89 protein-coding genes, 7 pseudogenes and 1 CRISPR repeat array (1 of these 97 cut by a window edge) are annotated in these 115,343 nt (G+C 45.2%); of the genes and pseudogenes, 35 read left to right on the forward strand and 61 right to left on the reverse strand.

Going from position 1 to position 115,343, the window contains the following annotated elements:
- The 3 genes in view from IC007_RS11090 to IC007_RS11100 are tightly spaced (at most 8 nt apart) and all read right to left on the reverse strand, a layout consistent with a single transcriptional unit that may run on beyond the window.
- A protein-coding gene (locus tag IC007_RS11090) for an urease accessory protein UreE (protein ID WP_149528774.1) crosses the window boundary here: on the reverse strand, positions 1-307 show its 5' portion. Its footprint begins 113 nt before the window's first position; 307 of the gene's 420 nt are visible here — the first part of the coding sequence; its start codon is at positions 305-307; the stop codon falls past the left edge of the window.
- 8 nt (positions 308-315) lie between these two features.
- Positions 316-1,989, reverse strand: coding sequence for an urease subunit alpha (gene ureC / locus IC007_RS11095; RefSeq protein WP_054846178.1), 1,674 nt, complete (start codon positions 1,987-1,989; stop codon positions 316-318).
- Positions 1,986-2,642 carry an urease subunit gamma gene (locus IC007_RS11100; RefSeq protein ID WP_054846177.1) on the reverse strand — a complete coding sequence of 219 codons (657 nt, stop codon included), beginning with the start codon at positions 2,640-2,642 and terminating at the stop codon, positions 1,986-1,988. The genes ureC and IC007_RS11100 overlap by 4 nt, the downstream gene beginning before the upstream one ends.
- Positions 2,643-3,199: 557 nt before the next feature.
- On the opposite strand from IC007_RS11100, the gene IC007_RS11105 reads away from it, so the two are divergent.
- The gene (locus IC007_RS11105; protein WP_054846176.1) at positions 3,200-3,451 is read left to right on the forward strand and encodes a hypothetical protein; all 252 of its coding nucleotides are present in this window, start codon (positions 3,200-3,202) and stop codon (positions 3,449-3,451) included.
- Between the two features lie 442 nt (positions 3,452-3,893).
- Here the strand turns inward: IC007_RS11105 and IC007_RS11110 are convergent, their stop codons facing one another.
- Positions 3,894-5,474, reverse strand: a complete 1,581-nt coding sequence (locus tag IC007_RS11110; RefSeq protein ID WP_149528775.1) for an APC family permease — start codon at positions 5,472-5,474, stop codon at positions 3,894-3,896.
- A gap of 323 nt (positions 5,475-5,797) precedes the next feature.
- On the opposite strand from IC007_RS11110, the gene IC007_RS11115 reads away from it, so the two are divergent.
- On the forward strand, positions 5,798-6,934 hold the full coding sequence (locus IC007_RS11115) for an arginine deiminase family protein (protein WP_054846175.1): 1,137 nt from the start codon (positions 5,798-5,800) through the stop codon (positions 6,932-6,934).
- Between the two features lie 611 nt (positions 6,935-7,545).
- Positions 7,546-12,527: direct repeats of the CRISPR family, unit length 30 nt; unit sequence GTTTGTAGTGATCCTTAGAGGGTTTGAAAC.
- A gap of 27 nt (positions 12,528-12,554) precedes the next feature.
- Here the strand turns inward: IC007_RS11115 and IC007_RS11120 are convergent.
- Positions 12,555-13,373: a DMT family transporter gene (locus tag IC007_RS11120; protein ID WP_149528776.1), complete on the reverse strand. Its 819-nt coding sequence runs from the start codon at positions 13,371-13,373 to the stop codon at positions 12,555-12,557.
- A gap of 551 nt (positions 13,374-13,924) precedes the next feature.
- Positions 13,925-15,136: a M20 family metallo-hydrolase gene (locus IC007_RS11125; protein ID WP_054846760.1), complete on the reverse strand. Its 1,212-nt coding sequence runs from the start codon at positions 15,134-15,136 to the stop codon at positions 13,925-13,927.
- A 170-nt stretch (positions 15,137-15,306) separates the two neighbouring features.
- On the opposite strand from IC007_RS11125, the gene IC007_RS11130 reads away from it, so the two are divergent.
- The gene (locus tag IC007_RS11130) at positions 15,307-16,197 is read left to right on the forward strand and encodes a polysaccharide deacetylase family protein (protein WP_197736429.1); all 891 of its coding nucleotides are present in this window, start codon (positions 15,307-15,309) and stop codon (positions 16,195-16,197) included.
- Positions 16,198-16,711: 514 nt separating this feature from the next.
- Here the strand turns inward: IC007_RS11130 and IC007_RS11135 are convergent.
- Both IC007_RS11135 and hydA read right to left on the reverse strand, forming a co-directional pair.
- Positions 16,712-18,196 (reverse strand): cytosine permease, encoded by a 1,485-nt coding sequence (locus IC007_RS11135; RefSeq protein WP_054846762.1) that lies wholly within the window; start codon positions 18,194-18,196, stop codon positions 16,712-16,714.
- A 497-nt stretch (positions 18,197-18,693) separates the two neighbouring features.
- Positions 18,694-20,073 carry a dihydropyrimidinase gene (gene hydA, locus IC007_RS11140; protein ID WP_149528777.1) on the reverse strand — a complete coding sequence of 460 codons (1,380 nt, stop codon included), beginning with the start codon at positions 20,071-20,073 and terminating at the stop codon, positions 18,694-18,696.
- A 207-nt stretch (positions 20,074-20,280) separates the two neighbouring features.
- Here hydA and preA point away from each other — a divergent pair, with 207 nt between their 5' ends.
- Complete coding sequence (preA, locus tag IC007_RS11145) at positions 20,281-21,327, forward strand: NAD-dependent dihydropyrimidine dehydrogenase subunit PreA (RefSeq protein ID WP_054846757.1); 1,047 nt, start codon at positions 20,281-20,283, stop codon at positions 21,325-21,327.
- Positions 21,320-22,156 (forward strand): nitrilase-related carbon-nitrogen hydrolase, encoded by an 837-nt coding sequence (locus tag IC007_RS11150; protein WP_054846756.1) that lies wholly within the window; start codon positions 21,320-21,322, stop codon positions 22,154-22,156. The genes preA and IC007_RS11150 overlap by 8 nt, the downstream gene beginning before the upstream one ends.
- A gap of 323 nt (positions 22,157-22,479) precedes the next feature.
- Here the strand turns inward: IC007_RS11150 and IC007_RS11155 are convergent, their stop codons facing one another.
- From IC007_RS11155 to IC007_RS11165, 3 genes are all read right to left on the reverse strand, one after another.
- Complete coding sequence (locus IC007_RS11155; protein WP_149528778.1) at positions 22,480-23,541, reverse strand: VIT1/CCC1 transporter family protein; 1,062 nt, start codon at positions 23,539-23,541, stop codon at positions 22,480-22,482.
- A gap of 135 nt (positions 23,542-23,676) precedes the next feature.
- Positions 23,677-23,892 (reverse strand): hypothetical protein, encoded by a 216-nt coding sequence (locus tag IC007_RS11160; protein ID WP_149528779.1) that lies wholly within the window; start codon positions 23,890-23,892, stop codon positions 23,677-23,679.
- A gap of 14 nt (positions 23,893-23,906) precedes the next feature.
- Positions 23,907-24,170, reverse strand: a complete 264-nt coding sequence (locus IC007_RS11165) for a hypothetical protein (protein ID WP_149528780.1) — start codon at positions 24,168-24,170, stop codon at positions 23,907-23,909.
- A 115-nt stretch (positions 24,171-24,285) separates the two neighbouring features.
- Here IC007_RS11165 and IC007_RS11170 point away from each other — a divergent pair.
- From IC007_RS11170 to IC007_RS13930, 3 genes and pseudogenes are all read left to right on the forward strand, one after another.
- A pseudogene (locus IC007_RS11170) lies at positions 24,286-25,188 on the forward strand (IS5/IS1182 family transposase).
- 316 nt (positions 25,189-25,504) lie between these two features.
- A complete protein-coding gene (vapB, locus tag IC007_RS11175) occupies positions 25,505-25,729 on the forward strand; it encodes a type II toxin-antitoxin system VapB family antitoxin (protein WP_054846924.1) in 225 nt (74 codons plus the stop codon).
- A gap of 143 nt (positions 25,730-25,872) precedes the next feature.
- Positions 25,873-26,115: a type II toxin-antitoxin system VapC family toxin gene (locus IC007_RS13930; protein WP_232048919.1), complete on the forward strand. Its 243-nt coding sequence runs from the start codon at positions 25,873-25,875 to the stop codon at positions 26,113-26,115.
- A gap of 882 nt (positions 26,116-26,997) precedes the next feature.
- Here the strand turns inward: IC007_RS13930 and IC007_RS11190 are convergent.
- From IC007_RS11190 to IC007_RS11220, 7 genes are all read right to left on the reverse strand, one after another.
- The gene (locus IC007_RS11190; RefSeq protein ID WP_149528781.1) at positions 26,998-28,806 is read right to left on the reverse strand and encodes a glycoside hydrolase family 15 protein; all 1,809 of its coding nucleotides are present in this window, start codon (positions 28,804-28,806) and stop codon (positions 26,998-27,000) included.
- Positions 28,807-28,892: 86 nt separating this feature from the next.
- On the reverse strand, positions 28,893-30,113 hold the full coding sequence (locus IC007_RS11195) for an amidohydrolase family protein (RefSeq protein ID WP_054846123.1): 1,221 nt from the start codon (positions 30,111-30,113) through the stop codon (positions 28,893-28,895).
- Between the two features lie 386 nt (positions 30,114-30,499).
- Entirely contained in the window at positions 30,500-32,095 is a 1,596-nt protein-coding gene (locus IC007_RS11200) for an APC family permease (protein ID WP_054846122.1), read from the reverse strand.
- A 783-nt stretch (positions 32,096-32,878) separates the two neighbouring features.
- Positions 32,879-33,940, reverse strand: a complete 1,062-nt coding sequence (locus IC007_RS11205; RefSeq protein ID WP_149528782.1) for an aminotransferase-like domain-containing protein — start codon at positions 33,938-33,940, stop codon at positions 32,879-32,881.
- Positions 33,897-35,363: an APC family permease gene (locus tag IC007_RS11210; RefSeq protein WP_054846119.1), complete on the reverse strand. Its 1,467-nt coding sequence runs from the start codon at positions 35,361-35,363 to the stop codon at positions 33,897-33,899. The genes IC007_RS11205 and IC007_RS11210 overlap by 44 nt, the downstream gene beginning before the upstream one ends.
- Positions 35,364-35,764: 401 nt before the next feature.
- Positions 35,765-37,297 (reverse strand): hydantoinase B/oxoprolinase family protein, encoded by a 1,533-nt coding sequence (locus IC007_RS11215; RefSeq protein ID WP_149528783.1) that lies wholly within the window; start codon positions 37,295-37,297, stop codon positions 35,765-35,767.
- Positions 37,294-39,234 (reverse strand): hydantoinase/oxoprolinase family protein, encoded by a 1,941-nt coding sequence (locus IC007_RS11220; protein ID WP_149528784.1) that lies wholly within the window; start codon positions 39,232-39,234, stop codon positions 37,294-37,296. The genes IC007_RS11215 and IC007_RS11220 overlap by 4 nt, the downstream gene beginning before the upstream one ends.
- A gap of 128 nt (positions 39,235-39,362) precedes the next feature.
- Between IC007_RS11220 and IC007_RS11225 the strand changes: the two genes are divergently transcribed.
- Positions 39,363-40,604 carry an MFS transporter gene (locus IC007_RS11225; RefSeq protein WP_149528785.1) on the forward strand — a complete coding sequence of 414 codons (1,242 nt, stop codon included), beginning with the start codon at positions 39,363-39,365 and terminating at the stop codon, positions 40,602-40,604.
- 99 nt (positions 40,605-40,703) lie between these two features.
- Here the strand turns inward: IC007_RS11225 and IC007_RS11230 are convergent, their stop codons facing one another.
- From IC007_RS11230 to IC007_RS13940, 5 genes are all read right to left on the reverse strand, one after another.
- A complete protein-coding gene (locus tag IC007_RS11230) occupies positions 40,704-41,789 on the reverse strand; it encodes an NAD(P)/FAD-dependent oxidoreductase (RefSeq protein WP_149528943.1) in 1,086 nt (361 codons plus the stop codon).
- 8 nt (positions 41,790-41,797) lie between these two features.
- A complete protein-coding gene (locus IC007_RS11235; RefSeq protein WP_232048920.1) occupies positions 41,798-43,180 on the reverse strand; it encodes a ferredoxin in 1,383 nt (460 codons plus the stop codon).
- Positions 43,135-45,246 (reverse strand): xanthine dehydrogenase family protein molybdopterin-binding subunit, encoded by a 2,112-nt coding sequence (locus tag IC007_RS11240; RefSeq protein WP_149528786.1) that lies wholly within the window; start codon positions 45,244-45,246, stop codon positions 43,135-43,137. Before IC007_RS11240 ends, IC007_RS11235 begins: the two co-directional genes overlap by 46 nt.
- Before the next feature lie 205 nt (positions 45,247-45,451).
- A complete protein-coding gene (locus IC007_RS13935) occupies positions 45,452-45,757 on the reverse strand; it encodes a hypothetical protein (RefSeq protein ID WP_232048921.1) in 306 nt (101 codons plus the stop codon).
- Complete coding sequence (locus tag IC007_RS13940) at positions 45,742-45,999, reverse strand: PaREP1 family protein (RefSeq protein ID WP_232048922.1); 258 nt, start codon at positions 45,997-45,999, stop codon at positions 45,742-45,744. Before IC007_RS13940 ends, IC007_RS13935 begins: the two co-directional genes overlap by 16 nt.
- A 67-nt stretch (positions 46,000-46,066) precedes the next feature.
- Here IC007_RS13940 and IC007_RS13945 point away from each other — a divergent pair.
- Positions 46,067-46,638 (forward strand): annotated as a pseudogene (locus IC007_RS13945) (IS5/IS1182 family transposase); the annotation flags it as partial.
- Between the two features lie 175 nt (positions 46,639-46,813).
- On the opposite strand, the gene IC007_RS11255 reads toward IC007_RS13945, so the two are convergent.
- From IC007_RS11255 to IC007_RS11265, 3 genes and pseudogenes are all read right to left on the reverse strand, one after another.
- A complete protein-coding gene (locus IC007_RS11255; RefSeq protein WP_054846117.1) occupies positions 46,814-46,999 on the reverse strand; it encodes a hypothetical protein in 186 nt (61 codons plus the stop codon).
- Between the two features lie 438 nt (positions 47,000-47,437).
- Positions 47,438-47,998: pseudogene (locus IC007_RS14135) on the reverse strand (hypothetical protein).
- Positions 47,971-48,174, reverse strand: coding sequence for a hypothetical protein (locus tag IC007_RS11265; protein WP_054846116.1), 204 nt, complete (start codon positions 48,172-48,174; stop codon positions 47,971-47,973). Before IC007_RS11265 ends, IC007_RS14135 begins: the two are co-directional and overlap by 28 nt.
- A 212-nt stretch (positions 48,175-48,386) precedes the next feature.
- Between IC007_RS11265 and IC007_RS11270 the strand changes: the two are divergent.
- Both IC007_RS11270 and IC007_RS11275 read left to right on the forward strand, forming a co-directional pair.
- Positions 48,387-49,375, forward strand: a pseudogene (locus tag IC007_RS11270) (transposase).
- A 222-nt stretch (positions 49,376-49,597) separates the two neighbouring features.
- Positions 49,598-50,335 carry an exodeoxyribonuclease III gene (locus IC007_RS11275; protein ID WP_149528787.1) on the forward strand — a complete coding sequence of 246 codons (738 nt, stop codon included), beginning with the start codon at positions 49,598-49,600 and terminating at the stop codon, positions 50,333-50,335.
- A 646-nt stretch (positions 50,336-50,981) separates the two neighbouring features.
- On the opposite strand, the gene IC007_RS11280 is transcribed toward IC007_RS11275, so the two are convergent.
- The gene (locus IC007_RS11280; protein ID WP_149528788.1) at positions 50,982-51,209 is read right to left on the reverse strand and encodes a hypothetical protein; all 228 of its coding nucleotides are present in this window, start codon (positions 51,207-51,209) and stop codon (positions 50,982-50,984) included.
- Between the two features lie 218 nt (positions 51,210-51,427).
- Between IC007_RS11280 and IC007_RS11285 the strand changes: the two genes are divergently transcribed.
- Positions 51,428-52,351 carry a metallophosphoesterase family protein gene (locus IC007_RS11285; protein ID WP_149528789.1) on the forward strand — a complete coding sequence of 308 codons (924 nt, stop codon included), beginning with the start codon at positions 51,428-51,430 and terminating at the stop codon, positions 52,349-52,351.
- Between the two features lie 162 nt (positions 52,352-52,513).
- On the opposite strand, the gene IC007_RS11290 is transcribed toward IC007_RS11285, so the two are convergent.
- A complete protein-coding gene (locus IC007_RS11290) occupies positions 52,514-53,128 on the reverse strand; it encodes a type 1 glutamine amidotransferase (RefSeq protein ID WP_054846113.1) in 615 nt (204 codons plus the stop codon).
- 464 nt (positions 53,129-53,592) lie between these two features.
- On the opposite strand from IC007_RS11290, the gene IC007_RS11295 reads away from it, so the two are divergent.
- From IC007_RS11295 to IC007_RS11315, 5 genes are all read left to right on the forward strand, one after another.
- A complete protein-coding gene (locus tag IC007_RS11295; protein WP_149528790.1) occupies positions 53,593-54,390 on the forward strand; it encodes a hypothetical protein in 798 nt (265 codons plus the stop codon).
- A 298-nt stretch (positions 54,391-54,688) separates the two neighbouring features.
- Positions 54,689-55,096, forward strand: a complete 408-nt coding sequence (locus IC007_RS11300; protein ID WP_054846110.1) for a HEPN domain-containing protein — start codon at positions 54,689-54,691, stop codon at positions 55,094-55,096.
- A gap of 16 nt (positions 55,097-55,112) precedes the next feature.
- A complete protein-coding gene (locus IC007_RS11305) occupies positions 55,113-55,415 on the forward strand; it encodes a nucleotidyltransferase domain-containing protein (protein ID WP_054846109.1) in 303 nt (100 codons plus the stop codon).
- 618 nt (positions 55,416-56,033) lie between these two features.
- Positions 56,034-56,264 (forward strand): AF_0619 family ribbon-helix-helix protein, encoded by a 231-nt coding sequence (locus IC007_RS11310; RefSeq protein ID WP_054846108.1) that lies wholly within the window; start codon positions 56,034-56,036, stop codon positions 56,262-56,264.
- 19 nt (positions 56,265-56,283) lie between these two features.
- Positions 56,284-56,682 (forward strand): type II toxin-antitoxin system VapC family toxin, encoded by a 399-nt coding sequence (locus IC007_RS11315; protein ID WP_054846124.1) that lies wholly within the window; start codon positions 56,284-56,286, stop codon positions 56,680-56,682.
- Positions 56,683-56,956: 274 nt separating this feature from the next.
- Here the strand turns inward: IC007_RS11315 and IC007_RS11320 are convergent, their stop codons facing one another.
- Positions 56,957-58,420, reverse strand: coding sequence for a cytosine permease (locus IC007_RS11320; RefSeq protein ID WP_054846107.1), 1,464 nt, complete (start codon positions 58,418-58,420; stop codon positions 56,957-56,959).
- A gap of 202 nt (positions 58,421-58,622) precedes the next feature.
- Between IC007_RS11320 and IC007_RS11325 the strand changes: the two genes are divergently transcribed.
- Positions 58,623-59,807 carry an FAD-binding oxidoreductase gene (locus IC007_RS11325; protein WP_054846106.1) on the forward strand — a complete coding sequence of 395 codons (1,185 nt, stop codon included), beginning with the start codon at positions 58,623-58,625 and terminating at the stop codon, positions 59,805-59,807.
- 85 nt (positions 59,808-59,892) lie between these two features.
- On the opposite strand, the gene IC007_RS11330 is transcribed toward IC007_RS11325, so the two are convergent.
- The 12 genes from IC007_RS11330 to IC007_RS11385 form a co-directional block, all read right to left on the reverse strand.
- Entirely contained in the window at positions 59,893-60,102 is a 210-nt protein-coding gene (locus IC007_RS11330) for a hypothetical protein (RefSeq protein WP_162302182.1), read from the reverse strand.
- Complete coding sequence (locus IC007_RS11335) at positions 60,056-60,997, reverse strand: hypothetical protein (RefSeq protein ID WP_054846105.1); 942 nt, start codon at positions 60,995-60,997, stop codon at positions 60,056-60,058. Before IC007_RS11335 ends, IC007_RS11330 begins: the two co-directional genes overlap by 47 nt.
- A 322-nt stretch (positions 60,998-61,319) precedes the next feature.
- Positions 61,320-62,564 carry a winged helix-turn-helix domain-containing protein gene (locus tag IC007_RS11340; RefSeq protein WP_054846103.1) on the reverse strand — a complete coding sequence of 415 codons (1,245 nt, stop codon included), beginning with the start codon at positions 62,562-62,564 and terminating at the stop codon, positions 61,320-61,322.
- A 591-nt stretch (positions 62,565-63,155) separates the two neighbouring features.
- Entirely contained in the window at positions 63,156-64,244 is a 1,089-nt protein-coding gene (locus tag IC007_RS11345; protein WP_054846102.1) for an FAD-binding oxidoreductase, read from the reverse strand.
- Between the two features lie 43 nt (positions 64,245-64,287).
- On the reverse strand, positions 64,288-65,505 hold the full coding sequence (locus IC007_RS11350; protein WP_054846101.1) for an FAD-binding oxidoreductase: 1,218 nt from the start codon (positions 65,503-65,505) through the stop codon (positions 64,288-64,290).
- Between the two features lie 470 nt (positions 65,506-65,975).
- A complete protein-coding gene (locus tag IC007_RS11355) occupies positions 65,976-67,205 on the reverse strand; it encodes a dihydroorotase (protein ID WP_054846100.1) in 1,230 nt (409 codons plus the stop codon).
- Positions 67,206-67,944: 739 nt separating this feature from the next.
- Positions 67,945-69,612: an oxidoreductase gene (locus tag IC007_RS11360; RefSeq protein ID WP_149528792.1), complete on the reverse strand. Its 1,668-nt coding sequence runs from the start codon at positions 69,610-69,612 to the stop codon at positions 67,945-67,947.
- Between the two features lie 310 nt (positions 69,613-69,922).
- Positions 69,923-70,627: a creatininase family protein gene (locus IC007_RS11365; RefSeq protein WP_054846098.1), complete on the reverse strand. Its 705-nt coding sequence runs from the start codon at positions 70,625-70,627 to the stop codon at positions 69,923-69,925.
- Between the two features lie 378 nt (positions 70,628-71,005).
- Positions 71,006-71,524, reverse strand: a complete 519-nt coding sequence (locus tag IC007_RS11370; RefSeq protein WP_054846097.1) for a hypothetical protein — start codon at positions 71,522-71,524, stop codon at positions 71,006-71,008.
- Positions 71,525-71,941: a hypothetical protein gene (locus IC007_RS11375; RefSeq protein ID WP_149528793.1), complete on the reverse strand. Its 417-nt coding sequence runs from the start codon at positions 71,939-71,941 to the stop codon at positions 71,525-71,527.
- Positions 71,905-72,411: a M48 family metalloprotease gene (locus IC007_RS11380; RefSeq protein WP_162302140.1), complete on the reverse strand. Its 507-nt coding sequence runs from the start codon at positions 72,409-72,411 to the stop codon at positions 71,905-71,907. Before IC007_RS11380 ends, IC007_RS11375 begins: the two co-directional genes overlap by 37 nt.
- Positions 72,412-72,430: 19 nt before the next feature.
- The gene (locus tag IC007_RS11385) at positions 72,431-72,805 is read right to left on the reverse strand and encodes a hypothetical protein (protein WP_149528795.1); all 375 of its coding nucleotides are present in this window, start codon (positions 72,803-72,805) and stop codon (positions 72,431-72,433) included.
- A gap of 1,277 nt (positions 72,806-74,082) precedes the next feature.
- Here IC007_RS11385 and IC007_RS11390 point away from each other — a divergent pair.
- A complete protein-coding gene (locus IC007_RS11390; RefSeq protein WP_054846093.1) occupies positions 74,083-74,649 on the forward strand; it encodes a GNAT family N-acetyltransferase in 567 nt (188 codons plus the stop codon).
- Between the two features lie 157 nt (positions 74,650-74,806).
- On the opposite strand, the gene IC007_RS14095 is transcribed toward IC007_RS11390, so the two are convergent.
- The 6 genes from IC007_RS14095 to IC007_RS11415 form a co-directional block, all read right to left on the reverse strand.
- Positions 74,807-74,932, reverse strand: a complete 126-nt coding sequence (locus IC007_RS14095) for a hypothetical protein (protein WP_256202607.1) — start codon at positions 74,930-74,932, stop codon at positions 74,807-74,809.
- Between the two features lie 158 nt (positions 74,933-75,090).
- Positions 75,091-76,563: a cytosine permease gene (locus IC007_RS11395; RefSeq protein WP_149528796.1), complete on the reverse strand. Its 1,473-nt coding sequence runs from the start codon at positions 76,561-76,563 to the stop codon at positions 75,091-75,093.
- 251 nt (positions 76,564-76,814) lie between these two features.
- On the reverse strand, positions 76,815-77,279 hold the full coding sequence (locus tag IC007_RS11400; protein ID WP_054846089.1) for a peroxiredoxin: 465 nt from the start codon (positions 77,277-77,279) through the stop codon (positions 76,815-76,817).
- 283 nt (positions 77,280-77,562) lie between these two features.
- Positions 77,563-78,741 (reverse strand): MFS transporter, encoded by a 1,179-nt coding sequence (locus IC007_RS11405; protein ID WP_054846088.1) that lies wholly within the window; start codon positions 78,739-78,741, stop codon positions 77,563-77,565.
- 312 nt (positions 78,742-79,053) lie between these two features.
- Positions 79,054-80,034, reverse strand: a complete 981-nt coding sequence (locus IC007_RS11410) for a metallophosphoesterase family protein (protein WP_149528797.1) — start codon at positions 80,032-80,034, stop codon at positions 79,054-79,056.
- 276 nt (positions 80,035-80,310) lie between these two features.
- Positions 80,311-81,630: an aminotransferase family protein gene (locus IC007_RS11415; RefSeq protein WP_054846087.1), complete on the reverse strand. Its 1,320-nt coding sequence runs from the start codon at positions 81,628-81,630 to the stop codon at positions 80,311-80,313.
- A gap of 529 nt (positions 81,631-82,159) precedes the next feature.
- Between IC007_RS11415 and IC007_RS11420 the strand changes: the two genes are divergently transcribed.
- Entirely contained in the window at positions 82,160-82,642 is a 483-nt protein-coding gene (locus IC007_RS11420) for a hypothetical protein (protein ID WP_149528798.1), read from the forward strand.
- Between the two features lie 378 nt (positions 82,643-83,020).
- Positions 83,021-83,990 (forward strand): annotated as a pseudogene (locus IC007_RS11425) (transposase).
- A gap of 417 nt (positions 83,991-84,407) precedes the next feature.
- Here IC007_RS11425 and IC007_RS11430 read toward each other — a convergent pair.
- The 5 genes from IC007_RS11430 to IC007_RS11450 all read right to left on the reverse strand — a co-directional run bounded on the left by IC007_RS11430 (position 84,408) and on the right by IC007_RS11450 (position 90,293).
- Positions 84,408-86,003, reverse strand: coding sequence for an APC family permease (locus tag IC007_RS11430; RefSeq protein ID WP_054846085.1), 1,596 nt, complete (start codon positions 86,001-86,003; stop codon positions 84,408-84,410).
- Positions 86,004-86,157: 154 nt separating this feature from the next.
- The gene (locus IC007_RS11435; RefSeq protein WP_149528799.1) at positions 86,158-87,228 is read right to left on the reverse strand and encodes an amidohydrolase family protein; all 1,071 of its coding nucleotides are present in this window, start codon (positions 87,226-87,228) and stop codon (positions 86,158-86,160) included.
- A 13-nt stretch (positions 87,229-87,241) separates the two neighbouring features.
- Positions 87,242-88,516, reverse strand: coding sequence for a glutamine synthetase family protein (locus IC007_RS11440; RefSeq protein ID WP_054846083.1), 1,275 nt, complete (start codon positions 88,514-88,516; stop codon positions 87,242-87,244).
- Positions 88,513-89,484, reverse strand: a complete 972-nt coding sequence (locus IC007_RS11445; RefSeq protein ID WP_054846082.1) for an acetamidase/formamidase family protein — start codon at positions 89,482-89,484, stop codon at positions 88,513-88,515. Before IC007_RS11445 ends, IC007_RS11440 begins: the two co-directional genes overlap by 4 nt.
- A gap of 14 nt (positions 89,485-89,498) precedes the next feature.
- A complete protein-coding gene (locus IC007_RS11450) occupies positions 89,499-90,293 on the reverse strand; it encodes a carbon-nitrogen hydrolase family protein (RefSeq protein WP_054846081.1) in 795 nt (264 codons plus the stop codon).
- Between the two features lie 90 nt (positions 90,294-90,383).
- Here IC007_RS11450 and IC007_RS11455 point away from each other — a divergent pair, with 90 nt between their 5' ends.
- The 6 genes from IC007_RS11455 to IC007_RS11480 all read left to right on the forward strand — a co-directional run bounded on the left by IC007_RS11455 (position 90,384) and on the right by IC007_RS11480 (position 98,262).
- Positions 90,384-92,312: a xanthine dehydrogenase family protein molybdopterin-binding subunit gene (locus IC007_RS11455; protein WP_149528800.1), complete on the forward strand. Its 1,929-nt coding sequence runs from the start codon at positions 90,384-90,386 to the stop codon at positions 92,310-92,312.
- 2 nt (positions 92,313-92,314) lie between these two features.
- Positions 92,315-93,613 carry an amidohydrolase family protein gene (locus IC007_RS11460; RefSeq protein WP_232049059.1) on the forward strand — a complete coding sequence of 433 codons (1,299 nt, stop codon included), beginning with the start codon at positions 92,315-92,317 and terminating at the stop codon, positions 93,611-93,613.
- A gap of 416 nt (positions 93,614-94,029) precedes the next feature.
- On the forward strand, positions 94,030-95,226 hold the full coding sequence (locus IC007_RS11465) for an amidohydrolase family protein (RefSeq protein WP_054846077.1): 1,197 nt from the start codon (positions 94,030-94,032) through the stop codon (positions 95,224-95,226).
- Between the two features lie 161 nt (positions 95,227-95,387).
- Complete coding sequence (locus tag IC007_RS11470; RefSeq protein WP_156303776.1) at positions 95,388-95,753, forward strand: hypothetical protein; 366 nt, start codon at positions 95,388-95,390, stop codon at positions 95,751-95,753.
- A 181-nt stretch (positions 95,754-95,934) separates the two neighbouring features.
- Positions 95,935-97,047, forward strand: a complete 1,113-nt coding sequence (locus IC007_RS11475; protein WP_162302143.1) for an FAD-binding oxidoreductase — start codon at positions 95,935-95,937, stop codon at positions 97,045-97,047.
- Between the two features lie 12 nt (positions 97,048-97,059).
- Positions 97,060-98,262 carry an amidohydrolase family protein gene (locus IC007_RS11480; RefSeq protein ID WP_054846073.1) on the forward strand — a complete coding sequence of 401 codons (1,203 nt, stop codon included), beginning with the start codon at positions 97,060-97,062 and terminating at the stop codon, positions 98,260-98,262.
- A 365-nt stretch (positions 98,263-98,627) separates the two neighbouring features.
- On the opposite strand, the gene IC007_RS11485 is transcribed toward IC007_RS11480, so the two are convergent.
- Together IC007_RS11485 and IC007_RS11490 are read right to left on the reverse strand one after the other, a co-directional pair.
- Positions 98,628-99,032: an STK_08120 family protein gene (locus IC007_RS11485; RefSeq protein ID WP_054846072.1), complete on the reverse strand. Its 405-nt coding sequence runs from the start codon at positions 99,030-99,032 to the stop codon at positions 98,628-98,630.
- Between the two features lie 169 nt (positions 99,033-99,201).
- Positions 99,202-100,158 (reverse strand): hypothetical protein, encoded by a 957-nt coding sequence (locus tag IC007_RS11490; protein ID WP_054846071.1) that lies wholly within the window; start codon positions 100,156-100,158, stop codon positions 99,202-99,204.
- Between the two features lie 794 nt (positions 100,159-100,952).
- Here IC007_RS11490 and IC007_RS11495 point away from each other — a divergent pair.
- Complete coding sequence (locus IC007_RS11495) at positions 100,953-101,774, forward strand: ABC transporter ATP-binding protein (protein ID WP_149528944.1); 822 nt, start codon at positions 100,953-100,955, stop codon at positions 101,772-101,774.
- 19 nt (positions 101,775-101,793) lie between these two features.
- Positions 101,794-102,474, forward strand: coding sequence for an ABC transporter permease (locus tag IC007_RS11500; protein WP_149528802.1), 681 nt, complete (start codon positions 101,794-101,796; stop codon positions 102,472-102,474).
- 591 nt (positions 102,475-103,065) lie between these two features.
- Here IC007_RS11500 and IC007_RS11505 read toward each other — a convergent pair.
- Positions 103,066-103,737: a TIGR00266 family protein gene (locus tag IC007_RS11505; RefSeq protein ID WP_054846906.1), complete on the reverse strand. Its 672-nt coding sequence runs from the start codon at positions 103,735-103,737 to the stop codon at positions 103,066-103,068.
- Positions 103,738-104,296: 559 nt separating this feature from the next.
- Between IC007_RS11505 and IC007_RS11510 the strand changes: the two genes are divergently transcribed.
- A complete protein-coding gene (locus IC007_RS11510) occupies positions 104,297-104,926 on the forward strand; it encodes a hypothetical protein (protein WP_149528803.1) in 630 nt (209 codons plus the stop codon).
- A 160-nt stretch (positions 104,927-105,086) separates the two neighbouring features.
- On the opposite strand, the pseudogene IC007_RS14140 reads toward IC007_RS11510, so the two are convergent.
- Positions 105,087-105,440 (reverse strand): annotated as a pseudogene (locus IC007_RS14140) (IS200/IS605 family accessory protein TnpB-related protein); the annotation flags it as partial.
- 27 nt (positions 105,441-105,467) lie between these two features.
- Positions 105,468-106,599, reverse strand: a pseudogene (locus IC007_RS13955) (IS200/IS605 family accessory protein TnpB-related protein).
- Between the two features lie 321 nt (positions 106,600-106,920).
- Between IC007_RS13955 and IC007_RS11530 the strand changes: the two are divergent.
- Positions 106,921-108,141, forward strand: coding sequence for an MFS transporter (locus IC007_RS11530; protein ID WP_149528804.1), 1,221 nt, complete (start codon positions 106,921-106,923; stop codon positions 108,139-108,141).
- Between the two features lie 173 nt (positions 108,142-108,314).
- Entirely contained in the window at positions 108,315-109,892 is a 1,578-nt protein-coding gene (locus IC007_RS11535) for a thermopsin family protease (RefSeq protein ID WP_162302144.1), read from the forward strand.
- Between the two features lie 12 nt (positions 109,893-109,904).
- Here the strand turns inward: IC007_RS11535 and IC007_RS11540 are convergent, their stop codons facing one another.
- From IC007_RS11540 to IC007_RS11555, 4 genes are all read right to left on the reverse strand, one after another.
- Positions 109,905-110,147: a hypothetical protein gene (locus IC007_RS11540; protein ID WP_054845762.1), complete on the reverse strand. Its 243-nt coding sequence runs from the start codon at positions 110,145-110,147 to the stop codon at positions 109,905-109,907.
- 458 nt (positions 110,148-110,605) lie between these two features.
- Positions 110,606-111,325 (reverse strand): zinc ribbon domain-containing protein, encoded by a 720-nt coding sequence (locus IC007_RS11545; RefSeq protein ID WP_084739698.1) that lies wholly within the window; start codon positions 111,323-111,325, stop codon positions 110,606-110,608.
- Positions 111,326-111,481: 156 nt separating this feature from the next.
- On the reverse strand, positions 111,482-113,074 hold the full coding sequence (locus IC007_RS11550) for an MFS transporter (protein WP_084739700.1): 1,593 nt from the start codon (positions 113,072-113,074) through the stop codon (positions 111,482-111,484).
- A gap of 73 nt (positions 113,075-113,147) precedes the next feature.
- On the reverse strand, positions 113,148-113,465 hold the full coding sequence (locus tag IC007_RS11555; protein ID WP_054845764.1) for a DsrE family protein: 318 nt from the start codon (positions 113,463-113,465) through the stop codon (positions 113,148-113,150).
- 253 nt (positions 113,466-113,718) lie between these two features.
- Here IC007_RS11555 and IC007_RS11560 point away from each other — a divergent pair, with 253 nt between their 5' ends.
- Both IC007_RS11560 and nadC read left to right on the forward strand, forming a co-directional pair.
- Complete coding sequence (locus tag IC007_RS11560; RefSeq protein ID WP_054845852.1) at positions 113,719-114,285, forward strand: GMP synthase subunit A; 567 nt, start codon at positions 113,719-113,721, stop codon at positions 114,283-114,285.
- Complete coding sequence (nadC, locus tag IC007_RS11565) at positions 114,285-115,115, forward strand: carboxylating nicotinate-nucleotide diphosphorylase (protein ID WP_054845765.1); 831 nt, start codon at positions 114,285-114,287, stop codon at positions 115,113-115,115. Before IC007_RS11560 ends, nadC begins: the two co-directional genes overlap by 1 nt.
- The last annotated feature ends 228 nt before the right edge of the window (positions 115,116-115,343 follow it).

Raw genomic sequence — 115,343 nt, forward strand, 5'->3', positions numbered from 1 at the left:
CCTTGTCGTCCACTAACATCACGTTCTGGTGCAGGTTGCCGAGCTTGTACCCGAGGACGAAGGACGACTTGGGGTCTGAGAGGGAGAAGACCAGGACTGGCTCTTCCTTCTGTACCAGGACTACCTTGTCCCCGGTGTCGGTCTCGAAGACCTCACCGTCTCGTGGGGCCCTCCCCAAGTCAAGTATCACCTCTCCCTTCTCGCTGTTGAGCCTCCACCTCCTGGCCCTCTCGAAGACTTCCCTGTCAGCCTCCACGGTGATGGCACCGTCATGAGGTATGACCCCCAGACTCTTCACTACCCTCATGTAGACCACTAGAACAGGTGGTATAGTTGCGAGAGTGGGAGCCTCTCCGCCGGGGGTACCTTTGGGGAGACCCCGTCCACTTTCACAGTGTACGAGTCTGGGTCGACCTCTATCCTCGGCAGCGAGGAGTTCCTCACCATGTCCCTCTTCCCTATCCTCCTGGTCCCTTTCACGGGGAGCACACCCTTCCTTAGCCCTAACTTCTTCACGTTCTCGACACCTTCAGACGAGGAGAACACGAAGGAAGTGTTCCCCGCCATTGACCCGAACATGGGCTTGTACCACACCGGTTGGGCGTAGGCCACAGACGCGTTAGTCTCCCCCATCAAGGCCCAAGCTACCGCACCCCCCTTTATTACCATGTAAGGCCTGACCGCGAAGAACCTCGGGTCCCATAGCACGATGTCGGCCACCTTCCCCGGCTGGAGGGAACCGACGTACGACGAGATACCGTGGGTTATTGCGGGGTTTATGGTGACCTTAGCTAAGTACCTCAGGACCCTGGAGTTGTCGTCCATGGCGTTGAGCCCGAGCCCCTTCATCTTGTGGGCCAGCTGGAACGTCCTTATCCCCGTCTCACCTACCCTCCCCATTGCCTGCGAGTCCGAGCTCATCATGCTTATCCCTCCCACGTCGTGCAGGAAGTCCTCCGCCGCCATCGTCTCCTCCCTTATCCTTGACTCTGCGTAAGCTACGTCCTCCGGTATCTTAGGGTTGAGGTGGTGTACAGCCATTAGCATCTCCAAGTGCTCCTCGTAAGTGTGGACCGTGAAGGGCTTCGTCGGGTTAGTAGACGAGGGCAGGACGTTCGGCTCTCCCACGATCCTTATTATATCAGGCGCGTGTCCTCCCCCTGCACCCTCGACGTGGTAGGCGTGTATCGTCCTCCCCCCTATCGCCGCTATGGTGTCCTCGTAGTAACCACTCTCGTTGGACGTGTCGGTGTGAATCGTGACTTGGACGTCGTAGTCGTCCGCGGCGGAAAGCGTCTCGTCTATCACCCTGGGCATGGCACCCCAGTCCTCGTGTACCTTGAACCCCAGGGCGCCCGACGAGATCTGTCTCTCGAGCTCTGGCCTTGCCGACACCCCCTTACCTGTGAGGCCGACGTTGACCGGGAGCTGGTCCATGGCCCTGAACATCATCTCCAAGTTCCACTTACCGGGTGTTGCCGTCGTAGCCTTTGTCCCCTCAGCCGGCCCAGTCCCGCCCCCGATAATGGTCGTGAAACCCGCTGATATAGCGTCGAACGCCTGCTGTGGGGCTATCCAGTGGACGTGGGAGTCTATGAACCCGGGCGTCGCGATCAGGCCTTCCCCTGAGAGGACCTCCGTCCCTCCACCGACAACGAAGTCGACCCCGTCCATGGTGAACGGGTTCCCGGCGTGCCCTATGCCGCACACGACCCCGTCCTTCACCCCTATGTCTGCCTTGACCACGCCCAGAGTGGGGTCCAGTACCACTGCGTTCGTGATCACGAGGTCCATCTCTTCCTCTTCAGACGAGAAAGGGTATACCCCTATCCCGTCCCTGCTCGTCTTTCCTGCACCGAAGACCAGTTCGTCACCGTGGGATATGAGGTCCTTCTCGACGGTCACCCACAAGTCGGTGTCGGCTAACCTCAGTGAGTCACCCACGGTAGGACCGTAGAGGTCGAAGTACTTCTTCCTCTCTATCCTCACGCGAACCCCCTCTCCTTAGCCCTCCTCATTGCGTCCCTGCCGTTGTGGTCCGGTGACCCCTCAGTGAGTCCGTTAAGTCCGACTACCCTCCTCTTACCCCTCAACTTAGTCAGTTTCACCTCCTTCTCCTCTCCCGGCTCGAACCTCACCGACGTACCTGAGGGTATGTCGAGCCTCATCCCGAGGGCTTTCTCCCTGTCGAACGACAAGGCTTTGTTGACCTCAAAGAAGTGGTAATGAGAGCCGACTTGGATGGGCTTGTCCCCAGTGTTCCTCACTGTCAACTCCACCTCTCCCGTCTCGGGAACCTCCACGTCTTCCTCCACCAACCTCACCCTTTCCTTGCCCTTTCCCTTGATGGGGTTCCTAACCGTCACCAGCTTAGTCCCGTCCGGGAAAGTGGCCTCCACTTGGAGGACATCTATCATGTCTGGGACCTCCTCCATCACGTCCTCCTCCTTGAGGAGGCTCTGTGACTCTGATATTATCTCGTCCATCTTCTTGCCTTCCCGAGCGGACTCCATGATGAAGTCGCTTATCAACGCGACCGCCTCGGGGTAGTTCAACTTGATTCCCTTGGCTTTCCTCCTCCTGGCCAACTCAGCGGCCCAGGAGAGCAGGAGTTTTTCCATCTCACGTTGTGAAAGGAACATCAAAGAGAATTATCATGAAAACAATATAAAGATTCCCGGTAATACGATGAAAAATCATCAAAATTCCCCTCCCTGTCCAGACGAAGGACAAGTAATATGTTGACTTAGTAAGGGAGTATAGTTTCTATTTTTAAAACAGTGTCCTTGAATTACTTTCTGTCCTTGAAATATTTAAAAAATAGATCGAAGTAATTCCTGATAAACCGAAGCGACGCTCAAAGTAGCGTTAATAGACAATGAGGCGATTTACGTCTCCTTTGCGATTCGGTTTATCGAAATAGAGTGAACTTAATTGAGTGCTCTCATATGGACCAGTAAGGCTCACGCTTGACATTCCCTCTAATTGGTCTACTTTTGCCATAATTACAATTCGAAACGGAAAAAACCTAATTACCCGATAAAGAATAGGAGACTTTAACATGTGAACCTACAAGCTTAGACTAATATAGAAAGGTTAATGATCAGGCGTACCTCCCCATGCACAATTGAGGAGAAAGTGAAATCAAAGGGGACAACACGTATATGCCTTCTCTAACTTGGTATCTACCTTTAAAAACGTGAGTGCGACCACTTTAAACTCTGAAAAAATTTACTATTTTTATGCAAATGACAAGACTTACGCAGAGTTCGTAGACGTCATCGGCGACCATATCGTAGTCGTGATAAACTACTCCAACGAAAACGGAAGAAACGATATCCTAAGTTACTACAAGTCCCAAGTCCCTATCCTGCTACAACTCACCTATAACGTAAATAATTACATGAGTCACGCGGACTCACTTTCTACACAATTTCTTCACTTAATTTAAAGTTTTTTAATAGATTTACTGAAATAAGTTGGTTCCCTCACAACGTCCACGTATCCTCTTTCATTAGAAACTGCGTCGTCACGGGCGAAATTGGTGAAATATACCGAAGCGTATATTTGGAGTATTTCAAAACACGTCAGAATTTTGTAGGCCTAGTCCCACTTAGTCAGATCTTAAAAACAAGATTTTTATATTTCAGATCTACACAGGCTTCGAGACATTGACGTGAGACACAAAGAGATCTCACGCTCCGTGTCTGGGAGCCACTGGCAAGACGGAGCTATGAAACAGGGAGCACTTGCAAGGGCAGGATAGCTCACTTACACGTGTCGCTGTTTTAACAAGAAAACTAATTACAGAGATAAAAACAATAAATAAATATATATATAAAAATTAGAATTATACTTGCTCAGCTACACTCCAAGTCGTGAGTGTTTCGCCCTCATTCAGGGGGTATCTCCCTGAACGAGTTCCTTATATCAATGCCCTCCTTTCTGAGCCTGTACCACCTCATGACGAAGTATATCACTATTCCAGCTATGAAAGGAGAAGCCACTATCCCCCACGTCTCCGCGTTCATCGTTATCCCGAGGTAAGTAGAGGAGTTCCCGAACCAGTAATAGGCGTAGATAGACATCACTATCAAGTCCGCTATCGACACTCCCAGGATGACTGGACGTGGTCCCTTGAGCTCCATTCCTTTGGCCAACACCGAAGCCACTATGGAAGCTATTATCGTCACTATGAAACCGAAAAGTAGGGCCATTGCGTCAGCTGTGTCCATACCGTAGAAGAAGGCTGAGCTCAGAGGGGTCACTGTTATCACTGTGAGGCTACCTATGGTTATTGCTTCATCTATCAAGTGAGCTACCACGGGAGAGTGGTACTTCTCGCTGACGTAAGAGATGACGGTGGGCAGTGCCTTGTCGAAAGCCACAGCCATGAAGTACCTCGACACGAAGAGGGCAACGGCGAACATTATCGCTAGGTACCAGAAGTAGGACCCGATCACGAGGAAGAGGTCGAGGGGCAGGTTGTTCACTGACACCACAGTATCGAAGACCGGGTTCAGGAGCGGAGAGGAGCTAGACATGACCCCAGCACCTATGAAGAACTTTGCAGGTAGGGAGCTCACTGAGGACGCTATGAAGAAGGTTATCAGCACACCAGCTACCACGAGTGCAGCGAGTACTCCCAGCCTGAACGCCTTGCTACCTCCCCTGACTTCTCCGGCGACGGAGGTCGCACCGTTGACGAAGGGGAGGAAGCTCGCGGTGAATACCATTAAGCCTATAGTCGCTAACACAGTGTTCCCGAACAGAGGTGTCGCTTTGGAGCTCTCAGCTATCACCGAAGAGTAGTCGTATCCAGCTTTCGTGATATCCGCAGGGGTCACGAAGTGCATGAGTAGCCCTGCTGTGATGAAGGTGATGAGCGCTATCACTGTGATCCCTCCCATGATGTGGTTGGTGTACTTGGGGAGGAATATGTTAATGAGTATGACCCCGGTGAACGTGATCGCACCCACAGCTAAGACAGCGAACGGGTCGGAGAGGAAAGAGGCTATTCCCCCGTAAGGACCGCCGAAGTTGACTGCGAGCGCACTGAACCCGGTCTGCAGCTGACCTACACCGTCGTAGACTATAGCAGCGTCAAATATCATTTGGGATATTCCGAACACCAGACCCACACCTACACCTACGGCGGGGTGGAGGACCCTGCTGGCGAACACGTAGTCTGCTGCCGTCCTCTGGTACTTCTCGCTTATCTTAGTCCAGAGATAAGCGTGTGGAAGGAGGACTATCCAGCTAAGCAGAGCACCTATTACTATCAGACCGTTGGGAGAGACAGATAGGCCCGACAGGAACGATATTGGAAGTACGTAGAAGGCTATGAAGCCCATGCTTATGAACATCGCAGTTATCCAACTTATCTCCCTGACCAGTCCTGATGATTCCCTCGCGAAGAGGGATTGTCTGGGGACTTCCTTTTCAGCCCCCTTTCCTTCTTTCTTGCTTGCCATAGAGAATGAGAAACGGCTATGCAATATAAGTCTTGATAAGATTTTTCTAAAATATTTTCTAAAAGTATAAGCAGAAAATTTTATATTTTTCAATAACATGGGGACGTGGTCTAAGAAGTCACGAAACTTTTTTCACTTCCGTAAGTATCATCAAGAATACTCAAAAGAGCTGGAGAGACACCCTGTTTGTTAAAGACTCTTTTTCTTGATGACGTAGTCAAAAAATATTTTTTAAAATCCAGGAGAGAGACCGAGGAGAAACTGAAACGATTTAAAATTTTTCATGAAGATACGTATTTAAATTAAAACTAATTTCATAGGTCATGCTAGACGTAAAAGCCGAATACGCACCCCTAAGAAGGGTGGTAGTCGCAACTCCAGGAAAGGAAAAGCAGAGGCTCACGCCTAAGACCCTTTACGAGCTACAGTACGCGGAGATCCCCGACTTGGTGGAGCTGAGGAACGAACACGACGTCTTCGTGGACAAGCTCTCCTCCCTGGGGATAGAGGTAGTGAACCTTAGAAAGGAGGTGAACAAGCTCTCCAAGGAGGAGCTCATCGACTTCGTGGAGGCTAATAGCGAGTGTGAGATTCCTAGACAGAAGCTGGAGGACATGGACGAGGGGGAACTGGGGGACATGGTTATATCGGGCCTCACCGCGACGGAAGCAAAGAGGATCGGAGGTAAGCTCGTGGTCGCGGAGGACGAGGAGTTCTGCTTGAAACCTTTGGTGAATGTAATGTTCACGAGAGACCCAGGAATGGTGATAGGGAAGACATACGTTAAGGGTAAGATGAGGTGGGAGTCGAGGAGGAAGGAGCCGGACCTCTTCGTGAAGATACTCAAGCCCGAGAAGGTCTTAGAGGTTAAGAGAGGGTTCTTCGAAGGAGGAGATTTCTTCCCCATAGAGGGGAGACTCCTGATGGGGTTCGGGACCAGGAGCAGCGGACTAGGGGTGAGCTACGCTATACCTAAGCTGATAGATGAAGGTGAGATAGACGAGGCAATACTGGTGAAGCTCGACACCCCAGAGTTGCACCCTAACAAGGGAATAGGACACCTAGATACCGTGATGGGTGTCCCGGCAAAAGACGTAGTGATATATTACAAGAGCTTGTTGGACAAGGCTAAGGTGTTCCTATACAAGGGAAAGGACACCGTGAGGGACCAGAGGAAGCTGTCAGAGGTGTTGAAGGACTATTTGAACAGGGACCTGAGGATAGTCAACATAGGGAACGCTGATTATTACGACGAGGAGAGGGAACACTGGCTATTGGCAAGCAACGTGATAGTGGTGGACAAGAACAAGATGGTAGCGTATGAACACAATAGGATCACGAACAAGTTAGCTGAGGAGGCGGGAATTGAGGTGATCACGTTCAAGGGAAATGAAATCATAAAGGAAGGTGGGGAGAGGAGTGGGCCCCGCTGCATGACGTTACCTTTAGTGAAGTCGTGAGATAGAGAGAAAAGAACGGGGTGTTAAGGTAAAGGAGTACTTCCTCTTCCTTCCCTTACTTTCATTTTTTTCTACCTTCTCCGTACTCTTTTCTGATCAAATAAGAAAGTCTGAAGACAGTTTCAGACTTTTCACGAGCTCGGGGTTAAGAACTGAGGAGAGAGAACGACGAGATTACTAGTTGAGGACAGAGACGGAAATGCAGGTAGGCCGGACTGAGGTATTTTCGCTGCTTATATATCTAATCCCTTTAAGTATGTATGTGTTCTCACGACATAGAGAACCTCGATCTGAACAACGAACTTGATTTTGGATTTACGTATAGAAGTGGAGTTGAACTCTTTACATATCAGCCTTGCTTCTCCATTATTTTATATATTGGATTTATAAAAGGATAATGTATCACCAATTTTTTTCTGTGTTTAAAAATTTTCAGATAGTAGAAGGAAGTCAAAAATTCGGCAGTGAAAGGGAGAACGAAATATGTTTTTCAAAACATATTATTTTTCACGTAAAACTCCCTCGGCAGTGAAAGGGAAGTTGATGGTGCGACTTCACTGCCGAATTCAGAGTAACGTTTTTTAGGGAGTTTTTACATAATGTTAAGCAGGGTTTGTAGTGATCCTTAGAGGGTTTGAAACGTAGGGATGGATCCAGAGAATGGATATGTGGAAGGCGGTTTGTAGTGATCCTTAGAGGGTTTGAAACCTTCATTTATGCTGTGGGACTTCTTTGACAGAAAGTAAGTTTGTAGTGATCCTTAGAGGGTTTGAAACTGTCAATGATTTGGGGCTTCATGCCCCTTGTCAAGGTTTGTAGTGATCCTTAGAGGGTTTGAAACTAGTTCCCGAAAAAGGGGTACACTGTTTTCGCTTTCCGTTTGTAGTGATCCTTAGAGGGTTTGAAACAAAGAGCTAAGAATAAAAGAGATTAAGCTTTTCTTGAGTTTGTAGTGATCCTTAGAGGGTTTGAAACTTCCGTCTTCTTCTCTAAGGATCATCAATATTTTCCCAGTTTGTAGTGATCCTTAGAGGGTTTGAAACCTTTTTCTCTTGTTTCGCTTTTTCTATCTTCTCTTGGTTTGTAGTGATCCTTAGAGGGTTTGAAACCTAACATCGTTTTCGCGGTTCCGGGCGGGCCGATAGTTTGTAGTGATCCTTAGAGGGTTTGAAACGGAAAAACGTCCACAAATTCATTCAATCCTGCAGATTGTTTGTAGTGATCCTTAGAGGGTTTGAAACAGAACTAGGTGCAAAGTAATACCCAGCAAAGCCTGGGTTTGTAGTGATCCTTAGAGGGTTTGAAACTGAAAGTCAGGTAGTAGACCTGGTAAATTCTGTATTGTTTGTAGTGATCCTTAGAGGGTTTGAAACGATAGAAGTTGTAAGGTTTGTTCCTCAATGACGACGGTTTGTAGTGATCCTTAGAGGGTTTGAAACAGCCATTTCGTTATCTTATCCAGCCCGCTTATTGTAGGTTTGTAGTGATCCTTAGAGGGTTTGAAACAAGATCTTAGACGGCGAGCCCGAAAAGGCTGGAGCTCTGTTTGTAGTGATCCTTAGAGGGTTTGAAACCATGGTGAATTAGATGGTTGGTAGAGAGATCATCATGTTTGTAGTGATCCTTAGAGGGTTTGAAACTGTCTTCTACAATTATGTCGTTGTACTCACTTATCTCCTGTTTGTAGTGATCCTTAGAGGGTTTGAAACCTAACACAAACGCCTAAGTTCCAAAACGTGTCCATTACGGGTTTGTAGTGATCCTTAGAGGGTTTGAAACTTCAAAATTTGAGGGAGAAAAAAGAGAGAGATGTGACGTTTGTAGTGATCCTTAGAGGGTTTGAAACTGAAATAACTACTAGTGACATGTACCAATTACAACTTAGTTTGTAGTGATCCTTAGAGGGTTTGAAACTATATACCGAGGTCGGAAAGGGATAACGTAATTAAAGGTTTGTAGTGATCCTTAGAGGGTTTGAAACGCCGAAGGCACCATCATTACAAGTGAAAAAGAGTTAGGTTTGTAGTGATCCTTAGAGGGTTTGAAACTCTTTTGTTCATGATAAACCCGACGTGCCCATTTTCGGTTTGTAGTGATCCTTAGAGGGTTTGAAACCAAAGTCCTCGTTAATTTTTTTGTCTAACTCTTCCCGTTTGTAGTGATCCTTAGAGGGTTTGAAACGAATCCCTTGTCCCCTGCCTGGGCTGTTCGTCAGAAAGTTTGTAGTGATCCTTAGAGGGTTTGAAACCCGGGGTAGACACATCAAAAATCGGTATCAATGAGGTTTGTAGTGATCCTTAGAGGGTTTGAAACTGTTCAAGTGCCAAAGCGGGCTCATCGTTTTCCCACCCGTGTTTGTAGTGATCCTTAGAGGGTTTGAAACCTTCTCTCATTACCTCATTTATATCGCATACCATACTAGTTTGTAGTGATCCTTAGAGGGTTTGAAACCGGGACTGGAATAATTCTAGCTAGTCAGCGAATTTAGTTTGTAGTGATCCTTAGAGGGTTTGAAACTGAACGCTGAAATACAAAAAAAGTTAGATAAGATGCAGTTTGTAGTGATCCTTAGAGGGTTTGAAACAACACTTCCCAAGCTCTCTTGTTGAATGAGGATTTCAGTTTGTAGTGATCCTTAGAGGGTTTGAAACGACGGGGGGAAAAGTATAGATCGTGATATAGAAATTGGAGTTTGTAGTGATCCTTAGAGGGTTTGAAACTCTGTCAATCAATGGGAGACAAAACCCGCACTGGGCGAGTTTGTAGTGATCCTTAGAGGGTTTGAAACAGGGGGTGTCTAGAATGAGGGTCATCACGTTTAAAGGTTTGTAGTGATCCTTAGAGGGTTTGAAACTTCCTTGATTCCGAACACGACATCCCCGCTGATATCTAGTTTGTAGTGATCCTTAGAGGGTTTGAAACCGCAATATACCGGATCCTTTTAAGAAATCTAGCGAAGTTTGTAGTGATCCTTAGAGGGTTTGAAACTAGGTCATCCCAGTATACTTCTTCCCTCTCTTGTCCAGTTTGTAGTGATCCTTAGAGGGTTTGAAACTACGACAATGATATCTCCACACATATTGTCATTATCTGTTTGTAGTGATCCTTAGAGGGTTTGAAACAACACCGTAAGCGGGAAAGCATATTACTCAACTATTGTTTGTAGTGATCCTTAGAGGGTTTGAAACTCGATGACGCAATAGAGGAAATGGAAGAAGATCAAGTTTGTAGTGATCCTTAGAGGGTTTGAAACTATTGAATGAAGCACCTGTAAAAGCGTCATACGTTCCATGTTTGTAGTGATCCTTAGAGGGTTTGAAACTCTTCTACGCGTTCCTGTGCTAATTTGCTATCTACAGTTTGTAGTGATCCTTAGAGGGTTTGAAACCTTCATGTCCCACGGCGGATATAAACCCGCCTGATAGGTTTGTAGTGATCCTTAGAGGGTTTGAAACGAGGGGATAAAATGGGAAAAACGTATCTCGTCAACGGTTTGTAGTGATCCTTAGAGGGTTTGAAACAAAAACTAGGGAAAAAGTTGAATGTCTTTTTAGTTGAGTTTGTAGTGATCCTTAGAGGGTTTGAAACGGTAAAACGCTATAGACCCTCCGCTGACGCCACCGTGTTTGTAGTGATCCTTAGAGGGTTTGAAACCTACTACCATAAGAAGAAGCATCATCACGGGTGACAGTGTTTGTAGTGATCCTTAGAGGGTTTGAAACTCAATAAAAAATGACCCCTGTCGGGGTCATGGGGTATAGTTTGTAGTGATCCTTAGAGGGTTTGAAACTATGTCTTCTCGTTTGACAAAGGTTGGCAAACTATGTGTTTGTAGTGATCCTTAGAGGGTTTGAAACCTCCTTTCCATAGTGCTAGACCGTTACCCGTATAAAGTTTGTAGTGATCCTTAGAGGGTTTGAAACCTACTACCATAAGAAGAAGCATCATCACGGGTGACAGTGTTTGTAGTGATCCTTAGAGGGTTTGAAACTCAATAAAAAATGACCCCTGTCGGGGTCATGGGGTATAGTTTGTAGTGATCCTTAGAGGGTTTGAAACTATGTCTTCTCGTTTGACAAAGGTTGGCAAACTATGTGTTTGTAGTGATCCTTAGAGGGTTTGAAACCTCCTTTCCATAGTGCTAGACCGTTACCCGTATAAAGTTTGTAGTGATCCTTAGAGGGTTTGAAACCAAAGCTCTTTGTATTTGCTATTTCGGTATTTGCAGTTTGTAGTGATCCTTAGAGGGTTTGAAACCGGATAATGAGATAAATCAGGTGAATCTCATACAGCAAGTTTGTAGTGATCCTTAGAGGGTTTGAAACGATTTCGGTGAAAACACTAAAATATATTCAACATGGGGTTTGTAGTGATCCTTAGAGGGTTTGAAACTCCTGCTCTTCATTAGACCTATTGTCTTCAACGTAAAGTTTGTAGTGATCCTTAGAGGGTTTGAAACAGTAGTTGAGAATTGACTAGATTCGATTAGTTCGTGTTTGTAGTGATCCTTAGAGGGTTTGAAACTGTAAGTGTGGAAGATAGACCGAATCTTCTTCTAGCGTTTGTAGTGATCCTTAGAGGGTTTGAAACTATCCCCGCACCTTGAATTCTGACTTCCTCGCCGCCGTTTGTAGTGATCCTTAGAGGGTTTGAAACTTTTTAGGGGGGCTTACACACGTTCCTTCCTCCACGTGGTTTGTAGTGATCCTTAGAGGGTTTGAAACGAGGAGTAATAGACGTAGCTTCCTTAACGGGGATCCTGTTTGTAGTGATCCTTAGAGGGTTTGAAACTCATCACAATCATGTTGGAAATTAAACCACTGTTAAGTTTGTAGTGATCCTTAGAGGGTTTGAAACTATGCTATTTCTTTCTTCTCCTTCTTCTCCATCTTCTTGTTTGTAGTGATCCTTAGAGGGTTTGAAACATAATGATACCGACAACCTAACTCGTTTAATAATAAGGGTTTGTAGTGATCCTTAGAGGGTTTGAAACCAATTTAACACGGCACAACCCATAACCATAAACCTGGTTTGTAGTGATCCTTAGAGGGTTTGAAACTCTTAAGCCCTTTCTGAAATCCTCTAAGTTTGAGAAGAGTTTGTAGTGATCCTTAGAGGGTTTGAAACTCACTATACGGTCAATATGGAGGATTCATAGAAAATGGTTTGTAGTGATCCTTAGAGGGTTTGAAACATGATACAACTAGCGTGACCCAATCGAGCAATGGAAGTTTGTAGTGATCCTTAGAGGGTTTGAAACACAGTTTCAAAACTAAAAAACTCCTCATCCTCTTCAGTTTGTAGTGATCCTTAGAGGGTTTGAAACGGAGCTGAGCTAGCGGGTACATTGAAAGTGGGGATTTGTTTGTAGTGATCCTTAGAGGGTTTGAAACTCTCGTTCCTCAACAATTCAGCCAAATCCTTAAGTTCGTTTGTAGTGATCCTTAGAGGGTTTGAAACCAGTTAGCCCCTATATTCATAGCACCTTTCGTGTTATAGTTTGTAGTGATCCTTAGAGGGTTTGAAACTATATGCTTGAGAGGTACTTATACCCCTCTGAATGGTTTGTAGTGATCCTTAGAGGGTTTGAAACTGGAGTGATTTTGCTATCGTTATGTTCTCAATTTCTCCTGGTTGCTACGAAGGAGCTCAGTATAATGACGGCAAACCCCGCTAACTGAAGCAGTGTCAAGGTCTCCTTTAATATCAACCAAGATAGCACAACCGTAAACACGGGCTCCATCGAAGTCACTATCGAGGCTATTATCGAGTCTGTCCTCCTCATCCCCCTGTAAAAGAAGATGTAAGCTATGACTGTTGCGACAACTCCAAGGTAGATCCCAGTAAGGGTAGAGGAGACCGACACGTCTGGAGACAACAGGAAGGAGATCACCATGGTCATGGGGAGTCCCCATACAGACTGCGAGGAGATGATCTCCATGTCTGACATCCCCTTCATCTGCATGAACCTGGAGAACACTATGAGGAGGGCGTAGGTTAAGCCTGACGCTACCCCTAAGGCAAGGTCGAGCGTAGTTACGTCCGAGAGGTATATCAGGTATACTCCGAGGAAAACCATCACGGACGCCACCACCTTACTGAAGGTTATAGCGTCCTGAGTGACGACCTTTGAGAGGACTACCACGAACAAGGGAGCAGTGTAAAGGAAAACTGCAGACAACGGGGCGCCAATGACCTCTATGGTGAAGACGTAGACCTCATAGAAGGCCGTTGAGATAGCCCCCATTATCAAGTTTTCCCTCGAAGGTACTAGGGATTTCCTTCCCACCGCCGACAAGGAGAAGACCGACGCTACTACCGATCGTATTAGGACGCTCGCGAAGGAGTTGGCACCATAGTCGTAACCTATCTCAGTCACTATCCCTATAGTCCCCCAAATGAATGAAGCAGTCAAGAGGTCTGGTACTCCCTTTTTCAAGAAATTCCCTCACACACAGGTCTTATCACCTTGGTCATAAAAAATTTACATCTCTCTTTTTTACATCTCCGACGAGCTACGCACTGAAGGTCCCACGGGACTTCATAGTCTTCTCAAGGCTCTGATTTGCTTAGTGCTTTGTGAGTTTGTGCAGATATATCTCAACGAACTCCCTCTCGTAGAGGCGAGTTCTCGCCCTTCAACCCTGGTAAAGACTAGAGTTCAGCTCGCTGCTCCGACTTCTCTTATCGGCTCTCTTAATGACCGAGGGACAAAAAATGATAAGGGAAAAGGGAGGAGGGGGGAAAGGGTCCCCTGAATTGTCAGAGCTCGTTCCTTTCAAAACGAAAGTAGTTTTTCCCATAGCGTAAACTAAAAGGACCTCTATAATGTACCTCCTCCGTGTGTGACTATCGCGTCAGCAGACCTTATTAGGTGAATTGATTTAGATCTGTACTCACTTCCGCTGTTTACCCTGACTTTCAGGAAAAAGATTGTCTTCGCGGTTTGATACGTTCAGGAAGCTATAAATTACCTGAAAGAGAAGGGTTTCATGATTGGAGTGAGAGCAAGGTACGCTTGAGCGTCTCCTGTCCCCTATCGCAGTCCTCCCATTCAGTCCACTCTTCAGGAGCATGACTAACTCCGTCCCTGCTTGGGACGAAGATCATGCCCACGTCCGTCACTTTAGCCATCACTTGGGAGTCGTGAACTGCCCTGCTCGGTAGCTCCATGTACGAGAAACCAGCTTCCTCCGAGCTACGCTTAACCTCTTCCACGACCCGCGGTGAACACAGAACAGGCTCCTCAAAGAACTCGGTCACGTCCACTTTTACTCCCTCAGGGGAGGAGGATTCCAATGCGTAGCTCACCACGGAAGAGATCGCCTTCTTCATGTCTTCCTTGGAGAGTGACCTCAAGTCGACGCCTATCCTCACCTTCCCTGGGATAACGTTGATGACATTGGGAGACACCTCCACGAAACCCACCGTACCCACCATGTCCATCTGTATCGCTATCTCCCTGACTTTCTCTATAGTCTTCGCTGCAGAGATCATGGGGTCTGATCTCATGTCCATCGGTGTAGAGCCTGCATGTGCTTGCCTTCCGGTGAACTCTACCCACGCCCTTTGTACTCCTACTATACCTGTTACCACGCCTATCTGTACCTTCCTCTGGTAAAGAATAGGTCCCTGCTCTACATGTAGCTCCACGTGGTTCCTCAGAGCATAGGGAAACCTTCCTATCTTCTTAACCTTTCCTTCAACTCTACGTAGAAACCTCTCTAACGCATCCTTGAATGAGATCAGCTCGTATTTCCCTTTCAGGTCTGACAATTCGTTACTTATCTCTCCCGCGAAGTACTTACTACCCACGAATGGCATGAAGGAGTTTCCCTCCTCGTCCGTGAACACTACCAAGACCATGGGGAACTTTGTCTCAACTCTGTCCTCGTTAAGTTGTCTCATAGTCTCAAGTCCCCCAACGACACCAAGGACGCCATCGAAAATACCACCGTTCATTACAGTGTCTACATGCGACCCAGTGGAGACGTAAGGCTCTTTAAGTCTGCCTTTCCTCACTCCTATAATGTTGGCTGCGTCGTCAACGTAAACCTCAAGTCCCGCCTCTCTCATCCTTTCAATTAGGTAAAGCCGAGCCTCTATGTCCTCAGGGCTGAGCGCAGGCCTTGAATTTCCTCCCCTCTGGTCCTTGCCTATCTTACCTATCGCCTCTATGTCTTCCTTTATCCTACTCGTCAAGGTGAGAGATTAATTAAAAAAACAGTATAAAACTTTTCTGAAAGGGGAACTTTAACGTACTAAGGTTTATCCTCTTTGAGGCAACCTCTTTCTAATTTCTAGGTTTCTTATCCCTCATGAAACTTGAATAGAGTCAAAGGTTTTAGAGGGTAGGAACCAGGACTCAAGAGGTGAATAGATTTTATTCCCCGCTCTTTTCATTATCCATGGAAAAATACGTAGCAATCACGGTAGATGTGGACGCGATAGCGGGGTGGTTGGGCAGTTACGGCGGGGAGGACTCCCTTTGTGACTTGTCTAGGGGTGAGTTCGCAGGGAAAATAGGCACAATGAGGTTACTTGAACTCTTCGACAGCATGGGGATAAAAACTACTTGGTTCACTCCTGGTCACTCGATAGAGACTTTCTGGAATCAGATGAAGAAGGTGGTCGACTCGGGACATGAAATAGGCTTGCACGGCTATTCCCACGAGAACCCATCCAAGTTATCCAGGGAACAGGAGTCCAAGATATTTGACAAGAACATAGCCTTAGTGGAGAAGCTGACCGGCGAGAGGCCTATAGGCAACAGGCAACCTTGGTGGGACATGGGAGAAAGCACGATAGACCTCATGATAGAAAAAGGGTTAAAGTACGACAGTAGCATGATGGGGGAAGAGTTCCACCCGTATCGCTTAAGGAAGGGTGATACTTGGTCTAAGATAGATTACGACAAGGATCCTGAGACTTGGATGAGACCTTACAAGTTCGGAGAGGAGACCAACATAGTAGAGTTTCCGGTTTCTTGGTACCTGGACGATCTTCCTGCGCAGATGTTCATGAAACACCCTTACTATAACTACGGATGGACTCACCCGGATATAGTGTACAAGGTAATGTTTAAGGAGCATTTCGACTGGCTCATAAAGAAGGAGAAGGACGGTATCCTGACCCTTACTGTACACCCAGACGTTAGCGGAAGAGTTCAGGGACTGAAGAGGTTGGAGGAATTGCTGAGCTACATGAAGACTTTCGACGTAAAGTTCGTGACGCTGAGGGAGGCATTGAAAGTATGGTCGTAGACGGAAACAGGATTAAGTTCGTCATGGACTCTTGTCACTAAGGACACGACGTCTCCTCCCCGACTTTTTCTTCTATTTCACTAGAGAATCAGGAAGAGCTCTTTTTCTTCTCCTCCTTTTAGTATTTAACTTTTGCAATTTCCTTATTTTATGGACCACTTGGTTTCCTCTCGATATTAAGTCAGTTTATCCACATGACTCTGAATTATATATTTACCTGAAAGAAATTTTCATATAAGCCGTGATCAGAATTTAAGAATTAAGGTGATATACAGAGCAAATCTCTTTCAGTTCCTCAGATCTCAAAGGAATTTAGTTGCGCTCTTTAGAAAAGTAATTAAAAAAGTATTTCCCTTCCTTCCTATGTAAGAAGGGGGAAAGAAAAGACAACAAAATAAATCAAATAGAGGGGAATAAAAAAATTTTTATATTTCTTTCCTAAAAAACCTTTGCTCACTTACTTGTTTATTTCTTTTTTCTATATCCCGTTCATGTTTTACATCGATTGTCTTCGCTACTTGTTCTCCTTCTTCGTTCCCTTCGTCCTCCAGTTAAGGCCGAGGTAAAGGAGCATGCTTATAGCTACAGCTAGATACCACCCGTAGTCGTACAGAGAGACCAAGGCCGGCACGAAGAAACCTATAGCGGGGACGCCGAAACCTACAGCTAGAGAGACGATTGCCTTCCAGTTCACTCCGTCGCTGTACCAGTATTCTCCTTTCGGAGTGAAGAGGTCTACGAGCTTGAAGTTAGTCCTCCTCAGTATCCAGTAATCGGCTATCATGATTCCTGCTATCGATCCGAGTCCCGCTCCTATGATGTCCAACACGTCGAAGATCGTCCCAGCGTTGTTGTACCACAGTTGAGGCACGTAGAGTAGTCCAATGACAGCAGCTACTATGGAGGTCTTACCCCAGGACTCCAACTTTCTGGGGAAGAGCGAGATCAGGTCGTACACTGGGGATAATATGTTGGCAGCCACGTTAACTGAGACAGTCGCTATCACCAAGCTCACTCCTACGAGGAGGGCGAGGAGAGGATTCGAGGTGAACAAGTACATGATGTTCACCGGGTTCACGTAGTTCACTGCCTCGCTCATGGGGATGTGGTAAAGGTATATCATGGTGGACGTTATTCCTACTGCTATCAGGGAGAAGAGGGAAACTATTACTGGCAACCCCAGACCTTGGCCTATGAGCTGGTCCTTCTGAGACCTGGAGAACCTGGTGAAATCAGGTATGTTCAACACCAGCGTGGCCCAGACCCCCGCCATTGAAGCTATGGAGAGCGTCACAGCGCTTAGAGTAGGCGAGGCGGTCACGGAGAACAGAGGTCCGAACCCGTGAGCTAAGTATATTCCGTACCCGAAGAGCGCACCCAGACTAGCCACTATGAGAGGCCCTGCCACGAGCTCAAAGTTCTTTATTTCCTCCATTCCGCCGAAGAGTACTGCGACGTTGAGGGCCCAGAAAATAAGGAAGGAGATCGCCAAGTGTTCGGGCATGCCTAACACGGGTGCAGTGAGCGAAGTCCAAGGCTTGTACATGATCGATATTACCGCATCTATTATCGTGCCTCCCACGTAACTCTGCACCGCGAACCAGAATAGGGCTACCCCTGCCCTCATCAGGACGGGGAGGGTCGCTCCCTTGATACCGAACATAGGCCTCACGGATATAGGATAAGGTATTCCCCACTTTGTCCCGATGTGTCCATTGAGGTATAACGCAATAAGCAATGTACCGTATGCGATGCCTATCACTGCCAGTGCAATTGGAGCGCCGAGTTGAAAGGTTAAAAGACCTGCCAGCTCGAATGCGACTACGTTGTGAGACATCCCGGCCCATACTGTGGTGTAGTTTACCCAGTTCCACTTCTTCAATGAAGGGGAGACGGGGACCAAGTTCTTATTGTAGTACTTGCTAGGTATTGTAGCTTTACCTTGACCGTAACTTGTCAAGTCTATTTCTTCTCTTTTCTCTACTTCTTCTTCTGCCATCAGAGAAGAAATTGAGAAATTAATTAAAAACTTTGCCTCCTCCATGTCTAAAACGTTTAATAAAAATGGGCATCAAAAAAGAAAACTTTTAAAATTTAACGTGATAAATACTCAAGATTTTTTGTCAAAATATCTTGATATTTAGTATGTTACGAAAGAATGAAACGAAGTAGGACTGCGCTTTCTCTGGTTTGATGAAGTGAGGAGGAGAAGAGTGGATGGAAACGGGGAAAACGTATATACACACACTCCCGTGCACTACCATTATCTTATCACGGCTATCATGCATCTCGTCGTCCTTTGAGTGTTAGGAATAAGAGAAGGAGAGAGACGATAAGAAAGACAATATTATACACCATATATAGACATATATGTTGAGATAAAAAGAGAGAGACACATATAAAAAGAGAAGAGAAGAGAAAAAAGAGAGAGAAACGGAAGAGAGACTTGGAGGCATGAGGTGATTGAGAGGGAGAAATAACACCAAGAAGGACTCGCTACTTCACTGGTTTCCCCGGGACATAAACCCCGCTTCCTCTAGGTGATGTAATCTGCCCTTCCTCCATTACCACTTCCCCCCTCCTGATCGTCATCACGTTCCATCCCTCAACCTCAATGCCGTCGTATATTGTGTAGTCTATGTTGCTGTGCAGGACGTCGGGAGTTATCTTCACTCTCTTGGCGGGATCTATGACTGCGAAGTCGGCGTCAGCCCCAGGTTGTACTACCCCTTTCCTCGGGTAGAGACCGAAAAGTTTCGCCGGGTTTGTAGAGGTCACCTCCACGAACCTCTCCATGCTTATCTTGCCCTTCTTTACCCCGAAGTAAAACAGGAGTGGGAGGATGGTCTCAGTCCCCGGTACTCCGTTGGGTATCTCATGAAATGAAGGTACTTCTTCCCTGTGTCTCCTCTTTTGGGACACTGAGTAAACGCAGTGGTCGCTCCCCACCGTGTATATTTCCCCTGAAGCCAACTTCTGCCAAAGCTTAGTCCTCTGGTCGTCGCTCCTCAGAGGAGGGCTCATGACGTACTTGTAACCGTCGGGTCTCTTGAGCGCTTCCAACGTTAGGGTGAGGTAATGCGGTGTAGTCTCGTTAAAGTAGCTCATCCCCCTCGAACGGTAAGACGACATCACATCCACAGCCTCACCGGTGGACGTGTGGACTTGGTACATGGTGACCCCTTTCACAAGGGACGCTATTGACGCAACCCTGTTCGCAGCTTCTATCTCCATTTCGTCAGGTCTGCTGTAGTAATGGTATATTGGGTCTACCTTTCCCTCCACCACGTATTCCTGGACCAATTCGTTTATTATCTCTCCGTTCTCTGCATGGACACCCACGACTCCTCCGTGGGACGATATCTCGCGTACTAGCTTGAGGATTTCACCGTCGTTCACCATGAGCTCTCCCTTGTATGCCATGTAGAGCTTGAAGCTCATCACTCCCCTCCCCATCACCTCCGGGATCTGTTCCATTACAGTGGGGTTCACTTCCCTGATTATCATGTGGAGCCCGTAGTCCGAGACCACCTTAGGGTCAGCTGTCTCCCTCCACTTCTGGTATGCACTTAGGAGGTCTTGTCCCTTCGACGGGGTAACGAAGTCCACGATAGTGGTAACACCTCCCCCCACGGCTGCCGAGGTCCCGTAATAGAAATCGTCAGCAGTCACCTCTCCCATGAAGGGGAACTCCATGTGTGTATGACCGTCTATCAGACCTGGGACGACGTACTTACCTTGAACGTCCAACGTCCTGTCCGCTTGCTCCTGTACGTCTCCTATCTTAACTATCTTTCCTCCCTTTACACCGACGTCACCCTCGAAGTAACCTGAAGAAGTGAAGACCTTTGCGTCCTTTATGACTAAGTCCAACATAATTTACGAAATGTTACCTAAAGTTAAAAAATGTCTTTAACGTCGTGAATGAAAAAAGATAACAACGGTAGGAAAGTAGCTGTAATCTTTTCTGAAATACCTCCCCGTAATATCGTAAATTGTATTCATTTTCTAGTTTTAAGAAATGTAATTTCTTCATCTGTAAACGGAAATGTTTTTTAGCGATTTTTAACAGTAATCTCTTCTATGATCGACATAAGCGTAAAGATTGAAGACGTGACCTTCAAGAACCCTTTCCTGGTCGGCTCAGGTCCGACCACGGGAAACCCCCAAAAGATAGTGTCTGCGTATAAAGCGGGCTGGGGAGGAGTCGTGACCAAGACCATCGGGGACTCCGTGGTGAGGAAGTCCGTGAGGCCCATGTACGGGGCCATGAAGAGGGGAGACCAACTCATAGCGTTCGAGAACCTCGAGTTGATAACCGAGGAAACCTTGGAGACGTGGGAGAAGTTCCTGAAGGAAGTGAAGAGTGAGACAAAGTTCCCCGTGGTAGTCAGCATAATGGGAGGCCCTGACCACGGGGAGTGGATCAGGCTTGCAAGGTGGGCAGAGGACAGAGGAGCGGACGTGCTGGAGCTAAACTTCGGTTGCCCTCACGGAGAGCCGGAGAAGAAGACGGGAGCTTTTATAGGACAGCACCCCGATCTGGTTTTCTCCTACACCAAGGAAGTGACCTCGGCAGTGGGGATCCCGGTGTTGGTGAAGCTCACCCCTAACGTCACCGACATAACTGAGACCGCTTCAGAGGCCAGGAGGGGAGGTGCGGTAGGCGTGACCGCTATAAACACAGTGACGGGAGTGATCGGTGTGGACATTGAGAAGGAGCAACCCCTTCCCGAGATAAGCGGCATGTCGGGTTACGGGGGGATCTCGGGTCCTGCAGTGAAGCCTCTGGGTCTCGGAGCGGTGGGCAGGATAAACCAGTCTGTTAAGACATGGATAAGCGGTGTAGGAGGGATAACGGACTGGAAGGACGCCGTGGAGTACTTGATGATGGGGGCATCAACAGTGCAGCTCGTTACGTACACCATGCTCAGGGGGTTCAACTTCTTGGGCTGGTGGAAGAGGGACCTCATGTCGTTCATGAACAGGAAGGGTTACTCCACTATTGAGGAGATGGTCGGGAAAGCTTCAAGGAAGATGACCAACTACGAGACGTTAGAGTCTATAACGAAGAGGAGGACAGATATAGACTTTGAAATATCACAGCTCAGGGGTGAGGTCTATGGTTAGGGTAGGAATGGTACAGATGGGGAGTACTGAGTCCAAGGGTGCTAACGTCAAGAAGGCCTTGGACTACGCAAGGGACGCGGTGAAGGACGGTGCGGAGCTCTTGATCTTCAACGAACTATTCACAACCCAATACTTCGCCGCCGCTGAGGATCCTAAGTTCTTCGACCTCGCAGAGTACGAGGATGGGCCGACTGTGAGGGCTTTCATGGAGTTCTCGAAGCAATATGGGGTTGGAGTGGTAGTTACTTTCTTTGAAGAGGATAAGAACGTCAGGGGAGTATACTACGACACGTCAGCGTTCATAAAGGGAGGGGAATACCTAGGGAAATACAGGAAGATACACATACCTCAAGTGCCTGGATACTACGAGAAGTTCTACTTCAAACCCGGAATGGGATACCCAGTCTTCGACTTCGGAGACTACAAGGTAGGAGGAGTCATATGTTACGATAGACACTTCCCTGAGGGTGTGAGGGCCCTCACGTTGAAGGGCGCAGACATAGTCGTGATACCTACTACGACCAACTTCTATCCCGAGACGTGGGAGTTAGAGCTCAGAGGACACGGTGCGTTCAACACGGTCTTCGTGGTGGGAGTTAACAGGACCGAGGAGACGTTCCAGGGAAAGACAATACATTACTTCGGCAAGAGCTTGATAGCTGGCCCCTCAGGGGAGGTAGTGAAGGAGATGGGTGAGAGCGAGGGTTACGAAGTAGTCGAGATAGACGTGAACGGGATAAGGGAGAGGAGGAAGAAGGCTCCTTTCCTTCGCGACAGAAGGCCTGAAGCTTACGGGGACATCTCTTCCATTTACATTGAGAGGGTATGAAAGGAGGTACAGCATAAGAGAACTCTGTCTCACTCCGATTACGGCCTCCTTAATCGGCCTTTTAAGTAAACATTTAATTTGCAATTTAATGCAAGCTAGCAGACTTAACTCAAAAAGGGGTTGTGAAGTGTTCCAAACTAGAAGAAACGTTTTTTCCATCTTCTATCTCCATCATGTCCTGCCCATGTCAAGCCCATTCTATACTAGAAAGAGTATATATTACTTTTACCCCCCCCCTTTCTTCTCTTTCTCCTCAATTTTTCAAGAGAAGTGTTCTTTTTTCCCATTTTAAACCCAAAAAGAGAGTTCAGGTTACTCACTCCTCACGCTAGGTGTATCCCCAGGAGAGAGGAGAGCAGGTTACCCAGGAGGTAAGTTGCCACTGCAGCTCCCAGACCCAGGACGCTCATCTCCAACGATTTCCTCCTCGGATTGACTGAGCTCACTATACCTATCATATATCCTACCACTGCTATAGCTATGCCGGATATGAGGAAAGAGGACAGAACTCCCTCGAGTCCGCCCAGCCCTGCTATGTAAGGGGACGAAGGGATTATCGCCCCGGTTATGTAAGACGCTGCAGTTACCAGAGCTCCCTTCACTGGTGACTTCCCTCCTTTAGGTGCTAGGAGGTCTTCAGCTCCGCCCACCAACTTACCTGACAGGGAGAGTGAGTCACTCTCGCCAATGCCTATGGAGCTGAGGAACTCCTGTACCCTCTTCCTGACCGACTCCGGGTCCACCTTCCTCTGGAGTGCTATTTTCTCCCTCTCCTTCCTGGAGATCTCCTCCTCAGACTCCGACGAGAGGAACGAACCTATTCCCATGGACATCATCCCAGACACACCTATGACAAGCCCTCCCACAGCGACGTAGAGAGGGACCTTCACTGCCCCGGATAGGCCCGAGACTGCGGCCAAGACTTCCACAAGCCCGTCGCTTATACCGTAGATGAACTCGCTCACGTTCGATGTCACCTGGGACAAGATCTCCTCGTGGGCAGCCTCATCCACCGAGATGTCGCTCATCATGACCTTCTCCTCGGACGAGAGCTCGTCGGAATTGGAGAGCTCCACGTATTTCTTTACGTCGTTGTCCTCACTCCCTTCCCTGAGCTTTATCATGACGTTTACCCCCAGGACTCTGGAAGCGAGGGCCATCATCTTGACCTTAGCAACGGACAGGATGGAAGGGCTCTTTACCTCAACTCCCCTTATTTTGGCTATCTCCCTCCAGATAGACGCGTGTCTTTCCTCCATCTTGGACATTTTGGACAGGATGCTCCTCACCTTGGGGTCCTTAGTGTGTTTCGAAAGTTCAGCGTAAAGGATGCTGTCTAACACCTCGTCCTGATAGTTCTTCCTCACATCTACCTTTTCCTTCAACTCGCTTACCTTACTCTAAAATAGACTTGCTCTTATTTAATATTTACTCTAACTTATTTCACTCGACTTGGGACGTCAACGCAGGTTGGATTCATGTCATGTTACGCAAGTGAATTTACGTTATCTTAAAAGAGTTCAACTGCTAAGTATCCCTATTATTCCTCTAACTAATATGATTTCTATCGTTAAAAAATATATTATTGATCTCTTTCTACCGTAAGTGTATTTCCCCATTATTTTCTTATTGTTTACTAATATTCCTGTAAATATTGCAGGAAGAGCTATAACAACTGGAGACAGAGATAGCAGGGTCAAGGCGAAATTAATCACGCTAGTGTAGTCGTTGCTCACCAAGGACATCACAATTACGGCGGGGATCGACTCAAGAGAAACTTCACCGTGTTTTTGTATGTGTATCTGTCTAGTGCCTCTAATACTCCCCAAGCGCTGCTTAAAGACACCACTATGAGAGTCAAGAACCCTGCGCTTATTAGGAGAAACCCGAACACGAAATGAAATGTGCCCAATATGTCCATTAGTTGAACGGGGTCTGTGGGATCTATGTCGTGAATAGTACTTCCGACTATCTCAGAAAACACTATGACCAACTCTGTGACTATTGCGCCCAACGAGATCTCCAAATTAATCCATTTAATCTTCTTTGATAAATTAAGATTAATTTTTGAATATTTTATCCCGGAAGCTGCTTTGTGGGTCTCCCCAGAATTATACAAAAGTTTTTGAATGAATACGGTGGGTATTACCCATGGAGAAGAGGAAGCACACCAAGACTGGAGCAAGTACGATGAGGACGTGGTGACGAGGTACTAGGTGACGTTTCCTTTTACGTCTTCGAACAGTGGTGGGAGTTGCTCCAGGAGAGGACGGGTACGCGAGGGAGAGCTACAAAGCACCCAGAGTTCACTGACTTCCTGGCTTTCTTACACCTCTTCTTACAAGGCCATATAGGGGGTGTTGAGCGCCCTCGCCGAAATGAACGTGATCCCCACGAGTTTGGACTACTTCACCATATGGGGGAGGGTGAGGGACATAGACGTGGACTTCCCCGAGGCGAGCGACGAGCTCGAGGTGGTAGCTGACGGTACGGTGGTGGGCACTACGACGGGGGGACAGTAGGTGGTAGTAAGGGGAAGGAGAGGAGGGAGACTCCCACTTCCTCAAGGTCATGGTGGAGGAGGACGAGTTCAAGGTGGTGAGCGCTGAGGTCACGACCAACTAGGTGGAATCAGCAGTGAACACAGTGAAGGGACGAGGGGAGGGCAAGGAGGTGGACAAGTCCTACGGAGGTAAGGCGTACTACTCTGACAAGGTTTACGACCTCAGTGTGGACGTTGCAGTCCCACCCAAGAGGAACGCGTCCTCGGATCGCAGTAGCGGGGCCAAGCGTAAAGGAGTTGAGGAGTTCAAGAGGTTGGGTTACCGACGTTGGCGTGACGGGAAGGGTAAGTTACACGTGTTTGTCGAGTCCTTGTTCTCCGCCGTCAAGCTTTCGGTGAGGGCGTTAGGTCCACCGGTCTCCCCGGTCAGGTCCTGGACGCTAAGCTCAAGTCCCGGACTTACGCTTCCATGACTTTCATGGCCGGCCTGGTGGTGGGTCGAGCCAAGGGGGTCGAGGTCAAGCCTTAGCGCAGTGAAACTCCGAGAGGCCTATTGTTTTCTATGGAAACCTTTTTTTACTGTATCTTTCTGCTGAAATATATTAAGGAGACACACAAAGTAATCACGAGGAGACTCCACCTAATCAGACATTAGGGGAGTACAGTATATCAGAGATACCCTCATATAATTTTGAGACACATGTCGAATAAGATGGCTGCATGAGGACACTCCACGAATAAGGGAGATTGCTAAAGCAGTGGCAAGACTATCGCCATAATGGTGACATTATATGCAAGGTTTATTACTGTCAAGGTTTATTACTGTCTACGTATAATAGACATAAATGTCTACAGTAATAAGTGTGAGGATAAAGAAGGAGGTTAAGGAGGAGCTTGAGAGATACGGGATAAATATAGATAAAGAGGTCAGGGAATTCCTTGAGGAGCTTTACTTGAAAGTAAAGGCCAAGGAATACGTTAACTCTTGGGCTAAGCTTTTAGAAAACGTAAAGCCTAGTGAAAAAGGGTTTTCAGAGACCTCGGTGAGAGAAGACCGTGAAAGCCATTGACTCTTCCACTCTTGTTAAGCTCTTCTCTAAGGAGGAGGGCTGGGAAAAAGTAGGAGAAGTAATAAGAGAAGGTGCAGTAACTCTTGACCTAAACAATTAAGGAAGTCGCAAACGCGTTATGGAAAAAAGTCTTAAGAGGAGAAATGAGCGAAGATGTTTCGGTTAAGATACTTTCAGATTTAGTTAAAGGTGAAGCAATTAAAATTATAAGTCAAGAGGAATACCTCATAGATGCGTTCAGAATAGCAATCGAGGAAAAGATAACGGTGTATGACGCACTATTTATTTCCTTGGCTAAGACTAAGGGGATAGAACTAGTTACGTGTGATAGGAAACAGTACGAAGCGGCAGTAAAGGAGGGATTGAATGCCAGCCTTCTAGTATAACCTTGTATTCATACGTGCTTTATGGATTTCTTTAATATGTTTAAACAGAATGATGAATCATGTAAACTCCCTTCTACACGATTTTTTACTTAACCTGATATTTTAGTAACCCTTGAAATAAGTTTACACTCACACCTCAGCGTCCACATGTTTACAAAGTTTGGGGTTAAGGGGGCGGAAAGCCTCTGTGAGGCGGGGATGGATAGCCCCCTTTGTTTAAATAATCCTTTTTTTAAATTTCTTTTAGTAATGCTAATGACGCTCCTCCCCAGCTCGATCGAGGGCTTAATGGAACTGTGGGAGGATCAATCATCATCTTCTCTCTCTTAAGGGACTAGAGCTCGGCAATGAAAGTCCCCTCTTTTCAAGTGGGGGGGCTCTCTGGCTACCCCGACTGCCCACCAAATGAGAGATGTAATCCCGAATAGATGGTGGGAACGATGAGCCACTCTGGAAGGGAACCCTCGCCGTGGCGGGGAGGAAGTCAGTTAGAAACTGCACCGTCACTGGCAAAACTGGTGAAAAAACTTGGACATATCTGTGAGTGTTTCATGACAAATTAGAGAATTTTCCGGCCCAGTTAGACGATTCAAGTCTCCATTGCAGATTGGAATATCCTCTTAGGTTTAGTGGAATTCAGTGAAGAAAAATGACTTTATACCTCTCTACGCCTTAAAAGAGACGATTTGCATTTCAGACCTACACGGACTTCGAGACATTAACGTGAGACATGGAGAGATACCTACGTTCCATGTCCGAGAGAGCCAGACACCTAACGTATAGCAAGGGGAGGCGTGGTGAGCCTTAGACGTCAATACTGAACGAGGTTTCCCTGCCTTTTAAAGCCTGATGTAGTATAACTTATTGGAAACACTAGCGATATCATTTCAGCATCATGTAGGTTTTCAGGTACTCGGCGTGAGACCAGAGGAGGGGTATCACCGACAGTGGTGAGCCGTCAAAGGGGTTCAACTGCTCCGGTAGGAGTCCGGAAAACGCGTGCTTCCTAGCCCAGTTCAGGAGCTGAAGTGCCTTCTCCCTGTCTTTCTTAGCGTAATATTGAGCCAACCACATCGTGGTTATTATCCAAGGGTTACCTGGGACGTCCTTGTACTCCCCTATCCTCTGATAGAAGTCGTTCTCGTACCTAGCCAGTCCACCTACGTTCTTCACCCAGAGCTTTTCCTCTACCACCCTCACGGTTGATTCCACGATGGGGTCGTTCACGTCGAATACCCCGAACGTTACGACTCCCAAGACGCTTGACTCCACTGTTTTGTCCACGTTTGTGATCTTTCCGTCATCTACGTTGACGTACTTGAAGAAGACCCCTCTCTCCTGGTCGTAGAGGAACCTCCTCATTGCTTCCTTGAGCTGGTTCGCCGTTTCTTTCCACTTGTCCATATTCTCCCAGTCCCCGACCACCTCAGCGAACTTAGAGGCTGAGGTCAGACCCGCTACCACTGAGGCTACGGTGTAAGTGTGCACTCCCAGCTTCTCCTCCCACAAGTCGAAGGTCTCCAGAGGTAATCCGGTCTTCTCGTCCCTGAAGTTCACCATGAAGTTGGCCGCGTCCCTGACCACGTGGTATACCTTCTTCAGCAAGTCGTAGTCTCTGCTCCTCTCAAAGTAGTTCCAGAACGCCCAGATGGAAGTCCCGGTCTCGTCCTCCTGTATGTTGAAGGAATTCTTGCTCCTCACGGTCCAAGGGTGCCACGTGCTCCCCCACGTTCCGTCAGGGTTGTACTTCTGAAAGAGGTAGCCCTTCTCGAAGAGCTTAGTGAAGAGGAGATCGTAGAACTTCCTCGTGAAGGACGTGAACCCTGCCATGTCAAGAACGTTTGCTGTAAGGGATGCGTCTCTAGGCCAGATGTAAGCGTAAGTGTCTAGGTTGAACTTCAGTATGTCAGTATCAAGGGATGCCGGGATCTCCCCCTTGTCTCCCACGTGTCCCAAGGAGATAGCTAAGCTCGTCCTAGCAAGCTCGTCTTCAAGAGGTGAGGTGATTGACTTCCAGTACCTATCGTTCTTCTCGTAGTTGAACTGGGCGTTCTCCTTCAGCTCCTTGAATGTCCTGGTCACCTCATCGTAGCTCTCGCCCGCAATTATGAAGTAGTAGAAAGAAGGCGAAGCTATGGACACCGCAGACGCTACTGACCCCTGTGCGATGCTGTTCTTTGAGAGGGTACCGTCCTCGCAGTCCTTCAGGACCTCTTCCTTATCCCTCCTCCCCATGGTGTACTCATATAGAGGTGCAGTAGACCCCATCAAGAACCACGTCTTCCCCTTGTAATGTATCACAGCGTCTAACCCGGGGTCGTAAAACGCTGTATCGCCTATCTCATTACCGTTCAACTTGAAGTCGTTGTAAAATATGAACCTGACCAGCCCCTCGCCCTTAGTCTCAACCTTCCTCACGATAGCGAGTTGAGAGAAGACTGCTACGTCAGACATGGAGAACTCTATCCCGTCCCATGTCGACTTAGCGTCCACTATCAAATTCCTCATCTTCACGTCTACCTTGAGGTTCTCCAACCAAGTGAACTTACCGTCGTGCCATACGCCTACCTTGAAGAACCCTCCAACGGCATGGTTATACTCTCCCAGATAAGGGTAGTAGAGTTCCCTGATGTAAAAGTTCTTATCGTAAAGGGAAGCTATTTCCCCGTTTGAAGTGAAACCTAGTCTCATATATATAAATGACGTTAATCATATTTAAAGATTGAAAATAAGACGGCAATCACGTCATGTGTAGACGAAGCCATGAGAACGCTGGCTCAGTCAGTTAGATCCTCCACCGTCCCCGTCACGTCATCGCCGTCCATCGAGAACCTTATATCGTTTACTGCGTAGTGTTTACCGTAGACTACGAGAGCTGGAGGTAGGGCGTTCCTTATAGCCTCGTAAGCGGACTTAGCGTTCAGAACGACGAAGTCAGCTTTCCTGCCCTCCGCTATTCCGTAGCCGTTTATCGACATTGCCTTAGCTCCGTTCCAAGTTATGGCGTTCATGATTGACTCTACCTCGCTTGAGACGAAGTGGTCTACGAGGAATGCCTCCTGTGCTACCCTCAACATGTTTCCCTCCCCTAGGGGATATATCATGTCGACTATGTTGTCTGTCCCCAGCGCTACGTTCACTCCGGCCCTCATCATCTGCCTTATCCTGGCGACTCCCCTCCTCTTAGGATAGGAGTCATACCTTCCCTGCAGGTGCATGCTTACTACTGGGTTCGATACTACGTTGACCTTGGAGTTCACCATCATCGACAGGAGCTTATCGAAATACCAGGAGTCGTAAGAGTGGGACGCAGTCATGTGGCTTACTGTGACCTTCTCTCCTATCCCGTTCCTGATAGACTCCTTCACTACCTCCTCAGTGAAGCGCGAGTTCGGGTCGTCAGTCTCGTCCACGTGGCCGTCTATCATTTTGTTGTTTTCCCTGGCTAATGAGAAAGCCAGCTTAACGGATTCTACCCCTTCCATGAAAGTCCTCTCGCCGTGAGGTATCATACCTACAACGTCAGCAACAAGGGAGGCTTTCCTGAACTCCTCCTCTATTTCGTTTCGATAAACTCCCGGTGTGGGAAACGCTACTACCTGCATGTCTAACGGGGTCTCCTCCTTAGCTTTGATGACCTTGTACATTAAACCGTTCATGAAGGGTTCATGTGTCCTCACGTGAGTTACACCATTGACGAACAAGAGCGTTGTTATCTTCTTCAACCTCCTGCGTACGTCGTCACAGCTCAGCTTCGGTATTACTTCCTCCAAGTTCCTGGTTATCCCCTCGTGAAGTGTCCCGCTCTCGTTTGGTCTCCCGTACTTCAGAGTGATCGAGTAACCTAGATGAGAATGGGGGTTCACGAACCCAGGCACTATTGCCCTACCCCCTGCGTCTACTACAGTTCCGTCCTTCCTACACCCTGAAGTCATAATTCCATCTTCCACACACAGATCGACCGTCTTCCCTCCCAGTTTGGCGTTTCTTATTAACATAAATGAGATTTCCTTTTAGCTTATTTTTAAGTATTTTCGGTCTTATACAAAATAATTTTTAAATTTGAGGGTAAGTATTGGAAACCTTTTAGAGAAATTTTCAAAGGTCACGTGTGGGATTTGCTAAGTAGCTTAGGTCACGAACTGTGTGTCACGAGGTTCAAAATGGGAAGTAGACTGAACTGAGTGATTTAGGGAAAATTACGGGGAAAATGGGGGGAAAAGAAAGAAGAGAGAGAGGAAGAAACAAAATACCCTCTTTCTTCTCACTCTCTCTATTGCTTTCTTTTAATATTTAATATAAAGTGTAGTTAATCTCTAGAACTTAAAAAATTATAAATGTGTTAGCATTTCCTACCTTTAACTTGTGTTGTGATGGAAACTTGTCATTCCGGAGGAATTTCCTTGAATACCATATCGACGTCGACCCCGTTCTTCTTCCTGTAATACTTGGCGACCTCGTACCACACTATTGATGCTACTACGATCCCTACCAGGAGCAGTACAGACGGTATCACGTTTCCAGAGAACAGTTGGAAACCGAAGCCTGACGGAGTGTATGTCAGACCTCCATACCCCAGGAGCAGACCTATTGCTGTAGCAACGCTGACAGCTGAGAGTGCACTAGACACCAGCAGTCTTGATGAGAGGGATCCAGCAGTCTTGGACGCCCTGAACGCAGCCAGAGAAGCAATGAAGTATTGGAACAGCATGTAGGAAATCACCCCGAACATGAGGGACAATGAGAAACCTTGGTAGATCTCTAGGTAGTTGAAGATGAGTGCTATCGCTAGGAAGACCAGCACGCTGAAGTAAGGAGACTTCAACTTGGGGCTTACGTCCAGAAACTTCTCTGGGAGAAGTCTGTCCATGGCTACAGCGAACATTGCCCTAGTACCGTTGAGCCCTCCTATGAAGGCGTATGACACGAACCAAGTAAGGGAAGATATGAGGATTAACATGAGTAACGGAGTGTTAGAAAGGGTGGGAATTATCACGAAGGCCAACAGGGAATAAGGAGCCACTGGTATCCCCGCTCCGGAAGAAGTTAACCACCCGTTCTCTGAAGCTTGGATGAAGAACCTCTGTCCTATCACGTCCACGATTGAAGCGACTAGAACTAGAGATATGACCGCGGCGAAGACGTAGGAGTACAAGATCCCGCTCCTGATTGCCTTAGATCCCTTCTTGACTTCTCCTCCGACCCAGATCGGAGCGTTGTTGTAGATGAACAGGTTCCCCATGATCATTATTCCCAACAGGAGAGTCCCCAGTCCGTTGAATGACAGAGGTAACTTATAAGACGAAGTTATGTCGGTGTAAGAAGGTCCTCCCAGAGAAGTGGAAACTGAGGTGAAGTCACCGATGAACCCGCCCCTCCCTATGCTGAACAGAACTGCTATGATCACGAAAGTCCCCACAATTTGGAGTATGGTAAGGCCCGATATCACCCTAGCTATCCACTTCATACTGAGGAGAAGCACGGCGCCTATTATTAATATCATTACAGTGGTAGACACGAAATAGTAGAAAGTGTTGTTTACCAAGTTGTTTCCTAGAGTTACCAACCCGGGGTCGTGGAATACCATTCCCAGAGTTTGAAAGAAAGGGACGATAACGAGGGACTGTTCCGTCTGGACGTCAAGTCCTATACCGTAGCCGAAGATGTTAACCATAGCCTGGATCATCCCCAACCTCGGTCCGAGGTATCTGGAAACGTATACGTAGTCTCCTGCCGAGCGTGGTGTCAGCATACCTATGTAGTAGTACATGAAAGCAGTTGGTAATGCCATGAGTGCACCTATGACTGTAGCTAGCATCCAGTTAGATCCCGGAAAGAAAATGGCGAACGTCAGGGGATACGCTATGCTGGCCGCAGGCGAAAGGTACATGAAGTTGAGAAGGAAGGTGTCCTTAGAGGACAGAGTCCTGATCAGCCCTGAACTCTGTCTAGCAAAAACCCTTTGTTCATTCTCTCCCATATTAAATCAAGATACATATTCCTGGAAAGTAAATAAATAGTTACATAATTGTATTGATGAGGATTTACTGAAAAGTGATGATTGTTTTTACCCGTTGTATCTATGATATTCTACGGGAGGACGCATAAAGAGAGGACTTCATGTTTTAAATATAGAATTTTTACTAAATTTTCGCATTTTTCCCTTTGCTGTATTAAGGGTTTACATAGGTTCTTTGTCCGCTGTCTTCAAATCTGCATGGAATGTTATGAATTAATGTCTTTCTACTTTACATTTCCTAATAAAAACTTTTGTCCTCTGATTTATTGATCATTTTTAAACTTTTTAGTCTCCAGTGTTGAGCGTTGTGATTTATAACACGAAATGAACTAAAGTAACCTTATGGAGTCTTCCGTCTCTCGACCCATAGCAAGATAATTTAAAACCGTTTCTTATTTTTAAAATCTAGTTTGCAATATTTAGATTTACTTGAATATTCCATGTCCTTGAGACTACCCTTAAATTTAGTCTATATTAATCTTTTTAAAATAAAAATATCATTTATACTATTAAATCTAGTGAAATACATGATATTACGTAAGGGTTTGAGTTTGGTCTAAAAAGTTTCAGATCTATCGAGTGTGACTCAGCTAAGTTCTTCAGATTTTGTTTTACATTTTATTAGTAACTTTCACTAGTTGTTTCTAAACTAATATATTGCATTATAGAAAATTTTTCTCTAGAAAAAATTCTCTTCTTCTATAGCCTTCGTTGTAGTCGTTTGTAATACTTTTAAGCATATAGCTATTTATATAATTCTGAAGAATCTATATTTTTGGAAATAATTTCTATACCTTTTTCTATATCAGGAGGAGAGGAATAGGAGAAGCTCAATCTGAAATAATCTAGACCGCAATTGTCGAAGAAAAACTTAGCGCCTGGCATAAAAACTACATCATCCTTTACCTTGTTCAGGAGGTTCCCCGAATTAATCCCTTTAATTCTAACAAAGAAGAAAAGTCCTCCTTGTGGATAGCTCCACTCAGCATTAGGAAGAAACTTGTCTAACGCTTCAGCCATAATGTCCTTCTTTTCCTCATATATTCGCTTGGCTCTAGTTAGTCCTTCCCAGAACGAATTGTCCCTCAAACTCTGATAAAGCAAGGCCATGCTCACTGAGCTGTTTCTCCCGTCCACGTTTTCCTTTACTTTGATGAACTCTCGTATCAAATCTTCGTGAGCAACCATGAGTCCTAACCTTAACCCTGGAGATAATACCTTGCTAAACGTGGTCAGATACACTACTCTACCTACTCTGTCCATAGATTTCAACGTAGGTTCCTCTGGGTTCAAGAATCCGTAAGCGTCATCCTCAAGGATGAGGAAGTCTTTCTCCTCTGCCATTTCTAACAACGCTTTCTTCTCTTCAATTCTCATGTTTATCCCTGTAGGGTTCTGACCCGTGGGTATAACGTAGACCACCTTTACGTTCTCCGGGAGTCTGAGATCATAATAAGGTATTACAGGCAGTTTAACTAAGCTTACCTTCACAGACTTGAAAACCCTCAGTGCACCTGCGAAAGTTGGATACTCTACTGCAACCCTATCCCCAGGGTTTAGAATTGTGCGTGAGAAGAGAAATATTCCTTGAATGCTTCCAGTTGTTAGAAGAAATTCGTCAGTTGAGACATTTATACCTCTGAAGCTTAATACTTTCTTTATCTCTCTATCTAGTCCTGGAATCATGAAACTCGGTTCAAAAGGAATGTCTGAATAGAAACTTCTAGGAAATATCCTTGGATCTGGTAGACCTCCAGCCATGTTAATCGTCAATTTCTCCTTCACCTTTGGCAGTTCTTGTGGCAAGGTAGAAGAACACTGCAGAGGCCGAAATCACTACGGGGAGTGAAACTAGAGACGGAAGAGAGAGGAAAGTTATCCCAGTCACTGCTAAGCTGAATCCCAAGTACCATAACGCAGGAACGTAGTTCTTGGAGAATGGTAACATTGCAATCATTGCTACGAGGATCACTAAAGTCCCGAAGAGGGTCTTAGGGAACCCTACGAAACTAAATATGATTCCGGTTATGAGGAAAGAACCCAGAGCTAAAGCCTTGTTTTTACTATCATTTGAGAGGACGAATAAACTAACCGGTCCTGTGGAGTATGCCAGTATCCTTGTCGCAACTAAATAGCCTATTGATTGTTCAAATGTAGAGGAGAGGAACAGTGTCACGACGGAGAAGGCTCCAAAAAGCAATACTGGTAAAATCGGTATCCCCCTCTTAGGGTCTACCTTTCCAAGGGATTTAGGGAAGCTGCCGGCTTTGGTCAGTGCATAGGAATATCTGACCATGTCACCTGCGCCTATGAGAGAAGCGCCTGAAGGCGATATGACTCCATCTAAGATGAAGAGGGCTCCTAAAGCAGGTACTCCAGCTATGATAGCGCTCTCTGCCAAGGGTGCGCTCATCTTCCCTATAGAGCCCCATCCCGATGAGAGTAAGGAAGATGAAAGGGAACCTATGAAAACTAATGGTACGAGAGTATAGATGACCATCGATATTCCGAACGCTATCATTATTGCCTTCCCTGTATCGGCTTTAGACTCTCCAGCATAGACCATTGCACTTCTGAACCCTCCGTAGGCAAACATTGTCAGAGCTATAGCGTAGAAGAAGTTGGAGATGGAAGGGGAGAAGCTGACTGAGAAGTTAGAAATATGAAAATCAAGAAACGCAACCGAAGCGATATAGATAGCCAAGATTGCAAGCTTAGCGTAAGTTATAGTGCTAACTGAGATTGAAAGGCCTTTTATCCCTAGATATACCAAGGCATATATTCCTATCACAATTAAGGACTCCACTGCATAACCCTCTATCGTAGGATATCCAGCCTTCATCATAGAAGGGAAAACATAAGATAGGTAGTTAACCGTAGCCTCTGCCTCAACTGGGATAGTGAGAAGGGTACCAACCATATATAACCAACCTACGCTTGAAGCCATCACCTTTCCGTGAGTCACATTGATAAACCTTATCTTACTTCCTACCAGCGGAAATAACTTAGCTAGCTTAGAGTAAACTAGAACCACTGGTAGGAGAAGCAGTCCTCCAACCAACCAAACGGCTGGACTTATTGGACCTGATAAGGATGCGGTAACCGCAGGCAAAAGGAGAATCCCAGATCCTATTATGTTGCCCAGAGAGAACGCAACTAGCGATATCATCCCCGCCTCTTTCCTGAAGTTAGAGTTATCTTTTAATCCTGCGTTTATATTACGTGCCATAACGACTGTTGATATAATAGTTTAAAAAGATTTTTACGTTTTCAATGAAAAGTTTATATTAGTATAAGTAGATAATTTAACACTTTTTAAGAAGGACTGTTGATTGCTAAGATAGATAAGAAAATTAGAAATAGAAAATTACTAAACTGAACCATATGCTGTATAAATTTTCCATTAATTATTTGAAAAATAATTATTTATAAATATAAAGCTCTTTTATTATTCTCTGCTGGAAATAATGGTAGGACAAAAGCAAGGAAGCCTAGAGGCTATACGAGGTGTTAGGATCACAGAGAAAACGAAAGAGAAGCAGGGAAAAAGGAAAAGGAAAAGGAAACACAGACACATAAAACAAAGACAGAAGAAAGGGAGAGTTGTTCTTATCCAAAAGTCGGCTCACTTTATTCTTTTCCCTTCTTTTTCTTTCCGTATCCACCTCCTCCCGGGGTTTCAACTATCACCTCGTCCCCTGCCTTCAACGTGGTGGTGAACTTGCTGGGCATCTCCTTACCCGAGATGGTCACTCTCCCAGTCTTACCTCTCTCACCTCCGTTCAACCCCCAGGGGCCTACCTTGAACCTGTCCGCGAGGATAGAGAGCTTCGTCGGGTATAGTACCTTGAAACCTCTCACTATCCCATCCCCTCCCTTGTATTTCCCGTCGCCTCCACTTCCCTCCCTGATGAGATACTTGGTGAAGAGGATAGGGAACTGCCTCTCGGCTATTTCTATGGGAGTGTTTAGGGTATTGCTCATATTCACGTGGACGGCGCTCTCTCCGTCACCGTTGGGACGTGCACCGCTACCTCCTCCCACGGTCTCGTAGTAAGACCAATACTTCCCGTTCACTACCCCTCCCATCATGACGTTCATCATGGTGCCATGAGGTGCGGCTGGGACCCTCTCATGGAACACCTTGGAGAGGGCTAGGAAGGTAACGTCAGCTATCCTCTGGGACGTCTCAACGTTTCCCCCTCCCACGGCTGCGGGTTTCCTAGGATTGACCAAGGTACCCTCCTCGGCGATGACTTCCACGTTAGAGTAGAACCCCTCGTTGGTCTGCACGTCCCCTAGCATGCTCCTGACTGCGAAGGAGACAGAGGAGTATGTCACGCCAAGCACAGCGTTCAACGGACCTTCGATCTGTGGGGAAGAGCCTGAGAAGTCAGCCACGACTTTATCCCCTATTGTCAACTTCACCTTTATCTTCAGGAGGTCGTCGTCCCACTCTAGGTAGTCCTCGGCCTCATAACTCCCGCGCTTCCATCCCTCCATCTCTTTTCTGACCAGCCTCTCGGTGTACCTGATACTCTCCTCCCATCCCTCCGTGACATTGAACTTGTCGAAGAGTTGCCTCACCCTTTCCGCACCTATCCTGCTAGATGCAAGCTGGGCGTTAAGGTCACCAAGGGAGTACTCAGGGACCTTGAAGTTTTCCTTCACGACCTTGATGATATCAGTGGGGCTCCCTTTTCTCTCCACCAGCGTCGGGGGGATGACAACTCCTTCCTCGAACAAGGTGGTAGCTGAAGGGTTGATGCTCCCCGGCACCGGTCCGCCCACGTCGACGTGGTGGGCCTTGTTCACGAGGTAAGCCACCAACCTTCCCCTCACGAAAACAGGAGTGAGGACTCCCACGTCGTTCAGGTGAGTCCCAGAGATGTAAGGGTCGTTGAAGAGGACGGAGTCGCCTTCCTCTAGGTCAATCCCCTCTCTCTCCATGTAGCTTAAGACGTTCCTCACCCCTATCCTGAACGAACCCAGGTGGACGGGGATGTGCTCAGCTTGAGCTACTATCCTCCCCTGTGTGTCTACCACAGCACAGCTGTGGTCCATCCTCTCCCTTATGTTAGGCGACAGAGCGCTCCTCTTGAGCGCAACTCCCATCTCCTCCGCCACGTAAACGGTGGCTTTATTCAGGACCTCCCACTTCATTCTCTCACCAGGACGAGCGAACCGTTCTCGTGGACTTTCGCCTTCCATCCTTCCTTTATCAACACCGTGGAACTGTACTCCTCCACAACTGCAGGCCCCTGGACCTCGAAACCCAGGGGTAAGTCCTCCCTCCTGTAGACTCTCGCCTTCACCCAGTCGTCCATCATGACGTCCCTCAGCTTGAAGGAGGGGTTTCCCCCTTCTCTCGGTCGAGGGAGGGAGATTGAAGACCCCGGGACGACGGCGAAAGACCTTATAGTCACGACCTCCACGGGTGAGTCCAGCTTGAAACCGTATATAGAGAGGTGCTTCCTTTCGAAGTCCTCGGGTATCTTGACTGGGTCTGTTACAGATACTGTTAGTTCCCATCCCTGTCCCTGATACCTGACGTCAGCGTAGCGCAGGAAGCGAGCTTCAGGCAACCTCTTACTCAGCCTCTCCTCCATTTCCCTATAGCTTGCGTCCAGATCCTTAGGATAGGAGACGGAAGCCTCGAACTTCATGTCAGCGAAGAGCATCCCTAGTGCACTGAACAGACCTGGGTGAGGAGGTATGACCACCTTGGCTATGCCCATCTCCTCTGCCAGATCCAGGGAGTACTGAGGACCTGCACCACCGAAGGCGAACATAGTGAAACCGGAGGGATCGTAACCCCTCTCTACCGTGACCAACCTCATAGCTCTGGACATCTCTACGTTAGCTAAGGAGATGGCCTCCCTTGCTACTTCCACAGGGTCTCCGAGTCCCTTCAAGCCTTTGACCGCGAGCTCCTTGTTGAGCTTGAAGCCGTCAGTGAGCGTGTCACCTATTCTACCCAGTACCAAGTTCGCGTCAGTGAGCGTAGGGTACCTCCCCCCTTTGCCATAAGACATCGGTCCGGGTTCTGCGCCTGCGCTCAGGGGACCTACCCTCAGAGCCCCCGCTTCGTCCCTCCACACGATTGAACCTCCTCCAGCCGAGACCTCGGCCAGGTCCACGAAGGGAAACCTCACGGGGTACCCAGAACCCTTAACCAACCTGCCGTAGTGAGTCCTACCTCCTACCTCGTATTCCTGGGTCGTCTCTACCTCGTAGTTCACCACGGTACCTGCCTTGGCTGTGGTACCTCCCATATCGAAGCTGATCGCGTTAGGCTCTCCCATGACCTTGGACAGGACGGAGACCCCCACGACACCAGCTGCAGGACCTGACTCTATGACCTGCACAGGCCTCCTGACCGCCTCGTCCACGTCGATCAGCCCGCCTGAGCTCGACATAATGAAAAGTTCCTTTACCTCGTGTAACTTTAATCCCTCTTTCAGGGAAGTGAGGTATCTCCTCATAACCGGCATGAGGGAAGCGTTGACTACAGTGGTGGACGTCCTCTCGTACTCCCTCGGGGCTGGGGAAATCTCGTGGGAGACTGAGACGTATTCGAAGTACCTCTCAGCTACCTCCTTCGCTTTCATCTCGTTCACGGGGTTCATGAAGGAGTGGAGGAAAGAGATAGCTACAGAGGTTGTCCCCATCGCCTTCGCCTCCCTCATCCTCTCGTCCACTTCCTTCTCGTCTATTTCCTGAATTACCTCGCCGTTAGGCCCTACCCTCTCGTTCACCTCGAACCTGAGCTCTGGGGGAACCAGGGGAGTGGGCTTCCTGAAGAAAGGGTTGTAAAGCTCGGGCCTGTTCTGCCTACCTATCTCTATCACGTCTTTGAAACCCTTGGTGGTGAGGAGTGCTACCTTGGGTAGCTCCAAGTTGACCTGTCCCAGCAGGGAGTTAGTCCCTATCGTGGTAGCGTGGACTACAGTGGTGACTCTCCCCAGCCTTGCCATCCCCTGGAGTACTCCTTGTTCCGGGGCCTTAGGCGTCGTTGGCCCCTTGTATATCTTCACTCCGCTTTCATCAACTGCGACAATGTCAGTGAAGGTTCCACCAACGTCTACAGAAGCGATCATGATGTTAAAGAATGTTAACTGGTAAAAAGAGTTTTCTCCAAACGTTCTAAAACACAAGGTGTAAAAATGACTATGCAGCAAGAGGCTACCTCACATGTTTTTATACTTGTTAACTTACTTCTTCCCTCATGAACAAGTTAACCATATCTGCTTCCATGATAGGAACTATAATTGAATGGTACGACGTGTTCATCTTTAGCTCAGCAGCGCTCTACATAGGTGAGGAGCTCTTTCCCTCAACCAATCCCGTGGTGGCAACCCTTAACGTGTTGTTGGTCTTCGCTTTAGGGTTCATCACAAGGCCCATAGGAGCTTTAATTTTCGGCCACTTCGGTGACAGAAGAGGTAGGAGATATTCACTTCTCTATACTCTCCTCATTTCCGGAATATCCTCCGGAATTGTAGGACTTCTCCCAACCTATCAGGAAGTTGGGGACATTACAATCGTTACTCTAGTTATTTTGAGGCTTCTCCTAGGGCTGGGGTTGGGAGGAGAGTGGGGAGGTGCAGTACTCCTAGCAATTGAGAACGGTGAGAGAAAGAGAGGGTTTTACAGTTCCTTCGTGCAGTCAACCGTTGGGATAGGCCTACTCATGGGAAGCCTGATTTTCCTCCTGCTCAGTTCAGTCCTCACCAAGAGCGAAATGTTCAGCTTCGGTTGGAGAATCCCTTTCTTACTTTCCTTCCTCATGGTAGCGGTAGGCACGGTAATCAGGCTTAAGGTAAATGAAACCGCGTTGTTCACGAAAGTTAAGGAGGAGAACCTACTTCTGCTTCTCCCCTCAAAGGAGATGTTCAAGAAATATTGGAAGGAACTTCTATTAGGTACGTTTGTGGCGGGAGCACTGGGAACTATCTTCTATGTAGGTGCAATACTTCTGCCGTTGTTCTATGAGACGTCAATGGTGATATCTTCAGTTCAGTCCTTCGAGGGCACTTCCGTCTTTGCCGTTGTAGACATAATCATGGTATTTGTGGGAGGTAGACTGTCAGACAGGGTAGGAAGGAGACCGATTCTAGTTATTGCAAACCTACTTGCCTTGATCACAATATATCCTGCTTTCCTCCTGAAATCTGTGGACTCGTTCTTCCTCGCTCTCGTACTTTTCGGTATCTATCACGGCAGTGGTTATTCTCCTTTGGCTGCAATGATATCTGAAATATTTCCTACCAATGTGAGGTACACCGGATCGTCTTCAGCATATCAGTTCGGGAACTCTTTCCTTGGGGGTCCGGCAAGTTACGTCTCAGCTGACCTCGGCAGTGTGAACTACTTGTTGTACCCAGTATACACGGTGGTACTTGTGATAGTTACCATTGCCTTCCTGGTTAAAGCAAGGGAGAGCAAGGAGGTAGAAATCTCGACATAACCTATCGCCCGGATGGAGTGAGGAGTAGGAGGTCTAAATGTTTGTATTCACGTCACCGTATAGCACCTACACGGCCTGCGGGGTACTTGCTTTTTAACATCATATCACCATCCTTTCGTCCACTGTCACGTGGCGTTGGAACCTGGAGGGCGAGAATATTTCCACGAACTTGTTCCTCCTGCCTAACATGAAGTCAGATATAACCTTTCCTGCGTACAAGGAGAACATCATTCCGTGCCCGCTATACCCGGCATCAACGAAGAGGTTCTCAGGCCAGGAAGGGTCGAAGCCCATTACGTGGGACCTGTCAGGGGTGATCTCGTAGTATCCGCTCCACGACCTCAGCAACCTGACCCCCTCCAAACCCTTCACCACCTTTCTAACATGAGAGATGAAACTGAGTGAATTCACCAGGGAAGTGTCCAATGTCAATGAACTCTCGGGAGAGTCGATCCCTCCTATCAGCTCTCCTTTCAAGGTCTGGGAGAAATAGAAACCTCTCCCTATAACCAGGGGTTTTACCCTGAACTTGACTCCCTCGGTAAGGAAAAGCTCCCTCTTCTCTGGAGTGATAGGTACGTCGATACCGTTCCTCCTCATGAACTCCCCTGTCCATGCGCCTAAGGTGACTGCCACAGCGTCGCCTCCCACAACATGGTCCTCCACCTTGACTCCGACGACCTTCCCCTGCCTCTTCACTAACTCCTTTGCCTCTCCTCTCACGAACTCCCCTCCCATCCTCTTTATCTCTAGGTAGAGGCCGAGGGAAATGTAGTCGTGATGGAAGGAGCCGTCCTGGGGGGCGTAGTAGCACTCCTCTCCCTCTCCCCCCTTCATGAAGGGGAACTCGGAACATTCCACGAACTTCCCCCCGACGCCTTCAGCCCTCCACATGGGGTCTAGCTTCCTCACCCCCTCCGTCTCAGTCCACAAATAACCCGTCTTCATACACACAGGGTTCAAGGGTAGTTTCTTGCACATGGACAGGAGGTAAGGTATAGCTTCCTTGGCGAACTCCACGTTTTCCCTGGAGAAGAAATGGTAACGGTACCTCCCCGCGTTCCTACCGCTCGACCCGTGGCTTACCTCCCCCTTCTCCACGACAGTTACCTTCTCTCCCTCCTTCAGGAGGTGATACGCCAGGGAGAGCCCGTGCGCTCCAGCTCCCAGGACCACGAAGTGCATGGGATCACCTATACGGGGTAAAGGGGAGACCTGAACGTGATCAACTTGTCGCTCTTCATGAGGCTCCCCACCACGAAGGAACACGTCTTCCCCTGACACTCTCCCAGACATATGCCAGACACGCGTTTCAGCATTTCCACGTTCCCGAACTCACGGAATTTCAACACGTCCTCCCACATTACGTCTTCGCACATGCAGGCGTATCCTCCCCCACCGTAGTTGTAAGGGTCTGCCTTACCTCCTCCCTCATAGTAGAAACGCAGAGGGCCTTGGATCTTCCCCCTCAGGCTGTCCTCCACGCTCGCCTCGGATAGGGAAGGGTCGTCTATCCCCCTGGCTCCTCCCACGACCCTGTGACCACACTCCATATACCCTTCATCGTCGTGCTCGGGTATGTAGGCTCCCATCCCGGGGACGAACTTGTAATCGCATCCTACGTTAGCTATCCCCTCCAACCGGGGTTGTTTGACCGGGGCGAACACTACGGCGTCCACGAGGGTTTCGCCGTCGTCCCAGGAGGCATAGAGCTTCCTCCCCTTCACCGTGACGTTGAGGTAGGTAACCCCTTGAAGGTGGATCCCGTGGTCTTCCGCCATCTCCTTACCCACGGGGGACATGAGGTCAGTCCCGCGTGGCGCAATCAAGATCCTAGAACCTGAGACCACTGCAGTCCTGACCGCGTCGTCGCATGAGCCAAGGACTAGGACGTCACGATAGTTCTCCCTGAACCTGAGGTACATGTCCCTCGATATGACACCGGGAAGGTCGTTCCCCTCAAAACGGGGAGGGAGGTATCTCCCACCCATTGCGAACGTTATCCTGGAGTCCTCGAACACCACTATCTTCTTCCCTATCCTGAACGCGTAGCCTTCGCTGAACTTCCCGAGGAAGTCCCCCTGGATTACCTTATCTCCCATCTCCTTCAGGATAGACTTCGCCTTTTCCTTCATGGGATTCAACGGGTCGAGGAAAGTATCGGTGTAGGTGTCACTCGCTATGAGGACGCCTCCCTCCTTCTTCAGGGCCGTCAAACCTGAAATTCCCGCACCTATTATCACGTGTTCTGCCTTCATCTTCTCCACTTGGTACACCTCGCCTCCTCTCTCTACGTCTTCTGGCAGGTTAGAGATCCGCGAAACTCTCTCCAGCAGGAATTGATTTCTTACAAGTTTGGAGTGTATCAACGTGGAGCTTATCCGCACTCCTCCAGGAGAGGTAGGTTGCGGAGGGAAGCAGTTCTCCACCACCTCCCCTCCATCCACTACTTCAACGTAAGGGAGACCTTTTTCACAATCGAATGGGGCCCTCCTCCTTGAGTGTACCCTGCTCTTCACGTACATGGAAATCACGCCGGTCTCCACGGCATCTCTTTCACTTGTCTCCCCAGACATTGGGAGATGGCGTTCATAATAACTGGAGTGGCGACAACTGCTCCAGCCTCACCTATTCCCTTGGAGCCGGTAGGGTGGCTGGAGACCCCGAACGTGAAGTGCTCCCACTTCATCCGGGGAGACTCCACAGCTGTGGGTATGAGGTAGTCGACCACGTTCAGGTTCACGACTCTTCCCTCTTCAAGGACTACGCCCTCATACAAGGCTTGGGATACGCCCTGAAGCACGCCTCCGTGGATCTGTCCCTCTGCCAGCATGGGGTTTATCACGTTCCCTACGTCGTCTATGGCAAGGTAGTCCCTGACCTTTGCCGTCCCGGTCTCCCTGTCCAAGCTCACCAACGCCATGTGGATACCGTAAGGGGAGGTCGGCCTCGTTACGGGGTACACCGCGGTGACGTCTAGGGGAATTCCTAGCTTGTAAGCTCCGCTCACCACTTCACGGAAGTCCAACGCCTTCCCCGAGCCCCTGTCTTTCACCTTACCTCCCTCATACTCCACCTCCTCGACGTCAACGTTCAACACCTTGGACCCGGCTTGCTTCAACTTGTCTTTCAGCATCTGAGATGCCTGCATCACAGCTGAGCCTCCCACGGTGACAGTCCTGCTCCCCCACGTCCCTATCCCGTCCTCTATGATCGCGGTATCACCCCACTGGACCTCTACTTCCTCGATGGGCAACTCCAGGACGTCTGCAGCTATCTGAGCGAAAGCCGTCCCGTCCCCCTGGCCGTGAGGCCCCGCTCCCGAGATTACCACCACCTTACCGTCTGACTTCACGTATACGCGGGCCGTCTCCCATGGACCGAAACCGGTGATCTCTACGTACATCCCCAAGCCAACGCAAAGTCCTTCCTCTATTGCCCTCCTCTTAAAGTCCTCGTAGTAGGGCTCGCTCTTCCTCAGGATCTCCGTGTAGTCCCCTGAGTCGTAAGTGATTCCGAAAGCGTTCTGGTAAGGGGTGCTCTTCACCACATTCCTCTTCCTGATCTCGAGCTGGTCTATCCCCAACTCCAGGGAGAGCTCGTTCATGATGGACTCTATGAAGAAAGTGCCCTCAGGCCTGCCGGCTCCCCTGTACGACGTGGTGGGGACTAGGTTCGTGTAGACTCCCAGAGCTTCAACTCTAGCATTCCTGATGTTGTAAGGACCGAGGATCATCCTGCTCGTGCTCAGGACGTTCCCTGACTCGTCGTCGTAGGCGTCCTGATAAGGGGCCCCCAAGTTCCCTATGACCGTCCCTACCAGTGCAGTGATGACTCCGTCCCTTGTAGTCCCTACCTTGTAGGAGAGGGACTTATCCCTCCCGTGTCCAGAGCTCATCATCTCTTCAGTCCTGGTAGGTACCCACTTCAAGGGGATCCCAAGCTTGAGGGAGAGGAAGCTAACCGCGTATTCCTCGGGGTGAGTGATTATCTTGCTCCCGAACGCACCTCCTACGTCAGGCTGTACAGCGTGTACGTCAGTCTTGAGGAATGAGGTCAGGTTCCTCCTCAAGAAGTGAGCTGACTGTGTTGAGGACCAAACGTTCACTCTCCTGCTGTCGAACCACGCCACTATACCCCTCGTCTCCATCGGTGTGGCTATCATCCTTTGGTTCCTGAGCTCCCCCTCAATGACCACAGGAGACTCTTTCAATGCCTTCTCAGGGTCTCCCGCCACGAACTCCTTCCTCAGTCCAACGTTTGTGTCGAGCTTGGAGTAGACCTTCACTTCGTCCTTCATCGCCTTCCTGGGGTCTACCTCATACGGCAGGTCTTGATACTCTACCTCGACCTCCTCCAGCATATCGTGTACTTCATACTGGTCCCTACCGACCACCGCGCCCAAAGGCTGACCCACGTAAGTGGTCTCCTTCGAGACTATCGGGAAATCTAACCCGGGGTTTATCACCTCCCCTCCGTAAAAGGGGACGTCTGACCTGACCTTGACCAACGCGTGGGGCCTCTCAGACCTAACGAAAGCCACATACTTCATGTTGGGTAGTACTATGTCGTCCACGTATTGCCCCCTACCCCTGATCAGGTTCAAGTCCTCTATCCTTTTCACCGGTTTTCCGATGTACATGTCATATTATATGGGTTGGAGAGTCTTTATTAATTTCCGTCAATTTTCTGTAAAATGTTCACACTAATCGTGAAAGAAATAAGTAATATTAAAACCTTTTCACGCTTTTTTCCTACATGTTTCAGTTAAAAGTTCGGCAGGAGAGTGGGTTGGGGTTCTCTAAACGGATTAGGTCGTCAAAACAGGCCCTGAATTTGCCTTAAAACTACAAATCCCCGACGCTATTGAGTTCCTTCTTTATTTTCTCCAATAGCTCCCTCTCTTCATTCCCTATATCCATGGAGCTTATTATGTCAATTTCAGCTGTCATCAACCCTTTAATTGAGATTATCGCTTCACTCCTGCTGTGAAAAGGAGAGATACCATCACCCAGACCGTTGTAAGCGTATCTGTGAACCCCGAGCATCGCAGTCGTCAGGTTAACTAACCCTTTGAAGCTGAGACCTTCAAGGTCTCTCGAAATCCCCATCATTCCAGTTGTATGGGCAGAATATCCTATTCGCAGGTACACTTAACTTCGTCTTCCTTACCTTCTTTCCTCTTATCTTCTACAATCTTGTTGAAGTTAGAAACAGCAATGGAACTTAAAAGTGCCTTCCAGGAGAGGAAGAACTTACTCGCGGAGTTCCTGATATATCCCTCCTTTAACATTTCGACGCTTAGATAGAGCTCCTGAAGTGCCTCAAGCAACCTCAGCTTGGAATACTTCTCAGGCTCCTTGGCAAACTTGGGTAACTGTGACTCCATTATCATATACTATTAGTTTAAACCTTAAATTTGCTTTGTGATCTTCAGAATTATATAAAATTTTTTGGGAATTATGGTGGGTATTACTCATGGAGAGGAGGGAGTACACAAGGGAGTGAAGTACGACGAAGACGTGGTGACGAGGTACTAGGTGATGTTTTCCTTCTACGCCTTCGAAAACTGGTGGGGCTTACTCCAGGAGGAGAACAAGTACACGAGGAAGAGCTACAAAGCACCTAGGGTTCACGGAGTCCCTGGCTTTCCTTCACTTATTCTTACCTTATAGAGCTATAGAAGGAGTGTGCTGAGTACCCTCGCGGAGATGGGTGTCCCACGAGTTTGGACTACTCAACGATATGAAGGAGGTGAGGGATACGGACGTGGACTTCCCTGAAGCCAGCGACGAGCTCGAAGCGATAGCCGACCATACTAGGTTAGCACGACGAGGGGAGGACAATACGTAGTAAAGTGGAGGAAAGGGAGGAGGGAGACTCCCGCTTCCTCAAGGTAGAGGTCGTGGTTGAGGAGGACGAGTTCAAGGTAGTGAGCGCTGAGGTCACGAACAACGGGGTGGATTCCGCTATTAGCACTGTGAAGGAGTTAGATGAGAAGGGCAAGGATGTCAGGGAGTCCTACGGGGACAAGGCAGGCATTAGGGGAGTACAGTATATCAGAGATACTCTCATATAATTTTACAAACACATCTCGAACAAGACGACTGCATGAGAACACTCCCAGGAGGAATGCCGTTGCAGGAATAAATACTAACGGTGTGAAGAAGTACAAGTAATGGATAGAATTTAATGCAAACAAGCCTATTTCAGTTAACCCTGTTTTCCTCGATAGCACCTTTGGGAGGGTTTTTATCTATTGTAAAGCCGTGTAAAGCCATTATTGGGAGGAATGTGAGTGAGACTAAGGCTGGATGAGAGGCAACTGCTAGAATGTACGTTAAGATTATAATGAAATATGCCGCGTCGTTTCTCCTTCTTCCTCCCCTTTCCACAAGTAGTAATGTGTTAAAGTATTTTTAATGAGTTATCCTAAACCTTTAGGTGGCTGAAGGTCAAAGAATTATTGCCGTCGCATTAAAAATGTATGAAAGTTTACCTCTTATTTATTAAAAATTTTCTCTAGACCAGTATAGGTATAAGAAGATAAATTAAAAATATTTATAAATTCACAACGAATATTTTATAATTTTTATGATGAGAGTTTCCTTAACGTTAGTATTTTGAAAAATCTCGATTCAAGCGTAGTCAGATCATGAAAGTCAAGGTTATACATGGGCAATACATCCAAACTCTGCGGAACAGTAGGAATCATGTGTACAGTATTGTTGTATTGCCTTGACCTTTAAGGTCTAACTAAGTACAACGTGTTTGCCTCTTCAATAGATCTTAAGCTTCGTAAATTCTAGCTTAAAAATTGCCCACAAATCGCTTTAACAATATCCCTTAAGTTTCTCTAGATAGTCCTTAACTCTCCTGCGTTCGCTTTCAGAATTTAGGTAATCTATGTCGATGTTACTTAACTGAGTACAATAAACCAGGACTGCTTTAATCCTGTCCTCAGTGCTATTCCAGAATTTCCATGCCTCCAAGTAAGTTATTATGACTTCCTCCAGCGGTAGTATGTAAACGTAGTATGAAGAGTCTACTTGCATCCTAATTGGGGGCTTACGCTTAGTATAAACGTCCCCGACTATATCTATCCCTTTTTCGGATATTTCCCTTATCTTAGGTAAGTAAATCCTAAGTCCTCAGTCTGAGATCTCCTTTAACACTTGCTTAACTAAGTCCCCTCGCTCCTCCCTCAATGATTATGTCTACGTCTCCGGTCCTATAGCCCCTACCAGAATATATTTCTGCAGCAAAACCTCCTACTAATATTCTACCCAATTTTTCTCTTCTAATAAAGTGTTCAAAATCGCGAAGAATTTTAAGAAACGGTCTGTCTCACTCCCTTTTAGTTCGCTCACTCTTGAAAGTAATTCCCTAAGCAACCAGTCTTGTAGTATATTACACCACCTTCTACCTTCCAACAGCCCAGCTCTTCCAATAATTTTATGTTCTCTTCTCCCAGTTTAGCCAGCCTCTTTAGATCTTCTTCAGTAATCTTACTCCCTCTTGATCTGGGCCTATCTTCAAGCAACCTTATTATTGCCTTTGGGTCTACCACGAGAAGAGTACATTCCTCTAATTAATAAATATAGCCTTTTTCATAATGGTCGTAGAGGAGTAGCTTAGGCGATTCAGGTCTCCATTGCAAATTTGCTTTATTTCCTTAAGACGAGATAGAAATAATTAATTGTACATGTAGTAAGAAATAATAGGGTAATACTAATAAGGGGAGAGCAGGACGTTATACCATGCAACAACGACAACAAGGACGTGGAGAGAACGACTCCACGGCCCTGCTCGTCCCTGTCAGGTAAGGACTCGTTATTAAAGGAAACTGTCAAGGAAATAGAGAGGAGGGCGGTCGAGGATGCTGAGAGGGTGAGCCTAGGTATGCCAGGGGGAAGGAGACTAGGAGGAGGGGTTACACGGCCTACAGGTTCAAAAGGGTTTAACTGTGGAGGAGAGGGGGAGGAGGGTAAAGTACAGGGTAAGCTTCATCACCGTGAGGCTATCCGTCATCTACAGGGGTGGGAGGAGGGTTAAGACGGACACGGAGATGGGGCTTGAGAAGGAGAGCGAACGATTGGAGGTGGCGCTGTCATCTCTCTATCCATCATAGGAGGGAAGCTCAACGTAAAACTCACCTCACCGAGGCTTGAGGTTCAAGGTGACTTCAAGTACGTGATAGTTGACGGGAAATACATGAAACTAAGGGGAAGTAAGGGAGTCCTCCTCGTGGCCTTGGGCGTGACCCCTGAGGGGAGAAGGGCAGCCCTAAACGTGATCATATGTAGGGGGGGAGGACTCCAGGGGTTATTGGTCTCTCCTCACTAGGCTTTGGCGCAAGTTCAACCCCGTCCTGGCGGCTGACGGGGTGAAAGCCCTAGACAAGGCTATCACCCTGTCATAATCCATGCCCTCAGGCAACAGTGCGTGGTGCATTTGAAGCGTTCCATGACGAGATAGGAGAGGGAAGAACTCGACCAACTTCTCTCCTCAGCTGAGGGAGGCGGACATGCACACAGAAGGCCCGACGTCCTCCATTACCTGGTCTCACCCAGGGATGGAAGTGGCTCAAGTCCAAGGACCTCGTGGAGTCCTTCAACTCCCTGCTAGAGAGGCGCCGCTTCGGTAAGTCCCACTCCCCCTCGCGTATGCTGCAGATAGCCCTCACCATCGCCAGGGAGTACAACGCGTCTAACTGTTATCTCATTTCAGTAATAATATTATATTGCACCTTACTCCTCTCTCCTTCCTGACCTAAAGTCAATTGTTACTTCATTGAATTACAGTAAACCTAAGAGAATATTACAATCTGCAATGGAGACCTGAATCGCCCTGAGAACACTCCCGATACTTTTCGAAGTTTATGACTATAAAAAGGAGCCCGTTTTGTTATAGGTTTTTGCATAATTCTGGAGAAATCTACAACACATGAGGTGCCACACTCCTTTTAACCCTTGTCCATGAACTCCTTTTACATGAAGTTACTATCGTGGAACGTGAACAGCCTCAGGACGGCGATGAACAAGGGTCTCCTCGATCTGGTGAAGTCGCAGGAGTACGACGTCCTCATGTTCCAGGAAGTCAAGACAAGTCAGGTACCCCTTGACTTCTCCTCCTACAAGGCTTTCCTCAACCCCGCAAAGAAGAAGGGTTACAGCGGGGTCATGACGCTCACCCGAGTCGAACCGCTCTCAGTCAGGACGGGCATGGGGATACCTGAGTTCGATGACGAGGGGAGGATGATCACGTGTGAGTTCGATGACTTCTACGTGATCAACGTCTACTTCCCCAACGCGGGGGAAGGGTTGAAGAGACTGGACTTCAAGTTGGCCTTCGACAGAGCGTTCGAGGAATACGTGACGTCGTTGCCCAAGCCGTCCGTGATGTGTGGTGACTTCAACGTGGCCCACGAGGAAATTGACATAGCCAGACCCAAGGACAACGTGGACCATGCGGGCTTCACCCCCCAGGAAAGGGAATGGTTCCACAGCTTCCTCGAGAAGGGCTTCGTGGACACTTACAGGATGTTCGTGAAGGGGGGAGGTCACTATTCATGGTGGTCCTACAGGTTCCACGCGCGCGAGAAGAACATAGGGTGGAGGATAGACTACTGCGTGGTGTCTACCGAGTTGAAGGGGAGAGTTAGGAGAGCAGACATACTGGAGAAGGTCACGGGGTCAGACCACGCACCCATTGTCCTAGAGATAGGGTGAAGGGCTGAGCAAGACGATGAACTTCGCTTTCTTCCCCCTCAATCTTTGGGCACCTCAATGTAGTTTTCTATGAATCACGGTTTACTTTTATCGGAAAACCGTGGGTCTTCGAGGTTCACCCTTCACCCAAAAAGACCTCGTGACTCTTGCACAGGACTCTTCTCAAAACCCCTTCATTGTCAAGCATCGACTAGCTCGTCTTGCCTACAGCTTCTCTCACAGGAGTGTTTTCTACCCTATACTAATATTTTAATACAGTGTCCCGAATATGATCGTGCATGAGAACACTCCCTTAGTATTACCCTGTTAGTATTTCCTTACTTCCATATATAATTAACTATTTCTATCTCATCTTATGGAAAGAAAGTGAATTTGTAATGTGGACCTGAATCGCCCTAGTCCAGGCATACGAATCCAAAAAGTTTTGACTTGATACCAGTTATAGACACAGCTAATAACGCAATACTGGGGATCAAGAACGTCCCCCAAGGCAAATCTAGACTTTCTACGACTCATTAACACAACACAGTTTACAAGGGTTTACCGTCCACGCCTTACCCTTCACCTTTTATGAATCCTTTATTGAAAATTTCTGAAAATTACTAAAAATCAAGCGAAGTTTAATTTTCTGGAAAACTCACGGTTTTCACGGTAAAGCCGATCCACGGTTTCTTACCTGCTTAGAAAATGATGTGAAATAGTTCACCTCAGTGTCGGGGGAAACTGCTTTTATTACTTCCTCAGACCTTAAACACCAAGGCCGGGATAGGTCCACGGATAAAGAGCTCCAAAGGGGTATTACAAAGTTTTGTCTTACCTTATTTATACTCTGAGCTAGTATGTAAATGTCGAAGTGTTCCTCAAAAACTTTCATGTCATTCACCTTCATTACTTTGTGTCTGTTTTAGCCTTCTCACTAATTTCTCTTTTTTATATCTTTAAAATAAATAAATAGTTACTATAAACTTATTAGATCCTTTCTTTCAACTCTTTCATCTATGTTCCAAATTTTTCATGGGTTAGGGACACCAGATAAAAAGAGACAAATTATTTTCTATAAAAGCTTTTTATCAGGTAATTGAAATCGATGACATGCCCTTTCAGGTTAAAATCCTTTTCGCGAGTGACATACATGGCTCAGAATACGTTTTCAGAAAGGCACTGAACGCTGCTAAGATGTACAAGGTGAACTACCTAATCTTCGGAGGAGATATATTCTCTAAGGACTTCGTCCCGGTGATAGACAAGGGTAGCTCGAAGTTTGTGGAGGGAAAGGAAGTCCAAATCTCTCAGCTGGAGGAGTCCTCAAAGGTGTCAGGTAAGACACCCCTTTTGATGAGAGAGGAAGAGTTTCAGGAGGCTATCAAAAACAAGAAGTACATGACCTCTCTTATAGTCAGAGAATTAGAGGGACAGGCGTCAAGGTGGGTCAAAGTCTTCCATGAGAAGATGAATGGAAGCAACATAGAGACCTTGTGGAACTTGGGAAATGACGACCCTTTAGAGCTGGACGAATACCTTAGTGGGCTGGGAATAGAGATTGCAGAAGGTAAAGTAAGAGAACTGGGCGACCTGAAAGTGGTGAGCTCTGGTTACGTTAATCCAACTCCTTTTGGTACTTACAGGGAGTTACCCGACTCTACCCTGTTTTTAAGGCTAGATTCTATGTTCAAGGAAGTGAGTGAGGGACCCGTCATCCTTAACGCCCACGCGCCTCCAATTAACACCAAGTTAGACCAAGCAATGGACAGGGACAAAAAGAGACATAGCGTTGGTTCCAAGGCAGTAAGGGACATAATAGAAAAGTACAAACCTATAGTAGGTCTCCACGGTCACATCCACGAGTCAGGGGGGATAGATAAAATCGGTGATACTAAGGTGGGGAACCCGGGGAGCTATTATACGGACGGAATGCTCAACGCTATCTTCCTAGTCTTGGAAAGGGAGGTCAAAGGAAAAGGGATCATAGTGAAGAAAGAGTACAAGGTAAAGGCAATGGAGATAATAAGAGGCTAAGTCTGTAGGTCGAGAACTATCTAATTTTGAGAAATTAGTTTCACGCATGAAGTTTATAAATTTTATTTATATATCTCTTTCTTTGCACCTTACTGCGTGAACTACTTTCTTAATTTTTAACGACGGAGATTTAGAATGAAAGTGAGACACGATTTTCAGGCGTCATAGATCAAACCACAACTTAATTATCCTTTTAGCGGTATGGAAGAGTTCCTCCTCATGTTCTTTCACTTGATTTACAATTTCCTCGTTCCCTCCATATGTCTCTATCCAACTCTTCACCATTTTAGCATCTACCTCAATGTGAAACTGAAGGCCTAATCTCCTTTCCTTCAGAAAGGCTTGGAAGTATTTATCACTGTAAGCGAGTAGATCTGCTCCCTCAGGTAACGTAAATGTATCACTATGCCATTGAAAGACGTGAATGTCCCCGAGAGTTTTCAGGTAGGAGACTGTTCTGACTTTCATAATTCCTTTTTCTTCACCGAAGCTTCCAGGGGTGACCTTTCCTCCTAGGGCATACGATAGTAATTGAGCTCCAAGGCATATACCCAAGACCTTTGGAGTTCTCTTTATTAACTCGAATTCCTTCTCCATGAAAGGATACCTATCGTGTTCATAAACTCCCATCGGACCTCCCATCAGCACTATGGAGTCTGGCGTCTCCTTTCCAGTCAATTCGTCAGCTCGTACTTCCCTTAAGTCGTCCTTTTCCTTGAGTATTTCCTTAATGTTTCCTAAACCTTCAACTGGGTGATGGATAATCCCAAGCATCATAGGAAAATTATCTTATCGAGAGTTAAAAACGTGATGATAAAAAACATTATAATTTCAGTAGATGTGTATATATTAAAAAGAAAGAAGAAGGAAAAAATTAACTATAATTATTATAGGTTTTCTCTTTCTCTTCTCACATAGATAACTTGATAGGGAGTACAGCTTCATTTTGTTCTCTTTCCCCTCTCTTTCTTTATTTCATATACAAGATGACACTAATTGTCCTTTATTTTATCTTGAGAATTATATTTTTATTCTACCCATAACTCTCTCTTAAATAGCGAATTGAAGAGAGAGTCTATCCGTCTAATTTACCTTTTCTAAAAAATTGTAAATTAGTGCAAATGTAGTACTACGCTATACATCAAAAGTGTTCAAACACATCTACATTAAAAAACACATATATTTGAATGATGATATCAAAGCTATATATAGAAGATAACCTAGAGACTTATTGTTAACTTATGACTTCTGTAAACAATGAGATCACCTTACGAGCATCTAGGGACAGAGTAAGGAGATGGATATCAGACCCTTTCCTTTTCGCAGGAATCGTTGGTCACATCTCCATAGTGAACGCTTTTGACTGGGAAACGAAAAAGCCTATTGAGTTATCTTCTGTTTCCTCTCCTTCGAATAAATTCAGGGTAGTATACGTTCTTGGATCGTCTGACATCAAGACATATAACGGCGAAATGACCGGCCCTTTGCACATCCCTTCAGGGGTAATTTATAAGGGAAAGACAGATGACGAGAAAATAAAATGGGAGGTAGCCTTCACCCTGAGGTCGGTGAAACCTTACGAGACCTTAGTTAACATAAACGTTGTTACCGAATGTAAACACGGATTAATGAACAGGATATCCGGAAGGTCTCTCCAGTTCGCTGAGCACGTAATGAACGGTCACATAGTTCCTTACCTAAGGAACTTCTTCAAGCCGTCAGCGGACTCTTTAGAGCTCATCCCTATGTTAGTCCTTAAAGATAAAGGTAAAATTGGGTCTTTATATAACAAGTTGGATAACATCTCAAAAGATATCTCTTATGGTATAATTATAATCGAAGGTGAAGACTTGAGGGGAAGAGTCATGATAAAGGACGGCAAGTTCACGAAAGCTTCTATAAATCGTCTGGAGAAAAACCTTGCTGAGAATGTAGAGATATTGGAAATCGGATCAACAAGCGACGTGAACGTTTACGTTTATGCCATAAATGTAGACGAGATAGTCTCAGACAAACTAATGAAACTAATTCCAAGCTAATTTAATCAATTATTCAGCTAATTAGAGGATGACTTGTTGAAACTGTTATGATCGAAAATGCTAAAATAATCCTGTCAATTCCATTATTAGAGCTTTTCCTCTAAGCTTAATCAAGCCTAAGAACTATTCAAAACGCTAAGGAGCGTAGTACATAGCATTAGAGGGGGCTAGACGTGGATAAGGAGCTTAAAGCCTATAACTTCTTCTTGTGATTCTTCACTCTACTTTAGAGCATGTTCCTAAAATCTCTCGTGTACCCTAAGGCTCATTAGGTTCCTCACTGCATCTTTATATTGACATGAGCGGCGAATACGTCGTCAGGTTAAAGAGGAGGGCACTGAAGTTCCTCGAAACGTCGGAAAAGAGTGACGACCCTGACTTGTCCACGTTCCTCGCGGAGCAGGCAATCCAGCTATATGTGAAGGGAGTGTACTATGAGATAGTTGGAGAGAAAATAAGAGGACACGGGATCCGCTCCCTCCTAGGATCTCTATCTAGAGAATTAGAGAGGAACGGAATCAAACATGATGAGTTAGACCGATTTGTAAGGGAGAGGAGAGACTTACTCGTAGACCTAGAGGAAGCCTATACTGAGAGCAGGTACGGGGAAGGGGATTACACTGAGGACAAGTCAAGGGTGTTCATATCTCTAGCAAAGGAAACCATAGAGTTGCTCAAGGAGGTGGAGAGAAACGCCATGGATTAAATACCACTTCGACCACATGAGGAGATGGAGGGAATACTCCCAGAAAGTTAGAGAAGCAGTGAGGGGTGTGGACCCAAGAGCTAGGGTCTACGTTATAGGAGGGGTCGCTGAGGATCGCGTCACAGTCTACAGCGACATCGACTTGTTGATAGTATTCCCGTACAAGGTAAGCAGGACGGAGATGAACAGAAGGATACTCTCAATAGCTTTCGACGAGTACTCACTCCCCTGGGATGCACCAGTGGAACTACACATAGTTGACGAGGAAGGAGCAAAGGAATACTTCAGGCACGCTAAGAGAGTCATCGAAATCCCTTGATTTCACCTCTTGTCCAGTAAATGAGGTCATGTTTACGTCCTCGTCTCTCTTGGGTAGGAGTACGTTAATCTCGGTTAGGATACCTGAAGAGCTAAAGGAAGGGTTAGAGAAGGATGAAAATGACGAGGGATAAGTGATAAGGGTTCATTAAAGGACGAAGTTAAGAGGGCTGAAGCTAGGGAGTAGAGAGAAATGAAAGACGTGAGAAGAGTGTTAAGTAGATATTTTACACATTATGTCTATATGGTAAGTTTCTGTATAGCATTTATGGGAACTCCTGTGACTTAAATATTTTCATCTAGTAGCATTATAAAATAAATTCTATCCATTCTATGGTGAGGAGGTTTAGAACCCATAACTAATTATTCGCTCTCTATCACGTCACTATTAAATTATTTTAGGTCACGTAACTCTGCAAGGGTTTTCCGATAAGAGCTATCTTTATTTTTAATATCACACAAAGTATATTCCTTTTCCTTCACTATCAGTCAAACGCATTAATGTACCCCCTTTGACCCTAAGGTGAAGACGAACTTCATGGTTGGGGATAGGACGAAACACTTTCTTCGTATGTATACAAAAAGTAAACTATTTAATTTTACACGTTTATCTCTGATTATGGGTAGGAGTGTGGTAATCTCAGTTAGGATACCTGAAGAGCTAAAAGAGGAGTTAGAGAAGTATGAAATTGACGAGGCGGAAATAATAAGGAAAGCGTTAATGAACGAAGTTAGGAGGGCTAAAGCTAAGGATTTAGAGAGGGAAATGGAAGATGTAGGAAGAGCATTAAGTAAAATACCTCCAGAGGAAGTGGTCAAGGAAATCAGAGAGGACAGAGAAAAGAGATAAGTGAAAAGTGAAGTACTTCATGAGTTACGTTTTCGATTCTTCATCAATTTATGTCCTGTTGAACAGAGGAGAAATAGGTCTTCTAGGAGGGAATTATACAAGCCTGCTAGCTAAGTTTGAGTTAGGGAATATGGTCTGGAAGGAAGTGTTTCTTCATAAGAGGATAAGCAAGGAGGAAGGGGCAATACTAACGTCCTTCGTTTCCAAGGTGCTAAGCAACATGAACTTGGAGGATGTAGACTGTAAAGAGGTAGAGGAAATAGCGGTAGATTACGGAATAACCTTTTATGACGCGTCATATACTTGGTTGACGAAGACGCTCAATTTACCCCTAGTCACTGAGGACGTTAAGCTCAAGAAGGCAATCGAAGAAAAGAAGAAATTGAAAGTCTTATCGGTAGATGAATTTATACAATAATAAAACTTTGCCAAAATAGAGATTTTTAAATTAATTTAATTCTTTGGTATACATTCTCTAATTAACCGAATGCTTGAGAACCATTAGAAAAAGGGTTGGGGGAGGAGAAAGCCCAGCTGTGGCGGGGAGGAAGTCAGCACTGATTCCCTAGCTTCCTGAGTTCACCCTCATGCATCGGGGTTTCATCTATGAAGAGAAGAAGGCCAAAGAAGTATTTGTGCTTGTTTCATCATTCGAACAGAAAGGAGAACGTGAGAGCTCTCAGACGCTGGGATCAGTCTCTTTTACTCAATAAGATGAAAACTAACATACTAACTATTATAGCGATGTACCACCCATAGTCGTAAATTAAAGATAGAGAAGGTAGGACGACTCCTATGAGAGGCACTAGACCTCCTATCAACGTAGAAATAATCGCGTTTGCGCTAACTCCGTCTTTGTACCAGTATAGTCCCTTTGGAGTGAATAAATCCACTAGCTTCATCTTAGTCCTGTCCAACAACCAGTATTTAGCTATCATTACTCCTGCTACAGCACCTAAGGAAGTCCCGATGATATTTAGGGCATCGAAGAGCGACCCAGCATTTGAGTACCATAACCAAGGGACGTATCCTATTCCAAGCACAGACGCTATCACCGCAGCTTTGTTCCATGTAGAGAACTTCCTTGGGAACAGGCTTATGAGATCGTATATTGGAGATACTAGATTAGCTGCCACGTTCACTCCCACCGTTGCAAATATCAAGGTTATACCTAGAATCAAGGTTATCAACGGGTTATGAGTGAAGAGATACATTATGTTCACCGGGTTCACGTAGTTCGGAGCCTCAGCAATGCTTATTTTGAATGAATAGATCATTGTGGAGACAATCAGCACCACTATGAAAGTGAAAATCACAAATAGAATTGGAAATCCTATGGCTTGACCGACTACCTGATCCTTCTGAGTCTTGGAGAACCTTGTGAAGTCCATTATGTTCAGTGCTAACGTTGCGTAGGCCCCAGCTAGGGATGCGATCGCAAGAGATACGTCGTTAAAGTTCAAGGACATGCTCGGAGCTACTGAGAAGAGGTTTCCCACCCCGTGAGCCAGTTGGACTCCGTAAATTGCGAGAGCACCCAATATGCCCATTATTAGGGGGCCAACTACCAGCTCGAAGTACTTCACTTCCTGCATCCCTTTAAATAGAACTGCAACGTTAATGCTCCAGAATATGAGAAATGACAGTGCTATGTTTTCAGGCATCCCAAGAACATTGGAGTCCAATGAAGCCCAATAAGGGGAGAAAATGGAGAGTACTGCGTTGATTATTGTACCGCCTACATATGTCTGCACAGAGAACCAGAATAATGCTACAAACCCCCTCAGGATCACGGGTATCGAGGCTCCTTTAAGCCCGTACATAGACCTCACGCTCACTGGAAAAGGTATCCCCCATTTTGCTCCCATGTGCCCATTGAGGAACATGACGACTAACTGAGTACCGTACGCGAGACCGGTTATCAAAAGGGCCCATATGGGTCCGAACTCGAAAGTTAACAATGCTGCAATCTCGAATTGTACTATGTTATGGACCATTCCGGCCCAAACTGTAGTGAAATTTACCCACGTCCAGTTTTTCATGGAGCGAGGAAGGGGTATCAAGTTCCTGTTGTAGAAAGTCTTAGGTACGGTCTCAGACGTCTGTCCGTAGTCTGAGACGTCCAATTTAACTTCGTTTTCTATGTTTGACTCCATAGGTCTCACACTGATAAAGTGATAAAAAATATTGCACGACTTTAGTTTAAACTTTTTAAAAGTTATTTTAAATATTAGTAAATTCTTTATATATTTACCTACTCTTTTTAGCAATATTTTAAGAACATTTTCATTGAAACTTTGGAAAATATACCATTTTTACGTGAACAGTACTTTTAAAGACAGGGGATTACTTAACTTTATGGAGAGACTTTCCAAGTTTCTAATGAAGGAAGGAATAGAATATAGTTCCCATGGGGACTACGGAGATTGGAGCTGGACTTCTCCGGTTCTTTCCGAAATAAAGGGAAAAGAACCATCTCTCATCGTTTTTCCGAAGAATGAGGAAGAGGTAATCAAGATTGTTGAGGTAATAAGAGAAGAACACGTCCCCCTAGTCCCGCGTGGAAAGGGTTTCAATAACGTAGGAGGTCTCATACTGAACAAGGAGAACTCAGTCATCCTTGAGACTACAAAGACGAGCTGGATTACAGAGAATGAGAATCACGTACAGTTAGGCCCGGGAACACCTTATTATAGTAAGGGTAAATTCACCTTCAATCCCAGGGTATATCCATCCACTTTCGAAAGGGAGGTTACAGTCGGAGGAAACTTCTGCGGTGGAGCTTACGGCATAGGGTCTTACAGATACGGACCTAATTGGGACCAGGTCTTGAGGATCAGAATGGTGAACCCTAAAGGTAGACTAGTGACTTTGGAGGGCGAAGACACTAAGGTTGCTGCACATGCCATGGGTACTACTGGGATAGTTACATGGTTGGAGATCATGAGAAACCCGCAGAAAATATTACCTTTTCTGTATTTTTTTGATAATATTATTGAATTAGAGAAATTTTTGATGAGGGCTTACGATGAGGCGTTACCTTTCTATCACCTGAGCGCCCTCTCCCCTTCAGCTATGAACTACATCTTCGGTCTGGACGGTAGATGGGGTCTACTAGGCGCTGTTGAGGAAGACGTAGTGGAAGAGGTACCAAAAGGAGCGGACGGAAAGGAAATATGGCGTAAGAGAAGTCTATTCAACAGTGGAATGGTGGAATACTTCATAGAGAAAGGAGAAAGGCCTTTCTACACAGTTTACAAGGTAGATGTAGATCAGGTATCTGAATTCATATCTAAAGCTGGAGCAGAGGTCAAGTCTCCCATGTTTGAAATGAACCTTACGAACGAAGGCAAGGCTAGGATACTCACCATCTCCTCTGTCCCTTTCCACGTGGACTTCTATGGGGATTCTTTGTTTAACGTGAACTCTCCTTACATTAACAACAGAGTCACGCCATCACACCTGAACAAGATCAAGATGTATAAGAGGCTTTACGACAAGGAAGACTTGTTCAACCCAGGGAAAATCAGATTTGATAAGTAATAATCTTAATGATATTAAAGGGTGTTTTGCTGGGAATTTTGTTCACATATGTCTAGAGAAAAGCTCTTCTGATGAATTGCTCTAGCTACACTTTCCTTGTCCTGAAATATAAGAACAGGATGATGGGGAATGAGGCTCCAATCACTATGGAAACTGAGGCTAGTACACTAAAGTTCTGCGTAACATAGCCTATCACTAAAACTGTGGTGAGGAGTTCCATTCCTAATGCGATCAACGATTGAAAGGAATCAGCATATCCCTGGATCTCTGAAGGAACAGACGAGTAGTCTATCATGCTCATGTAAGAGGATATGATGGACAAACTGTATCTGGTCATTAAAAGTCCGAGGAAGAAGATCATTGGCGAAATACTTAGAACGGATATGAAAATCAAGGTCATACAGAGCGATAGAGATGAAAGGAAGAGAAGATAGTAAGTTGAAACTTTCTTCAACCCTCTCCAATACCCTTCTCACGGTTAAGATTGAAATAACGTAACAGATCATAACAACAGCGTTGTAGACCGAGTACAGTTGATACAAGTTAGGAGAGTCCCTAAATAAGGCGTAAAAATACATGGACTGCTCTGTGACAAGAGGAAGCAGGAAAACCCCCACGGATTCCACGTAGAAGAACTTCCTATTTCTCTTGAGCAGACCGCTGTACGCTGAAATGGCTTGTTTAGTTACCTTTATTCCAGATCCATTGAGCCTTTCCCCAACGGGGAAGTTAACGATAAAGTAATGGGAGATCGGGTAGTAGATCGATCCAACTATGAAGTAAAGTGAAAGAACCCACTCCCCATATGAACCTATAAGAAAAGACAAGACAGATATCAAAGCCCATCCGAGGACTACTCTCGTCTGATTAACTGGAGATAACGTGATGTACTCCTTTTCGTCCAGCTTTCCCTTATAGATCAGGCTAGTGAACATTCCTTCATAGGTACCCTTCAGATAGGAGACGAAGAAGAAGCTTAATATCAAGGCAAATGTGATGACAGTAATCGGAAGGAGGACCAGCGTTCCTATCGCGAAGTAGAGAAAGGGCACGGCCAATAAGAACAGTATCCTCGCTCTCCTCACATTTTTAACGTGGTCTAAAAGGAAGGAAAGGAATTGAGTGAAGACTCCTATCTCTCCCACGAAAGTGAGGAAAAAAGAGGCTATGAAGACGTTCCTATCGATCACATTGCTCTCGAAAAGGAAGGGTTCTATGATACCCTGTCCCGTGAAGAGGAGAGGGGTGTAAGTCGCTAGAAGTGTCTTTCCAACTCAGATGGCGAAATCAGTAGGTTTATCTACAGCGTCGGGTGTAAGTCGCTAGAAGTGTCTTTCCAACCCCTCACGTTTCATGAGCTTCTTGACGTTCTCGAGAGTCTTCCTTCACCGTGGAGACATGGGTCAGGAAATGAGAAAAAGAAGGTTGTTTTCATGATTCTCCAAGTTGTAATAAAAAAGTTTAGAAAAGCTATAAAAAAATGGGAAAACTACATCCATCTCTCTTTCCACTTCACCAGTTCCTGTCACGAGTTGTAATTATCACTACTTCCCCGGCATCAACGTCAGCACGTATTTTCAGGTTCTTCTCGCCCTGCCTCATAGGGGGAACTCTAACGTAACTGCTGGAGTCACTGTCCACGGCAGATGCCACTCCGACGTCATCAGGTAAATCCAAGGTAAACACTACGTTGGAGGCGTCTACGTCTATATCTAAAGTCCCCCCTGATGGAAAGCCCAACTTACCTTTGATGTAACTAGCATCGGAATCTATGCTAACTTCCCTACAACCTGCTAAGTTTAGATCTGCCTTACTACCGTCCGCTTCAATGCTAACCTGCTTTACACTGATATTCACCTCAGCCTTACTACCGTCAACTTCCATGTTAAGTTTCTCCAGCTCAGGTAGGCTAAGAACCGCACTACAGCCGTCCATTTCGAGCTCCATTTTATCACCCAAGTTCACCTCTGCATCGTCAGGGGAATGACACTCAACTTTCAGGTGTGGTTCACCTTGAGTCAGGGTTAAAGTGCTTCCGTTAGCCTCCACGTCACAAGCCTTGGAAGGTTGAATAGGGGAATCGAAAACTGTAGTTTTCCTCTTTCCGATCGAGAACACACCTTGACCTGATCCGACAGTAGGTAATACAGTAGGTAATCCTGAGAACAGTTTGTCTAGTAGAGAAAAAGTCCTTAAAATATCACCGTTTGAGGACGTTATTATCCCAACTCTTGACATTTTAGAGGAGATAGATGAACTACACTCGGATGAACAAATCAATACTCCTACGTTGCTTATCTCATCTACTATTTCTTTCAAATCCTCAGGACTCACCGAGTCATCTATCTTCAATATCCCTATGTTGTCTATCCTCAACTTGTTCTTGTTCTCCTTTGACGACTTTACGAGATCTGGAGATATTTCATAAACTGCTACGTTGGAAATTCTGATAACGTTTGAAGGAAAGGAGGTGGAGAAGTTCCCTTGATCGCTTTCCTCTATTACCCCTTTCTCGTCCTTAACTCCTCCTTCGACTTCCGTTATTATTTTGTACGCCCTTATCCCCTCCTCTGTGAGGACATACTCGTCGTTGACTTTCTCGATCAAGTCGCCTAGTTTCCTTAAGTGGAACGCTAAAGAAGGGCTGTCCAGTCCCAACTCGTTCATTAAATCCGAAAAGCTAGCCTTTCCTTTCTCTTTTAGGATTTTGATTGCCTTCCTCCTCGTCTCGTTTGATATTGCTTCGAATATGTCCATACATGCTAATATTAGAATTTACAAATATAAATTTTCAAGTAAATTATCATTTATTTTCAAGTAAAGGAGAATTTACTCATTCTATTCATAAAGAAATTACCCACAACAGAAGGGCTGGCTGTGTTTCTGACTTCTTCCTTTCATAAATTAATTTTCATAAATTTATATATAGAGTCATTTCAGTGGATTGACATTTCCTTTATCCTTATAATTAAACGTATGTAAAATAGAAGAAATAGTGATATTTTCTTCTTTTGAAAGACTTTACTAAAGTCTGAAAATATAGAATCGGGATTCTACATGGCTAGAATATGCTGTAGTGTTTAGATTCTACTGGCAAAGATGTTTTGCGTACAACGTCTCATGAAATTGAGCTATTCTATTAAAGTACCGTACAACGTCTCATGAAATTGAGCTATTCTATTAAAGTACGACGAAGTTATCAGGGGAAACATCATGAAAGTTTTTTACATACAAATTATAATATTTTATCAATTATATAATAATGGTATTGAAAACAGGGGTACTAAGTTTAAGGAAGCTCATCAATTCTTTGCGGTTGAAGATAGAAAAAAATGGTAAAAATACGATCTAGAACTTCACCTTTCCGGGGTTGAAGAGGTCCTCCTTGTCGTAAGCCCTCTTGTACCACAATATCTTCTGCAAGTGGTCCCTTGAAAGCCTGGAGTTGAGATAAACGTCGTCAACGTCAAATGTGGACTTCCCAAGAAACCGCTTAAGGGACTCCATGGTTTCCCTCCCTCTGACCATAAAGTCTAGATGGGCCTTGAAATCGTTTGCGAACTCTACTTCAATTACGGGATCGAACTTAGAGGACTCCATCACAACGCCGCTGAATTCCCTCAATGGCAGGTGATATGTGGTGTAATCGTAGCTTTCAAAGTTCTCCCTGTAAGCTCCGGCGAAGAACCTGTCCCTGTTCTCCCAAAGGAAGGTTCCGTCTGAGCCTTTCACGTCTACGTCTTTGTCTTTCTCCCAAGCTAAAACCAAGTGCCACTTTTCAGGCCCAACAGTCATCCTGGAGATCTCGGGCGACCTGAGCACCATGTGATAGAGAGGGGGTAACTCCTCGTAAAGTTTCACCGTGAATGACGAAGCTTCTTTAAATTCATTGAAAGTAACGACGCGGGACTCTATGGGGAGGTTCTCTCTAGTCATGACCCTGAGCTTTGTTACTATGCCCGTGGTGCCCTCAGCGTGAGCAGCTACCTTCACGTCTCCTCCCCTGAGGGTGACCAGTTTTCCCTTGGGGTTGACCATCCTGACCTCTGTGACCTGATCCCATGAGATCCCGTACTCCAAAGACCCTATCCCCCAGGACCCACCGCAGAAGTTTCCACCCACGGTGGCGTACTTCCAGAGAGTAGGGTAAACCCTAGCGTTAAACTTGTATCTTGCTCCCGCATCTACGATGACCTCCATCTTCCTGCTTTCAATTTTGTCCATATTCCTCATATCGATCATCACCCCTCCCAGTGTCACATATATTCCCCTTGCACTGCTCACCCCTCCACCTCTTGGAACCAAGGGGACGTGTTCCTGGAGTGCTACCTCCACTATTTTGACAACGTCCTCCTCGCTCCTTGGGTAAGCTACGACATCAGGTAACTTGCCGACCTCCTTGTCCAATCCCTTGACTGCAGAGAGCCTATCCTCCATGGAGAAAGACAAGGGTACGTCTATTTTCCTGAACGCATCTACGTTATACGTCCAACCTCACCTTTCCGGGGTTGAAGAGGTCCTCCTTGTCGTAAGCCCTCTTGTACCACAGTATCCTGTGCAAATGATCGGGTTTCAATCTATCGTTAATATGAATGCTATTCAAGTTGAAGTTGGTCCCTCCCAAGATCTCACCTACCTTTCTATAAACCGAGGGAGAGTCGGTCAAGATGAAAGGGTGTGACGACCTTCCAACGTCGAACTCCACGTCTGCTATCATGGCTTCTGTCTCTGAGACCTTCGTGAGTTTATCTAAGGTTTCCTCCAGAGGGATGTCCTTCACCATGTAATACATCCTCCTCTTAAAGGCTCCCATGGCTGTCGTTATCGTACCACCGAAGAAGAGGAACCTCTTCTCCCAGATCCTCGCACCGGCCTCAGCGTTCCCTGAAGGGCATTCCTCTTCACACACTACAAGCAAGTTCCACTTTTCAGTTGACACTCCCGTGATGTTCTCGGACAGTTTAGACATCTGAGGGGATCTGAGGGTCACGTGATATACTGAGTAGTCTCCGTCGAAGAGCTTCTCCACGAAGTTAAGCGATTCCCTCAACGAGTCAAACTCTATCATCACCGGGTTCTCCCTTCTCTCTCTAGTCATGACCCTGAGCTTTGTTACTATGCCCGTGGTGCCCTCAGCGTGAGCAGCTACCTTCACGTCTCCTCCCCTGAGGGTGACCAGTTTTCCCTTGGGGTTGACCATCCTGACCTCAAGGACGTGATCCCAGTTTCTACCGTACTTGAACTCCCCAACTCCTCCAGACCCACCGGAGAAGAACCCTCCTACCGTTGCGCCCTCACTGAATGTGGAGGGATATACCCTAGGCGAGAACAACATTTTCCCTTCCCTGGAGAAGGGAGTCCCGGCCCCTACAACAACGTCTTCGTAGTTCACCGTCAGAGAGTCCAGTAGAGTCATATCAACTATTACGCCACCTTTCATAGGTATTACGCCACCAACATTGTTCTTTCCTCCTGCCCTAGGGATAAGGGGTAGGTGTTCCTGGAGTGCTATCTCCACTATTTTGACGACGTCCTCCTCGCTCCTTGGGTAAGCAACTAGGTCCGCTTTATGGACCTTCATCTCCTCCAGAAGGAATGGCGAGGTATGGCTGAAGTCCCTTGATTTCTCCGTGACGGTCTTGGGATCGTCTGTGATTTTCACCTCATCCCTGAGGGCTTTGATAAGGTTGTTAATCATATTATGATATTCGATTTATTATTTTATAAATATTTAAACAATATTTCTGGTATGTATTTAGAATCATTTGAACAATAATAAAAACTTATCCAGTATATTGATCAGCTAGAATCGAGAAAGTTAAAAAGTCTAAAGAATGGAGAAAATCATGTGTGGAGAAATTTCTCCTGACTACAGATAGAGACAAAGTAAGTTAAGAAGAACGGGAAGCTCGCAGAGAGTCTATAGTTACTCATCTCTACACAAAATAGGCTCTTCATGACTAAATCAAGAAAAAAATTATTCAAGGTAGGGTATGTCCAGCTCTTATCAGAGGTGAGAAAGTTGTCCTCTGCTCGGCATCATGTTTTCCTTATTCCATTGAAGATTGTCGATAGCCTCAATTTTTTGACACCTTCCTGATCAACTTTACCATGAGATAGGCTACAACTCCCATCAACAACACAACGCCCCCAGCCAAGAGTTGATCTTCAATCATTTCTCTTCAACAGTTTTCCCTTACTTTCGTGAACCTCACCTTGTTCCAGCACCAGTTCACCGTTCCTGAAGACGTACTCAGGCCTACCCGTAACCTCGTAACCCTCGTAAGGAGTCCAGTCTGCCATGTGGGTGTTGTTAGCGCTTACCCTCCACTTCACGTTAGGGTTGTAGATCACTAAGTCAGCCCTGAACCCCTCCTCCAGCCTCCCCGTGTCCAGTGCGTTAATTATGGCTGGGTTGATGGAGAGAAGTTCCACAGCTCTGTAGAGGGGCAATCCCCTCTTCATGAACTCCGTCAAGACCATGGGTAACCTCAGTTCCACCCCTGGGAGACCCGGGACAAGATCCGGGAATTCCCTGTGAGCGTCCTTCACTTCCGCGTCAAACCAGTTGTGGTCAGTACCTATCATGGATACTTTGTCTATCCTTCTCCATAGTTCCTCCGGGTCACGAACCGGAGGAGAGGTCACGAACCTGTGGGCGTCCTTCCTTTCGTATACCTTCCTGTCCAAAATCAAATGATGGAGGGTAGTTTCAGCGAGGAGATGTCCCTTCACGTCTAAGGTTGTCCCTGAGCTGACATGAGCTATCAGTCCTTTCCTTATCAACGGTACGACTCTTCCTACAGCGGCCCATTCGGTCTCATCTCTCCTTACCTCAGCGTGAAGTATAGGAGGACCTCTCCTGTTAGAGGAGAGCGCCGAGATCAGTTCCTCGTCTTCCGCGTGAACCATCACGTAACCTCTCAGGTTGTCCGAGATCCTCTTGATCCCTTCCAGCGATGGGTTCAGGTCGGCGTACTTCACCATCATGTATTTCACCGAGTTGAAGCTCTCAGAGTACTTTCTCACGTTTTCACTCCAATCATCTGCGAAAACATGAAATGAGTAATTTGTAACGCTTTCCGAGAACTGGGACGTCCTTTCTTCGACGTTGGGACTGTGATCTGCGAAGGCGAAGTCTATCACGGTCGTGGTTCCTCCATAGATGGAAGCTATTGTGCTTTCCTTCACTGTGTCCGTGGTAGGCACCTTAAGGTATCTCTTGAAGATGTGGACGTGGTTGTCAACTCCTCCGGGTAAGAGAAGCATCCCGTGAAAGTCTCTCCTTTCTTGACCGTTCAAGCTCTTTCCTATCTTCCTTATTCTCTCTCCCTCAATCTCGACATCGACTTCGATGATCCCCTGCGGTGTAGGGGTCTTCACGTTAGAGATTATCACAGTATAGATGATTGGAGAAGGTATACTATATACTTTTCAATGATCAGGAGATGAAACTCGCCAACTCTCAACATTCATGCTCCAATTTTCCTTATCAAGGTTTAGTCAGTCCTGTTTTCACCATCAGATCTACATCGTAATACTCTTCTCTTACCATTATTGGGGCATTCAGGAGCTCATTCAAATTCAGTTTATTTATCAAAATTGAATGAATTTAATTAAAAGTTCTTGTATAGGTTAGGTAAGATTCGCACTTGATATTTTCATTTATTTATATTTTCATTTATTTGATCTATTTTTACCATAATTACAATTCACAATGTAAACCTGAATTGCCCTCAACGTCGATCTCCCTTAAATTTCAAGTCAAAATGACGTCAAAAATCTTTAAAGTAATATATTTGCATGATGAAAAGGAAAGGAAATAATGTGAAAACTTGTCTGATTATTTCAATCCTAAATATCGTTAAGGTATTCCTGACGCAAATTTATCCACAACACACACAAGCGATCGAGATAACAATACGCACACTTATCTTCATCATAATGGTGTTGAAGCAGAAATCCAACATCAAACAAAAAGGCCAACAATACTAGAACTTGTCTGATTATTTCAATCCTAAATATCGTTAAGGTATTCCTGACGCAAATTTATCCACAACACACACAAGCGATCAAGGAAAAGAAGAGAAAAGACAAAAAAGTTTTTTGGTTAGAAAAACTGATATATAAAGATTTCTTATGGATTTCTCTGAATTGGTGAGAAGCTCCTCCCCATCCAATAACCCGCCTTGATGGACTTACCCACGCTGGGTTGGTCGTCCACGAACTTTGAGATCTCAACGTCTGCATCAGGAGCCTTTTCTACCACCTTCACCCCGACCTTCTCCAGCTCAGTCCTCAGGAAATACTCCCTCGTTCTGTCCATCCAGCTGATTGACCTCTCGGTGATGTACACCTCGTTTTCCCTGGCAAGTTCGAACGCGTAGTCGTGATACGCGTACAGGTTGGAGTCTATCGCGACCATCTTTCCCTTTACCTGAGGGAACTCAGGAGGTTCCTCTGACGTAGCTACCACGCAGTTTTCTTCACACTTACCCTCCCTGAGGACTACCTTCACATGGAGCCTATCCAGCTCCCTTTCGTAAAACTTGATTAACTCTCCGAACTCCCTTACCTTCCAAGGATCTCTGAACTTATTGAACTGACCTCCTATCTTCTCCTTCTCATACAATGTCACCGAGAAACCCCTCAAGGCTAGAACCCTCGACGCTTCAAGTCCCATGATCCCTCCTCCCACGACCTTAACTTCACCTTCACCTCTCTCCATCGGAGGAAGGATCTCCCAGCCTACCTCTGGGTTCACGTCGCACCTCACCTCTCTGTAGACCATTCCCCTACAGGATTGGTTACACCTTATGCACGGCCTGACTGGTAGGCCCGCGTTCACCTTCTTGAGCCAGTGTGGTTCGGCGAGTAACTCTCTCCCGAGGACGACCACGTCTGCAACTTCCCTCACCTTGAGGGCGTCTTCCATGCTTATCACCGAACCTACCACCAAAAGGGGAATGTTTTTCACTCTCTCCCTTACGGTCATGGCTTCCTTGAGGAAGGACGGCTTCCCGTAGTAGAACGGGGCACTTGAGTTCATCGGCCCATCCCTGCCCGCGGAGAGGTGAATGTAATCAATCCCAGCCTTCACTAGCTCTTCCCCTATCTCTGCAACACGCTCTGGGGTCAACCCTTCCGGGTCGAACTCAGTGGAGCTCAGCCTGATCCCCACCGTGATTTTTGCCTTGTCCTTGATTTCCCTCACTATTTCCTTCACTAAGTTCACACCGTCGGAGTACTCGTCCTTCCTCTTGTTGATAGCAGGGGAGAGGAACTGAGCCAGGAGGTATCCGTGGGCTCCGTGGAGCTCCACTCCGTCGAAACCCGCCCTTCTGGCACGGAGTGACGCTGACACGAAGTCTTCCTTAACTCTCTCCACGTCCTCGGACGTCATTTCCTTAACTTCGTCCATGAGGGGGATAGGGGAGGGCGCGATGGGAGTATTGCCCCATATCACGTCACGCTTCGTCTTCCTGCCCGCGTGGACGAGCTGGACGAATATCTTGGAACCAAAGGAGTGTATCATGTCAGTTAGCCTCATGAACTTGGGTGTGAGCTCGTCGGAGTAGAGTCCAAGCTCGTTCACCGATCCCCTGGCGTCAACTCGATTAACGTAGGTGTACTCTGTAAGGATTAAGCTTGCTCCTCCCTTAGCCCTTTCAGCTAGGTACATGATGTGAGCGTCGGTAGGATATCCCTCCGGTGTACCGAGGTTACTTATCATAGGCGCCATTGCCACCCTATTCCTGAGGGTGACCTTCCCTATCCTTATAGGTTCGAGGAGAGGATTAGACATAGTTAAATAATGTTTATTTTAGATAAAAAACTGACCTTCTTACACTCAGCCGGCTTTAAGGACTAGGTAAAACCTGGTACTCATGCCTCCTGAGCTCAACATTTACGATAAAGTCAAGGACTGACCCTGATGTTAGAACATACAAATCAGAGTGGACTCAAGCGTTCAGGAGAACTTCTAGGAATGGAAACGTAATAACATCAATGCCGCCTCCGAATCCCTTGTTCTTCTCTTCCCATAATGAATATATCTTTTTCCTCTAGGAAAGTTTAGAGACCCAAAGATAAACAGGGAGAGATATATCTAGTGTTCACTCTTTCAATGTAGACTTCACCTTCATGAAAAGGGACTCCAAGTCGGCCAAGGCCCTCTTCATTGACTCCTCTCCTTTCTCCCTGTTTACCTCTATCTCGCCTCCTACGTTGATCACGCCGTAAGGGTTTGCTTGGTCTGTGGAGAGGAACTGAAATACACCGTCCTTCACGCTGAAGTCTTTGATCTCCTTCACTTTATCTATTCTCACCAGTTCAGGCCTAATGAAGAACATCCTTGAAGTCTCAAGGGATCCTGCGTGCATATCGACCACGCTGAACAAACCTTTATCCCTCCCCACCAGGGAAAAGAGGTGGATCTTGAAACGGTCGTTCTTGAAGTTGACCTGCCTCCTTACTACGTCGAGCAAGCTTTCGTTCCCTCCGTGGCCGTTTACCACGATTACAGACGATATGCCGGAGTGCTTAGCGCTCTCCATGAGCTCTGTTAGGAAATTTATCATAGTGACGTAGGAGACCCCCAGGAAAGGTTGCTTCCCGTGTTCGAAGGAGCATCCGTAAGCCAGGGTTGGGAAGAGGACTACTTCCTCCCTGTGTGAGGACTCCAGAGACGAGGCAAGCCACTCCGCCATGAGGGAGTCAGTGCCCATGGGGAGATGTGGGCCGTGTTGCTCCACACTACCCACGGGTATGACGCCTATCTTTCCCTTAACCATGTCTCTAGTTATTTCTAGTAGTTTCATAGTAACATGTGAGCTGTGGGGTTTAAAAGGGGTTCCAGTCTCGTCCTGAAGATGATTTTTCTGCACCTTATAGCTATTTTATTGACTAATTCAGTTCTTGAAAAAGCTATAGAGCCACTCACAAGGAACTTTCTTTCAGCTAAACTCTTAATTGGATATGATGTAAGTCGTTGAGTTCAACGCCTAAAGAAGTTGAAGCGATCTACAACGCTCTCGTTGGATCACCTTTCTCACTAAATACGTTAGAGGGACTGAATGTCATGAAAAACGTCTTATGTATACACACATGATATCACTTCGAGGAATTAGAGGGACTATGTAATGACGTGGAATGGGGAAAAGAACTGCTAAACTTTAGCGTTTCAAGTTATCATTACGTTATTGTGTTAAGATTGTGTTAAGGCATAAAGAGTGTTGAGCTAGTACGTGCTGAAGAACGTAAATAGTTAAAGACGACTCTATGAACGCTGCAACCGTCAATGAGAGGTAACCCATGAGCAATGGCACGATGTAGTTATTCTTAGATCTGAAGTTCTGTCCCGCGTAAGCAACGAGGCTGAAACCTAGGATCTCTAGAACGCCATGGGGGAGAGTACCAATTAGACCTATGAAGAAGCCAAAGGTAAATGCTATTTCACCCATAACAAAAGAAATAATTAATATTGCTATTCTCTGAATGACAGTATTCATATCTAGCAGAAAGATTACGAGCGAAAACGTGAAGTTTACCTCTATAACCTTAAGGAAAAGCCCATAGTCAGGTATTGGAACGGAAGCTGGTGTACTGGGCTCGGAGAAGCCCCTGAAGTAGTCTATTACGCCTCCTCCTAAGAGGCCGAGCCAGAAGGTGAAATAAATACTGAGAACCTTCCTACAATTAACTCCTCTAAGCTTCATTTAGACACCGTGGTAGAGAATCTTTATTATCGCTATGAGAGCGTTCAGACCAACGTAAGTGACCAACGTTATAGTCACCACTTTTAGAGTCTCACGCAATCCCAGGAAGGTCCTGACGATCATAGATATCAGGACTATCCCAACCAAGAACTGTAGGCCGGTCAGATATAAATTAGGGTAGCTACCAAGTGCGGCATAGCTCATGATCATGTATAGCCCAGCTAACATGAAGGAGAAGTTCATTCCACCCTTCTCTGTCCTTCCATAGTATTTCCTCACTAATGGGAAGAAGACCAATCCTATCAATGAGGATACCACTAGGGCACCTACGTAAAGGATGGGTAAGAGAATTTCTATCAATTCGAGTGAGGTGTAATGTATCACTGCGATTGTAGATGCCAGGAAAGAGAGTGCCACGGGGACTCCCAACGACCAAGGGACGACAGAGGGTCCCCTGTCTTCATTGCCTCCCTTGAGGATGTATGGGTGAACTTGCTGATAAACGGAGCTTCCTCCGCCGACTGGACGTCTTTTCTCCCGTACACTCTCCTGATCTCGTCAACTAGAGCGTCGTATGCTCCTTCGCCAACCGTTCTGAAAGTGAAAGCGTTAGCCCTCGACTCGGCTACTCTCGAGAAGAGGAGGGTGGAGATCAACATTGAGAGTAAGACCAGGACCACTTTGAATATTAGAGCAGTACTGATGCTTACCACGTGCGTGTCATATCCATATCCTATGAACCAAGCTGAGGGTCCGAACACGGAAAGCATGGCTATTCCGGCTAACTCGATGAAAAGTGGATGATGTTCCTTAGCGTGACCTAACTCATGTGCTTTCACAATCCTCACAACGGGGTCTGACTCGTCCGATCCGTCAGACTGACCCAATCCGATAAACACTATCGTCTTAAAGAGAGCGAATAGATCTGGATAAGGAGATGAATTCCATTGTTAAGCCACCAGATTGATCGGATAAACCTATAATCTTGACCTCACCAGGTTTAACTTCCTTAAATAGACCTATCCTAGGTAGGATTAAAATCGCGGCCAAGGTTTCAAAGATAAATTCCAGCATGAACGACACAACTATGTCAGTTGAGGTGACCGTAGTAACGTGGAGGACATCCACAAAGTAAGCGAAAATTAAGCCTGAGGAAATAGCCTCCGTTAAAGAGAATATAAACCCGATTTTCAGCGCTAAACTAATGGGAGAGCTTATTGCGTTATTTTTCACGTAGACTCTCCGGTCAATTGCAGTCTTTTCACCTTTTGCGTTTCTCATAGATTCCACTAAAGTAGGTCTATCAGACTTCAAGGATTCCTTAATAATAGATCTCGTCATGAGAATAATGAGAAATGTTATAGCAATTACTACTCCAAAATCCAAGTAAAATAGTACAATTGATAAAAAACGGTCTTCTTTTAATATTTCATAAGACAGAAAGAAAAGAAGTATAGAGAGACAGCTAAAACAAAAATTGACTTTATATATCTTGAAATTGATTTCATTAAGAATTCATCTAAGCGAAACCTCCGGCGGCAACGGCAAATACAATACCTGCACCAAGAAGCACTCCTGCTAAGGCAGGACTACCCAAATCATTTGATAGTGCGCCAAGTCCAGCAAATGCACCTGCTACTCCTGCTAGAGTGCCTGCGGAAACTGCAGTAATCCCGCTAAGACTATAATCGCAGCTCTTATGTACATTCCTGGGGAAACAGAGCTAGTAGAGCTATAGCTCCAAGAGCTAAAAATGGCTCCACATATGAGTATTTGCGTATTAGTCCGCCGGTTTTCTCTTTTCTCATCTTTTCACCTAGTATATACTCTGTATTCTTTGTTTTTTCTATTTCCACTATTAAGTCATCAACTAGACTGATTAACTAGTCTCTATCTTTTATATCCACTATCCAAACATTTATTTAATCTATCTCGTCTTTTATATGAACACTTTTGCCATGTCTATTTATAAATTGAGATCTATCAACATATTTCAGACAATTCAGGCACCTTGTGTCTCTCTGTAGTTCAGGCCCAGAACATCCGTGAAGGTAGTGCTAAGTATCGCTGAGTTAAAGGGAAAAATAGTTCCTGTCAGGCCGTTATTTTATCTAGTACCGCGACAGGAAGAGACAGCTTAAGCCAAATAAAGGACTACAATCTAGGAAGAGTAAGGCTAATCTTTCACGAGAATTAGAGAGTTACTGATATAATTCGTTAGACCTTAAAAGACGAGATTCATATTTCAGGTCTACACGCACTTTGAGACATTAACGTGAAGCGTGAAGAGGTTCCTACGCTATCCCTGGGGAGCAAGTAACCTAACGTTTCGTGAGGATGTGTGGATTCTGGACATCAATACTGAATGAAGTTTTCTTCACCTTAAAACCTGACTGGTATGATTTCCTTGGTTTATCAGGACCGGACTTTAGATAAGAGAGATTCTAACCTGAAATCTCTCCTAGCTAACCTGACACAAGTTAAAACATCTTAATTCACTAAGGCACACTCGCTTAATATTTTTATATCAGTGATATCTAACTGAGTTAGAAAATATAATGATGAAAGAATTCAAGTTAAATGGAAGGGAAGTAGTCCTCGAGATAGGGAAGGAGGATCATTTCCAGCAGTTCCTCTCATTCATCAATGAGATAAAGGACGACCCTGAGAACTTCAACCTCTTCAGGTATAGGGAACCTGAAAGTCTTAGGTTGAAGTCCTGGGTGTCCTCTTGGAAGGGAAATGTAATGCTCGCCTTCCACGACGAAAAAGTGGTAGGTTTCTCTCAAATGGCTGAGCCCGTCTTCGGAAACCTCCAGAACCACGTGAAGGAGTTCGCGATCTCTCTATCCAAGGAATTCAGAGGATCGGGATTAGCACAGCTCATGTTCCTCAACCACCTAAATTTATATCCAGACGTGAAAAAGATCACCGCTTGGGTCGATGTCAGGAACGTAAGGTCAATTAGGATGCTTACAAACGCTGGCATGCAGAAGAAGTGCGTATTAGAGGACTTCATCTACTCACAAAGGGAGAGGACGTATTGCTCCGTGACTTTCCTGATGGGAGACGTTAACGTGATAAGGGATAATCTACTCACGAAGTTGAAGAGCAAGAACATATAGATGTGATATATTATAAATATAGAGATACCACTGTTATTATGATAATAAAAATTAGCCTTAACTAACTTGATGGATAAAAAATACGAATAATCAGAAAAGTAAAGAAACAGATATAGAAAAGAAAAAATGATAATTTTCGTTTCACGCCTACAATTCATTACTTCTTGTCCTTCTTACCGGTTACCTTCTTAGTTTCTTCCTTCGCTTTGTCCTTAGCTTTCTCCGCTATGTTCCCAGCCGCTTTAGAAGCGTCTTTTACTGTATCCTTTGTTTTCTTTGCCATTGATTTATTAAACTCGTCCTATTATTTTAACTTTTCTCTCTTTATTTAGGATGCGTTATAACGCTAAAATTATTTTCATTACGATGTAAAAAGACGTTCTACACAGTAAAAGAAAAATAGTTTTCTTTCCTATATCTTCCTTCTCTTTTCCCTTTTCCTCACTTCAGCTTCAGGACCTTCATGAGAACTAGATACATCATCATCCCCATCAACAAGCCTGATAGAGGGCCGACCTGAGCAAGGTCTTCGAGGAAACCTACTTTCAGCCCTAAATCAGGAGAGTACAAGATCAATGAAAGTACAGCGAACGTTATCAATGAAGCTGGATTTATCCCCTTCCAGTACCAGTACTTAGAGTTCTTTATGAAGATCGCGTTCGTATCAAGGGAAAACTTCTTCATGACCACGTAATCGGCTACGTTTATCCCCACTATTATTCCAAGCGCAGTACCGTAAGCTAAGAGCCAGTTGTCCACGAAGTTGTAAGCAGACCCAAGGAAGCTCCAAGCACCCAGTGCCAACCCGATCACTGTAGCTATTATCACCCCTTTGAACCAGGAAATCTTCTTAGGGAATATATTGGAAATGTCGTACCCCGGAGGAAGGAGGTTCGCCAAGGTGTTCACACCGAAGGTCTCAAGCAGAAGTGAGAAGAGAACGAACATCAAAAGCGGGGCTGGGAGGGTCAGCAAAGAAAGCAGAACTGGGTCTATGATTGTAGAGTGGACTAAGGAATAGGCAAAAAGAGTCCCCATAACGGACATGAACCCGAAAACTGCATAAGTGATAGGAAGGACAAGTTGTCCATACATCTGCGCCTTCTGTGACTTGGAAAACCTCACTAGGTCAGGCATGCTTATCGCCATTGTGAGCCAATTCGCAGTGTTGCCTGCCAGGAAGGAGAGTGCAGCTATCAAGGAGAACGGTCCGAACGCTGGCGGAAGAGCACCTACGTTCCATCCAGCCTTGAATCCCTCGTACAGGAAAATGGACGTAAGGGAAGCTATTGAGAGAGGACCTACAATGAGACTGAACTTCCTCAACGTTTCTTGCCCTTTCTTTATAGGAGAGAAGTATAGGAACACGAGCTCAGCTACCACCACGGATACGAAAACTCCCCAGAAAAGTGAAGGGTCTGCCAGGGAAATCGTGTACGAGTTAGCCGAGCCGGACTTCACGAGCGGCATCACAACCTTGTCCAAGTTCCCCGTGGCATACAGATAGATCCCAGCCACGATTTCGGTGAAGATGAAGAGCTGAATTCCCCACCATCCCGTTCCTATTATGGACCTCACTATGGAGGGTAGCTGGGCTCCCCAAATTCCCCACCTCGTCCTGGTGATCTGGGGTTCTGCAAGTCCGTATTTTGCTCCGGCGTGGGACTGTATTATCATGGGGACTAGGGTGATCACGTTTCCAAGGAACTCCATTAACAGTGAAACCCCCCAAGGTAGACCTAAAAAGATTCCGAACCATGGGTATTCCCACGTTAGGACTCCTACGCTCATCACTGTCCATATCATGCCGAAGTCTAACGCGCCCCATTTCTTGAGCGACGTGTTAACTGGAAGGATGTCCTCGTTTGTAATCGTGGAATTAAATGAACTTTCGACCTTTTCGTTATTTTCCATGGACTTAGATTAAAGGACTAGTTAAAAAAGATTTAAATTTCTTCTTTAAATAAGTTTCATTTCATACATGAGGTCTTCATGTATATTTTACCAATATTTAACAAAACTTCTCTGAAGACATGAAAACTTTATCTCATGTTAAGAAAGAAATATGGAAAAAATGAATTAAAAATATATAGGATTAGATCCTCATTTAAGAACAGTAGATAGGAAAAAAGAAAAAAAATTCACGTAATGTGGTGAGAAACCTGTCAGATGGAACTTATTACCTTCTCTATCTCACTATAAGGAGGCTCCACCGTGGGGTCGTCTGAGACCCACTTGTATCTTATTACACCTTCCTTGTCGACCACAAAGACGGCCCTCTTGGCGAGGACGTATCCTGGAAGTGACGGGAATTCCCAGGACACTCCGTACTTCTTCACGACCTCCCTGCTGTAATCACTGAGTATCTCGAAATTGAGCTTGTTATGCTCCTTGAACGCCTTATTACTGAAAGGTGGATCAACGCTTATACCGAGAACCACAGCGTTTAAGTCGTTGAACTTGCTCATGCTGTCCCTGAAGGTACACATTTCCTTAGTGCATACAGATGTGAACGCGGCTGGGAAAAACGAGAGAACTACAGTCTTTCCTTTCATATCACTTAACTTAACTGGCTTCAGCTCCGTGTTGTACAACACGAAGTCCGGGGCTTTTTCGTATTCTGATACCATACTATTCTATAGGTACCATCATTTTTAGATTTAACTTGAAAATTTTAAATAAATAATATCTTAATTTTAAAAATAGTAAAATAAATTAAGAATTATGTAGGCTTGATGACCATTAATGTCCCACCCGTCATAACATATACCTTCCTAAACGCAGAAAACAGGAAGATTACATCAATCCTTTTTTCCTCTCTCATTTTTATATTTACTAGTAATGATTAATAATTTTTGTAGATAAGGACTTTTTTAAAAATTCCGATAAAATGTTCCCTCACCTTACTTTCATTTACTGGATTAATTTCTCAACATCGCTCTCTTTTACCTTCTTGAAATCCCTGATGACAAAGAAGGTGGGAATTCCTAATAAGACCCCGAAAATTCCAACCAAGATAAGTACGTTAACTATACCGATCAGAGTAGCGACGAAACCGTAAAATACCGCCATCAAAGGGGATGACCCCATAAGAAATACTTGTATTAATGAATTTGTTCTTCCCATGATCCTCTTAGGAATCACCCTCATCATTAACGTTTCTAGTGGGATATTTACCATTGATATCCCGATTCCAATCATAAATGAGATTGTAGACTCTAAAAGCGGAGCTCTAAGGAAAGCGATCAAGACAAATGCGAAACCGAAGGCTGACGTTATTATAGAAATGAACCTCTCATCAATTAGTTTTTCAGATACTTTTCCTCCTAAAATTCCCCCAACAAAAGCTCCGATTGAGAACGTGAGGAGAAAGAGAGTATAGTATATTGCACTGACGTGAAGTATTTGATGGAAAAGGGCTGAGGAATATACGTCTAGCGCAGTGAAAGCTCCGTTTACTACAAGTCCTAGCAAGAGAAGAGGTAGCATGAGTCTTATCACCTTCCACACTTGATGATAAGAATAAGTTTTCTGGAATAATTCCTTGTTCTTCTCGTCTTGCTTTATAGGATACGATAAAAAGACGCAGGATAAGCTAATGATGACCAGAAGAACGGGAAAGAACTTCGGTACAAAATATGCAGAAAGACCTCCCATGATAGTTCCAGCTATCTCGCTGGCAGCCCTTCCCACGGCGTTAAAGGACATGGCTTTAGGCAGTTCATTCTCAGTAACCAACTCCTTTATGCTGGAGTAATACGCATCACCTGAACCCATGTAAAGCATGAAGGAAAGGAGATCTACACCGTAAATCAAATAGAGTGATTGAAAAAGAACCAAGGTTGCATAAATCACGAAAGTCAGTATCGAGAAGAGAAACATAATTTTAGATTTGCTTATCTTATCAAGAACATATCCTAAAGGAAGAGTCAAGATTAGATATCCAACTAAAGACAGTGCAGGGAGCAGGCTAACGAGAAAGACCGAATGGTATATGACTATAATTTCCCACATGAAGAAAATAGAGAACCCTAAATTTGATGTCCTCAACAGGTTTCTAGCCATCCACAGCCTAGTGAAATTAATATCCATGGTAAGCCACACCAATTTATACGTCTTTTATAAAAGTTTAGTTATAAGCTATTTATACAGTAACTTAAAAAGATCAAAATTAGAAAAAATTAACTAATAACACGAGACTTATTTAGAAGTCACTTAGGCTGTCATGGGCTGTAAGACAGAGAAATTTCGTACAATAGACTTCCAATGAACCAGCTCTACGTTTCTTGCAAACTAAATGACATGTCTATAACTGTGAGGTTATCGATTTGAAAAATTCTTTTTTAGATAGAAAGATATAACAAACATATAAAAGGAAGGAAAGATAAAAATTCTTTTCTCAAGTCAGCCTAGCACGAATTGATGTGTCTTAACTTTGTCCTGCTCTAGAACTATGTAGGTAGCATGGAGAATTCCCTCCCCATACTCACTTCCCGGGTTTATGATGATAGTTTTACCTATCTTGTCGAAAGCCCTCGATTCGTGGATATGCCCGTGCACTCCCATTAGCGGAGAGTACTCTTCGATTAGCTTTCTGATTGAAGTTGAACCAACATGCGTCATCACAATGTCACCTCCCTTTACCACTGGCTTCAGGTCCTTGGTAAGGAGAGGTGCGTTGTCCAGATTTGTACCATAAGGAGGTGCATGGAAGTTAAATATGGACTTGGAAGGCTCTGAGACCTTCTCTATCTCCTTCTTCAGGTGAGCGTAAATCTCTTCTTCATTCATTTCCCTGGGTGTGTTCCACGGAGTTGGGTTCACATATCCAAAGGAAATCATTTCGTGCCCCCCGACCTCTAGAAGGTTTCCCTCAGTTTTCTTCATGACCTCTGATGAATCTATCACGTCAAACATGAACATAGGGTCATCGTTCCCAAGATTTACGTAAACGGGAACCTTATAGTCCTTCAACTTCTCTTCCCCGATCACGATCCAATCCTCAAGGACTTGCTTTATAGCCAGATTGAACTTCTCGTCTACCTTCTTCTTGTCCTCCACCATCTCCTTGTATTCGGTCTTGTCCACTATAGTGTAGTAAGTGCCTCCCTTTTTGAATTCCTGAATCACGGTGGACAAACCTTCCTTTCCAACTGTCTGTCCCTGTATATCGTATTTTCCTTCTCCTAAATCCACTATTGGGACAAGTGTCTTTCCTGCCAGATCTCCTCCTATTATTAAGGCATCCACCTTATACATCTTCGCTGCGTTCAGGAACTTCCTGAATGCTGTCTCAGAACCGTGCAAGTCTGAAGTAAACAAGATTTTAGTCATATCCTTTTTCCCTACACTTTCATTGTTTGATTTCCTTTTAAACAGACCCATAAAAGCATGTATTTATTATAATATAAAAGGATAATCTGGTAAAAAGTTGCCATTTTTTTAAATTAACAGTGAGGTTCATGAAGAATGTATTTAACCTGAAGAGAGGTACTCACGCTCAGGCTAAACATTTGACAGTCATACATTTGGCCTTAACGAAGTTTAACGAGAGGAATATCAAGTTCTGAAAGAAAACATCATAATATAATATAGAATTTTCTTCTTCTATACATAATATATAATGAATAAATTTAAAAAAATGATAGATTCCTTGTACTCTTAGGAAAACTCTTGATCTGAGATCGCGAGTGCGTCATCTATGGCGTTAAGTCCCTTGTCCAGTTCCTCCTTCGTGATTATGAGTGGAGGAGAGATCACCAGCCAAGACGCTCCTCCGAAGATGTATACTCCTCTTTCCATAAGATAGGACGTGATCTTGTCTATCACAGTTAGTCTTCCGCCGTACTTGTCCTCATAAGTGCCCACTGGAGTCATATTATCGTCCTTCACCAGTTCTATAGCCCAGAATAGACCTACTCCTCTCACATCGCCAACGCTCTTGTGTTTCTCCTTTATCTCGTTGAGCCTCCTTTCGACATAAGACGACATGTCCCTTACGTGAGAAAGCAGATCCATTCTCCTGTACTCTTGTATCACGGCTGGAATAGATGACAACACCACTGGATGAGCCTCAAATGTATGACCGTGGGCGAACACGTGGTCCTCAAAGAAGTCAGATACTTTTTTGCTGACCCCTGTTATGCCGACAGGGAGGTAAGACGCTGACGCGCCCTTAGCTGTAGTCATTAAGTCCGGTCTTACACCCCACAAGTCCACGGCAAACCACTCCCCTGTCCTACCCCACCCTGTCATCACCTCGTCTGCTATCATAATGACGTCATTCTCCTCCGTTATCTTCCTCAACAACGGAAGGTATTCCTTGGGTGGTACCACAACCCCGTTAGTTCCCGTTATAGGCTCCACAATAAGTGACGCGACGTTACCTTCCTGCTTTATCACATAGTCCACGTAGTTTGCACAGGAAATCCCGCATTCAGGGTACTTTAACTTCAACGGGCACCTGAAACAGTAAGGTTCGGGTACTCTCACTACTCCAGGCATCGAGTTAGGTTCTGTGAACCATCTTCTATAGTCCCCGGTCAAGGACATCGAAGCCAAGGTGGACCCGTGATATGACCTGTACCTAGAGATTACCTTATACTTGGGGGACTTTACCATCCTGGTTATCTTGACCGCGGCCTCGTTGGCTTCAGTCCCTGAAGTGGAGAAGAAGAACTTCGTTATTCCCTTAGGAACCACCTCTAACAAGGAACGGATGGCGTCAGCCCTCGCCTTTGTGGAGAAAGCCGGAGAAACATATTGAAGATCCGACATACCTTGTTCAATCGACTTTATGACCCTTTCGTTTCCGTGACCTAAGTTGACGTTCACTAACTGTGAAGACATATCCAAGTAACTTCTTCCCTTGTCATCGTAAAGAAATACTCCCTTGGCTGAGACCAAGTTTATCGGGTTCCATCCTCTCTGTTTCCTCCACGTCCCAAAGGAATGATTCTTGACTAGCTCCGCGTCATCCATATAACTCTCATTCTGATATAGCTATATAAAAATTGACGAAAAGAAATGAGAAAAGTTTCAATGAAACCTAAATAGAGCTGGACAAAAAATAGAAAAGTATACTAAAAAATCGTTTTCTTTATGAAAGATATACAACCATTATATGGACCTGAGTTCAATTCATTTCAACACTCTTTAAATGATTTTAAGTTATGTATGATAAAATCTCTCTTTTCTTCCCTTTCTTCTCTTTTTCATTTCATTGATTCACCTACATGATAATAATTGATATAATATATGATAATTTACTCCACAACTGCTTGGGCAATTCACGTCTCCTTTGAGAATTCAGTTTATTTATCAAAATAGAATGAATTTAATTGAACGCTACCACATGGGCTGGGTAAGGATTCACGCTAGACAATTTCCTTTATTTGATCTGTTTTGCCATAATTACAATTCACAACTGAATCCTGAATCGCCCTCATTGAATCTTTCCATATCATGTTGGCCCACAACTTTTTATATATATAATTCTATAAGTTTTACTATGATAAAAGATTTTCCAAAGTTTGACTGTTTAATAACAGGAGAAAAAGAAGGTTATGATTCTGAAATAGAGGTTTATTTTGCCAAGGAATTGCAAATAGCGTCTATATTTTCAATTTTACAAAATTATGATACAGAATGGAAGGAAAATTATTCAAAAATAATAGAAATTTTAGATAAAATGGACAACTATATAGTGAATGGTAAAGATTTACCAGATTATACTCTAATCAAAGACCTTGATAAAGGTGATTTTACGTACTCCTATTCACAGCTCCAATCAATTCAATTTTCTGAGAAAAAAATTAGCGTATCTTTGTTATACTATGTAGCAGGTTTGATACAAGAAAATCTATATTGGTATTCTATATTAGCTAAAAAGGATAAGTATTCAAAAAATTTTAACCTGGACGCATTTGAGATACTATATACATTGATGAGCGTTGTAAGAAAAAGAGCTTATAGTTTATCTCAAGGAAATTAGATATTTTCTTATAAATCCTTTACTACTTTCCCTTTTTCTTAATATCGTCCATAAGAAGATAGAGATCCATATTTTACGATAATTTATAAAAGATTCAGAGTATTGTTTTTTAACTCTCTTATCCTCTTGTTTCTTCATTTATTTATCGTTATTCAACTCATCATTCTATTTCACATTTTCAATCATATTCGTCTTTTCATAATCATATAAAATGTTTGGACGCCTAATTATTGTATGAAAACTATTGGAATAGTTAGGGCGATTCAGGTCTGCATTGCAAATTCGCTTTGTTTCTTTAAGACAAGATAGAAATAATTAGTCGTACATGGAGGGAAAATAACAGGGTAATACTAATAGGGGATGGCAGGACATTATACCATGCGTGAAGTACAACCAGGACGTGGAGAGCACGACTCCACGATCCTGCTCGTCCCCATCAGGGAAGGACTCGTTATTAAAGAAGACGTCAAGGAAATAGAGAGGAGAGCGGTTGAGGATACGGAGATGGCGAGCCCCAAGTACGGGGGGAAGGAGACGAGGAGGGATTACGCCACCTACAGGTTTCTGAAAGGTTTCACTGTGAAGAAGAGAGGGAGGAGGATAGAGCACGAGGTGAGCTTCCTCACCGTGAAGTTACCCGTCATCTGCAGGGGTGGTAGGAAGGTGAGGACGAACACGGAGAGGAGGCCTGATAGGGAGAGCTAACAAGTGGAGACGGTGCTTTCCTCACTCTATTCCTTCCTGGGAGGGAAGCTCAACGTCAAGCTCATCTCAACGAGGCTGGAGGTACAGGGGAACTTCAAGTACGTATTTGACGGGAGGGAGTCCTCCTCGTGACTCTAGGCATGTCACCAGAAGGGAGGAGGGCAGTCCTCGACGTACTCCTGGCTATGGAGGAGGACTCAAGGAGTTACTGGACCCTCCTCGCTAGACTATGGCGCAAGTTTAACCCCGTCCTGGTCGTAGCTGACGGGGTGAAAGCCCTAGATAAGGCAATCTCCCTGTCTGGGATTCCGCCCTCAGGCAACAGTGCTTGGTGCACTTGAAGCGTTCCATGACCAGAGAGGAGAGGGAGGAGCTGAACCGCCTCCTCTACGCTGAGGAGGTGAGCACGTACAGGGTAAGTCCGACGTCCTCAATTACCTCGTCTCTCCCAAGGACGGATGTGACCCAAGCCTAACAACCTCGAGTCGTTCAACTCCTTGAGAGAAGACGTTTCGGTAAGTTCCACTCCCCCTCACGCGTCCTGCAGATCGCCCTCAATATCGCCAGGGAGTACAACCCGTCGAACTGTTATCTTATTCCAGTAATAATATTACATCACACCTTACTCTCCTCTCCACCTTGACCTAAGGTCATTTTTCTTCATAGAATTAGACTAAATCTAAGAGAATATTACAATCTGCAATGGAGACCTGAATCGCCCAGTTACTTTGTATATATCTTCAAATCTTATCAGAACCTGTGTAAAACTCTTTTTCAGTTAAACGCTTTATTTAGAATGTGGTGTAAACTGAGGGACTCAACATCTGAAGAAATTGAAGTACTACACAAGGTACTACACAGCTGAACCTTGAGTCAGAGTAGGAAAATCGAAGAAATGCACTAGCATTGGAGAGATTCGCCAGCACGCAACTAGATGAAAACTAAGAAAGAAACGTAATTTGCCTATCCGCAAAGTAAATGTTACATGAATCTATAAAATTATTCGTGTATTCTTGAAATCAATAAGAAAAATAAATAATTATTTTTAAAAAAAATCATTTCATTCTGGAGGAATCTCCTTGAACACTACATTTAGATCCATACCTTCCTTTTCTCTCGCATGTTTAGAAACGAAATAAGTCAACAGCCCTAGAACTGGTATTATCACGATGAGACCTATGTTCACCGCCAAGTTTCCGGAGAGAACCATTGTGAGATATAGTGGATTGAATGCAGCATACCCTATTGCTATTATAACTGAGATCGCTAGAATAACAGAAGCTATTGATCCGAATATTTTCAGCTCTTTCCTCTCCTTCTCCGTAAGGGAGACACCAGGAATTCCCTTGAAACCCGCTACCGTGGCGGATATGGTAGCTTGCAGGAACTGATAGATGAAGAGCACTGCAACCAGAGCTATGGTTGAGATCGCAAGCCCTAGCAGGAGTGTAGCTACCTCGAAGAACACAGCGATTCCCAGTGCTACCAAGGAAGCTAGAAGGGGCGTCTGAAGCTTGGAATTGACGTAGGCTAGACGTTCAGGAAGTATCCTATCAAATGACATTGCCAGCATTACCCTGCTAGGAATTGCGAGGGAAAGAGGTCCTGCAACCATTTGTATCCCCACGTTCAAAAGGCCTACTAGAATAGCCAGAATAGGGACAGAGATAGCCATTACTCCTGCCCAAGCAATGTAGCCTTCACCTGCAGAGACCGGTATGGTAGACCCCCATCCGTTTAATGCCACGTAGTTGAAGAATGGTATGCCCATCGTGTCTGCTGTTAGGAAAGTCAACGCTACGATGACAAAGGTTGCTATTCCGAATCCTGAAAGCATGCCTACCTTCAGGGATCTGGACGCTTGTTTGTATTCACCAGCGAAGTAAGACGGTCCGAAGAACCAGACGAAGAGCCACATTAACATGAGGATAGAGAAAACTAACGTCTGTATACCGTCAAACGTGGGAGAGTAGAGCGAGGATCCTTGAGAGGCTATGTAAGAGTACGAGGGTCCACCGAAAATGGAGGAGAACTTGTTAAAGTCTGCCTCGAACACGGCTCTGCCTTGGGAGAAGAGGTATATCACCAACAGAGACCCTATGACCTGCATCGACGCTATGACGAATAGGAAATTACCCATTATCCTCTGAGGTGAGATACTGACCAGCCACATTGCGAAGAGGGAAGCTAGGCTTGCCAAGAAATAGTAAGTGCTGTTGCTGAGAATCGACGTTCCCAAGTTAACCAGATATTGGTCATGAAGCGAGAGTCCAATTACTTGGATTGCGGGTACTATACCAGCGCTGACCTCTATCTGGGAAAGGATAGAGGCAAGCAAGGGAGTTGATATTATGTTCGCTACTCCCTGAATCGTTGCAGGTAAAGGCCCTACAATTCTGGAGATGTAAATGTACTCCCCTGACGATCTTGGTATATACTCGGCTAACTTCAAGTACGTCATGAATATCGGAAGAGCTAGCAAAGGAGAGATTATTATTCCTACATACCAGCTAGCAGCAGGAAGCGCAGGGGAGTACACCAGAGTATAGTAGAGAGAGATTGGCACTATCAATGCAAGGACTTTAGCGAAGGCATGCTTTGAACCCATCTGCCTTACTAAACCTGAAGATTCCCTTATGAAGACCTTTTTTGACATAGTCTGTATTGAGGATGAATCCTCTTATAAAAATTTCAGAGAAAATTTAAAAACTTTTTATTTTCTTAACCTTAATACATGAATATAGTTCACAACTACCGAGAGAATTTTAACCGTTTTACCCTAAAGGTTTTTCGCTTTCCTACATGGCAAATCAAGTGTTGAATCTGCCGTATATTCTCTCCGCGTTCTTGAACGATATCATTTCTTCCACCTCTTTCCTCTCCGTTGATGAAAGCACTCCTATTTCCTCAAGTTCTTCTGTTACCTTTGAAATGGCAGACCTGAATAGACTAGCTGAAGCCCATGCTATCTCAGGTATCTCGAAAGCATCACTACCGTACATCACTTTAGTGAAAGGTGCCACTTCCAGTACTTCAGAGAGCACGTGGTACCCACCGAGAGGGGCGAAAGGGAAAACCTGAGACACATCAAGGTACACTGACGGAAAGAGGTAGCTCATCCATGCAGTCTCTCTATGGAACGGATATCCTGCGTGGACGAAAACGATGGTTCCTTCGTATGTCCTTACCATATCGGTGAGGATTGACGGCATTGATTGGTTCAGCTTTATGTCTCTGTCTCCTGCCCCCGTGTGGACTTGAAAAGGAACGTTCATGTGAGATGCCTCTTCCATGGTCACACAGAAGAGGAAGTCCCTAAAACCCTTGGCCCTCCTCCCATACCATTCGTGCTCTCCAGAATGAAAGTCCCTCAGCGCGGACCCCTCATCACAAGATGAAGGTAAGCCAGTCCTGTATGCTATGATACTCTTGAAGCCGGCATAGTCTTCCTTCTTCACCTTTCTCCTTAACGTCTCCTTGAACGTCTCCAATGCCCTATCGAAGGACATGGAGAAGAGGTCTCCTATGATGTTCTCTATCCTGAAAAGCCTCTTCACTGGTATGGGTATCTCGTGGACTTTCCTGCCGAACCCCTCGTCTATCACTATACCCTTTATTCCAGCCTCTGAGAGGAGTTCTCCCACGTATTTCACAGGATCGTCCTTGATCATCCTGTTCCTCTCGTCAATGAAGTTCCCCCCGAACTTCTTCACCATGAGTTTCCTCAGGTAGAGGTAAAATGGTCTCCATCTGTTCATCTCTGTTACGTCTTTCTTAACCTCGTTTTCCTTCCAGGATTCAGCTGAAGCCATCATGAACTCTTTCTCGCTCATTGGAGAGGCGTGAAACCAGTGAGCGTGCTCGTCTATCAGGGGTATCAACTCGCTTCTCCCCTCATATCTTGCTATAGGTTTCGTATTCCCAGTCTGTTACGCGGCTTTCGTATTCCTCTACCTCAGCCATCTTAACGTTGATGAACTCTCTGACTATTCTCTCTCCCACTGCTCTTTTCAATTGTACGTCTTTATCAAGCTCCTTCAACGCCTCCCTGAGGTTTCTGGGTATCTCCGGGATGTCCTCCTTGAAGTAAGAGTTCTCGTTCACCGGTAGACCCGGGTCTATTTCCTCTTTCACCCCATCCATTCCTGCAGCTATCACAGCCAACGTCACGAGGTAAGGGTTTACGCTGGGATCAGAGACTCTGTACTCCAGTCTGGAGTCATTACCCTGATTACCTCTGTAAGGGGTAGGTATCCTTATCATGGCGGACTTATTGTTAGACCCATAGGCTATCTTGGTTGGGGCCCAGGTACCGGACCTGAGCCTTTTATATGAGTTGACCGTTGGTGCAGCTATTGCCGTGAGGGCCTTAGCGTGCTTCAGAATGCCACCCACGAAGTGCATTCCGAACTTGCTGAGCAACTTTCCCTCGGAGAAGAAGAGGTTCTTATTTTCCTTCCAAACGCTCAGATTGAGATGAAGTCCTGATCCTGCAAGACCGTTGAAGGGCTTGGGCATGAAGTTGGCCTCTAAACCTGAATTCGACGCCTCACTCTTCACTATCCCCTTGACCATGACGAACTCGTCTGACGCCCTCAATGAGTCCCTGTGGGACACGTCTATCTCGTATTGTGCGGGTCCGTATTCCTTTATTACCCTCAGCACATCGATGCCGTTCTCTTTCAACGATGAGACTATTTTCGTGATGACAACTTCGTTCATACCCTGAGGATCGAAACATCTGGCGTCATTGAACGGTTTTCGGTCTTTCACCAGGTAAAACTCGTATTCGAAACCTGACATGAACTCAAGACCTTCCTTTCTAACTTCCTGAAGGACGGATCTCAACCTGGACCTCACGTCCATGAACCAGGGGGAATCTCCATCGTAGAGGTCGCAGATCACCGAAGCATAAGGAGGGGTGAAAGTCAGGGTAGTGACGTCTGGAACCAAGAAGACGTCTTGGTCCTGAGGTCCGAAAGACCCCAAAGGAGAGATGTAGTCCATAGGGGTGAAGCTGAACATAGCCTTGGTGAGTCCGATCCCGCTCTTTATCATATCCTCTAAGTGCTCTATGTAAGCGCCCTTGGCCCTCACGTATCCATCGAGTCCGACCCAAGTGAAGTTTACAACGTTCACTCCCCTTCTCTTCAGCTCATTTACGTTCATCTCTCCCTCGCCTCAAAAGCGTCCATGATTTCTCCTCCTTTGTTCCCGAAGACCGAGACGGGTATGAAACCCGATACAGTCCAGTTGGGGACGTCTACCACTTGGCTTACCTTCAAGTCCATGACTGTACTCAAGAGCATGTATGCCTCAACTGGTTCCATGAAATTTGAGAGAAAGGAGATTGCCTCCTTCACTACCATCAGGGAAGCGTTCCACAGATCGTTAGAAAACCCCATGAAGGTTATGTGGTCTCCGTCGTATTCCGCCTCCCTGGGCTTGCTCACGAAGACAGGAGACTTTAGGTTCCTGCTCTTCACGACTTCTACCCTCAACTTTACCTTAGTTGGTGCCTCCACTGCACTTCCGCATACTTCTCCATCGCCTTGAGCTAGGTGGGTGTCTCCCACGGAGAGGAGAGCTCCTTTCCTGAAGACCGGGAAGTAAATTCTAGACGACACAGTCATCTGTTTCACGTCCATGTTGCCACCGTTCTCCCTGGGCGGAATCGTGCTCCAAACTCCGTTAAGCCTCATTCCGGTCCCAATTACTCCAGGGAAAGGAAACTCCTTGACCTTCACGTAAATGTCACCGAACTTAGCTGAGACGTATCCCTCATCTGAAGACCAAATCTTTAAGGCTTGACTGTTGACGCCTTCGGGGACGTCGTTTTCTTTAGATAGGAAACCGAATCCCGGTATTACGGCAGTCCAGCCCCACCCCTCCCCGTGGATATCGAGTATTTCTACCTTGAGCGCGTCCCCCGGCTCTGCTCCCTCCACAAATATCGGACCAGTGAGCGGATGTATCCTGGAGAAGTCCAAGTTCGTAACGTCATTCAAGTCTGAGTTCCTCCTTATTTGTCCGTCGGAGGCCTCTTTCACTTCTAGCTCTACGGTGTCTCCGTCCTTCACGTAAATGGCCGGTTTCAACGACGAGTTCCATCTGCTGTGAGTTGAATGAACGCTTATCGTTCTCCCTCACCTCACAATCCGTAACTTGGAAGTCTCTTCTTCAAGAAAGGTCTCTTGAGCCTGGCGTCAATTATTTCGTCCTCGTTCACATCTGCGTAAACTATGCTCTCTCCTTCACCTTTGGAAATAATTTCACCCATCGGTGAGATGACCATGGAGTCCCCGAAATATTCCTGCGGTTGGTAAGGATATTCCTTTCCTACCCTGTTTATTCCCGCTATGTAAACCGTGTTGAAGATAGCGTGAGCTTTCAGTTCTATCTCCCATATCTCCTTGAAGTACGCTACGGAGGGGACGAAGACCACCTGAGCTCCTTTGACCACTTCAGCCCTCACGGTCTCAGGGAAGTGCCTATCATGACATATGACCACACCTACTTTCGTCCCTCCCAGATCGAAGACAGGAAAACCGAGGTCTCCTACTTTAAAGTAATAATATTCATTGAACAAGTTGTCTTGGGGTAGGTGAGTCTTCCTGTACTTCCCCACTATCTTCCCCTCGTCGTTTATCACGAAAGCTGTGTTGTAGAACATCCCGTTCTCTCTTTCAAATATTGGTACAATGAGATTCACGTTTCTCTCCTTTGCCTTCTCCCTGAACTTAGTAATAGTCGGACCATTCTCGTCCTCAGCCATTGAGAAGTATTTCACGTTCTGCTCGAACGCGAAGTACACTGTGTTTGAAAGCTCGTCCAGCGCAATTATCCTCGCTCCCACGTCTGAAGCCTTATCAACCATTTCAATTTGCCTTTTCACGTTGTCCTCCTTATCCCAGGACATGTGGGTTTGAATCAGGGCTATTTTCATTCTGTTCGTGTTTATGTAAACGAATAACTTATTAGCTTTTCTTGATCTTACATGAAACGTTTTTAAGATAGTTGCGATGTGTATTTTATAATGCGATGGAATTTAACCTACGTGGACGATATTTCGGGAGAATATAAGTTTGTTGGGTTCAAGCGTTCGACCTATAAACACGCCGAGTTCTCGGTCTCGGGGGATTGTTATACTGAAGAGATACTAGATAATTACAGAGTAAAATTTGTATTTGGGGAAGAGGAAATGAAGATACCAAAAGTCACGTTACTAGCTAAGAAGAAGGCTCTCTATGAGGGGCATCCTCTATGCATGGTGATTTCGGGGGATAGGTACTCGGTGGAAGACAGGCTGGAGGAAGTCGATGTGGACTACCGGGAGGTGAACGGGCCTCTCTTCCCTGAGATACCAGATAACGTGATCTACTCTAAATCTCACGGAAGGAAAGGGGAAGCGGAAACGTCCATGTCGCTACACCTGAGGGCAGGAAGGAGTTCCCCCGCGCCTATGGAGCCCAGAGTGATAGCTGTGAGGTTTACCGGGGACTCGATCTTGGTTCACGCCTCAACGCAAGCGCCTACTGTAGCTAGAATATTGATAGCTGAGATGTTAGACGTTCCAATGCACAGGGTGAAGGTAGATGTGCCCAACGTAGGTGGTGGTTTCGGGGCTAAGCAGGATCTGTCATATGAGGAACTCTCGGTCGTGGCACTCGCATACGAACTAGGAGAGAACCTCAAGTGGGTTGAAACTAGGTCGGAACACGTTCAGAACTCCCAAGCCAGGGACCAGGGGCATTTGGTCGAGGTAGGGTTCACCAAGGAAGGTAAATTGGAGTTCCTACACGACGACATAACTTACGATACTGGGGCATTCCCTTTAGCTTGGAGCGGAATCTCCCCGCTCTTCGTGACTCTGAGCACTATGACTTCAGCGTATTCCTTCGACTTCTCCTATAACGTTAAGGCAGTCCTGAGCAACAAACCTCCACAAGGAGCTTACAGGGGTTTCGGAAGGCCTGAGGCCGTGTTCGTGATGGAAAGAGTCATGGACGAGATCTCCAGAAGGACTGGGATTGACCAGATAGAGGTAAGGAGGAAGAACTTGAGGAATCTGGATGACGTAGGTGACGTGAAGTCTGTCCTCGAGGAGATAGAAAGGAAGTACAAGGAATTCAAGGAAATTTACGGTAAAGGCGTCGGCCTCGCGTTTTACGTGCAGTACGCTGGACCCAACTCCAAACTCATGATAGAGAAGGAAAAGTCCAGGATACCCGGATATGACTGCGTGAGGGCATATCTGGACCTAGACGGGTGGGTCGTAATAAAGATTTCAGCTACGAACCAAGGACAGGGAATGGACAGAGCTATCAAGAACTTAGTCTCAAAGGAGCTAGGATATGAAAAAGTCAGGGTGCTGTTGGGAGACAACGAGGTGAAGGGGTACGGAGTTTGGGCTAGTAGGACCATGCTCACGATGGGAAACGCTGCAGTCATAGCTGCAAGGCAACTCAAGGAAAAGGTCTCTACTCTTGGGGACTGGGAGGAAGTATCTAAGATGATGCTGACACAACCTTGGAAGGTGATGGACGTGTCGGCTGACGCTTGCTATGAAACTGAGGACTTCGTTGGTACTGTCTCGGGTCAAATAAGCGTCGTCAGGGGTGACTGCACAGGGGTCAAAGTTGAAAGACATTTCATAGTAGCTGACGTCGGAGTGTCAGGAGATGAGGAGATAGTCAAGGGACAACTCATGGGAGGTGCCCTTCAAGGGATAGGAGGGGTCCTCTATGAGAACGCCAACGACGGTGTCGAGTTCGCAGTACCTACATCCATGGAGGCGCCTACGTTCGAGGTGAAACTCTTCCATACCCCGTCCAGAACACCTACAGGGGTCAGAGGAGTCGGAGAGAACGGCCCAACAGGGGCTTACGCTTCGCTGTGTAACGCAATCAGGGACCTGGGGCTGGAGTGTAACTCTTTCCCATTCCCTAGAGGTGAAAGGAGTTGATAATGAAGAACGCTAGGCTTATCACGGAGGGAGGAATAGTTGATGCTGACGTCAAGATAGACGAAGGTAAGATAACGAAGATTTCCCCTGAGATCCCTTCAGTGGGAGATGACGTAACTGACTTGACCGGAATGTACTTGATGCCATCGGCCATAGACGGGCATACACACTTCGGATCCAGGTTCTTGGGAGCGAAAGATCCGATCCCCACGGCTGACGATTTCTCTTCAGGGAGTGAAGTATGCTTGGCAGGAGGGATAACTTCCATAGTGAACTTCTTCGAGTCGTCAGCGAACCCATTAGCCTCGCTCAAGGAGGAAATAAGCAAGGCCGAGGAGTCCATGGTAGACTTTTCCTTTCATTTCATCATAAAGAGAAAGGAGGAAATACCCTACCTGAAGGAGATCTTCAAGTTGGGAGTGAAGAGCGTGAAGGTGTTCATGGCATACGACTCGATCAGGCTTAAAGACTTTCATATCATGGAGGTAATGGAGGAAGTAAGGAAATTGGGGGGTGTAGTGGCTGTCCACGCCGAAAACGGTGACATGATAAATTTCCTCCAATCCAGGCAACAGGGAGACGAACCAATAAACCACGTCAGAACTAGGCCTACAGAGAGCGAAGAGGAAGCTGTAAATAGGTTCTCGTCAATGGCATTCGTCACGGGAGTCAAGGGATATGCTGTACACGTCTCGTCTCCTGCTTCACTCAACGTGATAAGGTATTGGAACAAGAGAGGGGCCAAGGTTTACGCTGAAACTTGTCCTCACTACTTGTTATTCAATGCTGACGCGTATAAGAGAAAAGACGGAAAGAGGTTCATAATGAGCCCTCCGCTGAGGAGCGAAGAGGAGAGAAAAGAAATGGTATTGAGGTTGAACGAGTTTTACACTGTAGGAAGCGACTATTCAGGTTTCCTGTCTAAATACAAGGATGAGCCTTCGTCATATAGGGACGTTCCGAACGGGGTGGCCTCCACTGAGTTCATGCTCGTCACTGTCGCATCACTCATGTTCCAAGGTTATCTTGATCCAGGGCTATTGGTCTCCCTGACCTCGGCTAACGCTATAAGGCTTTACGGTATATTGAACAAGGGGTTAGAGGAAGGGAAGGACGCAGACTTAGTCGTCTTGAAGAGAGAAGACTGGAAAGTGAAGGACTGGCACGGAAAGATGGACCACTCCATTTATGAGGGAGTTCAATTCAGTGCAAAAGTGGAGAGAACTTACCTTAGGGGAGAACTCGTCTATGAAGATGGAGATATTAAGGGAGGTAAGGGAAGGATGCTTCGACGAATTTGAGTTTCATCTCGATTTACCTATACTGTCATTTTCTCTTTTAATATTTAAAAACACATGAAGAAATAATGGAGAATTTGCTGAGCTTTTTAAGTATGTCTTTGTCTGTGTTTTAGTTTCCATGATGTCTATACCATTTAACGCTAAGCAGAAGACATATTCGTCTAATGATGGTATACATTACATTTTGTTAAAAACAATATTAAAAATAAGCTATTCTGTTGAATTTAAGTTAATATGATAAGTCTATTTTCTAGACTTATCTTCGCATTTTATTCAAATATTCTGATATATTCTGAGAAACAACTCGTGTCACCACACTAAAACATATTATCGTGTAGCGTAAAGGTGATAATTAGTTTTTATTTTTTAAAGGAAATCTCATAGGTCTTTAACATTTTTTAGGGATATCCTTTTATATGATTTCTACAAAGTGGCTAGTGGTTGAAATGGTTCTAGTAATAAAGGGACTAAGGGGGATAAAGGAGCTGAGGGTAGACGGAAGAGGAACCCTCAACGCCGAAGGAAGGATGGCTCTGCCGGCCTTCTACGATATGCACTTCCATCCCGAGAACGCGTTCACGTTGAGACGCACAGGGGAAAACACTTCGTCCACACTCCAGGAGGCTGTGGCTAAATGGAGCAAGTTAAGGGACTTGCTATCTGTAGAGGAAATTAAGGATAGAATGAAGAAGGCTCTTCTCCTGGAGTTATATCACGGAGTCACCCACGTTAGAATTCACGTCGACACTTGCTCCAAAGACCTGAAATCCGTGAAGGCTTCTGTGATACTTAAGGAGGAAATGAAAGACCTTATGGACATACAGACTGTCTCCTTTCCTGAACAGAGCGTGTTCAAGTGCAGCAACGACTTCACTTATGCGTCGCAGCTAACAGACATTGTAGGAGGAAAGCCGGACGCTGAGGACGACATAGAAACTTCCATAAAGCATCTAAGTTACGTAACTATGATAGCTAAGAAGTTGGGCAAGAACATGGACGTCCACATAGACCAGGACGCTAGGAGAACCAGGTTTGCAGAGTACCTGCTGTCCTTCGCCGACATGCACCTAGCGTTGTCTCACATGTCTTCCTTGCATTACGAGGACGACGACTACGTGAGGAAGATAACCCAGATGATCAGAAACAAAAGGGCTTCGGTCATAAGCTCTCCTCTAACGGGTGTGTATCTAGCGACTGAGAAGGGATATCCTAAAGGAAGGGGAATAACCAGGATAAGGGAATTGATGAAGGAAGAGATAAACGTCTGCCTAGGTAATGACGATACACAGAACGTATTCTATCCTTTCGGATCAGGTGATATATTGCTATCTCTTTTCATGGCAATTAACATGGAACAGTCATTCAACGCTGATGAATGGATACCATTAGTCACCTATAACTCGGAGAAGGAGTTCTCCACGACCTCAAACCCAGGGAAGGACTTCGTGATATTGGACGCGTCGTCAATGAGAGAACAGATGTCCACCTTGGCCCCCAGGTTCATGGTCATAAGGAACGGGAGGATAGTTGCTAAGACCAACAGAGAAGCAAGGTTACTAATAGATGGAACTAGCCTTGACCCAGTTATGCTGATGAGATCTCTAACAGGATAAGACGTTATGAGGAGTAGGAAAGAAGCATTATCAGGTTCATGTAAATTTATTTCTAATTTGTATAAGTATACACGCATATATTTGCTCTCTTATTATTAAACTCTCTTTGCTCTTTGTTTTAAGCTCCGAGACCTATTAATCATATGTCAATTTTAAAGTATTTGGCAATCTCAATAGACATCATCCTGTTGTTACAGTTCATGGACGGATGGTACGTAGACTTCTCAAACGACTTTCCTTCAGTTTTTTCCCTCGCTGGAGTCATAGGTTACACCGTTCTGGTTGTCCATTTCTTCATGGGACTACTTGCAGGTGCCATGGGAGTTATAGCTGTTATACTAGCTGTCAAGTTAGAACCGAAGGTCATAAAAACCTCAATAGCGTCCCTTGTTCTCCTATCCATTGCTGGAATAGGAGGAATTATGTTCATGATTACTAACTTTCAAAACAACGTCTATTCTGACGTGATGTTGCTGGGTTCAATTTTATCACTTTTCAGCTATTTCTATCTCTCCTTGGAAGCTTAACCAGAGTCTCAACATGAGTCATTTCACCATGTAATCATTCTTTCTTTATGAAAATTGGTCAATTAATTTCAATGCATGAAATAGTTTGTTGAAAGGAGTCCTTCTTCTTCTCCCTTAAAAATGAAAAGTTTTAATGAGAAATCCTGAAAAGAATATAATCTATTTTAAGTTAAGACATGGCATGAATAGGATAGTTGAATTACTAAAAGGCTTCGACGTTAAGGACGATTACGAGACCCTTCAGAAGTACTCTGCAGATTACGGAATTATGTCGAAATCCATTGAGAGCAAGAGAAAGCTACCTTCTGCGGTAATATTCCTGAGAAGAAGGGATGAGGTCGAACGTCTAATGGAGGTAGTAAGGGAATATCACGTTCCAATAGTTGAAAGAGGAAAGGGAACCAATACCCTGGGGGGAGCTATCCCACTAAAGGAGGACAGTGTAGTTGTCGACCTCTCCGGAATGAAAGGGTACTGCACAGAGGAAGACAGCATCACGTCCCTCCCTGGGACGGAGTTTGACGAAGTTGGTATAGAGAGATTTCCCGTCTTACCAACGTCGTTCTATATGGCTACTCTCGGAGGATTCGTATCAGGAGGATCCCTTGGGTTAGGGTCGCTCAAGAACGGAGCGATATGGGACAACGTGATGGAGGTTGAAGTCTATACTCCTTCAGGTAGAAAGGAGTTGCATGGGGATGAGGTAAAGGCAGTTGTACAGGCAGGAGGAACTAACGGAATAGTAACGAGAGTGAAGCTGAGATCCGTTAAGAGGGGAAAGATAAAGGTAAGGAGGACTCACTTTAGCTCTCTTGATAAGGCAGTGGATTACGCAGTAGATCAGGACGGCGCTGAGTTCGTGAGCATAAGGAACAAAAAGATGATGTCTGCGATGGGATATAGTTCAGGAGGCTGGACTGTCATAGTGGGTGAAGAGGAAGGGGGAGGCGACGACGTAGCCTTCAGAGACCTCATAACAAATTTCGCCGGAGCGTATTACACTGTTGTGAACAAGATGAAGGTATCTTACACCTCTTTGGACTTGCCCTTATATAGACTATACGAATTGGACGACGAATGCATGATAGACGCTGAACTGTCGAAGAGCCAGGGGATCATGTTCTCCCACACATATTTCCTAGACTGTACACCTAAACTGGAAGGTTTCAAGTTCGATCTCCACTCTGTCCTGATAAACGATAGGGCTGAAGAAAACAGACTGTCGAAGATGATAGAGTTCAAGAGAAGGTATGACCCAGAGGACTTGATGAACCCCGGCAAACTACTGTTCTGAAGGTTTGGCTTGATGATTCTGAACAACCTTAAGACGATTGAAGGAAAAGTAATCTCCATAGAGGTTGAAGGTTCGACTCAACACCTGACAAACGAGAAAGGAGATGATATGGAAGGCAGGCTAGTCCTTCCTGCATTCGTGGACTCCCACGCTCACATGGATAGCAATTTCCTGCTTGACGTATGCAAGGAGGTTGAAAGCGAGAAGTTCACTGAAGCGTTAAGAGCGTTGATAGAGTGCAAGGAGAACTTGTCCGAAAGTCAAATTTACGATCTAGCCAAGAAGTCCATCAAGGCCTACGCTGAACACGGCTCACTTTTCGTCAGGTCTCACGTCATGATAGATGGGGTGAAATGGAAGGAAAGGGCTAGATCACTACTAAAATTAAAAGAGGAGTACAAAGGGGTAATGAACCTTCAATTAATAGGTTTCATACAGAGTTACGATTATTTCGATGAGGAAATGGTAGACAGAGCAGCGAAAGTGATCGAGATGGGCTTCGACGGAATAGGAGGACAGCCTCATCTCCAACCGTCTGTAGATGACGGAAAAAGGATGATAAAGTCACTTTTCGACATCGGAACTGAGAAAGGAGTTCATCTAGACTTCCACGCGGATTACGCTGACGAACCTGACTCTAAGTTCAGTGAGGTAATTGTCTCGGAGTCCCTGAGGAGAAACTACAAAAAGGTAGCGTTGAGCCACCTCACAGCTCTCCACTCATATTACGACGACTATGCCAGGAGACTTATGAGATGGATGGCAGAGGCAGGTGTTTCAGTTGTGGTTTCTCCCATCACTGTTCTTGAGGAATCTGGAGCACATGAAAATTATCCTAAAAGGAGAGGGATAGCGAGAGTGAGGGACATGTTGTCCTTTAACGTCAACGTAGTGCTAGGACATGACGACATACAGAACCACCTCAATCCCCTAGGAGTGGGAAACCTCATGCACTCTGCTTTCACCTTGGCAATAGGGGAGTACATGTACTTCCCAAAATACGTTAAATCCATCTTTCAAATGATGACATATAACGGTGCTATACTTCAAGGCATTTCGAATTACGGAATCGGTGAGGGAAAGCGAGCGAGCTTCGTAGTTCTAGACTCTGGAGACCCCATGGAGGCATTGAGAGAGATATCTCCCGTTAAGATGGTAGTAAGCGAAGGTAAAGTGGTTTACGAAAATGAAAACGCAAGACGCTTGTATATCTAAGTGTATGAGTTTAATAGAAGTTATAACCTTTTCAAACTAACCACTTTGATGTTTTCGTCCCCCAATGAATTGAAGCTCGTATAACCTTACGAAATGAGGCTTCTCACTTTTTTGATAAGGCTATAAGTTAATGATATTCTTGATTTCATACTTTAAACCTGATATTGAAAACCTCTGATCAATTTACACATTGAGAGAAAATAAGGAAACTGGTGTCTTTTGTTTCCTTGGAGAGAGTGGAAAAAGCTCGAGATTAGTGCCATAGCTTTCCATAAAGCGAAAGAATAATCTTGAACTTCATATAACTAATTCATCAAGAATGAGGTTCTCTATTCTGACTATAATATCCGATTTTCTTTAAATCCTTATATCTTCCTCCTGATTCTCTCAAGTCTTAAGATCTCGTTTATTTCCTTTTTTAATTTACTGACCTTCCTATTCATAGAGATAGCCAGAATAGGATCAGTCCAAATACTTGAAGTTCCTTTGATGTCTATCCTCTTGTCTTCTGGTTTAATCATCATTTTACCTACACCTTTTGGACGTATTAAATTCACTATGAGGGTTATGGTATCTCCGTTATTTACATATCTTGTACTCATCTTGACGTTTCCTAAGGTTCCAGGTAAAGTAACAGAGTAAAGATTTTCAGATTCCTTTTTAATCTCTTTAACTGGAAGAAATGTTTTAATAGTAAATTCGGGGTCAGAGAGTAAGGCCAATACTACGTCCTTCGAGTAATCGGTTTCGATAGTATAATTGACGTCCATTTAATCACCTCTTGAACTCTGTACCTTTAGTTACTTCTTACTTTCTAGTAAAATTATCGCATGCCCTCTTCAACGTTTCTTTAATCAGATTATCTTCTATTTACTCGTCTTTTCGTAGAGTTAGAAGATCATCTAGCTGTAAATAAAGAGCCTAAAATGAGGGATAGGACTATACCATCATAGTCCTAAGCAAGGTAGGTGTAAAGTCCTCATAATAAACAGCGTCAGGGTAGCCCTCTTTTATCATCCTTTCCTTTAACTCTGTAAATTCTCTCCTGTTATTGTAATAGCATATGAAGCTTAGAAAGTTTGTGTAGTAATCAGTGTACGTTAGATATCTTTCCCCCAGAACTCTCTTCATCTCCCTGATCTTTTCCCGTCTGTTATTTCCCTTCACCTTACTCTGATCTATGGAGACGATGAAAAGTGTAGAACCTTCTATGTTACTAGACTGAAAGAAGGGCTCCAGAAGAAAGGCTTTAGACCTAGTGAAGGCATCTAGGATTCTCCTTATTTTCCTGTAAGTTTCTGACGTATATTTGAGGAACACTTTCCTTGACATGTCCTTGATTGAAACAAACGGATCATGAATTAGCTCTCTCAATAGCATCCTCTCCACGGACCCAGGGATCTTCAATGCTTCTATTACATGCTTGTCCTCTTCTTGTAATTCAACCTCTACCCCGAATTGTTCCATAGGTTCCATGAAAGTCACATCCAAATAGCTGCCCTTTATTTTTTTCAAATAGTTGTCCAGCTCTCCGTCGTCACGGTAAACTATCCCCATGCTTCCTACGTTTACGTCAAGGGGGTCTTTCCTTAAAATCGTGAACTCGTCCAAGTAGCTGGGAGGAGCTTCAGTTATGTCATTCATCATTCTCGTCATGATGACGTGTGGAGTTCGAAAGATGACTTTAGCCTTCTTAAGACCTATGTAGTTATAGTTTGGAATCAAATAGATATTGAAACCTATCCTCTTCAAATCGTCCAGACTTCTCTTCACTATGAAGAACGAAGTCTTCAGCTCTCTGGCGATTCGAAGGGCTGTGGGGAGCTGAAAGTACTTGTCCTCGTCAGTAGGAAACTTCAACGCTCTTATCACGTCTCTTGTGATGCAATCGATCATGGATGATTATCTATCTATTTATAGAAAGATTAATATAGATTTCGTCTATTCCATAATCTTTTAAAGGGAGTTCGTTCTACGAAACTGATGTGTAGTCTTTCCCCTCTTTCTAATCCTCTCTTTTTATAGAATATTAAAGACATAACGTTTGTAGAGAAACCAGATGTTCTCATTCTGATGCAAGATGTCTGAAAATATTATATATTTAAATATAAATTGATCAAGTAATTTCGTATTGTACTTAATATATTTGGTCCATCTATGATTTTTATGTAATTAGAGTTCACTGCCTCATAAGCAAAAACATTCATAATAATCCTATCTAAATAGAAGTTGTTTTTATAATTTTTGATCTATGTTTAAAATAGCTAGATCGTCCCAAGCTCATTAATGGTTTGGCTAATTTCTCTATCAAAAGAAATTTAGCGAGGCAAACTCATTGACTTAAATGCTTGTTATCACTGACTTCCTCCCCGCCCTAAAGGGCGAGGCTTTCAGTCTTTTGTAAGTCTGTATATAACTAAAGTGAACATGGAATCATAAACTGTTTTAAATACATGAAATGATTAGCTAAGGACAGCCTCCACATCTCATTTTACATCAATTGGGGTTTAAGAGGCGAAAACCCCGCTCCTTGGCCGGGAAGTCAGATTTAGATATCATATTTCATGATTACTCAAGGGAGTTAACCGGTTTTTAGAGAACAAATTTATTTCAGAAAGAACTCTCTTATGTAGTTTCAATGATTACAGACAGCTAAACTAATATTTCAGATGCTGTATAAATTTGATGTAATGCTACTTAACGTGAATCACTTATGGAAGAAGTACAAGAACTTCGTTGCTAACGAAGATGTGACCCTCCATGTAGATGAGGGAGAGATAGTAGCTCTCCTTGGACCGAACGGTGCGGGAAAGACCACGTTGGTGAAGCAAGTATACGGTGAGCTCTACCCTACTAAGGGGGAGATTGAGGTACTCGGTGGTAAGCCTTGGGAAGGAAAGATCAAGAGAAAAATGGGCGTCATACCCCAGGAATGTGTGCCGTACGGCGATCTCACAGTAGAGGACAATCTATACTACATAGCTAGAATCAAGGGATTGGACAGGAACACAGCTCAGAGGAACGTCCAAGATATCATGGAAAAGCTGGATCTCTCGAAAAGGAAGAAAGTTATGACAAGGGACCTCTCAGGAGGACTAAAGAGAAGACTACTGATAGGAATGGCACTGGTCAATTCTCCTTCCCTCATCATTCTAGATGAACCTACCACTGGTCTGGATCCTGAGGCTAGAAGGGACGTATGGAACTTGCTGCTTTCATTGAAGGAACAAGGTAAGGGAATGTTGCTCACTACGCATTACTTGGATGAGGCAGAACGTTTAGCAGATAGAATATATTTTCTAAATAGAAAAGTGATATCTGAGGGAACTCCTTCCCAGATAAAGGAGAAGTTCTCAGCTTATTACGAGGTAATAGACTACTCCACGGGAAAGACTTATTACGTTAAGGAGGACGAAATAAAGGATTTCGTGGCCAAGCTAAACGGCAGATTTGAGGTTAGGCTTCCTTCTCTGGAGGAGATATACTTGAAGGTGATCAACAACGATTCGTGAGTTCTTTAACCTCTTGATAATGGGGTTCAAGACCATTAAGGCTTACCTGCCCAGCTTTCTGTTCTTCTCAATATTCTTCCCCATAGGGCTCCTAACTCTGTTCGGCTCAATATCGTCCGGGGACTATTCACCCTTCGTGATCTCCGGGACGTTAACCTTCTACATCTCTCTTGGGACTATCACTAGTGTAGCTCAAACTTTAGCTAGCGAAAGACAAAGCGGAAGAATTTCCCTCATGATAGCGTCTGGTATACCGAGGGAACTATACATAGTGAGCATAATGCTCACCAACGGTCTTTCAACTCTTTTAGTTGTTCCGATCATAGTGTTCATAGGTGAGGTATTTCTTCACGTCTACGTAGAGTCTATTCCCTCTTTAGTACTGACTTTAGCCCTCTCAGCTTTCATGGGATCAATGTTGGGTACTGACCTTGGCTTCGCTTTCAAGAACGTGTATGCTGTGAACCAATATTCCTCCATAATTACGTTCGTTCTCTCCTTCTTCGCACCTGTCTATTATCCTCCTTCTGCTGTCTCGTTGCCTTTCAGGTACCTAACTTACTTAGAACCAACAACTTACGTATCTCAAGCTATCTTTTCGTCCTACTCGGGGGAATTAATAACTTCGCTTGAGTGGTGTGCAGGAATCATAGTATACTCTATTATATTCATGATCATAAGTAGGATAATACTCAGATAGAGTCGTGAAATGATAGAGAATCTTTAGATTTTCTAAATGAAACTAAAAAGCAGGTCTCCTTATCTTAGGGGTTCAAAGAGGGCGGAAGACCGCCATCCTTGAAAATGGAGATAGACACCCCCCTTGTAGCAAAGGATAAAATACAAAAGTGCAATATATGTCTCAATAACAGTCACACACGGGGCAAGCGTCACCAGAGGCCTCTAACCGAGGGTCTCATGCACGTCTCTGCTCCAACGGTCTTTTGGACACGTGGGATGTCCGCTCAAGGCCAGGGCCTAGACGAATCGCAGTGCATAGCTCCCCCTACCCCTGGGAAGGTAGAGCTAGGAGGCAGGAAGCCCCGTCCGTGAGTGCAGGCTATTTCACTTGACGAAGACCTTCCAGTCTAGGGCTGTTTAGGGAAAGACCAGTTAAGGCTGCCAGAATGAAAGCATAAATAGAACTCTTTCAGTTATATTGATATCCTTCTTAACTTCCATGAAAATGGACGGTAAATTAAATATATGGGTTGGAGAAAAACTATTAACATATATCTTGTTGAAATAAGTTGTAATTTAAGCCGATCTAAAACGGAGGAATCATCGTCCCTCAAACTTTGAGTACCTTGAGCAGGGACGCTGCCAACTGGAGTCTAGACACTGCGTGCATGAACACTCTCCCAGGTCCCTTGATGTTTACGAAGAACAGTCCTTCACCCTCTAGACCTGATAGGATCATGGTCTTGAGACCACCTACCCTCGTTATTCCGTATTGCATTCCTTCGTCGAACGCTAAGAGATGCGAAGCCTCTATCTGAACTTCCTGTCCTTCCGCCAAGTTAAGCTGTACTAAACCGCCTATTGCGTGCAACCATACCATGCCAATCCCGGAGAACCTGGCCATGAATAAACCCTCGCCTCCTAGGATCCCTGCTGAGAGCCTTGCTAGAGAAGCTCCGTATTCCACGCTCTCCTCGGCTGCTAAAAACGATGTATGTTCAACTAGTATTGAGTTATTATTTAGTTCGAGAGGAATGATTTTTCCTGGCATGAAACCTGACATTGTAGACACTCCTGGACCTTCAAGCTCTGCTACAAAGAAGTCGCTTCCCGTCAGAGACCTACTTATTGATTTCAATATTCCTCCTTTTGCTTTCATATCGAGCTTAACCGAGACGTCCTTGTAAACTACATGGCCTGGCTCAGCGTAAATCTTATCACCTCCTTGTAAATTCAGTATAAGTACTTGCATATCGTTTCCGCTGATAGTATAGTTTATCATAATAGATAATTAGAAAAGATAAATTTAAATCCTATGTCTATGAAATTGTGATCTAAGGCTATTAGGCTAGTGTTAAAGTGAATCTACTTTCCTATATACAATAGAAAGTCCACGTAATGGAATTAAATAGGTTACGTCTTTGTAGTTCCTTACAGACGGTCAGATTTCTTATTTATTAAACTATAACTTAAATTATTCCAATGAAAGATCTTCCTTCTCTCAGCTATACTCAGTCAGACCTTAAAAGACAAGATCTATATTTCAGATCTGTACTATCTTGAGACCTCAACGTTCGCCGTAAAGAGTTACTTCGATGTTTAAATGAGCTAATGGTCTAACACCAAGCGTGAGGTAGCGCTGTGAGCCTTGAACGTCGACGCAGAATGTTTCTTGCCCTTTAACGCCTGATGAAGTATAAAGCCGAGATAAAACACGTTTAATACAGATTTAATTTCGTCAGTATTAGACACATTAAATGGATGAAAGATTTTAAACTTTTTCTATTAGTGAGACTGAATATGTTCAATACTTTTAATAATCACTCGAAATAACTTAGACCATGTTAAAGCCTATATTCAATTCCTTCGGAGGAGGAAGACCGACTTACATGAAGTCTTTAGATCTTCTGATATCTAATTTAGTTCTCTTTGTGCCTTCATTCGTCTATTTAATTATAACGATAATAGTTCCCGTAATTATAGGAGTGCCGGCTTTCCTAATATCTCCGTCAGTAGGGCTATTGGCGTTGTTCATCGAAAGCATAATTCTAGGAGCTGCCCTTGCTGTCACGTTATTAGTTACTCAAAACATGGTAAGCTCATCCATGAACGGAGTATCTCCTTCCTTGGACAGTTCCTTTAACTCAGCTATAGGAGGAGCTAAAGCCTCTGGGGTCCTAGTAGCGATCGTGGGAGCATACGTTATTGACTATCTCCTAGACTTCGCCGGTGTCGGTGTTTTAGGATCCCTAATACTCCTGATAGTCGTGATCCTTGTGATCCCTTCATTGTCAGTTAACGGTTCATTCGATGTAGTCCTCAAAGGAGGATATGAGAAAATAAGGTCGGTGTACTTGAGGGATCCTCTCTTGGCCCTGATATTGGTAGTCTCATCAGCCCTGATACTAGTACCAATATTAAATGTATTCTTTATCCCTTATGCCATAGTCTTAGCAAATATGTCAAGCTAATCTACACGTTTTAGCTTTTCCCGAACTTTAAGATAGAATATGTAATCCTTTTGTATATCGGGAGTAAGCAGATAAACTCGTATAATAGATAAGGCTAACGTGAAATCTCTTTAAGGGAAAGATCTGTAGATCAAGTTTCTTTCTTCATCACCTCAAGTGTTTACACGTGGCGTAACTTATGCTTACTTTTAGCCACTTCTAATTCCGCCACGGCACACCTCTTAAGGGATCATAGACGGTCACCCTCAACTCATTGGCACTAGTCGAGGGAAACACAACTACCCTCCCATCCACCCTTCTCATAATGTTTAGAGGTGCAATTGAGTCCCTCTCTAATAAAACATCCCCACCGTCTAAATATCTTAGCATTCACTTTAACTACTTTAATACCCATACCCTCGTGAGCAGTGCCCGTCACCAGGTAGGAGTTAAAAATCTTGATAACCTTCTCGACGACTTACCTACCCTTCTTTAGCCCCTCACCGTTAAACGGGTTAATTGACGAAGTCTGACTTCCTCCCCGCCACGGCGAGGGTTCCCCTCATCGGTTCGTGTTTACATATCTCATTTGAGGGGCAGTCGAGAGGGTCAGAGAACCCCTCCTGTTGAGGTTCATGATTGCAATAACGTCACGGTCGTTCTCGTAACCGCAAGACGGAAAGCGGAAAAATACCTATGAGAGATCTCCTCCATCCTTTTCCTACTTTTAGGGCATGAAACGGAAGAGTAACTGGGATTCACGAATTCTACGACCGCCACGCTCCTTAGCTTGCCACACTATCCAGTACTGCAAACGACGGTATTGCATTAGATATAACTTATCCCTAAACTCCTTAGATAATTTATCCACGTTCTTGATGAGGTTCCTGAGACTCTCTAACTTTATGACGTTGGCACCCATCATCCTTGCTATTTCAACTACCCACTTCCCCACTTTCCTAGCATCCTCCATTCTCTCAGCCTTTAGGTGGAAGGAGTGAGTCCTGTGGAGGATCCTCTTATTCTCCCTCCGCCTCTTTGATACTTCTGTAACCTCTCAGCTAAAGACTTGCAGTGATGAACTTCAAGCCTAGTTGGGATCCTAACGTAGCGTTTGTCATCTCTTCCTACGACTACCTCACCCATGTTAACATCAACAGCAACACTTTCCCTTGGTTCATCTCTCTCCAACGGTTTGTCAAAAACGACCTTGAGGAAAGCATTGTCTCCTTTAACTATTAGACGTGCTTCTTCATCTTCCAAATCATGTAGTCCTTGAGGTTCCTGGGATAACCCAGTGGTAGTTTTCACCAACACTCGCTATCCTAACAGTCATGTTATCGAAGTCCACGCTATAGCTCGCTCTAGGGTAGCCACACTGTAGGTTTGTACACTCTCGGGAAACGTCCTCTTCTCGGGTTGTTGTACCAACCCTTGTATATCGCGAGAGCATCTCTATAACAGTCCTCAGCAACCTTTGATGGTAGGTCGTATTCCTCTCTTAACTTCGTGTATAACTCCTCGTGGACTTTTCCTAACACTCCCTTCTCTTCCGGGTTCGGAACATTTTCCTTCAACCAAAATAACGAAAAACGTATTGCTTTCACGTAGTTGTTCACGAGGGCTAGGAGGGGTTCAGAGAGAGCGATCTTCATAGAAACAGTAGCTCTGATCGCTTTAACCCTCCCAGCCATCAATAGAATTTCGAAAAAAAACTAATATTTAAACAAAGGGGACTATCCATCCCCGCCTCAGAGAGGCGAGGCTTTCCGCCCCCTTAACCCCTTTTTCTGTAAGGAAAAGTATTTAAAAAGTTACGTAAAAATATTACAGTCTATATACTTTTGTACATGGAAGTAGAAAGTCTTAATTCCTGTAATTGGTCACTGATTATTCTGAGCAAAACGTACTATGCACTGATATCGTTATATTTCAGAAACGTTGGACATCCATCTTTCCCTTTCGTTTCATTTCTCTCAAAAAAATTTTATTAAACTATGCTCCATCAAGTGTTCATGGCTGAGAAGAGCAATTACATCGGGTCTTATCTATCCTGGATAATGGATTCCTACGACTTAGGAGCTGTCGTGATAACGGCCAGCATATTGGAGAAGCTTTTCTACCCCTCTCTGGGGCTTCTCGGAGCAGTCCTACCTATAGTGTTCACAGTTGTGTCCAGACCTTTGGGAGGATTTGTCTTCGGTCTGTTATCCGATCTACGAGGTAGGAAGCTCACTCTGGTCATCACAGTGATAGGGTATTCCTTCACAATAGGAGCGACAGGGCTCCTTCCGACGTATTATCAAATAGGAATCTTAGCCCCATTAGCCTTATCAGTCCTTAGAATAGTTCAAGGTATCTTCATAGGAGGAGATGTTTCTTCGAGCTTCACCCTTGCAATGGAGAGCTCTTTAAAGAGGAGGGGAATCCTCTCTGGGATCATGCAGTCAGGTACCCTTGTAGGTTTCGTCTTAGTTGACTTGCTTTTCACTAAGTTGGCTTCTGAGACCTTCTTCTTGAGTTACGGATGGAGGATCATATTCATTGTGGGTATCATACCTGCAGTGTTGGCTGCTGTGATCAGATCAAAGCTATCCGAGTCAAAGGTCTTCATGGAGGAAAAGAGAGGTACTGAGAGAGAGGTGATTCAAGGTCTGAAACCGATCTTCCAGACTCTGGGTGTCATGATAGGGTTCTGGGTAATGATTTACGCTGGTCCTCAGTTCGTTCCAGTATTGCTTGGGACTGTCATGAAGTTACCTCCAGCTGAATACGGTTACTTGTCTCTCTTAATGAACCTAATAGGGATTCCTTCCATGCTGTTATCAGGTTTACTCTCCGACAGGATTGGAAGGAGAACTATGGGAATAGTTGGCTCTCTCGCATCTCTCGCAGTTGCATCCCTATTTTACATTGGCGCTATGGAGGGACTTCCTCTGTTGAGCCTAATACTTATATTCGGGTTCGGGATAAACTTGCCTTCGGCAATATCACCGGCTTATCTAGCCGAAAGGTTCAGGACTTTGAGCAGGGCTACTGGAGTCGGATTCTCTTATAATGGTGCTTTCCTGATAGCAGGGTTTTCGTCGATCTATATCTCTCTGTTTTCCAGGGTGACTTCTCCTTACGTAGGGGCTTTAATTGTAGTAGGTATAGGAGCAATAATTTCCACCGTATCCCTGATGATGGGGCCTGAGACGTTGAGAATGTCTGAACTGAAAGTAGATAGCCAATAGACTGAGGTTAGTTATCAATTCCTTTTTTCTTTTTGTTTCTCCATAATACATAAGGAATTATTTTTCACTCTCCTTCCTCATTTCTATTCCTCAATTGGTGAATAGCTCAATTATGCTTCTAAAAAAACTTCTTTGGATTAAAGTTTAAACTACAATTTTCAATGAGATCACGCATGAGAGAAGTAATAGCTTTGCTCATGGTCGTCCTCTTTTTGATTTCACCTGTCATGACTGCCTCGGAAAACAGTGTCGTGAAGAAGTTAGACTATTACATGGAGTGTACAATCCTCCCATCTGGTATCGGGGTTTACGGAGTAGCCAATGAAAGCGGCAAGATCTCGTTTTTCACTGTGGCGACCCACGAGATCTTAGGATATTTTAATATCACTAATGTGAAATCTACAAGCACTTGTTCTATGTTCCCTCATGGGGCTAGCTTACAGCTCAACTCGGTAGTCCTAACTCGGACTACCGAAAACAATTTTTCGTTCTGGATTCAGAACGTATTGCTTTTTAACACTAGTGATAACGCAATTAAGGTCTTAGACAACGTATGGAACTTCTCTTCCCAATACTCTACTCTGAACGCATCAGGGAAAGGAGAGATCCTGAATTCCAACGAGGGGTCATACTATGTGTTCTCCGAACCTTGGGAACTTATCAAGTTCCCCTTTGCAGGATACCTCCTGGAGAAGGAAACCAGAAATGAAGCTCACCTCACAGTAAGTTTCGGTTACGTTATAATACAGAACGGAAGCTTCGTCCCACCATCAGTAGTCTGGTACGATAACGTGAGCATCCCTGTACTTAACTCTACATCGTCCTGCATACTAGTTTCGCCCCGTGAGACACCTCAAGGAAGCCTATTCGATGCGGAATTAGTCTTCGGGGGACCAGGGAGCGGGTCTCAATCCTGTTTCTCCGCCTTAAACGCGTCTTTGGGTTTGTTCTACAACAACACTCACGTGGTACCTTTTAAATCAATTTATGATTTCGGAACAGACACTGCAGAGAGGTCCCTAGATGTCCATGCTTACCTTAATGGATTAGTCGATCTTTATGCTGGGGAAGAAAATCCGTCCTTTCTAACGGACAACTACTCGTTTGTTACCCCCTTCACCGCAGTCGAGATAGAGAACGTAGTGAACCATGAGATTATCAGCAAGGAGCTGATCTACATCGATTCTGCTTTCCGGGAGAACCTAACTAATATCACTAACGCAAGCGTGGATCTCGTTCCTGAAAACCTCTCAGTGTCGGTACAGCCGTCTGACGTTTTCCAGACCAAGACGATATTTATAACATACGAGGAGATAGTGGAGGTCTCTCTGAATCTTCCTAACGGTACAACGCACGTTTGGGTCAAAAAGGGGGATAGCATAAGGTTGCCTGAGACAATACTTGAGGGTACTACTAGATACTCGCTAGAAGGAAACGATATGTTGAAAATATGCTCTCCGATTAACCTCACTCCTGTCTATCAGAAGCAGTTTCTGGTAAAGTTAATTACTATGCAGGGGGCTCAAACGTTCTGGGTCAGAGATGGTTCTAAAATTAGACTTTACCAAGAGAGCCTCCTACCAACCCAGTGGATAGGAACTTATGATGTTAAAAACGGCTTTTACGTAACTGTAAATCAACCCATAGTTGAAAGAGAAGTCGTATCTGGTTCGCCTTACTACATAGTCGCTGGAATTGTTATCCTAATTCTACTTACTGTTCTGGCCAGAAGGAGACGTCGATCTTCTTAGCTATCAAATAGCCTAAAGTAATTTAAGGTTCTTGAGAAACCTAAAGGAAATGAAAGCCAACATTATAGATATTCCCAAGATTATTGCTAGAACTAGATTGCCTAAATAATAAATCAGAAGAGCAGTGTAATAGGAAGCGTAGACGAAATAGAAAATTATAGTATCGACAAACTTGGGTTTCCTTAATATGTAGAAAGTCATTAAGACAGTAGTTATGATAAATCCTCCCATTATTGCAAAAAGTAGGAAATTCATAAATTATATTTCGTTTAAAACAATTATAAATACCTTTTTCATACATTAAACGCGCTCTGGACTAAAATATCCGCGACTCAGAGATTCACTCTCTACCATTACTGCGAAGGCTGAAGCTGAGAAATTAATCTCTATCGTGAAGGAATTCCCGTCACGACAGTTCAGTCTAGGGATATACCAAAAGTTTATATGGTAGATAATACGCGTACAACATCAAATCACTCTGATGGTTCTCGGTCTCCCAAAGTAGATAATTATAGCGAAAACAGAGTCTTGGTCATAACTAAGCGAAGCTTCTCTAACCCCTCTGAAGGGGTCTCTGTCTTCTTAAACCCTATTAAGATAAACGTAAAAAAGTTCAAATTCATAACTGATTTCATAATTAGGAAAAAAGAAAATTGTAAGTTGGTTTAATACCTCTTTTTTAGTAGACATAAAAAAACTCATCATTAAAGCAATCAGAAGTCTTGAGTCAACGACTCCAGTTGACCTTCCGAAAGATAGATTCCATTCATTATTAAGAGGTTTACTTGGTCTCCATTTCTAGATACTATCAATGAACCTTGCGTATTTGTTATGTTCTCCACAAACGTGTTATTTGAAATTTGAACTTCATGACCTCCTATACCAAAGAGCAAGGCTAAAGTCAAATATGTTTCATTGGAGTATGTAGAATTATCGTAACATAACTCCGCTGCCTGTAGGGTCAGTGGAGTATCATTAATAGAGCCGTACAAGACCTCCTCTTGTCCTGAAGAGAGACCTTCACTGACTTGCATCGATCCGGACGTCGAGGAAGAGAAGAAGGTGGAATAATCTGCTTCCTCCTTGGTACCATTAAGGTAATTTATTGACACCTTGTTGCCTTGAACCGAGAAGTAGAACGTGTTATTTCCCACCTTCCAAGTACCTCCAACCACAGAGGAGACCTGAGAGGGGGTCAGAATCTCTCCATTAGGTTGTATGAAAGCAGGAAGGACTCCCGCGATCACTATCAAAATTACGACTACTGCTACAAGAGCTAAAATTGCCTTCATCGGAAACTTAGATCCAGCTTGAGGAGGTGTGTAATTTGATGGTGGAGTTGGAGGAAAGTTGAACATAAGAGGAGAGCCACACTTAGCACAGAAGCGCGCATCGTCCTTGTTTTCATATCCACATTTGTTACACTTAATCATTCCGACTCAGTTTTAAGTTCAACCGATTACCTTATAAGTTTTTCATTATTTTTAACGTCTCCATTATTAAGATTTATAATTTATTTTTAAATTATAAAAATAATAAAAATTGGATTTTATCTAGGAAAAGAGTTTGAAGCTTCAAAACTAATAAAATCAAACGTTCTTTTCTTGACTTTCACTTCCTTTCACGTTGAGATCAGATCCTTTAAAATTGAACTCCGACTGGGAGACCCCAGTGTTAGAAGACTTATTCACTGTCACATCAGTGGTTGGTGTGTTAGTAGTAACTTGTTTCTCAGGTATTTTTGAAATGTCTATGTTCCTGGACATTAGAGCTATCAGCACCATTACAAGCCCTACACCAGCTGCAATGAAGAACGTAGCTTGGAAGGCAAAGTCAGTCGGCAGCTTGACGGTCATGTAACTCGTAACTCCGTTCACTGTCATGGGGTACACACGGTAGCTGTAATATGTAGCTAACAGAGACCCTGCTATTGATGGACCGAAGGCACCGCCTATGAGCCTGAATACCGTGTTCATTCCGGTTGCCACTCCCAGGAATTTCCTCTCTATAGAGAAAGTCAATACGTTTATGAGGACTACGTTCAGCATAGCTGACCCGAGCATCATCATTGCTGCTAAGAATGTTATTGAGAGCTCTCCTGCGTTAGAGCCGTTTATCGACACAAGTCCTAGAAGGAAGTAGAACACTGAAACTAGGGCTGACGCTCCCACTAGAACGGGTTTGGTGCCACTCTTTACCACAGACCTAGACGCTACTGCTGCTCCAACTATCTGCATTAGAGAAACGGGCAAGAGGAGTAACCCAGTACTCAGGATGTCTAAGCCGAAACCTACAGGGGTAGGAAGCTCGTAAAGGTACGATAGAGACTGATAAGCCATGAACATGCTTATTCCAGCCACCAGCGCAGCTAGGTTAGCCACTAACACGTTCCTCCTGCTCAACAGTTTAGTTGAGATCAGCGGGAACTTGGCCCTGCTCTGATAGAATATGAACGAAGCGAACAGGATTCCTCCAAGGGCCATCACAGAGAAGAACTCCAGCGAAGTCCATCCCCATGTTGGGGCCTCGGAGAAACCTAGTGTAAGCATGGTGAGTGAAATCCCCATCATTGCAGCTCCTAAATAGTCGATCTTACTGTCACGGTTAACGAACCTCGACTCCCTTATGTATTTTATGGTTAATATATCTAGTAAAATTACAACCGGAATTACAGTGTGATAAGTGTACTGCCAACCGAAGGTCTGAGCGATATATCCTGCTATCGGAAGGCTTATGGCAGAGCCTATCCCGAACATTGCGCTTACCGTGCCCTGTGCCTTGGGGACCATCTTGGGAGGAAACTCCTCACGTATCAAGCTGAAAGCCAATGGAAACATACCTAGGCCTATTCCCTGAAGGACCCTGAATGCCACGAAAGCGTCGAAGTTCGGGGCGAACCCGTTTAGCGTGACAGCTACAGCGTAGATTGACATCACGACAACTAGTATCTTCTTCTTACCGTATATGTCGCCTAGTTTGCCTACAATCGGGTTAGCCACGACTCCGCTTATCAAGTAAGCAGTGAGTACCCAGCTCACAGTGGCTGAGTTAACTCCGAAGTCGCTCGCGATTGTCGGAAGAGAAGGTATTAACATTGCTTCAGTATACATTACCATTATAGCTATGGGAGCTAAGATGAACAAAGCTCTCTTAGCGTAATTTAAGTCGTACTCGTCAGACATAGTTATCAGGAAGGTAGGTGAATTTATAAACTTATCTAAAATTTCGTTTAACGAAAAATTTGATATTTGACCTTTAAATGGTTAAGGTTTCGTACCCCTCCTTTATCCTGTTGAGTACATATATGCCTCCTACTGGAGCGAACTCGTCCACTAGCCCTTCCTCTAGGTCATCTTTGTCCAAACCGACGTTCTTCATTGCCACCTCGCAAGCGATCACTTTAACTCCTCTCTTCTTAGCTTTCCTGATGGAATCTAGAATAGGTTTGAACATGGCTTGCTTCTTGTTCAATGCCTCAACTGCAGGAGTTAAGAATATCATTTCCACGTATATGTTAGGGTCAGCCTCCTTGATCTTTGACGCCATTCCGACGTTAGCTAAGAGCTTAACCATGTTTTCTCCCTTCCGGTCATGAACACGAAAAGTATTTTGTCGTTCATGTAATGTGAGTCTCTTATGTGTTTTTAAGCTTGAATATTAAAATAATCTAAGAATTTTATTATTATATCTTTTTAATTTTTTAAGTTAAATAAATAAAAGTTAGAGCACTTAGGCTTTGTGGCTTATAGAGAGAAATAGATTCTTGCCTGAATTAGGTCCCACTCTAACCTTTATATTTATAAATTTGGTTCCTTTAAAGGGTACCGTGAGAATTGCCTTAATATATTACGGGGGCCAGTACAACCACCTCATACTTAAGAACTTGAAGTATCTGGGTGTAGACGTGATGACCGTCTCTCCTGACAGGGGAGTGGAGGAGCTGAACGCATTTGACGGGATAGTGTTCAGCGGTGGGCCTTTCTCCGTGGAAGAGGAGATCTCTAAGATGGGGAATTCCCCTGTATACGTTAAGGAGACCAGCGTTCCGAAGCTTGGGATATGTCTAGGACATCAACTCATCTCCTACGTGTTGGGAGGTAAGGTAAGGAAAGCTGTATCGCCGGAGTACGGGTTGGTGAAAGTGGAGGTCTTGGACAACGATACGATACTCTCTGGGTTCACCAAGCAGTTCAATGCGTGGGAGAGCCACTGGGACGAAGTCATAGAACCGCCTCCTGGGTTCAGGGTATTAGCGTCAAGCCCCAGCTCTAAGGTTCAAGCAATGGTGAATCAAGACAACACAGTGTTCGGGGTCCAGTTCCATCCGGAGGTCAAACACACCGAGAACGGGACTCTAGTATTTAAAAATTTCATAACAGCAATAAAGAAGTAATGTTGGACACTTTCGTGATCGAGAAACTGCTCTCTTTCCTAAAGGAGGACGCATACCCTGAGGACGTGACCGGGAGGTTCGCCTCGGGGATAAGGGCATATGCCGAGATCAAAGTAAAGGACTCGGGAGTTCTGTGTGGAGTGAAGATAGTGATCCCCTTCCTTAAATACATGGGGCTGGAGGTGAAAGGGTTCTCTGAGGATGGCACACAAGTCAACAGAGGAGATGTAGTACTGCGTTTTGAGGGGGACGGTGAAGTAGTCCTAGCTGTGGAGAGGACTGTTCTAAACGTTGTGTCTAAACTTTCAGGGATATCAACCTCAACCATGGAAATGGTGAAGAAAGCTAAGGAGGTTAACCCTGAGGTGAAGATAGCTGGGACAAGGAAGACCACTCCAGGCCTCAGGGACTTTGAGAAATACGCTATAGAGATAGGAGGAGGAGACCCACACCGACTCGGGTTGTTTGACGCCGTACTGATAAAGGACAACCACATTTCCCTCTTGGGAGGGGTTTCTGAGAGCTTGAGGAAAGTCAAGTCCATGACCAGCTTCACGAAAAAGGTGGAAATAGAGGTATTATCACTGGAGGACGCTTTAATAGCGTATAATGAGGGGGCTGACGCTATCTTACTCGATAATATGACGCCGGCCCAAGTGAGGGAAGTTGTTGAAAGGTTGAAAGGAAAGGTCATCCTGGAAGCGTCAGGAAACATAAACCCAGAGAACGTGAAAGAGTACGCTTCTACTGGAGTTGACGTTATCTCCAGCGGGTTCATTACTCACTCTTCAAGAGCATTAGACATCAGCTTGGACGTGTTCAAGCTCTAGAGTAACAAGCATACGAAAGGTTCAGCTTCTTTTAATCTATATAATAGTCGCAATCGTCAGAAAAATGCCAACATATTTCTAGGTAACAGTTACAACGATAACCGTGGTAACTGAAGTGTGAGTCCCACATGATCCTGTTATTACATGTTATTATATAGGTCTGTTAGACTATATACTTCTTTGTGATACATATTTCCTTAATATTAACTATGTATTTTATATTGGTCA

This window comes from Sulfuracidifex tepidarius (assembly GCF_008326425.1).
GTDB classification, from domain to species: Archaea; Thermoproteota; Thermoprotei_A; order Sulfolobales; family Sulfolobaceae; genus Sulfuracidifex; species Sulfuracidifex tepidarius.

Coding starts and splice junctions, on each gene's coding strand:
- IC007_RS11150 (WP_054846756.1), top strand. CDS start 21,320: ATGGTTAGGGTAGGAATGGTACAGATGGGGAGTACTGAGTCCAAGGGT.
- IC007_RS11505 (WP_054846906.1), bottom strand. CDS start 103,737: ATGATAAACTATACTATCAGCGGAAACGATATGCAAGTACTTATACTG.
- IC007_RS11220 (WP_149528784.1), bottom strand. CDS start 39,234: ATGATCGCTTCTGTAGACGTTGGTGGAACCTTCACTGACATTGTCGCA.
- IC007_RS11420 (WP_149528798.1), top strand. CDS start 82,160: ATGATAAAAGATTTTCCAAAGTTTGACTGTTTAATAACAGGAGAAAAA.
- vapB (WP_054846924.1), top strand. CDS start 25,505: ATGTCTACAGTAATAAGTGTGAGGATAAAGAAGGAGGTTAAGGAGGAG.
- IC007_RS11370 (WP_054846097.1), bottom strand. CDS start 71,524: ATGAAGCTTAGAGGAGTTAATTGTAGGAAGGTTCTCAGTATTTATTTC.
- IC007_RS11115 (WP_054846175.1), top strand. CDS start 5,798: ATGCTAGACGTAAAAGCCGAATACGCACCCCTAAGAAGGGTGGTAGTC.
- IC007_RS11490 (WP_054846071.1), bottom strand. CDS start 100,158: ATGATCGATTGCATCACAAGAGACGTGATAAGAGCGTTGAAGTTTCCT.
- hydA (WP_149528777.1), bottom strand. CDS start 20,073: ATGTTGGACTTAGTCATAAAGGACGCAAAGGTCTTCACTTCTTCAGGT.
- IC007_RS11330 (WP_162302182.1), bottom strand. CDS start 60,102: ATGATAGACTACTCGTCTGTTCCTTCAGAGATCCAGGGATATGCTGAT.
- IC007_RS14095 (WP_256202607.1), bottom strand. CDS start 74,932: ATGGCAAAGAAAACAAAGGATACAGTAAAAGACGCTTCTAAAGCGGCT.
- IC007_RS11280 (WP_149528788.1), bottom strand. CDS start 51,209: ATGAAAGTTTTTGAGGAACACTTCGACATTTACATACTAGCTCAGAGT.
- IC007_RS11410 (WP_149528797.1), bottom strand. CDS start 80,034: ATGGGTCTGTTTAAAAGGAAATCAAACAATGAAAGTGTAGGGAAAAAG.
- IC007_RS11360 (WP_149528792.1), bottom strand. CDS start 69,612: ATGTCTAATCCTCTCCTCGAACCTATAAGGATAGGGAAGGTCACCCTC.
- IC007_RS11285 (WP_149528789.1), top strand. CDS start 51,428: ATGCCCTTTCAGGTTAAAATCCTTTTCGCGAGTGACATACATGGCTCA.
- IC007_RS11275 (WP_149528787.1), top strand. CDS start 49,598: ATGAAGTTACTATCGTGGAACGTGAACAGCCTCAGGACGGCGATGAAC.
- IC007_RS11215 (WP_149528783.1), bottom strand. CDS start 37,297: ATGAAGTGGGAGGTCCTGAATAAAGCCACCGTTTACGTGGCGGAGGAG.
- IC007_RS11475 (WP_162302143.1), top strand. CDS start 95,935: ATGAATAGGATAGTTGAATTACTAAAAGGCTTCGACGTTAAGGACGAT.
- IC007_RS11405 (WP_054846088.1), bottom strand. CDS start 78,741: ATGGATATTAATTTCACTAGGCTGTGGATGGCTAGAAACCTGTTGAGG.
- IC007_RS11440 (WP_054846083.1), bottom strand. CDS start 88,516: ATGAACGTAAATGAGCTGAAGAGAAGGGGAGTGAACGTTGTAAACTTC.
- IC007_RS11430 (WP_054846085.1), bottom strand. CDS start 86,003: ATGTCAAAAAAGGTCTTCATAAGGGAATCTTCAGGTTTAGTAAGGCAG.
- IC007_RS11200 (WP_054846122.1), bottom strand. CDS start 32,095: ATGGGAGAGAATGAACAAAGGGTTTTTGCTAGACAGAGTTCAGGGCTG.
- IC007_RS11315 (WP_054846124.1), top strand. CDS start 56,284: ATGAGTTACGTTTTCGATTCTTCATCAATTTATGTCCTGTTGAACAGA.
- IC007_RS11390 (WP_054846093.1), top strand. CDS start 74,083: ATGATGAAAGAATTCAAGTTAAATGGAAGGGAAGTAGTCCTCGAGATA.
- IC007_RS11510 (WP_149528803.1), top strand. CDS start 104,297: ATGTTAAAGCCTATATTCAATTCCTTCGGAGGAGGAAGACCGACTTAC.
- IC007_RS11495 (WP_149528944.1), top strand. CDS start 100,953: ATGCTACTTAACGTGAATCACTTATGGAAGAAGTACAAGAACTTCGTT.
- IC007_RS11340 (WP_054846103.1), bottom strand. CDS start 62,564: ATGGACATATTCGAAGCAATATCAAACGAGACGAGGAGGAAGGCAATC.
- IC007_RS11460 (WP_232049059.1), top strand. CDS start 92,315: ATGAAGAACGCTAGGCTTATCACGGAGGGAGGAATAGTTGATGCTGAC.
- IC007_RS11305 (WP_054846109.1), top strand. CDS start 55,113: ATGAGGAGATGGAGGGAATACTCCCAGAAAGTTAGAGAAGCAGTGAGG.
- IC007_RS11455 (WP_149528800.1), top strand. CDS start 90,384: ATGCGATGGAATTTAACCTACGTGGACGATATTTCGGGAGAATATAAG.
- IC007_RS11290 (WP_054846113.1), bottom strand. CDS start 53,128: ATGATGCTTGGGATTATCCATCACCCAGTTGAAGGTTTAGGAAACATT.
- IC007_RS11415 (WP_054846087.1), bottom strand. CDS start 81,630: ATGGATGACGCGGAGCTAGTCAAGAATCATTCCTTTGGGACGTGGAGG.
- IC007_RS11235 (WP_232048920.1), bottom strand. CDS start 43,180: ATGTCTGGGGAGACAAGTGAAAGAGATGCCGTGGAGACCGGCGTGATT.
- IC007_RS11540 (WP_054845762.1), bottom strand. CDS start 110,147: ATGAATTTCCTACTTTTTGCAATAATGGGAGGATTTATCATAACTACT.
- IC007_RS11225 (WP_149528785.1), top strand. CDS start 39,363: ATGAACAAGTTAACCATATCTGCTTCCATGATAGGAACTATAATTGAA.
- IC007_RS11450 (WP_054846081.1), bottom strand. CDS start 90,293: ATGAAAATAGCCCTGATTCAAACCCACATGTCCTGGGATAAGGAGGAC.
- IC007_RS11485 (WP_054846072.1), bottom strand. CDS start 99,032: ATGGACGTCAATTATACTATCGAAACCGATTACTCGAAGGACGTAGTA.
- IC007_RS11530 (WP_149528804.1), top strand. CDS start 106,921: ATGGCTGAGAAGAGCAATTACATCGGGTCTTATCTATCCTGGATAATG.
- IC007_RS11295 (WP_149528790.1), top strand. CDS start 53,593: ATGACTTCTGTAAACAATGAGATCACCTTACGAGCATCTAGGGACAGA.
- IC007_RS11535 (WP_162302144.1), top strand. CDS start 108,315: ATGAGAGAAGTAATAGCTTTGCTCATGGTCGTCCTCTTTTTGATTTCA.
- IC007_RS11110 (WP_149528775.1), bottom strand. CDS start 5,474: ATGGCAAGCAAGAAAGAAGGAAAGGGGGCTGAAAAGGAAGTCCCCAGA.
- IC007_RS11135 (WP_054846762.1), bottom strand. CDS start 18,196: ATGGCAGAAGAAGAAGTAGAGAAAAGAGAAGAAATAGACTTGACAAGT.
- IC007_RS11465 (WP_054846077.1), top strand. CDS start 94,030: ATGATTTCTACAAAGTGGCTAGTGGTTGAAATGGTTCTAGTAATAAAG.
- IC007_RS11195 (WP_054846123.1), bottom strand. CDS start 30,113: ATGTTAATAAGAAACGCCAAACTGGGAGGGAAGACGGTCGATCTGTGT.
- IC007_RS11350 (WP_054846101.1), bottom strand. CDS start 65,505: ATGATTAACAACCTTATCAAAGCCCTCAGGGATGAGGTGAAAATCACA.
- IC007_RS11190 (WP_149528781.1), bottom strand. CDS start 28,806: ATGAGACTAGGTTTCACTTCAAACGGGGAAATAGCTTCCCTTTACGAT.
- IC007_RS11100 (WP_054846177.1), bottom strand. CDS start 2,642: ATGTTCCTTTCACAACGTGAGATGGAAAAACTCCTGCTCTCCTGGGCC.
- IC007_RS11230 (WP_149528943.1), bottom strand. CDS start 41,789: ATGCACTTCGTGGTCCTGGGAGCTGGAGCGCACGGGCTCTCCCTGGCG.
- IC007_RS13940 (WP_232048922.1), bottom strand. CDS start 45,999: ATGATAATGGAGTCACAGTTACCCAAGTTTGCCAAGGAGCCTGAGAAG.
- IC007_RS11320 (WP_054846107.1), bottom strand. CDS start 58,420: ATGGAGTCAAACATAGAAAACGAAGTTAAATTGGACGTCTCAGACTAC.
- IC007_RS11550 (WP_084739700.1), bottom strand. CDS start 113,074: ATGTCTGACGAGTACGACTTAAATTACGCTAAGAGAGCTTTGTTCATC.
- IC007_RS11365 (WP_054846098.1), bottom strand. CDS start 70,627: ATGAAACTACTAGAAATAACTAGAGACATGGTTAAGGGAAAGATAGGC.
- preA (WP_054846757.1), top strand. CDS start 20,281: ATGATCGACATAAGCGTAAAGATTGAAGACGTGACCTTCAAGAACCCT.
- IC007_RS11395 (WP_149528796.1), bottom strand. CDS start 76,563: ATGGAAAATAACGAAAAGGTCGAAAGTTCATTTAATTCCACGATTACA.
- IC007_RS11480 (WP_054846073.1), top strand. CDS start 97,060: ATGATTCTGAACAACCTTAAGACGATTGAAGGAAAAGTAATCTCCATA.
- IC007_RS11555 (WP_054845764.1), bottom strand. CDS start 113,465: ATGGTTAAGCTCTTAGCTAACGTCGGAATGGCGTCAAAGATCAAGGAG.
- IC007_RS13930 (WP_232048919.1), top strand. CDS start 25,873: ATGAGCGAAGATGTTTCGGTTAAGATACTTTCAGATTTAGTTAAAGGT.
- IC007_RS11325 (WP_054846106.1), top strand. CDS start 58,623: ATGGAGAGACTTTCCAAGTTTCTAATGAAGGAAGGAATAGAATATAGT.
- IC007_RS11385 (WP_149528795.1), bottom strand. CDS start 72,805: ATGAGAAACGCAAAAGGTGAAAAGACTGCAATTGACCGGAGAGTCTAC.
- IC007_RS11310 (WP_054846108.1), top strand. CDS start 56,034: ATGGGTAGGAGTGTGGTAATCTCAGTTAGGATACCTGAAGAGCTAAAA.
- IC007_RS11500 (WP_149528802.1), top strand. CDS start 101,794: ATGGGGTTCAAGACCATTAAGGCTTACCTGCCCAGCTTTCTGTTCTTC.
- IC007_RS11345 (WP_054846102.1), bottom strand. CDS start 64,244: ATGGAGGATAGGCTCTCTGCAGTCAAGGGATTGGACAAGGAGGTCGGC.
- IC007_RS11400 (WP_054846089.1), bottom strand. CDS start 77,279: ATGGTATCAGAATACGAAAAAGCCCCGGACTTCGTGTTGTACAACACG.
- IC007_RS11300 (WP_054846110.1), top strand. CDS start 54,689: ATGAGCGGCGAATACGTCGTCAGGTTAAAGAGGAGGGCACTGAAGTTC.
- IC007_RS11545 (WP_084739698.1), bottom strand. CDS start 111,325: ATGATTAAGTGTAACAAATGTGGATATGAAAACAAGGACGATGCGCGC.
- IC007_RS11240 (WP_149528786.1), bottom strand. CDS start 45,246: ATGTACATCGGAAAACCGGTGAAAAGGATAGAGGACTTGAACCTGATC.
- IC007_RS11210 (WP_054846119.1), bottom strand. CDS start 35,363: ATGGCACGTAATATAAACGCAGGATTAAAAGATAACTCTAACTTCAGG.
- nadC (WP_054845765.1), top strand. CDS start 114,285: ATGTTGGACACTTTCGTGATCGAGAAACTGCTCTCTTTCCTAAAGGAG.